Source organism: Sphingobacterium sp. PCS056, assembly GCF_023273895.1.
GTDB lineage: Bacteria > Bacteroidota > Bacteroidia > Sphingobacteriales > Sphingobacteriaceae > Sphingobacterium.
Genome location: NZ_CP096883.1, coordinates 1,038,084 through 1,153,426 on the forward strand (window position 1 = coordinate 1,038,084; position 115,343 = coordinate 1,153,426).

The 115,343-nt window shown below is 36.8% G+C and carries 109 protein-coding genes and 3 tRNA genes (2 of these 112 cut by a window edge); 54 read left to right on the forward strand and 58 right to left on the reverse strand.

From position 1 onward, the window contains the following. The 4 genes in view from MUB18_RS04340 to MUB18_RS04355 are tightly spaced (at most 37 nt apart) and all read left to right on the forward strand, a layout consistent with a single transcriptional unit that may run on beyond the window. Nucleotides 1–548, forward strand: partial view of a GDSL-type esterase/lipase family protein gene (locus MUB18_RS04340; RefSeq protein ID WP_248755086.1) — the end only. The gene continues 1,486 nt to the left of window position 1, outside the view; 548 of the gene's 2,034 nt are visible here — the last part of the coding sequence; the start codon falls outside the window, past its left edge; its stop codon occupies nucleotides 546–548. A gap of 3 nt (nucleotides 549–551) precedes the next feature. Next, a complete protein-coding gene (locus MUB18_RS04345; protein ID WP_248755087.1) occupies nucleotides 552–1,745 on the forward strand; it encodes an AGE family epimerase/isomerase in 1,194 nt (397 codons plus the stop codon). A 37-nt stretch (nucleotides 1,746–1,782) separates the two neighbouring features. Beyond that, entirely contained in the window at nucleotides 1,783–3,696 is a 1,914-nt protein-coding gene (locus MUB18_RS04350; protein ID WP_262917522.1) for a beta-N-acetylhexosaminidase, read from the forward strand. A 20-nt stretch (nucleotides 3,697–3,716) separates the two neighbouring features. After that, nucleotides 3,717–4,874, forward strand: a complete 1,158-nt coding sequence (locus MUB18_RS04355; protein WP_045754768.1) for a sialidase family protein — start codon at nucleotides 3,717–3,719, stop codon at nucleotides 4,872–4,874. A gap of 76 nt (nucleotides 4,875–4,950) precedes the next feature. Here MUB18_RS04355 and MUB18_RS04360 read toward each other — a convergent pair whose 3' ends face one another. The 4 genes from MUB18_RS04360 to purD all read right to left on the reverse strand — a co-directional run bounded on the left by MUB18_RS04360 (nucleotide 4,951) and on the right by purD (nucleotide 8,610). Further along, nucleotides 4,951–5,664: a pirin family protein gene (locus MUB18_RS04360; protein WP_045754769.1), complete on the reverse strand. Its 714-nt coding sequence runs from the start codon at nucleotides 5,662–5,664 to the stop codon at nucleotides 4,951–4,953. A 157-nt stretch (nucleotides 5,665–5,821) separates the two neighbouring features. After that, nucleotides 5,822–6,604: an aspartate/glutamate racemase family protein gene (locus tag MUB18_RS04365; protein WP_248755089.1), complete on the reverse strand. Its 783-nt coding sequence runs from the start codon at nucleotides 6,602–6,604 to the stop codon at nucleotides 5,822–5,824. A 570-nt stretch (nucleotides 6,605–7,174) separates the two neighbouring features. After that, nucleotides 7,175–7,246 (reverse strand) — tRNA-Glu (locus MUB18_RS04370). A gap of 89 nt (nucleotides 7,247–7,335) precedes the next feature. Then, a complete protein-coding gene (purD, locus tag MUB18_RS04375; RefSeq protein ID WP_248755090.1) occupies nucleotides 7,336–8,610 on the reverse strand; it encodes a phosphoribosylamine--glycine ligase in 1,275 nt (424 codons plus the stop codon). 126 nt (nucleotides 8,611–8,736) lie between these two features. Here purD and MUB18_RS04380 point away from each other — a divergent pair, with 126 nt between their 5' ends. The 6 genes from MUB18_RS04380 (at nucleotide 8,737) to MUB18_RS04405 (ending at nucleotide 16,809) form a co-directional block, all read left to right on the forward strand. Further along, nucleotides 8,737–11,403, forward strand: a complete 2,667-nt coding sequence (locus MUB18_RS04380; protein ID WP_248755091.1) for a carboxypeptidase-like regulatory domain-containing protein — start codon at nucleotides 8,737–8,739, stop codon at nucleotides 11,401–11,403. A gap of 22 nt (nucleotides 11,404–11,425) precedes the next feature. Continuing rightward, the gene (locus MUB18_RS04385; protein WP_248755092.1) at nucleotides 11,426–12,193 is read left to right on the forward strand and encodes an enoyl-CoA hydratase/isomerase family protein; all 768 of its coding nucleotides are present in this window, start codon (nucleotides 11,426–11,428) and stop codon (nucleotides 12,191–12,193) included. A 108-nt stretch (nucleotides 12,194–12,301) separates the two neighbouring features. Continuing rightward, nucleotides 12,302–12,988, forward strand: coding sequence for a hypothetical protein (locus MUB18_RS04390; protein WP_248755093.1), 687 nt, complete (start codon nucleotides 12,302–12,304; stop codon nucleotides 12,986–12,988). A 78-nt stretch (nucleotides 12,989–13,066) separates the two neighbouring features. Continuing rightward, nucleotides 13,067–14,800 carry a phospho-sugar mutase gene (locus MUB18_RS04395; protein ID WP_248755094.1) on the forward strand — a complete coding sequence of 578 codons (1,734 nt, stop codon included), beginning with the start codon at nucleotides 13,067–13,069 and terminating at the stop codon, nucleotides 14,798–14,800. A gap of 8 nt (nucleotides 14,801–14,808) precedes the next feature. Then, the gene (locus tag MUB18_RS04400) at nucleotides 14,809–15,351 is read left to right on the forward strand and encodes an NUDIX hydrolase (protein ID WP_248755095.1); all 543 of its coding nucleotides are present in this window, start codon (nucleotides 14,809–14,811) and stop codon (nucleotides 15,349–15,351) included. A gap of 144 nt (nucleotides 15,352–15,495) precedes the next feature. After that, nucleotides 15,496–16,809, forward strand: coding sequence for a hypothetical protein (locus MUB18_RS04405; RefSeq protein ID WP_045754233.1), 1,314 nt, complete (start codon nucleotides 15,496–15,498; stop codon nucleotides 16,807–16,809). A 49-nt stretch (nucleotides 16,810–16,858) separates the two neighbouring features. Here the strand turns inward: MUB18_RS04405 and MUB18_RS04410 are convergent, their stop codons facing one another. From MUB18_RS04410 to rpmB, 9 genes are all read right to left on the reverse strand, one after another. Then, nucleotides 16,859–17,689 (reverse strand): N-acetylmuramoyl-L-alanine amidase, encoded by an 831-nt coding sequence (locus MUB18_RS04410; RefSeq protein ID WP_248755096.1) that lies wholly within the window; start codon nucleotides 17,687–17,689, stop codon nucleotides 16,859–16,861. Nucleotides 17,690–17,993: 304 nt separating this feature from the next. Continuing rightward, nucleotides 17,994–20,867 carry an aminomethyl-transferring glycine dehydrogenase gene (gcvP, locus tag MUB18_RS04415; RefSeq protein WP_045754231.1) on the reverse strand — a complete coding sequence of 958 codons (2,874 nt, stop codon included), beginning with the start codon at nucleotides 20,865–20,867 and terminating at the stop codon, nucleotides 17,994–17,996. 402 nt (nucleotides 20,868–21,269) lie between these two features. Then, nucleotides 21,270–24,452 carry a TonB-dependent receptor gene (locus MUB18_RS04420; protein WP_248755097.1) on the reverse strand — a complete coding sequence of 1,061 codons (3,183 nt, stop codon included), beginning with the start codon at nucleotides 24,450–24,452 and terminating at the stop codon, nucleotides 21,270–21,272. A 110-nt stretch (nucleotides 24,453–24,562) separates the two neighbouring features. Continuing rightward, nucleotides 24,563–26,152: a bacillithiol biosynthesis cysteine-adding enzyme BshC gene (bshC, locus tag MUB18_RS04425; RefSeq protein WP_248755098.1), complete on the reverse strand. Its 1,590-nt coding sequence runs from the start codon at nucleotides 26,150–26,152 to the stop codon at nucleotides 24,563–24,565. A 121-nt stretch (nucleotides 26,153–26,273) separates the two neighbouring features. Next, nucleotides 26,274–27,608 (reverse strand): 30S ribosomal protein S12 methylthiotransferase RimO, encoded by a 1,335-nt coding sequence (gene rimO, locus MUB18_RS04430; RefSeq protein ID WP_094771833.1) that lies wholly within the window; start codon nucleotides 27,606–27,608, stop codon nucleotides 26,274–26,276. Nucleotides 27,609–27,622: 14 nt separating this feature from the next. Then, on the reverse strand, nucleotides 27,623–28,585 hold the full coding sequence (gene ftsY, locus MUB18_RS04435) for a signal recognition particle-docking protein FtsY (protein WP_045754227.1): 963 nt from the start codon (nucleotides 28,583–28,585) through the stop codon (nucleotides 27,623–27,625). A gap of 167 nt (nucleotides 28,586–28,752) precedes the next feature. After that, nucleotides 28,753–28,920: a DUF4295 domain-containing protein gene (locus tag MUB18_RS04440; RefSeq protein WP_084405346.1), complete on the reverse strand. Its 168-nt coding sequence runs from the start codon at nucleotides 28,918–28,920 to the stop codon at nucleotides 28,753–28,755. Nucleotides 28,921–28,967: 47 nt separating this feature from the next. Next, nucleotides 28,968–29,150 (reverse strand): 50S ribosomal protein L33, encoded by a 183-nt coding sequence (gene rpmG / locus MUB18_RS04445; protein WP_002998409.1) that lies wholly within the window; start codon nucleotides 29,148–29,150, stop codon nucleotides 28,968–28,970. 81 nt (nucleotides 29,151–29,231) lie between these two features. Continuing rightward, complete coding sequence (rpmB, locus tag MUB18_RS04450) at nucleotides 29,232–29,465, reverse strand: 50S ribosomal protein L28 (RefSeq protein WP_045754226.1); 234 nt, start codon at nucleotides 29,463–29,465, stop codon at nucleotides 29,232–29,234. Between the two features lie 216 nt (nucleotides 29,466–29,681). On the opposite strand from rpmB, the gene MUB18_RS04455 reads away from it, so the two are divergent. Both MUB18_RS04455 and recO read left to right on the forward strand, forming a co-directional pair. Beyond that, on the forward strand, nucleotides 29,682–29,906 hold the full coding sequence (locus tag MUB18_RS04455) for a hypothetical protein (protein WP_045754225.1): 225 nt from the start codon (nucleotides 29,682–29,684) through the stop codon (nucleotides 29,904–29,906). Between the two features lie 2 nt (nucleotides 29,907–29,908). Further along, nucleotides 29,909–30,631 carry a DNA repair protein RecO gene (gene recO, locus MUB18_RS04460; RefSeq protein WP_248755099.1) on the forward strand — a complete coding sequence of 241 codons (723 nt, stop codon included), beginning with the start codon at nucleotides 29,909–29,911 and terminating at the stop codon, nucleotides 30,629–30,631. A 3-nt stretch (nucleotides 30,632–30,634) separates the two neighbouring features. On the opposite strand, the gene MUB18_RS04465 is transcribed toward recO, so the two are convergent. After that, nucleotides 30,635–30,883: a hypothetical protein gene (locus tag MUB18_RS04465; RefSeq protein ID WP_045754223.1), complete on the reverse strand. Its 249-nt coding sequence runs from the start codon at nucleotides 30,881–30,883 to the stop codon at nucleotides 30,635–30,637. A gap of 48 nt (nucleotides 30,884–30,931) precedes the next feature. Between MUB18_RS04465 and MUB18_RS04470 the strand changes: the two genes are divergently transcribed. Next, entirely contained in the window at nucleotides 30,932–31,111 is a 180-nt protein-coding gene (locus MUB18_RS04470; RefSeq protein ID WP_248755100.1) for a hypothetical protein, read from the forward strand. Nucleotides 31,112–31,276: 165 nt separating this feature from the next. On the opposite strand, the gene MUB18_RS04475 is transcribed toward MUB18_RS04470, so the two are convergent. Beyond that, on the reverse strand, nucleotides 31,277–31,468 hold the full coding sequence (locus MUB18_RS04475) for a cold-shock protein (protein ID WP_038695072.1): 192 nt from the start codon (nucleotides 31,466–31,468) through the stop codon (nucleotides 31,277–31,279). A gap of 160 nt (nucleotides 31,469–31,628) precedes the next feature. Here MUB18_RS04475 and MUB18_RS04480 point away from each other — a divergent pair, with 160 nt between their 5' ends. The 6 genes from MUB18_RS04480 (at nucleotide 31,629) to gcvT (ending at nucleotide 35,943) form a co-directional block, all read left to right on the forward strand. Beyond that, nucleotides 31,629–32,336 (forward strand): SIMPL domain-containing protein, encoded by a 708-nt coding sequence (locus tag MUB18_RS04480; RefSeq protein ID WP_248755101.1) that lies wholly within the window; start codon nucleotides 31,629–31,631, stop codon nucleotides 32,334–32,336. Further along, entirely contained in the window at nucleotides 32,336–32,821 is a 486-nt protein-coding gene (locus tag MUB18_RS04485; protein WP_248755102.1) for a DUF4112 domain-containing protein, read from the forward strand. The genes MUB18_RS04480 and MUB18_RS04485 overlap by 1 nt, the downstream gene beginning before the upstream one ends. Nucleotides 32,822–32,899: 78 nt before the next feature. Beyond that, nucleotides 32,900–33,268: a DUF4359 domain-containing protein gene (locus MUB18_RS04490; RefSeq protein ID WP_045754219.1), complete on the forward strand. Its 369-nt coding sequence runs from the start codon at nucleotides 32,900–32,902 to the stop codon at nucleotides 33,266–33,268. 6 nt (nucleotides 33,269–33,274) lie between these two features. Beyond that, complete coding sequence (locus MUB18_RS04495; protein ID WP_248755103.1) at nucleotides 33,275–33,958, forward strand: pseudouridine synthase; 684 nt, start codon at nucleotides 33,275–33,277, stop codon at nucleotides 33,956–33,958. Nucleotides 33,959–33,960: 2 nt separating this feature from the next. Continuing rightward, nucleotides 33,961–34,779: a DUF6929 family protein gene (locus tag MUB18_RS04500; RefSeq protein ID WP_045754217.1), complete on the forward strand. Its 819-nt coding sequence runs from the start codon at nucleotides 33,961–33,963 to the stop codon at nucleotides 34,777–34,779. Nucleotides 34,780–34,863: 84 nt separating this feature from the next. Beyond that, entirely contained in the window at nucleotides 34,864–35,943 is a 1,080-nt protein-coding gene (gene gcvT, locus MUB18_RS04505; protein ID WP_045755529.1) for a glycine cleavage system aminomethyltransferase GcvT, read from the forward strand. Nucleotides 35,944–35,982: 39 nt separating this feature from the next. On the opposite strand, the gene MUB18_RS04510 is transcribed toward gcvT, so the two are convergent. From MUB18_RS04510 to surE, 10 genes are all read right to left on the reverse strand, one after another. Then, nucleotides 35,983–36,207 (reverse strand): DUF6358 family protein, encoded by a 225-nt coding sequence (locus MUB18_RS04510; RefSeq protein ID WP_045755528.1) that lies wholly within the window; start codon nucleotides 36,205–36,207, stop codon nucleotides 35,983–35,985. A 371-nt stretch (nucleotides 36,208–36,578) separates the two neighbouring features. Then, nucleotides 36,579–36,893, reverse strand: coding sequence for a rhodanese-like domain-containing protein (locus tag MUB18_RS04515; protein WP_045754215.1), 315 nt, complete (start codon nucleotides 36,891–36,893; stop codon nucleotides 36,579–36,581). Nucleotides 36,894–37,063: 170 nt separating this feature from the next. Further along, nucleotides 37,064–37,561 (reverse strand): GNAT family N-acetyltransferase, encoded by a 498-nt coding sequence (locus MUB18_RS04520; RefSeq protein ID WP_248755104.1) that lies wholly within the window; start codon nucleotides 37,559–37,561, stop codon nucleotides 37,064–37,066. Beyond that, nucleotides 37,558–38,127 (reverse strand): thiamine diphosphokinase, encoded by a 570-nt coding sequence (locus tag MUB18_RS04525; protein ID WP_248755105.1) that lies wholly within the window; start codon nucleotides 38,125–38,127, stop codon nucleotides 37,558–37,560. Before MUB18_RS04525 ends, MUB18_RS04520 begins: the two co-directional genes overlap by 4 nt. Before the next feature lie 5 nt (nucleotides 38,128–38,132). Next, the gene (locus tag MUB18_RS04530; protein ID WP_248755106.1) at nucleotides 38,133–39,323 is read right to left on the reverse strand and encodes a M20 family metallopeptidase; all 1,191 of its coding nucleotides are present in this window, start codon (nucleotides 39,321–39,323) and stop codon (nucleotides 38,133–38,135) included. A gap of 10 nt (nucleotides 39,324–39,333) precedes the next feature. Next, nucleotides 39,334–39,792 (reverse strand): SPOR domain-containing protein, encoded by a 459-nt coding sequence (locus MUB18_RS04535; RefSeq protein WP_045754211.1) that lies wholly within the window; start codon nucleotides 39,790–39,792, stop codon nucleotides 39,334–39,336. Between the two features lie 23 nt (nucleotides 39,793–39,815). Further along, nucleotides 39,816–43,112, reverse strand: coding sequence for a preprotein translocase subunit SecA (gene secA / locus MUB18_RS04540; protein WP_094771822.1), 3,297 nt, complete (start codon nucleotides 43,110–43,112; stop codon nucleotides 39,816–39,818). Nucleotides 43,113–43,253: 141 nt separating this feature from the next. Continuing rightward, a complete protein-coding gene (locus MUB18_RS04545; protein WP_248755107.1) occupies nucleotides 43,254–44,126 on the reverse strand; it encodes a menaquinone biosynthesis family protein in 873 nt (290 codons plus the stop codon). Then, nucleotides 44,123–44,383, reverse strand: a complete 261-nt coding sequence (locus tag MUB18_RS04550) for a hypothetical protein (protein ID WP_248755108.1) — start codon at nucleotides 44,381–44,383, stop codon at nucleotides 44,123–44,125. Before MUB18_RS04550 ends, MUB18_RS04545 begins: the two co-directional genes overlap by 4 nt. Before the next feature lies 1 nt (nucleotide 44,384). After that, a complete protein-coding gene (gene surE / locus MUB18_RS04555; protein ID WP_045754207.1) occupies nucleotides 44,385–45,155 on the reverse strand; it encodes a 5'/3'-nucleotidase SurE in 771 nt (256 codons plus the stop codon). A gap of 398 nt (nucleotides 45,156–45,553) precedes the next feature. Here surE and MUB18_RS04560 point away from each other — a divergent pair, with 398 nt between their 5' ends. From MUB18_RS04560 to MUB18_RS04575, 4 genes are all read left to right on the forward strand, one after another. Then, complete coding sequence (locus MUB18_RS04560; RefSeq protein ID WP_262917511.1) at nucleotides 45,554–46,465, forward strand: AEC family transporter; 912 nt, start codon at nucleotides 45,554–45,556, stop codon at nucleotides 46,463–46,465. Between the two features lie 88 nt (nucleotides 46,466–46,553). Then, the gene (gene kduI, locus MUB18_RS04565; protein ID WP_248755110.1) at nucleotides 46,554–47,399 is read left to right on the forward strand and encodes a 5-dehydro-4-deoxy-D-glucuronate isomerase; all 846 of its coding nucleotides are present in this window, start codon (nucleotides 46,554–46,556) and stop codon (nucleotides 47,397–47,399) included. 6 nt (nucleotides 47,400–47,405) lie between these two features. Further along, complete coding sequence (locus MUB18_RS04570) at nucleotides 47,406–48,530, forward strand: DUF4861 family protein (protein ID WP_248755111.1); 1,125 nt, start codon at nucleotides 47,406–47,408, stop codon at nucleotides 48,528–48,530. Then, nucleotides 48,530–49,300 carry an SDR family NAD(P)-dependent oxidoreductase gene (locus tag MUB18_RS04575; RefSeq protein ID WP_045754203.1) on the forward strand — a complete coding sequence of 257 codons (771 nt, stop codon included), beginning with the start codon at nucleotides 48,530–48,532 and terminating at the stop codon, nucleotides 49,298–49,300. Before MUB18_RS04570 ends, MUB18_RS04575 begins: the two co-directional genes overlap by 1 nt. A gap of 38 nt (nucleotides 49,301–49,338) precedes the next feature. Here MUB18_RS04575 and MUB18_RS04580 read toward each other — a convergent pair whose 3' ends face one another. Both MUB18_RS04580 and MUB18_RS04585 read right to left on the reverse strand, forming a co-directional pair. Further along, nucleotides 49,339–50,160 carry a formylglycine-generating enzyme family protein gene (locus MUB18_RS04580; RefSeq protein ID WP_248755112.1) on the reverse strand — a complete coding sequence of 274 codons (822 nt, stop codon included), beginning with the start codon at nucleotides 50,158–50,160 and terminating at the stop codon, nucleotides 49,339–49,341. Further along, nucleotides 50,157–50,921: a hypothetical protein gene (locus tag MUB18_RS04585; RefSeq protein WP_045754202.1), complete on the reverse strand. Its 765-nt coding sequence runs from the start codon at nucleotides 50,919–50,921 to the stop codon at nucleotides 50,157–50,159. Before MUB18_RS04585 ends, MUB18_RS04580 begins: the two co-directional genes overlap by 4 nt. A 198-nt stretch (nucleotides 50,922–51,119) precedes the next feature. Between MUB18_RS04585 and MUB18_RS04590 the strand changes: the two genes are divergently transcribed. Next, nucleotides 51,120–51,620, forward strand: coding sequence for a DUF2314 domain-containing protein (locus MUB18_RS04590; protein ID WP_248755113.1), 501 nt, complete (start codon nucleotides 51,120–51,122; stop codon nucleotides 51,618–51,620). A 39-nt stretch (nucleotides 51,621–51,659) separates the two neighbouring features. On the opposite strand, the gene nadD is transcribed toward MUB18_RS04590, so the two are convergent. The 7 genes from nadD to dnaN form a co-directional block, all read right to left on the reverse strand. Continuing rightward, nucleotides 51,660–52,235, reverse strand: coding sequence for a nicotinate (nicotinamide) nucleotide adenylyltransferase (nadD, locus tag MUB18_RS04595; RefSeq protein WP_045754201.1), 576 nt, complete (start codon nucleotides 52,233–52,235; stop codon nucleotides 51,660–51,662). A gap of 2 nt (nucleotides 52,236–52,237) precedes the next feature. Further along, the gene (gene gmk, locus MUB18_RS04600; protein ID WP_045754200.1) at nucleotides 52,238–52,807 is read right to left on the reverse strand and encodes a guanylate kinase; all 570 of its coding nucleotides are present in this window, start codon (nucleotides 52,805–52,807) and stop codon (nucleotides 52,238–52,240) included. Between the two features lie 2 nt (nucleotides 52,808–52,809). Further along, the gene (locus MUB18_RS04605) at nucleotides 52,810–53,685 is read right to left on the reverse strand and encodes a YicC/YloC family endoribonuclease (RefSeq protein ID WP_084405343.1); all 876 of its coding nucleotides are present in this window, start codon (nucleotides 53,683–53,685) and stop codon (nucleotides 52,810–52,812) included. 58 nt (nucleotides 53,686–53,743) lie between these two features. Further along, nucleotides 53,744–54,313, reverse strand: coding sequence for a CAP domain-containing protein (locus MUB18_RS04610; protein WP_084405342.1), 570 nt, complete (start codon nucleotides 54,311–54,313; stop codon nucleotides 53,744–53,746). A gap of 42 nt (nucleotides 54,314–54,355) precedes the next feature. Beyond that, nucleotides 54,356–55,003: a DedA family protein gene (locus tag MUB18_RS04615; protein WP_045754197.1), complete on the reverse strand. Its 648-nt coding sequence runs from the start codon at nucleotides 55,001–55,003 to the stop codon at nucleotides 54,356–54,358. A 111-nt stretch (nucleotides 55,004–55,114) separates the two neighbouring features. Next, the gene (locus tag MUB18_RS04620; RefSeq protein WP_045754196.1) at nucleotides 55,115–55,774 is read right to left on the reverse strand and encodes a DedA family protein; all 660 of its coding nucleotides are present in this window, start codon (nucleotides 55,772–55,774) and stop codon (nucleotides 55,115–55,117) included. A gap of 11 nt (nucleotides 55,775–55,785) precedes the next feature. Further along, nucleotides 55,786–56,910, reverse strand: a complete 1,125-nt coding sequence (dnaN, locus tag MUB18_RS04625) for a DNA polymerase III subunit beta (protein ID WP_045754195.1) — start codon at nucleotides 56,908–56,910, stop codon at nucleotides 55,786–55,788. A 224-nt stretch (nucleotides 56,911–57,134) separates the two neighbouring features. Here dnaN and MUB18_RS04630 point away from each other — a divergent pair, with 224 nt between their 5' ends. The 6 genes from MUB18_RS04630 (at nucleotide 57,135) to MUB18_RS04655 (ending at nucleotide 62,339) form a co-directional block, all read left to right on the forward strand. Then, the gene (locus tag MUB18_RS04630) at nucleotides 57,135–58,277 is read left to right on the forward strand and encodes an ATP-binding protein (protein WP_248755114.1); all 1,143 of its coding nucleotides are present in this window, start codon (nucleotides 57,135–57,137) and stop codon (nucleotides 58,275–58,277) included. Nucleotides 58,278–58,283: 6 nt separating this feature from the next. Then, nucleotides 58,284–59,669 carry a stage 0 sporulation family protein gene (locus tag MUB18_RS04635; protein WP_248755115.1) on the forward strand — a complete coding sequence of 462 codons (1,386 nt, stop codon included), beginning with the start codon at nucleotides 58,284–58,286 and terminating at the stop codon, nucleotides 59,667–59,669. A 63-nt stretch (nucleotides 59,670–59,732) separates the two neighbouring features. Beyond that, the gene (locus MUB18_RS04640) at nucleotides 59,733–60,197 is read left to right on the forward strand and encodes a gliding motility lipoprotein GldH (protein WP_248755116.1); all 465 of its coding nucleotides are present in this window, start codon (nucleotides 59,733–59,735) and stop codon (nucleotides 60,195–60,197) included. A gap of 2 nt (nucleotides 60,198–60,199) precedes the next feature. Continuing rightward, complete coding sequence (gene lpxK, locus MUB18_RS04645; protein WP_248755117.1) at nucleotides 60,200–61,255, forward strand: tetraacyldisaccharide 4'-kinase; 1,056 nt, start codon at nucleotides 60,200–60,202, stop codon at nucleotides 61,253–61,255. Between the two features lie 93 nt (nucleotides 61,256–61,348). Then, complete coding sequence (locus tag MUB18_RS04650) at nucleotides 61,349–61,729, forward strand: hypothetical protein (protein WP_045754190.1); 381 nt, start codon at nucleotides 61,349–61,351, stop codon at nucleotides 61,727–61,729. A gap of 196 nt (nucleotides 61,730–61,925) precedes the next feature. Further along, nucleotides 61,926–62,339: a hypothetical protein gene (locus MUB18_RS04655; protein WP_248755118.1), complete on the forward strand. Its 414-nt coding sequence runs from the start codon at nucleotides 61,926–61,928 to the stop codon at nucleotides 62,337–62,339. A gap of 94 nt (nucleotides 62,340–62,433) precedes the next feature. On the opposite strand, the gene dnaA is transcribed toward MUB18_RS04655, so the two are convergent. Together dnaA and dxs are read right to left on the reverse strand one after the other, a co-directional pair. Further along, nucleotides 62,434–63,858 (reverse strand): chromosomal replication initiator protein DnaA, encoded by a 1,425-nt coding sequence (gene dnaA / locus MUB18_RS04660; protein ID WP_038695013.1) that lies wholly within the window; start codon nucleotides 63,856–63,858, stop codon nucleotides 62,434–62,436. Nucleotides 63,859–64,292: 434 nt separating this feature from the next. Further along, nucleotides 64,293–66,221, reverse strand: coding sequence for a 1-deoxy-D-xylulose-5-phosphate synthase (gene dxs / locus MUB18_RS04665; protein ID WP_045756169.1), 1,929 nt, complete (start codon nucleotides 66,219–66,221; stop codon nucleotides 64,293–64,295). Nucleotides 66,222–66,388: 167 nt separating this feature from the next. Between dxs and MUB18_RS04670 the strand changes: the two genes are divergently transcribed. After that, the gene (locus MUB18_RS04670) at nucleotides 66,389–67,180 is read left to right on the forward strand and encodes a segregation and condensation protein A (RefSeq protein WP_045756170.1); all 792 of its coding nucleotides are present in this window, start codon (nucleotides 66,389–66,391) and stop codon (nucleotides 67,178–67,180) included. A 51-nt stretch (nucleotides 67,181–67,231) separates the two neighbouring features. Here MUB18_RS04670 and thiL read toward each other — a convergent pair whose 3' ends face one another. Together thiL and nadA are read right to left on the reverse strand one after the other, a co-directional pair. Beyond that, nucleotides 67,232–68,278 (reverse strand): thiamine-phosphate kinase, encoded by a 1,047-nt coding sequence (thiL, locus tag MUB18_RS04675; protein WP_045756171.1) that lies wholly within the window; start codon nucleotides 68,276–68,278, stop codon nucleotides 67,232–67,234. 20 nt (nucleotides 68,279–68,298) lie between these two features. Beyond that, nucleotides 68,299–69,294: a quinolinate synthase NadA gene (nadA, locus tag MUB18_RS04680; RefSeq protein ID WP_248755119.1), complete on the reverse strand. Its 996-nt coding sequence runs from the start codon at nucleotides 69,292–69,294 to the stop codon at nucleotides 68,299–68,301. A gap of 1,922 nt (nucleotides 69,295–71,216) precedes the next feature. Between nadA and nadB the strand changes: the two genes are divergently transcribed. Together nadB and MUB18_RS04690 are read left to right on the forward strand one after the other, a co-directional pair. Further along, on the forward strand, nucleotides 71,217–72,809 hold the full coding sequence (gene nadB, locus MUB18_RS04685) for an L-aspartate oxidase (RefSeq protein ID WP_045755933.1): 1,593 nt from the start codon (nucleotides 71,217–71,219) through the stop codon (nucleotides 72,807–72,809). Nucleotides 72,810–72,816: 7 nt separating this feature from the next. Next, complete coding sequence (locus MUB18_RS04690; protein WP_045755932.1) at nucleotides 72,817–73,326, forward strand: gamma carbonic anhydrase family protein; 510 nt, start codon at nucleotides 72,817–72,819, stop codon at nucleotides 73,324–73,326. Here MUB18_RS04690 and MUB18_RS04695 read toward each other — a convergent pair. The 4 genes from MUB18_RS04695 to apaG form a co-directional block, all read right to left on the reverse strand. Further along, the gene (locus tag MUB18_RS04695) at nucleotides 73,323–74,936 is read right to left on the reverse strand and encodes an Ig-like domain-containing domain (protein WP_248755120.1); all 1,614 of its coding nucleotides are present in this window, start codon (nucleotides 74,934–74,936) and stop codon (nucleotides 73,323–73,325) included. The two genes, MUB18_RS04690 and MUB18_RS04695, sit on opposite strands and share 4 nt — an antisense overlap. Before the next feature lie 147 nt (nucleotides 74,937–75,083). Beyond that, nucleotides 75,084–76,943 (reverse strand): tRNA uridine-5-carboxymethylaminomethyl(34) synthesis enzyme MnmG, encoded by a 1,860-nt coding sequence (gene mnmG, locus MUB18_RS04700; RefSeq protein WP_248755121.1) that lies wholly within the window; start codon nucleotides 76,941–76,943, stop codon nucleotides 75,084–75,086. Between the two features lie 99 nt (nucleotides 76,944–77,042). Beyond that, nucleotides 77,043–78,902 carry an ABC-F family ATP-binding cassette domain-containing protein gene (locus tag MUB18_RS04705; RefSeq protein ID WP_248755122.1) on the reverse strand — a complete coding sequence of 620 codons (1,860 nt, stop codon included), beginning with the start codon at nucleotides 78,900–78,902 and terminating at the stop codon, nucleotides 77,043–77,045. Between the two features lie 455 nt (nucleotides 78,903–79,357). Next, entirely contained in the window at nucleotides 79,358–79,744 is a 387-nt protein-coding gene (apaG, locus tag MUB18_RS04710; protein WP_045754833.1) for a Co2+/Mg2+ efflux protein ApaG, read from the reverse strand. Between the two features lie 126 nt (nucleotides 79,745–79,870). On the opposite strand from apaG, the gene MUB18_RS04715 reads away from it, so the two are divergent. The 9 genes from MUB18_RS04715 to MUB18_RS04755 all read left to right on the forward strand — a co-directional run bounded on the left by MUB18_RS04715 (nucleotide 79,871) and on the right by MUB18_RS04755 (nucleotide 89,670). Next, nucleotides 79,871–80,581: an SAM-dependent methyltransferase gene (locus MUB18_RS04715; RefSeq protein WP_248755123.1), complete on the forward strand. Its 711-nt coding sequence runs from the start codon at nucleotides 79,871–79,873 to the stop codon at nucleotides 80,579–80,581. A 509-nt stretch (nucleotides 80,582–81,090) separates the two neighbouring features. Continuing rightward, entirely contained in the window at nucleotides 81,091–81,591 is a 501-nt protein-coding gene (locus MUB18_RS04720) for a hypothetical protein (protein ID WP_094771815.1), read from the forward strand. Further along, nucleotides 81,581–82,681, forward strand: coding sequence for a Nif3-like dinuclear metal center hexameric protein (locus MUB18_RS04725; protein ID WP_045754836.1), 1,101 nt, complete (start codon nucleotides 81,581–81,583; stop codon nucleotides 82,679–82,681). Before MUB18_RS04720 ends, MUB18_RS04725 begins: the two co-directional genes overlap by 11 nt. After that, nucleotides 82,681–83,433: a zinc ribbon domain-containing protein gene (locus tag MUB18_RS04730; protein WP_045754837.1), complete on the forward strand. Its 753-nt coding sequence runs from the start codon at nucleotides 82,681–82,683 to the stop codon at nucleotides 83,431–83,433. Before MUB18_RS04725 ends, MUB18_RS04730 begins: the two co-directional genes overlap by 1 nt. A 151-nt stretch (nucleotides 83,434–83,584) precedes the next feature. Continuing rightward, the gene (locus MUB18_RS04735; RefSeq protein WP_248755124.1) at nucleotides 83,585–86,896 is read left to right on the forward strand and encodes a S41 family peptidase; all 3,312 of its coding nucleotides are present in this window, start codon (nucleotides 83,585–83,587) and stop codon (nucleotides 86,894–86,896) included. 237 nt (nucleotides 86,897–87,133) lie between these two features. Next, nucleotides 87,134–87,994 carry a CPBP family intramembrane glutamic endopeptidase gene (locus MUB18_RS04740; RefSeq protein ID WP_248755125.1) on the forward strand — a complete coding sequence of 287 codons (861 nt, stop codon included), beginning with the start codon at nucleotides 87,134–87,136 and terminating at the stop codon, nucleotides 87,992–87,994. Further along, the gene (locus MUB18_RS04745; protein WP_045754840.1) at nucleotides 87,969–88,184 is read left to right on the forward strand and encodes a putative signal transducing protein; all 216 of its coding nucleotides are present in this window, start codon (nucleotides 87,969–87,971) and stop codon (nucleotides 88,182–88,184) included. Before MUB18_RS04740 ends, MUB18_RS04745 begins: the two co-directional genes overlap by 26 nt. 1 nt (nucleotide 88,185) lies before the next feature. Continuing rightward, complete coding sequence (locus tag MUB18_RS04750) at nucleotides 88,186–88,986, forward strand: phosphatidate cytidylyltransferase (RefSeq protein WP_045754841.1); 801 nt, start codon at nucleotides 88,186–88,188, stop codon at nucleotides 88,984–88,986. Between the two features lie 12 nt (nucleotides 88,987–88,998). Next, nucleotides 88,999–89,670 carry a DUF2461 domain-containing protein gene (locus tag MUB18_RS04755; protein ID WP_045754842.1) on the forward strand — a complete coding sequence of 224 codons (672 nt, stop codon included), beginning with the start codon at nucleotides 88,999–89,001 and terminating at the stop codon, nucleotides 89,668–89,670. A 2-nt stretch (nucleotides 89,671–89,672) separates the two neighbouring features. On the opposite strand, the gene MUB18_RS04760 is transcribed toward MUB18_RS04755, so the two are convergent. Then, the gene (locus MUB18_RS04760) at nucleotides 89,673–90,860 is read right to left on the reverse strand and encodes an anhydro-N-acetylmuramic acid kinase (RefSeq protein WP_317233178.1); all 1,188 of its coding nucleotides are present in this window, start codon (nucleotides 90,858–90,860) and stop codon (nucleotides 89,673–89,675) included. Nucleotides 90,861–90,976: 116 nt separating this feature from the next. On the opposite strand from MUB18_RS04760, the gene gcvH reads away from it, so the two are divergent. Continuing rightward, entirely contained in the window at nucleotides 90,977–91,357 is a 381-nt protein-coding gene (gene gcvH / locus MUB18_RS04765) for a glycine cleavage system protein GcvH (RefSeq protein ID WP_045753154.1), read from the forward strand. Between the two features lie 62 nt (nucleotides 91,358–91,419). Here the strand turns inward: gcvH and MUB18_RS04770 are convergent, their stop codons facing one another. The 3 genes from MUB18_RS04770 to mqnB form a co-directional block, all read right to left on the reverse strand. Further along, the gene (locus MUB18_RS04770) at nucleotides 91,420–92,163 is read right to left on the reverse strand and encodes a DUF6263 family protein (protein ID WP_248755127.1); all 744 of its coding nucleotides are present in this window, start codon (nucleotides 92,161–92,163) and stop codon (nucleotides 91,420–91,422) included. Between the two features lie 88 nt (nucleotides 92,164–92,251). Further along, a complete protein-coding gene (locus tag MUB18_RS04775; protein ID WP_045753152.1) occupies nucleotides 92,252–93,238 on the reverse strand; it encodes a pyruvate dehydrogenase complex E1 component subunit beta in 987 nt (328 codons plus the stop codon). 139 nt (nucleotides 93,239–93,377) lie between these two features. Then, complete coding sequence (gene mqnB, locus MUB18_RS04780; protein WP_045753151.1) at nucleotides 93,378–94,007, reverse strand: futalosine hydrolase; 630 nt, start codon at nucleotides 94,005–94,007, stop codon at nucleotides 93,378–93,380. Nucleotides 94,008–94,114: 107 nt separating this feature from the next. Here mqnB and MUB18_RS04785 point away from each other — a divergent pair, with 107 nt between their 5' ends. From MUB18_RS04785 to MUB18_RS04820, 8 genes are all read left to right on the forward strand, one after another. After that, the gene (locus MUB18_RS04785; RefSeq protein ID WP_045753150.1) at nucleotides 94,115–94,528 is read left to right on the forward strand and encodes a 6-pyruvoyl trahydropterin synthase family protein; all 414 of its coding nucleotides are present in this window, start codon (nucleotides 94,115–94,117) and stop codon (nucleotides 94,526–94,528) included. Between the two features lie 27 nt (nucleotides 94,529–94,555). Next, complete coding sequence (gene folE / locus MUB18_RS04790; RefSeq protein WP_045753149.1) at nucleotides 94,556–95,185, forward strand: GTP cyclohydrolase I FolE; 630 nt, start codon at nucleotides 94,556–94,558, stop codon at nucleotides 95,183–95,185. A 233-nt stretch (nucleotides 95,186–95,418) separates the two neighbouring features. Next, on the forward strand, nucleotides 95,419–96,054 hold the full coding sequence (locus tag MUB18_RS04795) for an O-methyltransferase (RefSeq protein WP_248755128.1): 636 nt from the start codon (nucleotides 95,419–95,421) through the stop codon (nucleotides 96,052–96,054). Between the two features lie 22 nt (nucleotides 96,055–96,076). Then, nucleotides 96,077–96,604, forward strand: a complete 528-nt coding sequence (locus MUB18_RS04800; RefSeq protein WP_248755129.1) for a glucosaminidase domain-containing protein — start codon at nucleotides 96,077–96,079, stop codon at nucleotides 96,602–96,604. 13 nt (nucleotides 96,605–96,617) lie between these two features. Beyond that, nucleotides 96,618–97,445 carry a glucosaminidase domain-containing protein gene (locus tag MUB18_RS04805; protein ID WP_045753147.1) on the forward strand — a complete coding sequence of 276 codons (828 nt, stop codon included), beginning with the start codon at nucleotides 96,618–96,620 and terminating at the stop codon, nucleotides 97,443–97,445. Between the two features lie 58 nt (nucleotides 97,446–97,503). Then, nucleotides 97,504–98,262 (forward strand): hypothetical protein, encoded by a 759-nt coding sequence (locus tag MUB18_RS04810; protein WP_248755130.1) that lies wholly within the window; start codon nucleotides 97,504–97,506, stop codon nucleotides 98,260–98,262. 29 nt (nucleotides 98,263–98,291) lie between these two features. Beyond that, the gene (locus MUB18_RS04815; protein ID WP_045753145.1) at nucleotides 98,292–99,329 is read left to right on the forward strand and encodes a DUF3078 domain-containing protein; all 1,038 of its coding nucleotides are present in this window, start codon (nucleotides 98,292–98,294) and stop codon (nucleotides 99,327–99,329) included. An 80-nt stretch (nucleotides 99,330–99,409) separates the two neighbouring features. Beyond that, a complete protein-coding gene (locus MUB18_RS04820; protein WP_248755131.1) occupies nucleotides 99,410–100,204 on the forward strand; it encodes an N-acetylmuramoyl-L-alanine amidase in 795 nt (264 codons plus the stop codon). Between the two features lies 1 nt (nucleotide 100,205). On the opposite strand, the gene MUB18_RS04825 is transcribed toward MUB18_RS04820, so the two are convergent. From MUB18_RS04825 to MUB18_RS04850, 6 genes are all read right to left on the reverse strand, one after another. Further along, the gene (locus MUB18_RS04825) at nucleotides 100,206–101,906 is read right to left on the reverse strand and encodes a sodium:solute symporter (RefSeq protein ID WP_248755132.1); all 1,701 of its coding nucleotides are present in this window, start codon (nucleotides 101,904–101,906) and stop codon (nucleotides 100,206–100,208) included. Between the two features lie 105 nt (nucleotides 101,907–102,011). Beyond that, nucleotides 102,012–102,212 carry a hypothetical protein gene (locus MUB18_RS04830; RefSeq protein WP_248755133.1) on the reverse strand — a complete coding sequence of 67 codons (201 nt, stop codon included), beginning with the start codon at nucleotides 102,210–102,212 and terminating at the stop codon, nucleotides 102,012–102,014. Nucleotides 102,213–102,225: 13 nt separating this feature from the next. Next, on the reverse strand, nucleotides 102,226–104,679 hold the full coding sequence (locus MUB18_RS04835) for a PIG-L family deacetylase (RefSeq protein ID WP_248755134.1): 2,454 nt from the start codon (nucleotides 104,677–104,679) through the stop codon (nucleotides 102,226–102,228). A 299-nt stretch (nucleotides 104,680–104,978) separates the two neighbouring features. Then, on the reverse strand, nucleotides 104,979–105,233 hold the full coding sequence (locus MUB18_RS04840; protein ID WP_045753142.1) for a DUF6952 family protein: 255 nt from the start codon (nucleotides 105,231–105,233) through the stop codon (nucleotides 104,979–104,981). Further along, nucleotides 105,214–105,528 (reverse strand): thioredoxin family protein, encoded by a 315-nt coding sequence (locus MUB18_RS04845; protein ID WP_045753141.1) that lies wholly within the window; start codon nucleotides 105,526–105,528, stop codon nucleotides 105,214–105,216. The genes MUB18_RS04840 and MUB18_RS04845 overlap by 20 nt, the downstream gene beginning before the upstream one ends. Before the next feature lie 96 nt (nucleotides 105,529–105,624). Further along, on the reverse strand, nucleotides 105,625–106,257 hold the full coding sequence (locus MUB18_RS04850) for a peroxiredoxin (RefSeq protein ID WP_021189264.1): 633 nt from the start codon (nucleotides 106,255–106,257) through the stop codon (nucleotides 105,625–105,627). Between the two features lie 239 nt (nucleotides 106,258–106,496). Here MUB18_RS04850 and MUB18_RS04855 point away from each other — a divergent pair. Together MUB18_RS04855 and MUB18_RS04860 are read left to right on the forward strand one after the other, a co-directional pair. Further along, nucleotides 106,497–106,577, forward strand: a tRNA-Tyr gene (locus MUB18_RS04855). 92 nt (nucleotides 106,578–106,669) lie between these two features. After that, a tRNA-Arg gene (locus tag MUB18_RS04860) sits at nucleotides 106,670–106,741 on the forward strand. 110 nt (nucleotides 106,742–106,851) lie between these two features. Here the strand turns inward: MUB18_RS04860 and MUB18_RS04865 are convergent. Beyond that, nucleotides 106,852–108,027 carry an MFS transporter gene (locus tag MUB18_RS04865; RefSeq protein ID WP_248755135.1) on the reverse strand — a complete coding sequence of 392 codons (1,176 nt, stop codon included), beginning with the start codon at nucleotides 108,025–108,027 and terminating at the stop codon, nucleotides 106,852–106,854. Between the two features lie 260 nt (nucleotides 108,028–108,287). Between MUB18_RS04865 and MUB18_RS04870 the strand changes: the two genes are divergently transcribed. Next, on the forward strand, nucleotides 108,288–111,470 hold the full coding sequence (locus tag MUB18_RS04870) for a S41 family peptidase (protein ID WP_248755136.1): 3,183 nt from the start codon (nucleotides 108,288–108,290) through the stop codon (nucleotides 111,468–111,470). Nucleotides 111,471–111,629: 159 nt separating this feature from the next. Here the strand turns inward: MUB18_RS04870 and MUB18_RS04875 are convergent, their stop codons facing one another. From MUB18_RS04875 to bioA, 5 genes are all read right to left on the reverse strand, one after another. Then, nucleotides 111,630–112,223: a lactate utilization protein C gene (locus tag MUB18_RS04875; protein WP_045755806.1), complete on the reverse strand. Its 594-nt coding sequence runs from the start codon at nucleotides 112,221–112,223 to the stop codon at nucleotides 111,630–111,632. Beyond that, entirely contained in the window at nucleotides 112,220–113,605 is a 1,386-nt protein-coding gene (locus MUB18_RS04880; RefSeq protein WP_045755807.1) for a lactate utilization protein B, read from the reverse strand. Before MUB18_RS04880 ends, MUB18_RS04875 begins: the two co-directional genes overlap by 4 nt. Before the next feature lie 11 nt (nucleotides 113,606–113,616). Continuing rightward, nucleotides 113,617–114,360: a (Fe-S)-binding protein gene (locus MUB18_RS04885; RefSeq protein ID WP_045755808.1), complete on the reverse strand. Its 744-nt coding sequence runs from the start codon at nucleotides 114,358–114,360 to the stop codon at nucleotides 113,617–113,619. Nucleotides 114,361–114,570: 210 nt separating this feature from the next. After that, nucleotides 114,571–114,951 carry a hypothetical protein gene (locus MUB18_RS04890; protein WP_248755137.1) on the reverse strand — a complete coding sequence of 127 codons (381 nt, stop codon included), beginning with the start codon at nucleotides 114,949–114,951 and terminating at the stop codon, nucleotides 114,571–114,573. 154 nt (nucleotides 114,952–115,105) lie between these two features. Next, nucleotides 115,106–115,343: the end of an adenosylmethionine--8-amino-7-oxononanoate transaminase gene (gene bioA / locus MUB18_RS04895; protein ID WP_248755138.1), read on the reverse strand. Its footprint extends 1,034 nt past the window's final position; the window shows 238 of its 1,272 coding nt (coding positions 1,035–1,272); the start codon falls outside the window, past its right edge — the gene reads right to left on this strand; the stop codon is at nucleotides 115,106–115,108.

Here is a 115,343-nt window from a genome sequence, read left to right on the forward strand (position 1 = left end):
CATGGCGTCATCAGCTCCAGCAGCACCTGCCTTTTTATTATGTCCAACTATCCAGTATCAATCGTCCTTCTTGGCCAAGATTCAGAGATAGTCAGCGCAAGTTGAACCAGCAGATTGAAGACACCTATATGGCTATTTCCTCTGATGTAGGAGATTCTTTGGATGTACATCCTAAAAACAAGGTGATCATCGGCAAGCGGTTAGCTAACTTGGCTCTAGCACATACCTATAAGTATCAGATTAATGCGGATTATCCATCGTTTAAGTACTACAAGAAAAAAGAAAAAACGATTGATGTGTATTTTAACAATAGTAAAACACTCATCACGAGAAATAATCAACCTCTACAAGGATTTATTTTAATCGATAACCAAGGATTTACCCATCAACCTGAGCGTTTGTCGATTCAGAAAAATCGAGTTACGATCGATTTACCTGAGCATATTATCATCACCGAAATTCGTTACGCATATTCACCTTACACCACTGCAAACTTGGAAAATGAATCAGCAGTACCTGCTTCTACCTGCAGTTTCAAAATTGACTAATCTATGTATACTATAACACAACTCGAGCAACTCGAAAAATTTTATAAAACACAGCTTCTAGAAGATACTGTACCCTTTTGGTTTCCCAAATCATTCGACTATGAAGAAGGAGGCTTTTTATTGATGCGTGATCAAGATGGAAGTTTAATAGATGACGACAAAGCGGTATGGATACAAGGACGGGCAACTTGGTTATTAGCAACACTATACAATACCGTAGAACCTCGAGAAGAATGGTTAGAAGGAGCTAAATTAGGCTATGATTTTATCCGAAAGCATTGCTTTGATCATGATGGACAAATGTTTTTTCATGTCACCAAAGATGGTCAGCCCATCCGAAAAAGAAGGTACTATTTTTCTGAAACATTTGCTGTTATTGCATTTGCAGCCTATGCAAAAGCTTCGAAATCGCAAGAAGCGGCAGATCTGGCACGTTCCATTTTTGGAAAATGCATCCAATATGCTTCCGGAGAAATCAAATTAACCCCAAAATTCACAGACACGAGACCCGCAAAAGGCATTGGTACACCTATGATCATGATCAATACAGCACAACAATTGCGCGAAACAATTGGTGATCCACGTTGTGATCAAGCCATTGCAAATTGGATTGAAGAAATAGAATCAAATTTTGTAAAACACGATTTAAAAGTAGTCATGGAACAGGTGTCCCCTACTGGTGAAATCATTGATCATATTGATGGAAGAACATTAAATCCGGGACATGCCATAGAAGGCGCTTGGTTTATCTTACATGAAGCAAAATATCGTAACAACGATCCAACACTCATCCAATTGGGTTGTAAAATGCTCGACTATATGTGGGAAAGAGGATGGGACAAAGAGTTTGGTGGTATCCTTTATTTTAGAGATCTATACGATAAACCTGTTCAGGAATATTGGCAAGACATGAAGTTTTGGTGGCCACAAAATGAAACAATCATCGCTACACTCCTTGCTTATCTGATGACAGGAAATCAAAAATATGCTGATATGCACAAAAAAATTCATCAATATGCTTATGATAAATTTCATGATCAGCAACATGGCGAATGGTTTGGATACCTCCATAGAGATGGATCTATTGCGCAAACTGCAAAAGGAAATTTATTTAAGGGTCCATTTCACCTGCCACGTCAAGAATGGTATTGTTGGACTATTTTAAACAATTTTATAAAGGACAATAATGGACTGTAAACACCTCTTCATAAGTATCCTTATTACCATTACCGGTATGTGCTGGTATCCAAGATCATATGCGCAAGAGAACCTAATCCCTCTGCCCATAAAAATGGAATTAGGCAAGGGCAAGCTCAAGCTCCATAAGGGTATTATTGTACAAAATGATAATCTGTCCCTACAATCAGAATATCAACTTGCAGCAAATATTCTTGCGGACTGGAAAATAGAAGAAAAAGCATGGATCAAGAACCCATATCTTCCGGTATTAAAACTTGAACTTTTATCCAATACCCCAACAACTGCACATGACGAATCTTATCATTTAAAAATAGATGATAAAGGTATTTTTATAACAGCACATTCCAAAGCTGGCATTTTTTATGGCCTTCAAACATTAAGACAGTTTTCTGTCCAAAAGAAAATGCTAACCTTTTGTGACATTCATGATGCACCTGCATTCTCCTGGAGATCCTTTTTGGTTGACGTCGGACGCAATTATCAACCACTTGAAATGCTCAAAGAGCAAATCGATATCATGGCTCGTTATAAATTGAATGTCTTACATTTTCATTTTACCGAAGATATTGCATGGCGTTTAGCTAGTAAAAAATATCCTGGCCTGACCGATCCATCAAATATGACAAGAGGAACAGGAGCACATTATTCAGAACAGGACTTCAGAGAATTAATCGCTTATTGTAAAGCAAGACATATCCTCCTGTTGCCGGAGATTGATATGCCCGGACATAGTGAAGCTTTTAAACGATATTTTGGAGTAGGCATGCAATCTGATTCTGGTCTATATTATATCAAAGAGTTGTTAAAAGAGTTTTCACAAACTTATAAAGACCTCCCATATCTTCATATTGGTGGCGATGAGGTAAAGATTAGCAACCAAAATTTCATGCCCGAAATTACCAGATACGTGGAGGGCTTAGGTTATAAAACGATCGGTTGGGATCCAGGCAGTAATTTGATGCCTCAAACCATCAGACAATTATGGATGGGTGGACCTAAAGCCATACAAGAAGGAGGAGAGTTTGTCTATATTGACTCTAAACACCTCTACATTAACCACATGGATCCATTGGAAACCGTCACAACTCTTTTTCACCGCAAACTGGGGGAGCAAGATAAATCAAACAAGAATCTGATTGGGGCGACCTTGTGTGCATGGCCAGATCGTGCAGTTGCCAAACCAGAGGATATGTTCTATCAAAATGCCGTTTACCCTTCCATATTAACATTTGCAGAGCGCATATGGCGTGGTGGAGGACAATCGGGATGGATATGTAACATCGTAGATGAAAACACAAACGCCTATCAGGAGTTCAAAAATTTTGAAAATAGATTACTCCATCATAAGCATCATTATTTTTCGAACAAGCCCTTTCCCTATGTGAAGCAAACTGGACTAAAATGGGATCTGATCGGACCTTTTCAAAACGGCGGAAATCTGACACAATCTTTTGATATTGAGCAACAGCCCTATGCAAAGGGGTTAGCAGTAGCAAAAAAAATAGAAGGCGGCACCATCATACTCAGACACTGGTGGTCAGACATTATATCAGGAGCTATCAACAACCCACAACAAAATACCACCTGGTATGCACGTACTAAGATATGGAGCGATACAAACCAACCTAAATTATTTTGGATCGGGTTCAACAATCTTTCCAGATCTTATGCCAGTAATACACCTAAACTCAACACTTGGGACAATCTAGATAGTAAAGTTTGGGTCAATCATCAAGTCATCGCACCTCCATTATGGAATCATGCCGGAGCAAAAGGTCATTTAGAAATACCACTTACAGATGAAGGATATACCTATAGAGAACCCATGAAAATTTCATTAAAAAAAGGATGGAATGAAGTATTGATCAAACTACCCGTACGTGATTTCAAAGGAGAAGATTGGCAAAACCCGATAAAATGGATGTTTACTTTTATTCCTATCAACTAAAAAAATAAAACCAATATCATATGAAAACAACATTTTTAACCATTTGTGCAGGAGCACTTTTTTCGATGGCGCAAGCTCAAGAAGTGACCGTCTTTGAATCAGGAAAAGATGGCTATGCCAGCTATCGAATACCCGCAATCATTAAAAATAAAAACGGTGATTTATTAGCCTTTTCAGAAGGACGTGTAGATCATGCTGGAGATTATGGCAACGTAGACATAGTCTATAAAATCAGTAAGGACAATGGAAAAACCTGGGGAACTATTCAGGTTGCTGCAGATTACGACCAGTTGCAAGCAGGCAATGCTGCCCCTGTAGTAGACTTATTGGATCCTCAATATCCCAATGGTCGTATCTTTCTGTTTTACAACACAGGGAATGGTCATGAGCATGAAGTAAGAAATGGAAAAGGATTACGAGAATGTTGGTATGTCACATCCACTGATGGAGGAAAAACATGGGCAGCCCCTACAAATATCACAACAGCAGTACACCGCCCCAATCAACCATTATTAAATTCTAACTATACGTTTAAAGAAGATTGGAGAGCATATGCAAATACCCCCGGTCATGCTTTACAGTTTGATTCAGGAAAATACAAAGGCCGTATTTATATCCCAGCAAACCATTCTGAAGGAAATCCAAAACCTGCAGGAAAAGATTATTATGCACACAGTTACTATTCCGATGATAATGGTAAAACTTTCAAGATTGGCAATACTATAACTTTTGAAGGAGGAAATGAGACTATGGCAGCTCAAATATCAAAAACAGGACTTTACATGAATACTAGAAACCAGCAAGGAAATGTAAGGAACCGCATCATTTCCTATTCCAATGATGGCGGAGTAACATGGGATACAACTTTTTATGATAAAAATCTACCCGATCCAGTTAATCAAGGAGCAACTTTATCTTGGAAAAAAGGGAAAAATTATATACTAGCAGTCTGTAATGCTGCTTCAGAAAAAGATCGTGACAACCTGACATTGCGCATCAGCAAGGATCAAGGCAAAACCTGGTATTTCAATCAAGTTGTAGCAAAAGCACCAGCAGATTATAAAGGATCTTATTCCGCATATTCGGATATTGTACTGGTCGAGAAAAATAAAATTGGGGTATTATACGAAAAGGACAATTATAAAACGATTGTTTTTACCGTCGTCCCTGTCAAATAGAAAACAGATCATCAGACAAAGGGGTTTGTATCGTGTTAGATGCAAACCCCTTTATTGTCATATTAAATAAAATCAATTAAAACATCGGAACCTCAATCAACAATACTTTAGCATCCGATGTTGCTTGTACATCAATATCCTCTATTTCCCATATTCCGATCGCATCTCTACGATTTATAACCTCTCCTGCGATTTGAAGACTACCTTCTAGTACGAATATATAAACACCATTGCCTTGTCCATGTAAAGCATAATTTGTACTTATACCAGCATCTAGATCTGCCAAATTAAAATAAGCATCTTGATGAATAAACACAGCATGACTATCTGCTTTATTGGGAGATACAACAGTTGCAAATTTATTTTTACGATCTACATCTGCATAAGACTTCTGGTCATAACTAGGGGTCAACTGTCTTTCATTCGGGATGACCCAAATTTGAAGAAACTTAACCGGATTCTCTTTACTTCCATTAAATTCAGAATGCGTTACACCAGTACCTGCCGACATGATTTGCACATCTCCTGTTTGGATATCACGACTTGTACCCATACTATCTTGATGTGATAAAACACCTTCCAAGGGAATACTAACAATTTCCATATTGTCATGCGGATGACGACCAAAACCATTTCCTGCTTCGACAAAATCATCATTTAAAACACGTAATGCCCCAAAATTAACCTTATCTTGATCAAAATAGTTTCCAAAACTAAATGAGTGGGCACTTTTCAACCATCCAAAGTCAACATGTCCACGATTTTCTGATTTATGTATTATCTTTTGCATTTTCTTATATTTATATGTTCAAACACTCAAATAGCATACCAAGCTATAAATCAGCAAATAATGGACTTTTTAGCATGACATATTGACAAATCAACTGATCATTTCACACACCTATATCATCATCTTCACAAGGTTGTAAATCACACTGGCAACATTTCTATTGCAGAAGAATTCCCAGTAAGACATACACGTCATCAGGATATTTTAGCTTATCTGGTGAAAAAGCATAAATAAGTGCTCGCGCTAATATGCGATTTGGATCAATCAGATTCATGCCATTATGATCATTTTCTGGAAGCGCCAATGGTAGTTCTGTACATCCCAAAACGATGATTTCCGCTCCTGCCTTTTTCAATTCATCCATAGCACTATGCAGTTCCAGACGGACCTTATTTGTAACAGGAGTAGATTGTGCTTTAATACCATACTCTTTATCATATATAGCATCATGTACACGCCCTTGCCATTCATCACTAGGTTCCACGACTTCAAACCCTTCCTCCAATAACATATCCCGATAAAGACCCGAATTACGGGTGCCCGTAGTAGAAAGAATACCCACTTTTGCCTGTGGATAAAGAGCTTTCATAAAAGCAACGGTTTCCCTAATCAGGTGCAATACTTTAATCTTTTGATTCGTTCGGGCAAGCTCCTGCTCAAAGACAGAATAAATTGGAGCAGCATGCGCTGTATTACATGGAATACCTACCACGGTTACTCCCGCATGCTCTAATTGTCTTGTTATTTCGGCAATTGCTATAGCTGGATTTATGGTTGAATTTCCATTTAAATAGGCCGTTCGATCACCAATCAAATTAGGAAATGAATAAAGCATGACCGGTAAATGTTCCTGATCTGATACAGCAATAGTCTCTTCAATAATTTTTTTATAAATGTCCAATCCCCCTAAAGGACCAACACCTCCTATAATACCAATCATATTCTTCGTTTTCTAATTTAATGCACCTCTTCGTTATCCATAAGACCAAAAGGTCTCTCCTTTATCCAAAAATAATTCAATTAAAGATGTTTATAACCCCCATTCATATATCCGAATTATTAAACGTCACAGCAATTTTTCGATTATGAATATAAAAACTCTTAACCCATAATCAGTATGCCAATCCACTATACCGCTTTCATTTTTTCTTTAGAAATATGCAAACGAGGTGCCAAAGGCATATATCGAGCATTCGCTAAAAGATCTCGATCGATTATTAGCAGCTATGCTTGATTTATCATCAATAGATATATAAATAGCCTACGCACTGACCCTATTTCTTAATAAATTCTGACATTGACCATATGAAAATAGGAAGATAAAAAAATGGACCAAATAATAAACCGATATATAATATGGATTTTTTATTTGGTCACGTGATTTCATTGATTTGATATTGACGACAATAATTCATTTGAAATATTATTGTATCAAGAAAAAGCATCTTGGATAGTCATTCTGAAAATTTAGTCACAAAAAAAAACGACTTAATTTCTTAAGTCGTTTTAGTAGCCCGTAGGGGAATCGAACCCCTGTTTCTAGAATGAAAATCTAACGTCCTAACCCCTAGACGAACGGGCCATTTGGCATCTCCATCGGGATATTTCCCTGTTTGGAGATGCAAATATAGATATTTTTATCAATCTTCCAAAAAAGATTTAAAAAATTTATTAGATCAAATCAAAACCAATATCTCTACGGAAATATTTACCTTCAAAATAGATCCTTCCAGCATCAGCTGTGGCCTGTTGCAAAGCATCAAATAAGGTATCTTGTAAAGTCGTCACAGCAATAACGCGACCACCAGCACTGACGATATGGCCATCCTGTGTCGCTGTTCCAGCATGAAAGACAATAGATTCTTTTACATTCTCTATATTTGAGATTACTTTGCGAGATTCATAGTTTCCAGGATATCCGCCCGCAACTAACATAACCGTTACAGCAGTTTTTGAAGAAACAGTATAAGAACGTGTATCTAAGTTGCCTTGCGCAACACCTTCTAACAAATCAATTAAATCAGATTCAATACGAGGTAAAACCGATTCTGTCTCAGGATCACCCATACGCACGTTGTATTCAATCACTAGCGGCTCCCCTTCTACATTCATCAAGCCTATAAAAATAAATCCCTTATACGGAATTTGATCTTTCTTCAATCCCTCAACAGTAGGTTTTATTATACGCTCTTCAACCTTACTTAAAAACACTTCATCAGCAAACGGAACTGGTGAGATCGATCCCATTCCTCCTGTGTTTAAGCCCGTATCCCCTTCACCGATACGTTTATAATCTTTTGCAGAAGGCAATACTTTATATGAATTGCCATCTGTCAGTACAAAAACAGATAATTCAATTCCCTTTAAAAACTCTTCAACAACAACCACGTCACTTGCAGCACCAAACTTAGAATCAGCGATCATCGCTTTCAATTCCAACTTAGCATCTTCCAAAGTTTCACAGATCAATACGCCTTTTCCGGCAGCCAGTCCATCCGCTTTTAATACGATGGGCAATTTTTGAGTTTCTAGATAAGCAAGCCCTTCTTCCAAATTACTCTTGTCAAAAGAGCGTGATGCAGCAGTCGGGATACCGTGACGATCCATAAATTGTTTTGAAAAGTCTTTAGAACCCTCCAATTGTGCTCCCTCCTGTTGTGGACCAATAACAGGAATATGTTTCAAATCTGCACGGTTCAAGAAATAATCATGAATACCTTTAACAAGCGGTTCTTCCGGACCAACCAAAACCATATTGATATCATTCGCCAAGGCAAAACTTGCGATACCATCAAAATCGGTTACCTTTAAAGCAACGTTTTGACCATATACACCCGTACCTGCATTTCCAGGAGCAATAAATAAATTTTGAAGACGCTTACTTTGCGAAAGTTTATAGGCGAAGGCTGATTCACGACCGCCAGAACCAATGATTAGGATATTCATATTACAAAGATATTTTTTTTAGCTTAATTATAAGAGAAAATTTAAAATTGCGTTGATATCCATTTAAAAACAACAAATTATTTAATATTTTTTCGTAATTTATTCCAAATTATTGATCCTCAATTTATGCGTCTTAAGGCAATTTTCTTCGGTTTTTTATGCATCATGTCATTGGTATCATTTGGGCAAACAGATATCCATCCACTCCTCGATAAATTACAGCGTCACGCCTCACAAAATCCAAAAGAAAAAATCCATATCCACATGGATAAGGAAAGCTATTCTGTTGGAGAAACCATTTGGATGAAGCTATATTGTACTTTTGCTCCAGAAAATCAATTATCCGGATTAAGCCGTATAGCCTACATTGATCTGCTTTCACCCGAAAATAAAACGATCAATACATTAAAAATACCATTGACAGCTGGTCTAGGAATTGCTGATTTTCCTCTCACAGACACCCTCATAGAAGGTTCTTACCGCATCCGAGCCTATACTCAGTGGATGAGAAATGATAGCTCAGCCTATTTCTTTGATAAGACAATACCGATATACAATGGCCGTTCGGATCACGTCATGACAGATGAGGAAATCATCGTCGATAGAGATAAAAAATATTATGCTATAAATCTAAAAACACTTTCAGGAAATCCTTTACCAGAGATTAATATCAATTATAAAACACAATTAAAAAATGGCAAATTAAAAAGTGCACGGCAAAAAACAGATCAAAAAGGTCAAATTTTGATTGATATGAAAGATATATCAGCTGGTGAAACGATTAATTTATCTTTCAAATCTATAGATGGAATCACTGTTCATAAACTCCTGACAGTCCCTTCCGATAAATCAAATTATAGCTTACAGATACTACCTGAAGCCGGTACCATTACACATAACATACTCACAAAAATAGGCTTTAAAGCACTTAATAGTAGAGGACTTGGAGAAAAAGCTGAAATCAAAATCGTTGATAATAACAATGAAGTGATGTCCCTATTCGAAACCAACCCGCTAGGTATGGCAAGCTATCAGGTAAATTTAGACGCACAAAAAAAATATACAGCTATTGCCACCTTTACAGATGGCACTCAAAAAGAAGTTCCTTTTCCTGCCGTACAACTTTCAGGATTAAATATGAATGTTGCCAACCTGATAGACGATAGAGTATTCGTCCAGGTAAGCGGTAGTCCAGATAAAATAGATCAACAACAGATTTACTTGATCGCACATTACCAAGGCACGATCTTCCATGTAGCCAAGCAAAAATTAAATACCAAAGAAATTCTTTTTTCCATTCCCAGACCAAGCTTGCCGCTGGGTGTCATTCAATTGTCCATCTTGGATGCCAATTTGAAACCGATATTAGAACGCATGATCTTCAACTATCGGTCTGATAAACGATTAGCGATCAACACCAATACAGACAAACCAACGTATGGGCTAAGAGAAAAAGTAAAAATCACAGTTATAACTGGAAATAGCCAAGATTCTACTCGAATCTCCACATTATCCGCATCTGTGGTCAATACCAATAAGACAAAAATTGATTCTAATCACCGATCAAGTATCTATACATCCTTATTACTATGTTCAGAAATCAACGGCTTCATAGAAAATCCCAACTATTATTTTCCAGCTAATGAAGAGATCAAAAAAGTTGATTTAGACGACCTCATGCTCATACAAGGCTGGAGAAAATTGGATTGGTCCGCATTAGACGATACCCTCAACAAACCACAATATCCGGTTGAAAAGAATTTATCCATCTCAGGCACAGTGAAGAAACTGAGTCGTAAGGTAGTTGTACCACAAGCCACTGTTACGTTAATCCCAACGTCCAATATGCTTGCCGCCATTGACACATTAACAAGCATAGACGGAAGATTTTCTTTTGATGAACTCTTATTTCCAGACAGTACCAAATTTATTATTACTGCTACATCAAAAAAAGATAAAAATAGACTTGATATCGATTTAGACGAGATGGATATTCCAATAAATGATTCCAATAAAAATTTTCCAGAGATTATGAATCATATCAACACCAAATATTTGGAAAATATCAACAGTACCCAAACCTACTTTTCCGAACTCGAAAAAGCAGGACTTATGTCCAGGTCCATTCAACTCGAAGAAGTAAAAATAACACGTACAAATAAGAAAAAAATTGTTCAAAATTCAAGTAATCTAAATGGATCAGGAAATGCAGACCAAGTGCTGACAGAAGAAGATTTAGCAAACTGTTTTACGTTAGAACAATGCCTTGCAGGAAGACTAGCAGGGGTTAGATGGCAAAATGGCATACCCTATAGCACCCGAAGTAATGGTCCCATGCAAATTGTGCTTGATGGAATGTATATTGAAAGCGATCAAATTTCAATGCTAAGCGCACCAGATATCGCTAGCATTGAGGTGTTACGCAATATTAATTACACCTCGATATATGGGTCTTATGGAGGTAATGGTTTGATCTTAATCACGACCAAAAGAGGTGATGGTGCTGCACGTGCTTTTACCCCCACTGGCATCCGAACCTTTATACCTAAAGGGCTTTACCTCAATCGTACATTCTATAAACCAATCTACGACGCCACACAAGCTTCGACAATAGGTTCAGACCTAAGAACAACGATACATTGGGAGCCCAATCTCATTACCAATCAATCAGGAGAAGCGAGTTTTGATTTCTATACATCGGACGAAAAAGGCCCTTATACCGTTATTTTGGAAGGAATAGACTTCACCGGCAGAATAGGAAGAAAAGCAATACAGATTAGTGTGAGAGATTAAATCGACAACAACAAAAAATATTATGAAACATATAGTAATCAAAACAGAAGATCGCATCGCAAATATATTTTTAGACCGTGGAAAATCCAATGCAATTGACATGGTTCTGTTGCAAGAATTAAACACAACTATTCAAGAGCTAAAACTAGACCCTGCTATTGAGGGAGTCATCATACATGGCAAAGAAGGTTTTTTTAGCGCTGGTTTAGATTTGATTGCGCTATATGACTATGGTGAAGCCGAAATAAAAGCATTTTGGACCCTATTCTTGAAAAACACCAAAGATCTAGCATCCTTTCCCAAACCACTCGTTGCTGCGATTTCAGGACATAGTCCTGCTGGAGGCTGCGTGATAGCACTTTGTTGTGATTATCGCATTATGGCAGAAGGCAATTTTATCATTGGATTAAACGAAATACCTGTTGGACTCATCGTACCCGATAGCATCTTTCATCTCTACAGCTTTTGGCTTGGTAAAGCCAATGCCTATCGCTTCTTATTAGAAGGAAAATTGTTGACACCACAAGAAGCCCTTACGGTAGGCTTAGTGGACGAAGTCGTTTCACCAAATGCCATCCAAACAACCGCATTACGCAAAATTAAGTCCGTGACACAGTTCGATAAAGAAACATGGCAATCTTGCAAATTGAATTTTAGATCAGAACTTTTTGAACAGTTAACTGTAAAGCAAGAGGAGACAATTGAAAAAATATTAGTACAGTGGTGGAAACCATCTACACGTAGCATATTAAAAACAATCATCGATAACTTGACAAACAAGAAAAAATAACAATAAATTAACCCGATTAATTTATGACACATTTGTTTAAGACCTCCGATGTTCTATTTTTGTAAATAACTCAGGGAAATTCTAATCCATTTTTAGTAGATAATAACAATGATGTTAAAAAATATAATGGTTCTCTTGTTCATATCGATCATCGCGCTCGGTAGTTGCAACAGAACTGCTGATAAAAAAGAAAATCAACAAGATTCCATCGCTACAACCACAGCAGATTCATTACCAAAAGTGATGGATACACTCGCTGTCCCGAAGCAAGAAATCGCACCAGATGAATCTATTGATCGAGCAATATCAAATATAGTACGTGCGTATAGCATGCAAGATTCAAAAGCATTAAACAGCTATATTGACAAAACAATAGGTCTCTATACCATTTACAGACCTGGAGTTCAAGCCATATATGTATATGCCACATCCATTGATTTTAATCATCCGATTCCAGAATATTATCCCTATCCAAAACCCAATTTCTCAGGAAAAGTAACCTTTGGAATACTGCCCGTATACGACTGTGGAAAAGAAACCTGGAATAAAAAAGGATTATTCTGTAACAATAAGCAACATCCAACAGAATTGTCCCAAACGGCAAAATTTATGAATGAAATTTTGGAAGCAAAAATATCAGATGCAGAAATACAAAAGTTAAAAGCACTCGAAGCCAAAAGCTACCGAGTCATCTTAACAGACAAAAATGCACCACTTATATTTCATATCACGAAGCAAAGTAATCGATGGGTATTAACGGTTATAGATCGTGCCTATGGAAGCTGTGATGCTTAACCTGAAATTATATTTCACGAGAAAAGCATCATAATCCTAAAAAAATTTTTAATTTGACAGTTTTAATTCACAAAAAAAATGATTAGTCTGGATCAAGAAATACAAGCAAAAGTCAATCAATGGCTGGGCTCAGAATACGACGAAGCAACGAAAACAGCTTTAAAAAAATTAATCGACAACAACGAAACAACTGAATTAACAGATTCTTTCTACAAAGATTTAGAATTTGGTACAGGAGGTCTACGTGGAATCATGGGTGTAGGTTCCAATAGAATGAATAAGTATACCATTGGTAAAGCTACTCAAGGTTTAGCTAATTATTTAAAAAAACAATTCTCAAACCAACCGATCAAGGTTGCAGTTTCTTATGACAGTCGCAATAATTCACAAATATTTGGACAGCTAGTCGCTGATGTGTTTTCTGCTAATGGCATACAGGTTTATTTATTTGATGAACTTAGACCTACACCGGTATTATCCTTTGCCATCCGTCATTTTGGTTGCCAAAGTGGTGTCATGCTTACAGCCTCTCACAACCCAAAAGAATATAATGGATATAAGGCCTACTGGAACGATGGATGCCAATTAACAGCTCCGCACGATGAGAATGTCATTACAGAAGTAAATACTATTCAAAGTGTATCGGAAATACGATTTCAGTCTAATCCTGAAAATATCGTTTCCGTAGGACCAGAAATAGATGAAATTTATATTCAAGAAAATAAAAAATTAAGCATACATCCCGAAGCAGTACAAGATCAGAAAGATCTTAAAATTGTATTTTCCCCAATCCACGGAACAGGAATAACCATTGTTCCCCAACTTTTAAAAGAATGGGGATTTGAAAATGTCATCATTGTGGATGAACAAGCGACCCCTGATGGCAATTTCCCAACTGTAATTTATCCTAATCCAGAGGAAGAAGACGCGATGGCCTTGGCAAAAAAGAAAGGTGAAGAGGTAGATGCAGACCTTGTACTAGCTACCGACCCTGATGCTGACCGCGTCGGTATTGCCATTAAAAACGATAAAGGTAATTTCCAGTTATTGAATGGTAATCAGATCGGGAGCCTATTGGTTTATTACGTATTAAGTTCAAAAAAGGAACAAAATCAACTCCACAATAATCCATACGTCGTCAAAACCATTGTGACGACCAATCTACAAGCGGAGATTGCCAACCATTTTCAAGTTCCATATTACGAAACATTGACTGGTTTCAAATATATTGGCGAGCTGATGACCAAATTAGGCGACTCAGCAACTTATCTTGTCGGCGGAGAGGAAAGCTATGGCTATTTAGTTGGAAGCCTAGTACGTGACAAGGATGCGCCAAATGCCTGTGCCTTCTTGGCCGAGATGACCGCTTTTTATAAATCAAAAGGCAAATCCTTATATGAAGTTCTTTTGGATATCTATCAAGAATTTGGATGTTATCAAGAAAAATTGGTATCATTAACAAAAAAAGGTAAAGCTGGTGCAGAAGAAATCAAATCCATGATGAGCAATCTACGTGCAAACCTACCCAAATCACTAGGTCATATTGCCGTCGTAGAAGTCCGCGATTACGAAAATTCGGTTGCGATTGATATGGCATCTGGAGATAAAAAAGCCATCGAATTACCAAAATCAGATGTTTTACAATTTATCACCATAGACGGAGATGTTATCTCAGCAAGACCATCAGGTACAGAACCTAAAATAAAGTTTTATTGTTCTGTAAAAGCAGCATTAACAGATCAATCCAATTACGCTGAACTTCAAAAAGAATTATCAGCAAAAGTAGATCGAATGATGGCTGATATTATTTAATCGTTGCTATGCAAAAGTGGAAACTACTCTCATCAGAATATATCAGTCAAGCACCTTGGGCAACCTTGCGTCGAGATACATGCAAACTGCCTGATGGTACGATTAATGATCATTATTACGTGCTCGAATATCCAAATTGGGTCAACATGGTAGGTATTACAGAAGAAAATAAACTTCTTGTCATCAAACAATACCGCCATGCCGCGGAAGAAATTATTCTGGAGATTCCAGCTGGAACTATGGAAGAAGGTGAAGAACCCCAATTCGCAGCGGAACGAGAAATGCTAGAAGAAACAGGATATGCTTTTTCCAAGATCGAGAAAATTGCTGAACTATATGCTAATCCGGCAACAAGTAAAAATATTACGCATACTTACCTGATGCAAGGAGGTAAAAAAGTTCAAGAACAAGATTTAGATGAAAGTGAAGATATTGAAGTCATGTTAGTATCGCTGGAAGAGGCTAAAGAATTACTTCTTCAGAATAAATTTGGACAGGCACTGCAAAGTTCTGCCCTATTTTATGCCTTTCACAAATTGAAAATATTTTAGGCAAAATAGATTCATATTTAACATAAACTTGACACAAATAGGGTTATTTTGATATCAAAATAACCCTATTATTATGAATTGATTAAATATCAGAGATTCAGCCATTCGTTTTCTCCACCCTATCATTTTTTGTACCTTTGCATGATGGTAAGAGAAATATTTGAAACCAAAAGAAAAGCACTTAAAATAAATCTAAACTCAGAGATTTACGGCACTTTTGCTGAAATTGGAGCCGGTCAAGAAGTCGCTCGTAATTTTTTCAATGCAGGAGCTGCATCGGGAACAATAGCCAAGACAATGTCTGCATACGATATGGCCTTCAGCGATGCCATCTACGGAGAAGAAGAAGATGGTCGATATGTAAGCCGCACCCGTTTAACAAAAATGTTAAAACATGAATTTGATCTATTGACAAAACGCTTACATGGTGAAAAATACTGCAATAAAAAATTCTTCGCTTTTGCCGATACCGTTACCACATTAAACTTCACAAAAACAAACGAACCACATGGTTGGATCGGTGTTAGATTTCAACATGAAGTAGATGGCCCTACCAATGATATCATTATACACGTCAGACTTCTTGATAGTGACAATCAGCTACAACAAAAAGTACTAGGCATCATTGGCGTCAATTTACTTTTTGCAGCCTATTACTATACTGATAACGTACAGACGATGATCGAGTCATTAGTTGACAATTTATCTGTTGGATCAGTAGAAATAGATCTTGTAAAAGTAAGTGGTCCTTTATTTGAAAATGTGAATGAAAGGCTTATTAACCTATATCTCATTGCAAAAGGATTTGCTAAAGCAGCTATCTTCAAACCAGATGGCAAAGCAGCACAGATCAAAGACTACCTTTACAAAAAGAATATCATTCTTTTAAGAACAAAATATAGACAAAAATCCCTGCCAAACTTTGACTTATTCAACCTTGCTGTTGATCAATTTAAAAAGAATACAGGAGCAACATCAGAAAATACAGTTGTACTGATTGAAGTATTGATGGGCAATGTGCTTGAAGAAGATCATATCATTACCGACAAAGATCTAGAAGAGTTCGCACATCGTGCCGAAGAACTGTGCTCAACAGGAAACAATATTATTGTCAGCAATTTTAGAAGGAATAATCACCTTGCAGAGTTTATCAATAATTTTAAACCAAAAAATATTGGTATTGCAACCAACGTTTCCAATTTAAAAAATATCTTTAATTCGGACAATTACAATAAGGAGCATTACACGAATGAGTTGCTTTCCTATATTTCAGGCATGTTTAACAAGAACATCAAATTGTATGCATATCCTTACTTATTGAAAAAGGAAAACAAGATTATTACGACACAAAATATGTCTGTTTCCGAAGAAGCAAAACCCCTATTCGATTTCCTAATTAAAAATGGCTACATCATAGACATCGAAAATTACGACATTAAATATGTGAAAACGGTGTAAACAACATCAGATATTAAACAATATAGGCTCCGAATGGAGCCTATATTGTTTATAAGAACTTTTTGTAGATCGAATATAAGATCTTCAGATCGTTATCCTTCAAGATGGCTACATTGGCATTACTCTGAATATAATGCTGTTTAAAAGCTTTTATCGCTGCATCTAAATTTTTAACATCATAACCAATAATTCTTAATGCCAATTTTGGATTGAAATCTATCGGCGGAGTCTCCAGATATTCATCGTACCAATAACCAAAACCTTTATCTGCTAACGTTTTCCAAGGAAAGCGTGAAGGGTCATTTTTTCGGGTAGGCGCCAAATCCATATGGCCAATGAAATTTGCCTGTGGAATATTGTATTTCACCTTCAGATATGACAATAATTCCGTCAGTGCATTGATCTGGGCATCAGTCCAGGGATCGGTGGTTCCATTATTATCTAATTCAATACCAATAGAAGAAGAATTCAGATCCGTATCATTTCCCCACTTGCCTATACCCGCATGATGCGCACGGTAATAATCATTGACCATCTGCACGACTTTACCAGTACGACCAACGACATAGTGCGCACTGACACCCGCTTTCTCAGAGTGAAAAGTACGTATCGTCTGTCCCAATGAATCCTGAGCCGTATGATGGATGACCACATAGTTTGGTTTGCGCATCCCAAAGTTTATGGATGCGATCCATTCTTTTTCAACGGATATCGGCAATTTACCAATAGCTTGGTTGGTGACTGGAGTAGTAGCATATTCTTTGGCAAGGATCTTTGCTTTTTTCTTATAGACTTTTTCAGTAGCCGCGTATTTACCTGTCGAACAGGAAGCAAATAGTGCTGTTATTACTAGAAAGGTTATTGTTGCTTTTATTTTCATTTTCAATGTGATTATTCGATGTGCACTTAACTCGTTTATCTCTAATTAATTCTCCGACAGCTTTTGCTACGCCTTATCAGCAAACGCCTACCTCAGTACAAACAAACTTAGATAAATTTGTTTTAAACAGTTATTAAATAACAGAAAATATCTTTTTAAATTTTACAGCGATATCCCCTTAGATACTCCACTGTTACCATATGCCTGCTGCATCAGTAAAATTTTATACTTAATCTCCAGATCATTTTATACAAAAAAGCCTTCATTTGATCAAATGAAGGCTTTTAAGAAGAATATGCTTGGATTAAGCTTCAGCGTACTCCTCAATAGAAGGACATGAACAAATTAATGTTCTATCACCCTGTGAGTCGTTTACACGACCAACAGAAGGCCAAAACTTACGATCTTTCAAATAAGTCAAAGGATATGCAGCCGTTTGGCGAGAATAAGATTTCGTCCACTCGTCAGCGGTTACAACAGATGCAGTATGAGGTGCATTTTTCAACACGTTATCTACCTGATCAACATCCCCCAATTCAACCGCAGCAACTTCTTGACGAATAGCAATCAAAGCGTCACAGAAACGATCTAATTCCGCCTTAGATTCAGACTCCGTAGGCTCTACCATCAAAGTACCAGCCACAGGGAAAGAAACTGTAGGAGCATGGAAACCATAATCCATTAAACGTTTAGCAATATCCGCAACCTCAACACCTACATTTTTGTAAGAACGACAATCTAAAATCATCTCGTGTGCACAACGGCCATTTACTCCAGAATACAATACTGGGTAGTGGTTTTCCAAACGAGCTTTGATATAGTTTGCATTCAAAATAGCTGTTTTCGTAGCATTAGTCAATCCATCTGCACCCATCATTGCAATATAAGCATGCGAAATAATCAAGATCGATGCAGAACCAAACGGAGCAGCAGATACTGCAGTGATACCCTCAGCACCAGAAACTTCAACTACTTCGTGGTTTGGTAAGAAAGGAACTAAGTGTGCTGCCACACCAATTGGACCCATACCAGGACCACCACCACCGTGAGGGATACAGAATGTTTTATGTAAATTCAAGTGACATACGTCAGCACCAATACGACCTGGGCTAGTCAAACCAACCTGAGCATTCATATTAGCACCATCCATATATACCTGTCCACCATTTTCGTGGATAATTTCACAGATCTCAATGATAGGCTCTTCAAACACACCATGTGTTGACGGATAAGTCACCATGAATGAGTTCAAATTAGCCGCATGTTCTGCAGCTTTCGCTCTCAAATCTTCAACATCAATATTACCACGATCATCACATTTAACAACGACAACTTTCAGTCCAGCCATAGAAGCTGAAGCAGGGTTAGTTCCGTGCGCAGAAGCAGGAATTAAACAGATATTACGGTTATGATCTCCGCGGCTTTCGTGATAAGCACGAATCACCATTAAACCGGCATACTCACCTTGAGCACCAGAGTTTGGTTGGAAACTCATTTTAGCAAAACCCGTGATTTCAGATAACCACTCGTTCAACTCTCCGATCAACTGCATATAACCCGAAGTTTGGTCTGCAGGAGCAAATGGATGTAGACCACCGAAGTTAGACCAGGTAACTGGAGTCATCTCAGCAGTAGCATTCAATTTCATCGTACATGATCCCAATGGAATCATCGAGTGACATAATGATAAATCTTTAGCTTCCAAAGATTTGATGTAGCGTAACATCTCATGCTCAGAATGGTAGCTATTGAATATCGGGTGCGTTAAGTACTCAGAAGTACGAACCAAGTCAGCTGGCAACGCTGATGTCAATGATGATTCAATAGATTCGAAATCAACATCTGCTATATTTTTTGCCTTAACTTTCGCAAATACTTTAACGATCGTTAAAATATCTTCATATGTCGTCGATTCGTCAATAGAGATACCAACTACCGAACCAACATAATGGAAGTTCATTTCATTGTTTAAAGCTTCAGATTTTAATCCAGCAACTTCACCTCCTAATTCGAAACGTACAGTATCAAAATAGTTTTTATTTAATTGTGTATAACCTAATTGTTGAACAGCTTGATCTAACAATTGAGTCAAATCATGAATACGGCTTGCAATATCTTTGATTCCCTGAGGACCATGATACACCGCATAGAATGATGCCATGATCGCTAACAAAGCCTGTGCAGTACAGATGTTAGAAGAAGCCTTATCACGACGGATATGTTGCTCACGAGTTTGCAGTGCCATACGCAATGCATAGTTCCCGTTAGAATCAGTTGTAACACCAATAATACGACCAGGAATATTACGTTTGAAAGCATCTTTAGTTGCAAAAAATGCAGCATGAGGACCACCAAAACCCATTGGTACACCAAAACGTTGAGAATTACCCACAACAACATCAGCACCCCATTCACCCGGAGGAGTCAACAAAGTTAAACTCATCAAATCTGCAGCAGCACAAACAGTAATGTTTTTAGCGTGAGCGGCAGTAGTGAAAGCTTTATAATCAATGATAGAACCATCTCCAGCAGGATACTGAACAAATGCAGCAAATACATCATCCGTTAAACTATCTTCAGAAATAGCTTCAATACGAAGTTCAATCCCAAAAGATAATGCACGAGTTCTTAATACATCGATCGTTTGTGGATAAGCATTTTCAGAAACTAAGAAAACATGAGCATTTTTATTTTTACGAGCTGAGTAAAGCATAAACATACCTTCAGCAGCAGCAGTAGCCTCATCTAATAAAGACGCATTCGCGATCTCTAATCCTGTTAAATCACAAATAACAGTTTGAAAATTTAACAAAGCCTGTAGACGGCCTTGAGCAATTTCTGCTTGGTATGGCGTGTATTGTGTATACCATCCTGGATTTTCAAAGACATTTCTTTGAATAACACCTGGTAAAATCACATCAAAATAACCTTGTCCGATATAAGACTTGAACACTTTATTTTTTTCTGCAATTTGTTTTACCCTTTTCAAATAAGCGACTTCGCTTAAAGCAGCAGGCAATTGTAAAGCTTGTTTAGCACGAATCTGTGCAGGAACAGTTTGCTCAATAAGTTGGTCAAGCGAGTCAACGCCTAAAAATTCCAACATTTCTTTCGTTTCAACCGATCTTGGTCCGTTGTGACGATCTTCAAATTTTTCTTGAAAATGTATGTTACTCATGTGTGCAAAAAATTAATGCCTTTCGCTAGATTTTTACTTTTTTGGTTTTCTTAAAAATAATAGCAAAACAGCTGCTTTTTGGATGTGCAAAGATACATTTTTTAAAGTCCTAAAAAAAGCGGTTTATGATCGTAAAAATAATTATTAGAATACCTATACAAAACAATCGTTTGCGATCTCATTCTTAATCAAAATTTAAAGGCAATCTAGCACAGATAAACCCAACTGAAAACACCGTGCGTAACAACCTATAGTCATCCATGAAAAAGCCTCCAAAATCTTGCAAAAAAATTGTCACAATCAGCAGATTCAAATTTATCTTTAAAACCTCAAATCTGTACTACAAAAAACGGGGTGTTTCTTCATAATGAAGAAACACCCCGTTTTTTCTATTCAAAAAGATTAAAACGAATAGCGTAAGCCTAACTGAAATTGGTAAGGATTACCAGATGGATTGACCACACCTGTATTGTTCAAATTGTAATTAAATTGTTGTTTGACATTATCAAATGCAGGCAAAGCTGGATTTCCATTTGCAGCTTTTACACCCAATGAATATAGCGCTTGATTACCTAAAGATTCATTGACACCCCAAGTTTTCTTGAATAAATTGGCGACGTTAAACAGATCCGCAGATACTTCCAGTGCATGAGATTGATATAGATTAAACTTCTTCGCAATACGCAAATCGATTAGCCCATAAAAACCATTAATCCCTCCATTTCGCTGCGCCATAGCACCCTCATATTTTTTAATATATTCCTTTAAACTTTGACTCGCATTTGGATTGTTTAGCAATGCTTGCAGCCCATCAGCAAGGTTGGTTGGAGTCTTGTTACTATTTGGATCAAAGATATAGGCCAGATCATTATCTCCAGCAACAAAATCACCATTGATATTACCACCAGCCAGTAAACTATAACGTGTACCGCCGATACCAGAATAACGAACCCCTATGCTAACCCCATAAAATGTAGGCAATGTACCATAAATAACAACTTTTTTGCGGAATTGATTATTCGAGTAAGTCATATGGCTCAAATCCCTAGGATCATCTTTTACAGCTAAAGATAACGTTGCGGTATTGGCCACATTTCCGTTGTACGAAGTATTATCTTTAGCATCATTCCAGGTATAGCTCACCGAAATTGAACCATCCTTATAGTATTGGTAACTGGCGTCTAAAACAACGGCAAATTGATTGACCTTACCTTCAGAATTTAACTCCAGTACACGACCAAATTTATTAGATATACGACCTTGTTTCCAATCAGACTCTCCATTTACGATAGCCGATACGGGTACAAAGACCCCACGGTTATCCTCATTCTGCAATCTAAAGAATGGATCCTTCACCATGTTGCGATCGACATACATGTAATTGTTTCTTCCCAAATTCATATAAGCAGAAACTCCTACTTTCAATTTTTCGGTAAAGAAATGTGAATAAGACATATTTGCCTTATATACTACCGGTATTTTAGCATCTGGACCATAGGTATTAATGGTTGGAACTTGAAATTGTGCCAAAGTCGGAGTTGAAGCAGGATCTTGACGATATTTCACAAAATCTGGTGTAGGTACATCAGTACCACGAACATCAACCGTTGCAAAGTGCTTACCGTCAAATGTCAAATTATTGATCGTCATGTAATTATTTATGTCCGAAGCAAATATTCCTGCACCGATACGGAAGAAGTCTTTATGATTTTCATTCACATCCCATGTCATCTGAAAACGAGGCTGTATGACCAGAGATTTCAATTTATGATCCGTTCTAACCCCAACTTCTTTCAATAGCTCTTCATTTAACGGGGAAGTCGGATAATGTCCATAATCAAAACGCAAGCCCGCAACCAAATCCAGACCAGTGGCTAATTTGGATTGTAATTGTCCATATGCTCCAGCATTAAAGATCTTACCAATAACTGTTGGATCGGCAACTAAAGGGACTTCTCTATAAAAATTATAGGCTTTTTGATCTTGAAAATTTTGAAGCGCAGTTCTGGAATCACTTGCTCCAAAGTGAAAGCGTCCGTTGACTTCGCTACCATATACAGAACTAGCATGCGTATACATCAGATCAACACCAAATGTATAATTGATCTTGTCGGTATTGTAGTATAGATTGTTAACTAATTGGAAGACATTGTTTTTAAAAGACTCTTGAGCAAAACGGTGTCCTCCTAACTGAGCAGTTGTTCTTAAATCATTAGTTCCCACTCGACTGACGATATTTTCTACGATCGCTCTTGGGATATTTTGACTAGGCAACTGATCACCAGGACTACTATTTTGATACGTATACAGATGCTGTAACTTCAGCTCATTGGTGATGTTTGATGAAACAGAAGTTCTCAATGTCGCTAAGAAGCTATTATCAATATTCTTGTCGTTACCATATGATTCATAAAGCGTAATCGGTTTATTATCCTGTAACCCCAATTTATTGATATCGCTAGTGAAGTTATTGCGGATGGTCAGTAAATTACTATTATTGATCTGCCAGTCAATGCGACCAAACACGGCATCAGAATTTCTTTTTTTATCAAAAGAGCCAAACTGAGGGTCGTTGCTCACACCGTATTTTTGTCTACCGATATTAACAAATTCATTTAAATTTTCAGGTGAGATTTTAAAACGTTCCTCATCCAGAGTAGAAGTAATATCCGCTATAATCAACGGTCTAGCATCCTTTTGATGATCCCATGCAACAAAATAATGGAGTTTATCTTTAATAATTGGACCACCTAAGGTAAAACCATACTGATAAGTCGAAAAATCATTGGTCCTTTTTTTTCCATCAATCGTATAGGGACTAGATAACCAGTCTGCCCTTGAATAGATCCACGCACTTCCTTGTGTTTTATTGGTTCCCTGCTTCGTCACCGCACTAACAGTACCGCCTCCCGCTCGACCATAGGTGACATCATACTGATTGGTCACCACCTTAAATTCACGTACCGCTTCAATGGATATCGAAAACGGAGCACCACTTCGGCTTGTTGTAGAACCCGCCGATGTTGGATTTTTGGCATTCATCCCATCTATGGTAAAGTTGGTTGATGAACCAAGCTGCCCACCGATATTATCACCTTTACTCAAAGGCGACAAGTCCATTAAAGAAGTAAAGTTCCTTCCATTGACAGGTAGCTTTGCGATATCCTTTGCCGTTACAGAAGTTGCCGCACCCAAATTTTCAATTTGATTTTTCAAGGTGCTCACACCTCGCAATTCAACAGTCTCTAAAACATTCGATGCATTTTGAATGGGAATATGAACACGGATTAGATCCCCTTGATTTAAGTTATAGCCTTTTCTGATCTGTTCGCCATAACCGATATAGGTTACCTTAATTGTATAAGGACCGCCCAAAGGCAATTCTTTAAAATTATAATCACCATGAGCATTGGTAGATGTTTTGGTTGTAAAACCTGTCGATTCATTGCGAGCCTCGACCGAAGCACCCTGTACCCCCACTGAATTTTCGTCCGTAATTTTTCCTGCAAAGCCAGCCTGTGTTGTCTGTGAATATAAACCCGTTCCCATTACGGCTAAACATGTGGTTAGTAAAAATTCTTTCATCTAGTATTTCGTTACATTGTTATACGGCAAAACTAACGACCACCTGTTAACTAGAACTGAACTGTATGTTATCAAATTATAAATGAAAAAAGCCAGCTAAATGCTGGCTTTTAATATAATATAGTGAATTTAAAATCCAGAGGATTAAAATGTTTATATAACTCATCAAATAGGGAATCACCATATTTCACATAAAGTAAACCAAAGTTTTCGGACCTCTCTTGCAGGCCCCCTCCTGGGAATAGACGCTCTTTAATATGGTCAATATTTGACAATGCATCTTTATGATTACGCTTCTCAGCACGCATTAATTTTTTTTCCAAGTTATTGATGGCCTTTTTTAAGCGTGCTTTAATCGCTTCCGTACTTGGAGCAAGGCTTGGGTCGATCTTATGTGTGCGGAGTTTTATTTTACCAAAGATCGCATTCAGTTCCATCCACTCATCATTTAAATTCAAACGATGCTTGGTCTGTCTACGCACAAATTCTTTTTTAAGGATTTCACTATCTCGAAAGATACTTTTAAACGTAAGATCTTGTCTAAATATCTTAGAAACGACATTGTCCTCTGTGATCATCGCCGAATTGCGGGGGATCAGAATTGGAAAATCAATACCATATTGATCGAAATTAGCTTTTAACTGCATCCAATAGACCATCTCGGCACCACCACCAATATAAGCTAGGTTGGGCAATATGATCTCTTGATACATTGGACGCATCACCACATTGGGGCTAAAGCGCTCTGGATGAAGATCGATCTCTTGCTCCAATTCAGCTCTTGTAAAATATAGATCCTGATGGAGCACCTCATATCGACCATCGTCATTCAGCACGATACGCTCTCGATAATCATCTGTCAAATAAAAGAAATTGATTTCTCGAGCATGCACCTGTGTCGCAAATCCTGCTTCCTCCAATTCCTGAGACGTTTTTTCAATTGCCTTAAAGCTTTTTTCATTTAAAATATCATCAACAATAATGGGTTTGAAAACAGCTTTAAGTTGCTCATCATCAGCATCAATGATCACTAATCCAAACTTCTTAAAAAGCTCATTGACCATATATCGGGTAGCATCCGCTAAATGCTCATGTTTAAGATAAGCATCTTCAATAATACGGGTGAGTTTACAAGAATTCTCAGAAAGTCCTAAAACACCATTATATTGTTTAACAGCCTCAACGATAGAGGCCGTATCCATCCTTCCTGTAGCCGATACCGCAGGGGTATCCCATACGATCTTCTTCCCTGAAAGTTTTGTATGATTGATTTCTGCAAAATCATGGTCCTCGGTAGCCATCCAATAGACCGGAACAAATTCCTTATCCGGAAACTTTACTTTTAGATCATCTGCCAGACGAATGGCTGTAATGATCTTAAATATAAAATAAAGAGGCCCAGTAAAAATATTAAGTTGATGTCCTGTCGTGATGGTATACGTATCTTCCAATAGTAACTTATCAATATGAGCAGAAACTTGAGGAGACGTTGTTAAGAGATCTCCATACTGCGCTTTTAGTCGGTCAACTAAAAGTGTACGCGAGAGAAAAGGTTTTTTTTCTTTAATCTGCTTTTCAAAACCAGCAACTGTAGGCCAATTTCCCACAAAAGGAGTTAAGGCCTGATCCTGATTTAAATAAGCAAGAAGTGTTTTAGAAAAGCTGTTGGTTTCACTATAGTCTATATAAGTTGCTTTCATTCGTAGTTACATTTGCACTAAACACAGATTAAGATACATAATTGCTATACAAAGTAAGCAAATTTATTTTCTCTACGCACAAATGTACTGTTTACGAATAAAAGCAACAATTGGATCGTTATTATTTGACAATAGATCCATATAAATCAAAGTCTTCTGCACGGTCAACTTTTACCTGTACAAAGTCTCCGATACGGGCATAATTTGTTTTTGCATCAAGCACAACTTCGTTATCGACCTCAGGAGAGTCATATTCCGTTCTTCCGATAAAGTAATCACCATCAACACGGTCGATCAATACCTGATATGTATTGCCGATTTTCTCTTGATTAATTTCAAAAGATATTCCTTGTTGCACTTCCATGATCGCTTCTACACGCTCTTGTTTCACTTCATCAGGAACATTATCTTCCAAAGAGTGCGCATGTGTTTTTTCTTCATGCGAATACGTAAAACATCCCAAGCGATCAAAACGTGTTTCTTCAACCCATTCCAACATCTCTTGAAAATCTTGCTCCGTTTCATCAGGATAACCACAGATCAATGTCGTACGTAAGGCGATATTAGGAACTTTATCACGGATTTTATTAACCAGATCAATTTGTTTCTGCTTACTCGTACCACGACGCATCGAAGTCAGCATACGATCAGAAATATGTTGAAGAGGCATATCCAAATAATTACAGATATTAGAACGCTCGTTCATCGCATCAAGTATATCCATTGGGAAACCAGAAGGATAAGCATATTGCAAACGAATCCAATCGATCCCATCCACATCAGATAAATGGCGCATCAAATCAGAAAGATTACGTTTACCATAGATATCCAAACCATAATAGGTTAAGTCCTGTGCGATCAAAATCAATTCTTTAGTACCATTAGAAGCTAAGAACTTTGCCTCTTTTACTAAGTCATCAATAGATTTTGAGACGTGCTTGCCACGCATCAAAGGAATGGCACAGAATGAACATGGACGATTACATCCTTCGGCGATTTTAAAGTACGAATAGTGCGAGGGAGTCGTCAACATACGCTCACCCAACAATTCATGACGATAATCTGCACCAATAGATTTTAACAGATCTGGCAAATCATTTGTTCCAAAATATCCATCTACATTTGTGATCTCAGACTGCAATTCAGGCTTATAACGCTCCGAAAGGCATCCTGTTACGATCACTTTATTTATTTTCCCTTCATCTTTCAATTCAGAGAACTGCAAGATGGTGTCGATGGACTCTTGTTTGGCATTATCGATGAAACCACAGGTATTGATGACAACGATATCGTTTTCTTGAATATTAGTCGCCTCGTGTACGACTTCAATTTGATTACCTTTTAATTGTCCCATTAAAACTTCACTATCGTGAATATTCTTAGAACAACCTAATGTAACCACATTTACACGAGGTTTTGATTTTGGCTCTACAGCCTTGCTATATTTTGTTTTCATACACTGGATGTGGATTACTTGAACAGCGAATCCACAAACTCTTTTTTGTTGAATAACTGTAAATCGCCGATTTTCTCACCGACACCAATATATTTTACAGGTATTTTAAATTGATCGGAAATGCCGATAACTACCCCACCTTTTGCGGTACCATCCAGCTTCGTCAATGCCAACGCATTGACATCTGTTGCTTGTGTAAATTGGGTACATTGCTCTATGGCATTTTGACCCGTAGAGGCATCCAAAACCAGTAGAATTTCATGCGGTGCACCAGGAACGACCTTCTGCATGACATTTTTTATTTTCCCCAATTCATTCATCAAGCCTACTTTATTATGAAGACGACCCGCAGTATCGATGATACATACATCATCGCCATTAGACACTGCAGATTGAACAGCATCATATGCCACAGAAGCAGGATCTGAACCCATAGCTTGTGCGACAACACGAACACCTACACGTTCACCCCAAAGTTTAATTTGCTCCACGGCAGCAGCACGAAAAGTATCTGCAGCTCCCAAAACAACTTTATTTCCTGCCGCTTTTAGCTGGTGAGCAAGTTTTCCAATGGTCGTCGTTTTACCTACACCATTGACTCCCACCACCATAATGACGTAAGGCTTATGATTTCCGTATTCAAAATTTTCAAAATCTGAACTATTATTTTCTGCTAATAATTCTTGAATCTCTTCTTTCAATAGCGTATTAAGCTCTGATGTAGACACATATTTATCACGTGCGACACGGGATTGAATACGATCGACAATTTTTAAGGTTGTCGTCACACCAACGTCTGAGGTTACCAATATTTCTTCCAAATTATCCAAAACATCATCATCGATAGTTGATTTACCAACAACTGCTTTTGTAATTTTAGAAAAGAAACCTTCTTTAGTCTTCTCCAAACTTTTATCTAAAGCTTCTTGCGCTTCAGGAGTTTCTTGTTTCTTCTTGAAAAAATCGAATAATCCCATTTATATATGTTCCGCTTATGAATACGTTATTATTTATCTTCGAATCAGTTTAAATACTGAGAGTCAAAGATAGATATTTGAAACCAACAAAAAAAGCCCTTTCGGTAGATACCAAAACGGCTATTTTTGAATTCTTTTTAAAGAAAAACTTTAAAAAAGGAAAATTACTAGTTATTTTTTGCAGCCTGTGCTAAAGTATCTTTTACTTTATCGTTGTGGATCATAGCCTCTTTGAAAGTATAAGCTCCAGTTTTAGCTGATTTAGTTGTAATAATAACCTTTGTATATTCTTTACCGCCACCTTTTTGTAACGATGCAACAGATTTCTTTGCCATGGTATTAATATTTTAACTTAGCGCCTACTCAGCAACCAAGATGTGAATTACTTAATTTCTTTGTGAACAGTAACTTTTCTCAATACTGGGTTGAATTTTTTCAATTCTAAACGCTCAGTAGTATTTTTCTTGTTCTTAGTAGTGATGTAACGAGACATTCCCGGAAGACCACTTTCTTTGTGTTCAGTACATTCTAAGATAACTTGTACTCTATTTCCTTTTTTAGCCATTGTTTTACTTTATTTTGAATCCTAAAAAATGATAGGATTGAAATTCATGAATGATATTTTATGCAACAGGCGAAAAATCAATTAGATTGATCCTTTTTTAATGAACTTACTGATAGCAGAAGTGATACCAATTTTGTTAATCGTTTTAATCGCCGAAGTCGAAACTTTTAATGTAATCCAACGATCTTCTTCTGGAATGAAGAAACGTTTTGTTTGCAAATTTGGGTAAAATTTACGTTTTGTTTTAGCGTTAGAATTAGATACATTATATCCATTCATTGCTGTTTTGCCTGTTAAATCACAAATTCTTGACATGATATTATGTTATTTTGTTGTCTTAATTTAAATATATCTTTTTGCAAAGAGTGTGCAAATATCTATATTTATTTTGTTAAATGCAACAATTTTAAGGATTTATTTTTAAAAAAATAAATATTTAGGTCTTAGTAATGGCAAAAATAATGCATTTAATTATATTATATTTGCTAAATCAAAGAAAATAGTTTTCAACAATTCACATTTGTAAACATTATGAATAAATATCTACGTCGAGGACTATTAGAAATTATACTTGCTATTTTACTCATTCTTTTGGGTTATTACCTCATGCAGTTAAAAAACAACTGGTATAGACCTGTCATGATTCTAGGCGTAATTTCATTTGCTATTGGATTCCTTCGTATCTTCTACCGACTGATTCGAAAAATCGATAGAACCAGTCTACTAGAAATGCGAAAAGGAAAAAAGAACAATTAAATATGCTTCATAAAACAAGAGGAATAGTATTAAAATCGACCAATTATTCTGAAAGTAGTGTTGTTGCACAAATCTATACAGAACATTTTGGTTTGCAGTCGTATCTGGTCAATGGTGCCCGCAAACCAAAAGCAAAAATTAGATCCGGCTTTTTACAAGCATTGCATCCCTTAGATATGGTTGTAACTTTTAAAGAAAACAACAGCCTACATCGCATCACTGAAGCCCATCAAGTACCTACTTTAAAAACGATACCCTATGATATCGTTAAAAGCTCACTAGCGATGTTTCTCAACGAGGTGCTCTATAAAATATTACGGGAACAGGCAGGAGATCCTTATCTATTTGAATATCTTTTCAGAGCTATCCTATGGCTGGATGAATCCGAAACAAATCTGGCTAACTTCCATTTGGTATTTTTAATTAACTTGAGTAGATTCTTAGGATTTTATCCTGTTGAATCCACAAAAGATTATCCTTACTTTAATTTAGAAGCAGCCACATTCTCCAATCAACTACCTGAGCACCCATATGTACTGCAAGAACCGCACACTTCCCTGTTTAGAAAATTGATGGCTACAGAATTCAATTATTCTGAAAAAATCAAGATGAGCACAAAAGACCGTCAAATACTTTTAGAAAAAATAATTGATTTTTACAGACTGCATCTGACCAATTTCAAAGAAATAAAATCGCTTTATATCTTAGAAGAGATATTTCATTGATCCCTAAAAAATACCACCACCGACAAGCAATCGAAAGCCACCCAGCACAATAGCTATCGCACATAGTATGATACCCGTCTTTGGCTGGTTATTCGGCTGTATCGTGACATCATTATAAGCGATCAGACTGACGATAAGACCAACAACGGCGAAAGGTATATTAAGCCAATTTAACCACCCTAGACAGGGTATAAATGCAATCAACATCCCGATTAAGGATAGGATACCCAATACTAATCCAGCAATTCTCATATTTTTTTTAGGTTTATAATTTTTTCTATTATAAAGATAATAGAATTTATGAAAATCAACGAAAACAAAATCACACTACCCCCATTAAATTGTTGTGCGACGACAAACTGTCCATCCTTGATACTCAGAAAGGCGCGAGTCATACCACAAAGAAAACAGGTAGATCCTTTCAACTTGGAAGGACATACCGGAGCAGTAGCAAGTAATAGCGAATTATCTAACAGATAGAACAGCACTAAAAAAAGAATAAGAAAGATTGAAATGATGGTCCAAGAAATATACAGGGCTTTTCGATACTCATTCGATTTCATAACAGGCAAAATGGAGTTATAAAAAAACCCGATTTCGTTCGGAAATCGGGCTTTTCTACAATAAATATATCTTAAAATCTGATTAGATAACTTTTACATTTACCGCATTAAGACCTTTACGACCTTGTTCAACTTCGTAAGAAACGTTGTCATTTTCACGAATTTTGTCTACTAAACCAGAAACGTGAACGAAAATTTCGCTCTCGCCTGAATTTGGAATGATGAAACCGAAACCTTTGGTTTCATTAAAGAATTTTACTACTCCTTCTTGCATTGTTTATTGTATTAAATTTCTTAAAGATATTTAAAAAAAATCAAAATCCTTAAACTTTTTAATTTTTTTTCCATTAAACTACTTCGCACAAACTGCGTCTACATCAATAGAAACAAACAATGGATCGATTTTTGAAAACAAGTATTAAAATAGAAAAGATATGAAAAAATTATTGTTAGGATTAATGCTATTTGCATCTGTACACAGTTTACAAGCACAACAAATGATGAATAAAGATATGGTCAGTACCATCGGAAGAGCGGAAGAAGAAGTTACTCCAGATATTATTTATATAAATGTCACTTTGAAAGAATTTTATCAAGATGGCAACATGAAGAAAAAAGTAACGATCGAAAATTTGGAAAAACAATTATTTCAATCTGCAACAAATATAGGTGTTGAGAAAAAAGATTTTACGATCCAAAACATTTACAGCACCAATTATACGACTAAAAAGAAAAAAGAAACAGATATTTTGCTATCTCGCCAATACCGTATCAAAGTAACCCAATTAAATAAGTTAAATGATTTATTCGACGGAGTTGATGCCGCAGGCATTCAAAGTACAGTGATCAGCGAACTTGATTATTCAAAAAAGAAAGAATTGGAGAAAACATTAAAAGTAAAAGCGGTTAAAGATGCCATGGACAATGCCAAAATCTTAGCCGAAGCTGCTGGTCAAAAAGTTGGTAAAGCAATTCTTTTATCAGAAAGTCCACAGATGATCTATTTCAATTCACCTCGTGTAATGTCAGCATCATTCAAGTCAGGAGCAATGGAATCTGACCAAGCTGCTGAAAACTTAGATTTAGACATTAAACCAATCAAAATTACAAGTGAAGTGAATGCATCTTTTGAAATATTGTAATGAAGAGAAATCTATCTTTAGCTGACAATGAAAAAAGAAGATACCACGATTTCGGATGGGTCGAAAGGCTATCTTGGCTGATGGACAATAACTTTCAGATAGCTGGATTCCGCTTTGGTCTTGATCCGATTCTTAACTTTGTACCTTTTGCAGGAACAATTGCCAGCTTTGGAACTTCATTTGTTCTAGTAATGGTCATGTGGAGAAATGGTGCCAGTTCAAAACTGGTCGTCAAGATGCTCATCAATATTTCAGTTGATGCAATTTTTGGAGCCATACCCGTTTTTGGGAATGTGTTTGACTTTTTTAATAAAGCCAATACCAAGAACATTAAATTGATGAAAGAGCATTATTACGAAAACAAACATCAAGGATCTGCCATTTGGCTACTATTAGGAATTTTAACAATTATACTCGTGTTTTTTGTAGGGACTATTTACTTCCTATGGATCGCCGGAGAATGGGTTTGGAATTTATTTTTTTAACACCCTGTATATTAAGATGACAAAATAGCGTTTATATGAAAGTATAAACGCTATTTTTGTACCTACAACTCCGTAAATATGAATAAAAAAAGAATTTTTATATGGTTAATCCTCATTGTTGCTGTTGTAGCAATTTGGACAAATCCAAAAAAAGAACAACATGAGATCGTTGTAAAACAAAAAGCCGAATATTTACTAAAAAAACAATTAGGAAAAAAAGAACAAGGAATATTTGATTTGGGAATGCAATTATTAGGGAGGGATGTCGTACAAGATTTCGTTTCAAAAAATGTGGTCGTAACAAATTATTATCTGTTCTCATTAACAAAGATTAAATGGGACGGCAAAGATAATACCATCGGTATCGGTGCTTTTGATCATATTTGGTTAAGCCCTAAAATTGATGAAAAAGCAGATGAAATAATCGCCCATATCAAAACAAGATAATGCCATATGTTAGAAATACTATACCAAGACGAAGATATTATTGCGATTAATAAACCACATGGCCTGCTCGTCCACCGTTCTTCTATTGCACGGGACGCATCCGAATTTGCGCTTCAACTGCTAAGAGATCAAATTGGTCAGTCCGTGTACCCTGCGCATCGACTAGACCGAAAGACTGCCGGCATACTCTTATTTTCGTTAAATAAAGAAACGGACAAAGAGCTCCAACAACTCTTTCAAAACCAGCTCGTAGATAAAAGATATATCGCTGTCTTAAGAGGTCATGCTCCCGAAGAAATGCTTATTGACTATCCGCTAAAAAAAGATAATGGCGTCATGCAGGAAGCACAAACCAATTTCAAAACCATCGCTAAAGCAGAACTGCCATTCCCGTCAGGAAAATTTCCAACCTCACGCTATAGTTTGGTTGAAGCTAATCCGACGACAGGAAGAATGCATCAATTAAGAAAACATTTTGCACACATCTTCCATCCGATTATTGGGGACCGTCCACATGGATGTAATAAACAAAATAAATTTTGGAAGGAAAATTTTGAAATGGATACCATGATGTTACATGCTTCGGAAATAACATTTAAACATCCGAAGACGCAAAATATAATAACTATACAGGCAGGATTACAACCCGAATTTCAGCGAGTTTTGACCTTGTTAAATCTTAAAAACTGACGATGAAAAACTTAATTTTAGACTTTTTCTTAACTATAACTGGGATTAGTGCTGCCTCGGGATTGGTCTATCAAAATAACCATCTTTACTTAATTGCAGATAATAGCCAATATTTATATGATTTTTCATTAGACAACCGCCAATTATCCAAAATCCAACTGGATAAAACCTGTGGCGATTTAGAAAATATTGCTAAAGCTAAAAAGCCAGATTTTGAAGCCATTGCATTCGATCAAAATCGATTTTACATCTATGGATCAGGATCAACTGTCAATCGTAATATCCGCCTTACTTATCAAAAAGAAGTGCATACAGAAGACTTCAGTAAAGTATATCAAGATCTCCAGCAGAAATTTCAGGTAGATCAAGATAATTTTAATATTGAAGGAGTTATTCATACAATTGATGAAATTTGGCTTTTTAACCGTGGAAATGGTCAAAAGGCCCAAAACGGTATTTTCAAGATCAATAAGCTAAATCATCACGAAAGCAGTTTCAGTGCCGTGTCTCTCCCCTTGATTGATCAAGTTCAAACCGCTTTTACAGATGCCATACTCGTAGATGATACCGTTTACTTTATCGCAGCAGCTGAGGCTTCAAATTCGACCTATCTGGATGGAGAAATTGCAGGAACCATACTAGGCAAATTCAAAAGAAACGATTTGAAGAGCCTCGATACCATTCATATCCCAGGTAAGCATAAATTTGAAGGGATAACTTTAAAAGAACAGGGAAATGGGAAATTGACGTTTTTACTTTGTGAGGACAAAGATGATGATAAAGCAGAGACTGTGATTTATTCATTGACATTAGATCAGTAAATCGATTGCACAAATACTAAACTTTAAGCTAAAATCAATGTTTAATTTGTAAATTTGTAAATAAATAAAACTTATCGTATTATGATCAAAAATACTGCCCTTACGGATACGCATATCGCTTTAGGAGCGAAAATGGTACCTTTTGCAGGTTTCAACATGCCCGTTCAATATTCGGGCATCAATGATGAACACGAAACTGTTCGTACAGGTGTAGGTGTGTTTGACGTGAGTCACATGGGCGAATTCATTCTAAAAGGAGAGAAAGCGCTAGACCTCATTCAGGCAGTTTCTTCTAATGATGCTTCCAAGTTATATGATGGTAAAGTACAATATGGCTATCTTCCTAATGAAACTGGTGGTATAGTAGATGACTTTTTAACTTACCGCATCGACCAAAACACATATTTTCTTGTTGTAAACGCTTCCAATATTGAAAAAGACTGGAATTGGATCACAAAATACAACAGCTTTGGTGTTGACATGAAAAACATCTCTGATGAGACTTCTCTTTTTGCTGTACAAGGTCCAAAAGCAGCTGATGCATTACAGTCTTTAACAGATATTGAACTTGCTTCAATGGAGTATTATTCTTTTGCTAAAGGCAAATTTGCTGGAGTGGAGAATGTATTGGTATCTGCTACGGGATATACAGGTGCAGGTGGTTTTGAAATCTACGTTGCCAATGAAGATGCTCAAAAAGTATGGGATGCGATTTTCGAAGCTGGTGCTCCTTACGGGATTAAACCAATTGGTTTAGGTGCTCGTGATACCCTGCGCTTAGAAATGGGATTCTGTCTATATGGTAATGATATCGATGATACAACTTCTCCGTTAGAAGGTGGATTAGGATGGGTAACAAAATTCACGAAAGAATTTGTCAACTCAGCTAATCTAAAAGCTGAAAAAGAAGCTGGTATCAAGAAAAAATTAGTTGGATTTGAAATGATTGATCGCGGTATTGCCCGTCATGACTATGAAATCGTAGACGCCGAAGGAAATAAAATCGGCCGTGTTACTTCTGGAACACAGTCTCCTACATTAAAAAAATCAATCGGTTTAGGCTATGTAGATAATGCTTTCGCTAAAGAAGGCACAGAAATCTTCGTCAGTATCCGCAACCAAAGTATAAAAGCAAAAGTGGTTAAACCACCATTTGTAAAATAATATTAATAAAAAGGGCTATCCAAAAATAGCCCTTTTATATTACTTCATCTTTTCCTGCCCTTGTCTTCTCCGCGCTTCTTCATTTTTTAAGTCTATTTGTACTTTTTTAAACAGCACACGCTTAAAATAAATAAAAACCACCAAGAGCGCTATTGAAATACCACATACTAAGATATTTCCAGCTTCGTAAGACTTATAGCCATAGTAGACTGCTCCTACGATCAATAAGTTGATAACGATATTTAAAATAAAATTTTTTGTCATAATATTAACTTCTACCAATTACCTTCTTCCTAAATTTGAAAAAGTAAAATATACCTGCAATTATATTAAAAAATATAATGAATAGTGCCATAAGCATCCGCTCAGTATTTGAAATACGACCAGAAAATATAATCTCCCGTAATGCTAATACGACCCAAATTAAAGAAAGTAATAACGATATACTGAAAAGTATTGGAAAAATTTCGAAATGAAATAATTTTGAGCCCAGTGAAATGCTATAAAAAGCAAGACTAAACAAAAATGCTTGTTTAGTCTGATGCTCGTAGTTTTTCATTAAATATGATTTGTTAATGGTAAACCTATACCGTTATGATTTCCGGAACGAAAAGCATAACGCAGCTAGATTCATATTAATACACGTCTATCTCAGGATCAATCTCTTCTTTCCATGCAAGAATACCACCTTTTAAGTTTGACAAATTGTCAAAACCTTGTTGTTCCAACATCATTACTGCTTGAGCCGAGCGCTTTCCTGAGCGGCATTGAACAACAACGGGTTTATCTTTAGCAATTTTATCGACTTCAATTAAGATTCCAGATAAAGGAATATTCAATCCTCCCAAATTAGAAACCTCATATTCAAATGTTTCACGGACATCAATTAATTGAAAATCTTCATTATTATCAATTTTTGATTTAAGTTCTTCTACTGTTACTTCTTTCATGATGATTACAATTTATATCAAACTTAGATAAATTGCTTTTTATATGCAACATAATTTTGTCACATATAAAAACAATTTATGTTCTCTCCTCTGCCATTAAAAGCGATTAATTCATATAGAAAATATACTACTTAAGAGAAAATATAATCCTTAATTCCCAAAATTAACCGCTAAAGGGTAAGGTCTTTTTGCATGACATAATCATCCAAAACATAACCATGATAAGGGATATCAACCGTTTCAGTGATCAAAAAGTCCTGCTTTAAATAAAAATAATAAGCTGGATTATTCCGGTTTACATTAAGTTCTAATCGTTTCAGATCCTTTGATTTGGCCAACTGCGCTACAAAATCCAGCAGCAGCTTTCCATATCCTCTACCCTTAACCTCAGCCAAAAGATAAAGTTTTTCTATTCTCATAATAGCCTGTTCCCTCACTTGAACAGAAACAAATCCTTTCGCTACAGCATCTTCATACAACACATAAAAATCTTGACCACCAACCATTAAAGCTCGAATCGCTTCAACAGTGTAGTTTTTGTTCAACATAAAATCAATTTGTTCCGTTGTCAAAATTGCCGGATAAGTTTCCCAATAGCTTTTCTTTCCAATTTCACTAATCGATGTCGCTTCTGTTGCTCCAGCGAACTTGATACTTACCGTACTCATAGTTTTTCTGTCAATAAACAAAATTGTGGTGCTGAAAATCTGATACTAAAAAAACCATCATTGATCGTTTCAAAATGATTTTCTCCTATTCTATTTAATCCGCTTGTTGCCAGATCGCACCATGCAGGTTCGATGAAAAGATGATCACCAGCAGGCATCCATTTCTCAAATCCGGACTGAACAAAGATAGTCCTCTTATCATCATGCAACCAGACAAGATCAATCTCTTGGACAAAACTTTCCAATATCTCTTGATCAAACCCCGATCCTAATATATTAACCGCTTTATACCCTTCTGCAATAAGATAGCGCAAAGCGCTGGCGATATAATTTACGTCATAAAGAACAGTCTTGACATGTTCTTGCGGTAGATCAATCGGCACTGGGGTAAATATGACATCCACCTTGTATGCCTGCGAAGTAACTGCTTCGTACGAATTAACATCCGTAACGATCGTTGGCGACCATTCCAAAAGTTGGCCAACAAGTTCTTCATCGATACTATAAAAATCGGTTATAAGTAATGCAGGCTCTTGCCTTTCTCGAACAATATGATGTGACGACATATGTTTTACTGACCTAATCTTCGTAATGTCATATAAGCCATCAGCCCAATGCTCAATTGTAATGCATCCTCATCGATATCAAAAGAAGAAGTATGAACAGCAGACTGGATACCCTTTGCTTTATTTCCAGTACCCAGACGGTAGAAACAAGCATTTACTTCTTGAGAATAGTAGGAGAAATCTTCTGCTGCGGGCCAAAGATCTAAGTCTAAAACATTTTCTTTACCCAGATATTCTTCAGCAAAACCCCGGGCCGCTTTTGTCAGCTCAGGATTGTTGATTAAAAACGGATATCCTTTTCGTACATCAAAATCACAAACAGCCCCCATACTCTCCGCGATACCAGTAGCCATTTTAACCATCTTTTCATGCGCCTCAGCGCGCCAATCTTCATCAAACGTACGGAAGGTACCTTCTAAATAAACTTCATCAGGAACGATGTTAGTAGCTCCATTAGCGATGATTTTACCAAAGGACAGCACTGTTGGAGTTCTTGGGTCAGCAAAGCGACTGGCTATTTGTTGAAGTGCCGTAATGATATGTGCTGTAATGACAATTGGATCAATATTTTGATGTGGATGCGCTCCATGACCGCCCTTTCCCCTTACTGTCATAAACAGCTCGTCACAAGAAGCCATATACTTACCTTCTCTAAAACCTACTTTTCCGGCTTCAATAAACGGCATCACATGTTGGCCTATAATAGCCGTAGGAGCTGGATTTTGCAAGACTCCTTCTTTTATCATCAGAGAAGCACCACCTGGCAGACGCTCCTCTCCCGGTTGGAAAATCAATTTGACGATCCCTCCAAATTCTGCTTTTAAAGACTGTAATATTTTTGCAACCCCCAGCAACGATGAAGTGTGCACATCATGCCCACAAGCATGCATGACACCGGGATTTTGAGAACCGTAGTTCCTGCCTTCCACCTCTTGAATAGGTAAAGCGTCCATATCAGCTCGTAAAGCAATAACTTCATCCGATTCTATGTCGCCTGTCAAATACGCGACAATACCCGTGTCAGCCATTTCTTCAAAGGGAATCCCGATATCATTCAATACAGATTTGACATATGCCGAAGTATTGTACTCTTCAAAAGAAAGTTCAGGGTGTTGATGAAGATGTCTCCTCATTTGAACTGTTTCTTGAAAAAACTGTTGGGCTAAGGCATTAACTTGATCTTTAATACTTGCCATGATCATAAGATTATTGGTAAACAAAAACGTTTTCAGAAAATACGAATACGTTTTTAAATTGTTGGCGAAGCAAATTCATAAAATTATTTGCTTCAGATCGACTCCTAAAGTCTCCTACTTTGACCCTGTAATTGGGTTCGTCGTAATTGATATAGGTATCAATATCTTTGTACATATTTCTAAATCGTGCCTGCTCTGAGAAAGCATTATTACGATCACTGCCTGCGTAAATCTGAACTCTAAAACCGCGCACTGTGGTACGCGTAGCCGCGCTTCGTACAGGTGGTTTGGTTGGAACCGCAACAGGTTTGCTTTCGACAGGATTGATACCCATATTTGCCCGATAATGTTGTAAAATTGTAATCAATGTATCTTTTACAATCACTACATTATCGTTTTTCTGAGCCTTTACTTTTGAAAAAGTACAAGCAACTAAAGCAAAAACAACTATCAATCCTTTCTTAAGCATTCTTTTATTTTTTTAAATACCGCCTAACTATTAGCGCCGTGGCAGTTTTTGTATTTCTTTCCTGAACCACAAGGACAATCATCATTGCGGCCAATTGCATTTTCATTCCGAATAGGCTGTGTAGGTCCCAAGTCACGTGTATCTACATCTTCAGCACTCACCCCTATTGGAGATTCTAATTCTGCTTTTGTAGCTTTCACTTGAACTGGAGGTGCCTGTACCAAACGCTCAGGAACACTTTGCATATTTTGTCCTGGTATCTCACCTTTAAAAATGAAGCTAACAATATCCTTATTCATAGCCGCTAACATCGATTTAAATAAGTTAAAAGCCTCCATTTTATAGATAATGATCGGATCCTTTTGCTCGTAAACAGCATTTTGAACAGATTGTTTTAAGTCATCCATTTCACGTAAATGCTCTTTCCATGCTTCATCAATTAAAGCTAGAACAATCCCCTTTTCAAATGATTTGAAAACTTCTCTTCCTCCAGTTTCAATCGCTTTCTTCAAGTTTGTAGCAACTTGGATGCCACGAAGACCATCAGAGAAAGGAATAACAACATTTTCAACCACATTCCCACGTTCTTCAAACACATTTTGAAGCACAGGCATCGTATGAGCCGCTACGGTGTTTAATTTAGTATGGTAAGCATTAATGATCTGTTCAAACAAACGATCAGTCAACCCTTCAATTTTTAAGTTTGTAAATTCTTCTTCCGAAATCTCCGGATTGACAGCAAACACACGGATCACCTCAATTTGAAAATCTTCATAAGAACCACCCTCTTTGGCATCAACCACGATTTCTTCGACAACATCAAAAATCATGTTATTCAAATCGACATCTAGACGTTCTCCGAACAAAGCATTTTTACGTTTTGTATAGATAACCGTACGCTGTGAGTTCATCACATCATCATACTCCAAAAGTCGTTTACGAATACCAAAGTTGTTTTCTTCAACTTTACGTTGCGCACGTTCGATTGATTTGGTCAGCATGCTATGCTGCATCACTTCACCTTCTTCAACTCCCATCTTAACCATGATGTTAGAGATACGCTCCGAAGCAAATAGACGCATCAAGTTATCTTCCAATGAAACGAAGAATTGCGATGATCCCGGATCCCCTTGACGACCAGCACGACCACGTAACTGACGATCGACACGACGTGACTCGTGACGCTCGGTACCGATGATCGCTAGACCACCAGCAGCTTTAACTTCGTCTGTTAACTTAATATCCGTTCCACGACCAGCCATGTTTGTTGCGATCGTTACTTGACCAGGTTGACCTGCTTCAGCAACAATATCAGCTTCTTTCTGGTGTAGTTTTGCGTTTAAGACATTATGTTTAACCTTACGCAATTGGAGCATACGGCTCAATAACTCAGAGATTTCAACAGATGTTGTACCCACTAAAACGGGTCTACCTGCTTCTGTCAATTTTTGAATTTCTTCTGCAACAGCATTATATTTTTCACGAGCAGTACGGTAAATAAAATCTTGACGGTCATCACGTAAAGCAACGCGGTTGGTCGGAATTTCGACCACGTCCAATTTATATATTTCCCAAAGCTCACCCGCCTCAGTAGAAGCTGTACCCGTCATACCTGCAAGTTTGTGGTACATACGGAAGTAATTTTGTAAAGTAATGGTTGCATAAGTCTGTGTAGCATCTTCTACCTTTACATTCTCTTTTGCTTCAATCGCTTGGTGCAAACCATCTGAGTAACGACGACCATCCATGATACGTCCGGTTTGCTCATCTACAATTTTAACCTTTCCCTCGTCAACGATGTACTCAACATCATTTTCAAATAAAGTATATGCTTTTAATAATTGGTTGATCGAGTGAATACGCTCTGCTTTGATCGAATAATCACGCAATAATTCCTCTTTGCGGTTAGCCTTCTCCTCTAAAGGAATATCAGCTTTTTCAATATCAGCAATTTCAGAACCTACATCCGGTAAGATAAAGAATGAAGGATCTTCTCCAGAAGCCGTGATTAATTCAATCCCTTTTTCTGTTAATTCTACTTGATTGTTTTTCTCATCGATCACAAAAAATAATTCGGCATCCGCCTTAGGCATATTTTTGTTCTGCTCTTGCATGTAGTAGTTCTCTACTTTTTGCAAAATCTGACGATGATTATCTTCACTTAAGTATTTAATCAGGGCTTTATTTTTAGGCAATCCGCGGTAAGCTCTAAATAAGGCCAAGCCACCTTTTTCTGGATCAATATCTCCAGCCTTAACCGCTTTCTTAGCTTCATTCAATACCGTGTTGATATAGGCTTTTTGAGCATTTACCAAACGTTCGATACGTGGTTTTAATTGGTAGAATTCATGCTGATCACCACGAGGAATAGGACCTGAAATAATCAAAGGTGTACGAGCATCATCAATTAACACTGAATCGACCTCATCCACCATCGCAAAATGCAGCTTCCCTTGTACTAATGCTTCAGGAGTCTGCGTCATATTATCACGTAAATAATCGAAACCAAATTCGTTATTGGTACCATAAACGATATCAGAAGCATAAGCTTTACGTCTTTGTGGTGAATTTGGTTGATGTTTATCAATACAATCTACACTTAAACCATGAAACTCGAACAATGGTGCATTCCACTCCGAGTCACGACGTGCTAGATAATCATTGACCGTTACTATATGTACACCATTACCGGCTAACGCATTCAAATAAGTCGGCAAGGTACCTACCAAAGTCTTACCCTCACCGGTAGCCATCTGTGCAATTTTACCTTGGTGCAATACAATACCGCCAATCAACTGCACATCATAATGTACCATGTTCCAGGTTACCTCAGTTCCCGCAGCCAACCACACATTTTTCCATGTCGCCTGATCACCTTGGATCACTACATTTTGTTTTTGTGCAGCGATTTCTCGATCAAAATCGGTTGCTTTAACGACTAATTGTTTATTTTCTGTCAGACGTCTAGATGTTTCTTTTACCACGGCAAATGCTTCAGGTAAAATATCCATCAAAACTTCTTCTAATTTTTTATCACGATCTTTGGATAATTTATCCACGTTTTCATATATCGCAGTTTTCTGAGACATATCCAGGTCATCAGCCTCAGCTTCTGCTTTTAAAGTAGAGATCTCGGTATCAATATCTGCTAAATATCCTTTAATTCTATTTTTGAAATCAGCCGTTTTGCCACGCAATTCATCATCAGTAAGTGACGAAAGCTGCTCGTATTCCGATTTGATTTTTTCTACAATTGGTTGAACTCCCTTAATATCTCGCTCGGATTTACTTCCAAATAATTTACTTAAAAATTTTAACATAATATTCTTTTCTATCTCAATTTATGACTTTCATTCAATAATGACTCCAAACTAAAATTGCAGACAAATTGACACTAATCGGGCAAATTTAGTTATTAGATATCATATCTAACATACGATATCCATATTTTTTACTCTTTTTTATGACAAAAATAAATTCTTGTCCGTTTTCGGGATAAAGCCCATATCCTGAGCCTTATTAAACATGATTTCAATTGCTGAACGTCCCTCTTTTCCAAGCACTATAGAATACTTATTGACATAAAGATCGATGTGTTTATACATCACTTCAATACTCATCTCCTGCGCATGTGACTTGATAAACTCCAGACCTGATGTAGGGTTAGCAAAAGCGTATTCGACACTTGCTCGCAAAATACGATTCAGTTTTTCCTTAATATCGGCAGGAATACTTCTTTTCACTACAATACCGCCCAATGGAATAGGACAATTTGTCGTTTTTTCCCAGTAATCTCCCAAATCAACGACTTTAAAAAGCCCTTTTTCCTGATAGGTGAATCGATTTTCATGAATAATTAACCCCAAATCGATATCGCCAGACAACAAAGCTCCTTCGATCTCTGAAAAAACAAGCTCTTTTTTATTCTTCAGTTCTGGAAAAGCTAAACCTAATAAGAAATTAGCAGTTGTGTACTTGCCGGGATAGCCAACCTTTAATTGTTGCAATGCTGCCGTCAATGGGGTATTCGAAGACAGTTTTTCTTGAAGCTCTCTAGCCAAATGCTCATCGTGAGTGATCAACATCGGTCCAACTCCAAATCCTAATGCACTACCTGCATCCAAAAGCTCATAATCTTCTATCGCATAGGCAAAAGCATGATAGCTCAATTTCGTTATGGCTAAGTCTCCCTTAAAAGCTTTTAGATTTAAGGTTTCGACATCTTCATAAACAACGTCAAATTCTAGTCCTTCTGTATCTATTTTATGATGGATAAGTGCATCAAAAATGAAGGTATCATTAGGACAAGGGGAAAAACCCAATGTCAATTTCATATGGATAATTTATGTGTAAATATATAAAGTATTGTCGCTATACAGGTGGCAACCAATACTCCTTTTGCTAAGGCTTCTTTCTCTCCTTTAAACAAAAAACGTATCGCCAACAAATTGATAAATACCGCAACAGCATATATTAATATTGGTTTTTCGGCTACCGTTTTTTCAAAAAGTGTCGTATAGGTAGAAATTAAATAAGCGATTAAGGGCGCTATAGCTCCCAGTAAAATCCCTATGCCTAAATTGTTTTTCATACTAACTATCGAATGCCCAAGAATTTAATTGAGGGATGACGTGGTGAGCGGTCATATCAAACTGCGTTGGAACTATAGCTACATATCCTTTACTTAAAGCATACGAATCCGTATCCTCGCCCCGATCTTCCAACTCAAATCTACCTGTCATCCAATAATAATCTCGATCTCTAGGATCGACACGCTCATCAAACTCTTCGACATAATGCCCACCTGCCTGACGACAGATTTTAATTCCTTTGGCTTCATCTTTAGGAAAATTGACATTTAATAAAGATCCTTTTGGAAGACCATTTGCCAGTACTTGTTTGGTAATCGAAAGGAGATACGGTCTACAATGTGAAAAATCAGCATCATAGTCAAAATTATCTAAAGAAAATCCAATAGATGGAATTCCTTCAATCGCTCCTTCAACTGCCGCAGACATCGTTCCCGAATATAATACATTGATCGAATGGTTTAATCCATGATTAATACCCGAAACACATACGTCTGGTTTACGTCCTTTAAAAATCTTGTTAACAGCCAATTTAACACAATCTACCGGAGTTCCTGAACATTTATACATCTCCACACCGTCATATAAGTCAATACGATCTAAACGCAAAGGTCGGCCGATTGTAATAGCATGTCCCATGCCCGATTGTGGACTATCAGGAGCAACGACAACCACGTGTCCTATTTTTTGCATTTCTTCAATCAAAACTTTAATACCAGGCGCAGTAATGCCATCATCATTCACCACCAAGATGGTTGGTTTTTTCTTTGTCATGACGCTAATTTAGGAAGAAAAAAAGAAAAGCTTTCGTTTTTAAGACAATGCTTTTTCTTTTTATACATTAAAAAGACCTAAGCTCATTTTTTATTAAGGCTAACTGAAAGAGAGATAGGAAGCATATTAAATATTAAGCCTGATTTTTAACAGATATAAGATAGATTTAATACAGTATTTATAGAGCTTTACCTATACGAACCCTATAGAAACCCTCTATTATCTCTATACTAAAGCTTAATAATATATTGATCTAATCATAACCTGAATATAATCTTATTCGTATAGTGGCCGAATTAAAAACAGGCAGATTTTTTATGATTAAAATCCCAAAAAAGCAACGAGTAAATTTCTGTTTTTAAGTAACTTCGTCCATTCATTGTGTTTTCAAATTCAAAATGGTCAATTTTATACTTATCATATTCTGCATATGCGCCGGAATGCTGTTTAAGCATTTCAAACTCATTCCTGAAAATGCTTCTAAAAGCATTAATATTTGGGTATTGTACATCGCCTTGCCTGCAGTATCTTTTAAATATATTCCACAGATCAGTTGGAGCACTCAACTGATCTTTCCGGTGTTATCGCCTATATTAGTGGTTGCAGGAAGTTGGATATTTATGGAATTGTATTGTCGATATAAAGGCTATAGCCAACGTTCTCGGAGTACATTAGAATTATCTTCAGCGTATAGTAATACCTCTTTTATTGGGTTTCCATTGATCATCGCCTATTACGGGGAGCAAAACCTCAGCATTGCCATTATTTGTGACCAGGTCAATTTTATGCTTTTATCTACGGTAGGCATTATCTGTGCCATCAAGGGAGACCGCAGTCATAATGAAGGAATCAAAGTTGGCGCTTTATTAAAAAGGCTTTTTACTTTTCCGCCCTTTATCGCTTGTGTACTTGCGGTTATACTATCACAATATGTCGACTTGGGCATAACCGAACCATTCTTTGATAAAATTGCATCAACAGTTGCTCCCTTAGCCTTGTTCTCTGTTGGCCTGCAGCTCCAGTTTAAGGGAATGAAGCGAGAGATTTCTCAGATCTCCATGACATTATTATATAAGTTGATGCTAGCCCCTGCTTTGGTTCTGCTAGCTGCTGTGGCAATGGGCATAAAAGGTGATATTGCACGTGTCAGTATTATGGAGGCAGCCATGCCCACCTTAATAACAGCAAGTATGGTCGTACAACAATTCAGGTTGAACACCAAACTGATCAACTTGATCATCGGCTTGGGCATTATTCTCAGTCTGTTTACAACTGCCCTCTGGTCTTATATCATTTCTATTTTCATTTAATCTTTTTCCGATATCGATTGCGAAGATTATTGTGGCTTATGATGTTTTAATGTCTTATTTTTAACATATTTCTTAAATACGCTAAAATATGAAAACGAATTATGAGTCGCGCTACGCAATTAGCCCAAATGAATGCAAAACACTTGACACCAAGTCTTTAAGAGAGAACTTTTTAATTGAAAATATTTTTGAAGCAGATCAGATCCATTTTACCTATTCACACTATGATCGTTACATGGCAGGAGGCGCCATGCCTGTTGCGGATAAACTAAAATTGGAAACAATACCTGCTCTACTGAAAGAGCCTTATTTCCTCAGTAGAAGAGAGTTGGGGATCATCAATGTGGGCGCAGCTGGACAAGTTGAAGTCGATGGAACCGTCTACGATCTAGCGAATAAAGAAGCTTTATATATCGGTAAAGGAGTTGAAGAGGTCTATTTTAGTAGCAAGGATGCATCAAATCCAGCAAAATTTTATCTGAATTCAACCCCTGCCCATCATGCTTTTCCGACAAAAAAAGTGACAAAAGAATCGGCAAATAAGATCGAACTTGGTTCTCTTGAAACAGCTAACCATAGAACAATCAACCAGATGCTTTTGAATAAGATTGTCGATACCTGTCAGCTGCAAATGGGAATGACAGAGCTTAAGCCTGGATCTGTTTGGAATACGATGCCCGCACATACGCATGACCGTCGTATGGAAGTATATTTCTATTTTGAAGTACCAGAAGGGCAAGCAGTCGCCCATTTTATGGGGCCAGTAGAGGAGACCCGTCATATCTGGATGAAGAATGAGCAAGCTGTGATCTCCCCGCCTTGGTCTATCCACTCTGGAGCAGGAACGAGTAATTATACCTTCATCTGGGGTATGGCAGGAGAAAATTTAGATTATGATGATATGGACAAATCTGCTATAACCGATTTAAAATAATAAGGTATGAGATCATTACTATCAGCTGTCTGTATACTTGGGAGTGCATCAAGCTTATTTGCTCAAAATACAAGCTCTTTAATTATTCAGAATCCATCAGCTTTCGAAAGAAAAGAAGTCATTAGCATTCCTTTCGAAAATTTTAAAAAGCATTTTGAATTAAAGGATAGCATTTTCTCCATTATTGATCAAGGATCAAAAAAACCGCTTATATACCAATTGGAAAAAAGAGGAAAATCAACACCTCAAAATGTTTTGATTGCTGTATATATTGCTGCTAAAGGAAAAATAGAACTTACCGTTTCGTCAGCTATTCCATCAAAAACAGCGAATAAAGTTTTTGCTCGCTATGTTCCTGAGCGAAAAGATGATTTTGCGTGGGAAAACAATGTGGTTGCCTTCAGAGCTTACGGTAAAACATTGGAAGGCACTTCTGAAGATGCACAAGGGTTTGATTATTGGGCTAAACGTACTGAAGAGTTAATTATCGACGAATGGTACAGAACTGGAGACTATCATGCAGACCACGGAAAAGGCCTAGATTACTATTCTGTTGGTCAAACCTTAGGCGTTGGAGACATAGCCATCTATTTTGACAAACAGATCCACTACACAAAACACTATCGCCAATATGAAATTTTGGACAATGGTCCTATACGGGCTAGCTTCAAATTAATCTATGAGCCTCAAGAAATAAATGGTCAAAAGATAGGGATAGAAAAAGAAATTTCCATCGATGCAGAAAGTCAATTGAGCAAAATCAATGTTCGTGTTCATAATGCGACCGCAGCCACGACACCTATTGTCATTGGTATTGCTAAACGAAAAGAAGCTAATCCAGTTATTGCAATTGATAAAAAAGCAAATTTCTTCGCGTATTGGGAACCAGAACAACATGGAAACATAACCGGAACTGCCTTATTGTTACCCGAGGTTAAGAAAGATTTTATGGACACTCCAAATCAATTTTTATGGAGCGTAACGGCAAAAAACAATCAATCGCTGACCTATTACATGGGTGCCGCATTTAATAAAGCAGGAAAAATTACATCTATGGATGCGTGGAAAAACTATTTAAAGCAGGCATCAGAGCAAATTCATAAACCTTTAACCATTAGCTATAAAAAATAATGTCTATACTACAATCATTTGATTTAACAGGTAAAGTTGCCCTGGTTACAGGGTGCAAAAGAGGGATCGGTAAAGCAATGGCTGAAGCATTGGCAGAAGCTGGTGCGGATATTATCGGTGTTTCAGCTTCATTGGAACTTGAGAACTCTGCTATTCAAAAATCGGTGGAATCTCTCGGTAGAAAATTTTACGCATATCAATGTGATTTTTCAAAGCGAAAGGATCTATATGCATTTATTACAAAGGTGAAAGAACAACATCCTGTCATTGATATTTTGGTCAACAATGCGGGCAATATCTTACGTAAACCGGCTGCTGAGCATCCGGATGAATACTGGGATGAGATCATTGAAATCAATCAAAATGCACCATTTATTTTGACGAGAGAAATAGGTAAAGCTATGATTTCACGTGGAACAGGAAAAGTTATTTTCACCGCATCCTTACTTTCTTTTCAAGGGGGGATCAATGTGCCGGGATATGCCGCATCAAAAGGTGCAATTGCTTCAATGACAAAAGCTTTTGCCAATGAGTGGGCTTCGCTAGGTGTCAATGTCAATGCTATTGCTCCGGGATATATTGCAACAGACAATACGGAAGCGTTGCGCGATGACCCAGAGAGATCTGCTTCTATTTTAGGTCGTATTCCTGCTGCAAGATGGGGACAGCCCCAAGACTTCAAAGGGCCGATCGTATTTTTAAGTTCTGATGCGTCTAACTACGTGGATGGAACAATTCTAACAGTCGATGGTGGCTGGATGGGTCGATAATCAAAATATGTAGCGAGGCTTTCCGCTGGAAAGCCTCGCTACTTTTTCTTTGCAACTCGAAAACCGAGGTTACTAAAAGAAGCACTGGGGTTGACCGAACCTATATATTGTGAGTTGAAGGAAGCGCAGCTATTTTTACTGCACCACCATGAGCCACCGCGCGCATGCGCTACTTTTCGCCCTTGATCTCGAACTAGCGATCCTTCGCAAAATTCAAAAACATTGCCATATATATCATATAAACCTAAAGGATTTGCTTTGAATGATTTAACAGGTGAGGTATATAGAAAACCATCTGTCGTATCGGCAACTAAATGATTTCTTCCGTGCCATATATTAGCATAATCCATGATGTTATCTAACTCTACACCTTCAAAATATCTGGTTTGCGAGCCCGCTCTTGAAGCTACTTCCCATTCCTCTAATGATGGTAGACGAACTCCTGCCCATTCGCAATAGGCTAATGCATCACGATAGGATATACACGTTACGGGATGATCCATCTTTTCTTCAATGTCCCCCCTGCTTGTTCCATTTGGAAACCGCCAATAAGCCGTACTATCCTGTAGCCATCGAAATTCTGCTAAACCTGGTTCAAAGACCATAGCATTGTGATATCGTTCTGCCAACGTGATATAATTGGTCGAACCCACAAATGCTGCAAATGCCTCATTTGTTAATTCGGTCTCAGCGATTGAAAAAGCAGATAGACTGACAACTCTACGAGGGTTATCTAAACTGAGTGTGTCGCCTAATATATAGGTGCCTGCTCCTATGTCTATAAACCGTTGCTCTTGTGCAAAGGATTGACTGGTGCAAATAACGATTCCGAGCAGTAAAATCCAGACTTTCTTTATCATTTTGAAATCTTCTCTTTATAGTAACGACTTGCACGTTCACATATTAAATCTTCATTTGCTTTGTTATAATTCAGGAAAGAATAATAATTAGCATCAGGACCATATAACTTCTGGTAAGATGTTGATTTCAAAAACTCATCGTACTCTCCCCGTTTCATTAAAAGCATCAGTAAGGTTAATGCATCCTTATCTTGAGCGGTGCTTTTGACATAACTAATGATAAAGGGAATCATTTGCCAAGCATTCATCTCTAAGATTGCTTCTTTATAATTTATCCCCATTCGTTTACTACGCACAACCGATTCTTCAATGAGTTTCATCACAGAGTCGCGATTTTCGATCAGAAAATCGGCTTGTCTTTGACTCCAGCTCGCTTCATTAAATCCTGTTTCCAATTGACTGAAAATTCTTTTTTGAATATCGTTCTGGTATTCTGGAATAGCGCAGTTCTGTTGGCTCATCTCAGCATGGATCATGACATAGGTAAACTTTTCTCTTAGACTTAGTGCTTTAAATTGTGCTGCGCTTATAGCTTCTATACCACCGTCCGAACTGCCCAATGGATCTTCTTTAAATGTAATCGTTTCGATCAACTGCTTTACTTTTGATAATCCGTAAGGCGGTATAGTCATTTTAGTGCGCAATTCGTAACCTTTTTCATCTCTGCTATAAGAGCTTCCTTCGTCTCCATTGGATTGAGCAAATGCCTTTATAAAGCCAAAAAATAAAAGGATAAATAATAATATAGAAGTTCTCATCATTTTTTCTTTAAAAATAATCAAAACACTCGAATTAAATGTTTGTTAAAAATAAGAATAAACTGCTAGAGGAGCACACGCAGTAATGGCGGTTTCACCCATCATGTTCCTCATGATTTTTTTATATTTATTATCTTGGCTTGTCACATTTAAAAAAATATCAAAACAAATTACATGATACTACAATCAAAAAACAGAACGATGTCAAACAGCTTTGCCCTACTTTTAGTATGTTCACTTTTTTTATATTCTTGTCAAAACGGGATTAAAGAAAAAATCAAGAATGATGATATCATTGAGTTCCAAAAAGATGATGAGGTGATGAATCACGCGATCGATGAAGCCAATAAGACTTTTAAAAATTTTGATATCGCATTTCAACAGCCTCAGGAAGGATATGAAAGTTTTGCTATTAAAGTCAAATTCGATACTGAAGACGGTGGTGGTGAACACATCTGGATTGGGGATTTAACATCTGATGGAAAATCGTACAGTGGCACTGTTAATAATGAACCTCAATTGACAAAGGCCGTAAAATTTGGAGATCGAGTCACCATAGACCCTAAAACCATTTCTGACTGGATGTATTTGGATAAAGGAGTTTTGCGAGGGGGTTATACGATTCGCGTGATGAAAAATAACTTGTCGGATGATGAAAGGAAAGCTTTTGACCAGGAGGTCGGCTTTATCATTGAAGATTAGTATTTCATAAAAAAGAGCGAAACTGGGTTTCGCTCTTTTTTATGAATATAAGCCTTTTTTCTCGATAAAATCTAAGACTTTGTCTGGAGTATAGAATTTGATATTTTTACCTTCTTTGATCGATTTTCTTAGAAAAGTTGAAGATAGTTCCATCATAGGTGTCTGAGTCATCGTGATCGATGGATGGTCTTTCATGGTATTGCCACTATATCCTGGTCTTGGATAGACGTAGATGTGGTAATCTCTTAAGATGACATCACTGTTCTTCCATTTGGAAAAGGTTTCCAAGTTGTCCTCCCCCATAATCAAAACAAAATCATGTGAAGGATATTTCTCAGCTAGATGCGTCAACGTATCAATGGTATAAGAGGGTTGTGGCAAACCAAACTCGATAGCACTCACTTTTAAATTGTCGGTATCTTCTATCGCTAGATTGACCATCTCCAGCCGATCGTACATATTTCCTAGGCTTTCCTTCTTCTTAAACGGATTTTGTGGCGATACCACAAACCATACTTCGTCCAATTCTGTATAATTAGCCATATAATTAGCAATAATTAAATGACCTACATGCACGGGATTAAAAGATCCGAAGAATAAACCAACCTTAGCCATGACTATTTGTTCAAAAATTCCATCACCAATTTTTCTGCCTCAACTACTGCTACATCCAAGTCATAATTTTTCAATATGACATCAAATTTATCAGCATACGATAATTCTGATTCTGCTTTTGCAAATCGTTCCTGTAATTTTTCTTCAGAATCGGTTCCTCTTCCACGAAGACGTTCTTTTAATACTTCCAGGGATGGAGGTTGCACAAAAATAGATAGGGCCTCATCTGGGAACTTAGAACGTAAGCGTAATCCACCGATCACATCAATATCAAATATAACGTGTTTACCTTTTGCCCAGATGCGTTCTACTTCCGAACGCAGTGTGCCATAAAAGGTACCGGAGTAAACTTCTTCAAATTCGATAAATTCTTGTTTGGCAATTTTATGCAGAAAGTCTTCTTTTGAAATAAAGTAATAATCTTTACCATCTATTTCTTCACCGCGAGGCTCTCGTGTACTTGCTGAAATGGAAAATTCCAACTTATCACTATGTTTACTTAATAAACTTTTTACTATTGTTGTTTTACCTGCGCCCGATGGTGCGGAGAATATAATTAACTTACCTGCCATTCCTATAATACGTTGAGCAATTGCTCTTTAATTTTTTCTAATTCTTCTTTCATTTTTACCACGATCTGCTGAATTCCGGCGTGGTTTGCTTTTGATCCCAGGGTATTGATCTCTCTGCCCATTTCCTGAGATATAAATCCTAATTTCTTACCGTTGGAATCCGATGCGGTCAAAGCTTTTTGAAAATAACGACAGTGTGAACGTAACCGTACTTTCTCTTCTGTGATATCTAATTTATCGATATAATAAATCAACTCCTGCTCAAAACGATTTTTATCTACGTTTTCCTTGCCCACTGTATCCTCTAGATAATGACCGATACGTTCTCTGATTAAAGGAATACGATCCATCTCTACAGATTCGACTTCTGTTAAATAAGTTAATATCAATTCAACACGTTCAGTCAGGTCTTGCGAAAGCACTGCACCTTCGTCTGCTCTGAAAAGGTTGAAGTGATCTACTGCGGCATAAAATGCTTCTAATAATAATTTTGACTCTTCTTCATCAACTTCATTATCATTATTGGCAATTACCTCCGGCATATTAAGGGCTAATTCGAAAAGAGAAACTTGTTTGTCACCCAATTCAAAGGCAATCTGTTGTAGTTGGGTATAATATTTTTTTAGCAAATCTGCATTTATAGTAGATGCTTTTGCTGTTTGATCAGTATATTCAACATTCACATACAGGTTTACCTTACCTCTTTCGATAAGTTTACTACACTCTGTACGTAACGTCAATTCCTTGTCTGAAACTGCTTTGGGTAAGCGAAGATTCAATTCAAGAAATTTAGAATTCAAGGATTTAATCTCGACACTGTACTTAACTTTTCCATTGTCTTTTACAGCGGTGCCGTATCCTGTCATTGATTTTATCATATGCAAAGGTAAGAAACATTCCAATAATGTATAATATCAAGACTATAAATTGATTAATTTACCAATCATGCTTAGCAATAATGACGCATAAATAGCTTTTTTGATTACCTTTCTTACCTACCGTGACATAGCCAATACCAATATCGTATAAAGATGCATTCCACTGATCCATGCCCAATAAGTGCTTTCGATGATGATATCCTGGTGCTTCCTTCCCGATGATGAGTCCCTTGATTCCCTCACTCGCAGTCGGCCAATTCCAAGCAATGGATTCAAAATTATTTGCTTTTTTATTTTTCAGCCAACTTGCATTTAATTCATAACCTGACTTTTGAATGTAATGATTGGGACCTATTCCGTCCGGATTAACATGGTCAAAATAATTTCTTTTGGCCATATCTTCGGCACGATCTTCAGCAACAGCCGCTAGTTTTTTATTCCAATTCAATGGTTTTCTTGTCACCTTATCCAAATTGAATAAACCGAGTTTCTTTTTATAACGTTCGGGATGCAGACGGATATCATTTAGAAGTTCAAATGCTGCTTTAGCCTGTTTTTTTTCAACTCGAACTTGCGCAGATGAACATGTAAACACGAAACTGAGAAAGATAAAAAGTAGATTCTTCATACACATATTTAGATAAAGCAGACTCCAAAAATAATAATTGGTTTAGGCCTTTCTTGATTTTTTTGTGTTCAGTACCTGTATAAGCATGGGAAACAGGCTGATAAAAATAATGACAAGTACGACGATCGAAAAATGGTTTTTAAAGAATGAGAGTTGACCAAAGAAATATCCTGCGAATAGAAATAAGGTTACCCAGAGAAAACCTCCAAGCATGTTATAAGTTCCAAATTGACGGTAGGGCATCTTACTTATCCCCGCAACAAATGGGGCAAATGTGCGCACAATGGGTACAAATCGTGCATAGATAATTGTTTTGGAACCGTGCTTTAAATAGAAGGATTGGGTGCGGTCCAAATATTGGGGTTTAAAAATGTTAGATCCAGTTCTGAATACGCGCTGTCCTAAATATTTTCCGATTTCATAATTGACAAAATCACCAAGAACAGCTGCAGATACTAAAACAAACCAAAATAAAAGTAATGATAACCCGCTCTCAGGAATAGCAATGATAGCCCCTAGAGCAAATAAGACAGAGTCTCCCGGCAAAAATGGAGCAACCACTAATCCTGTTTCTGCAAATACAATTAAAAATAAAAGGAGATAAGTCCATCCTTCATACTCATGCACGATCTGCACCAAGTGTCTATCGATATGTAAAATAAAATCAACAATATTGGTCATGATCTCCATACATCGAGTTCTTTTGAATAAACGGCTAGGTATCTACTACAGTATCTTTCTATCCAATAATTGATCCGTTGCTACTCAGATCATAATTGACTATATAAAAAAAGGAAGCTTTTAAGCTTCCTTTTTCTTTTTAAATTTTTCTTTTACGACTTCAAAGACAATCGGCAATATGGATAATAGAATAATCAATAAGACCACTTTTGAAAAATTATCTCTAATAATCGGTATGTTTCCTAAGAAATAACCCGCTAACGTAATTCCAACTACCCAAAGAACTGCGCCAATAACATTATAGGTTATAAAAGTACCATAATGCATTCTGCCAATACCTCCGACAAATGGTGCTAAAGTTCTTACAATAGGAACAAAGCGCGCAATGACAATTGTCTTGCTTCCATATTTCTCATAGAATGCATGAGTTTTCTGAATCTGCTCGTCCTTAATGACTTGTTTTCCAAAAAGTTTAAACTTGGTCATCTGCATACCAAAACGTTTCCCAATCGAGTAATTAAGCGAATCTCCCGATATCGCAGCTACCAGTAGGATGACGATCATCAACCAAACATTCAATTCGTTGGGCTGAGCTGCAAGCATACCGGATGCAAAAAGTAAGGAATCTCCTGGTAAAAATGGCATTACCACTACTCCTGTTTCGACAAAAATAATCAAAAACAAAATGAGGTAAGTCCAAGTTTTATAATCATTTACAATTTCTAGTAAATGTTTATCAATATGCAGAATAAAATCAATGATATGCGTGATAACTTCCAAAGCAGTCTGAATTAACCTATGTTATTTAACATAACCGGCATAACCAGCATTAAAATATCTTCATTTTCTTCTGCTACTGCTGGAATTAATAATCCGGCACGGTTTGCTGTACTCATTTCGATCACAACTTCCTCACTTGCCAAATTATTCAACATCTCTACTAAAAATTTAGCGTTGAACCCTATCTCCATATCTTCTCCTTCAAACTGACAGCCTAAACGTTCATGAGCTTCATTAGAAAAATCTAAATCTTCTGCTGAGATATTTAATTCGCTACCAGATATTTTCAAACGTACCTGATGTGTCGTCTTATTGGCAAAAATAACAACACGACGTAGCGTATTTAAGAATAATAAACGATCAACAGTTAATTTATTTGGATTGACTTGTGGAATCACAGCTTCATAATCTGGGTAACGCTCGTCAATCAAACGACAAATTAAATTAATGTTACCAAAACTGAAGAATGCATTGGTTGAATTGTATTCAATTGATACATTAATATCTTCAGAAGGTAAAGAAGATTTCAGTAAGGATAATGCTTTTTTTGGAAGGATCAACGACGCTGGCTTTTCAACACCTATATCAGATCTTCTATAACGGACCAATTTATGTGCATCTGTCGATACAAATGTAATTGCTTTGTCTCCCAATTGAACTAAAACACCTGACATCGCTGGTCTCAATTCGTCGTTACTGACAGCAAAGATGGTTTTGCTGATTGCTTCTGCCAATATCGGAGCAGGCATGTTTACGGTATGAGCATTATCAATTACAGGTATCTTAGGGAAATCCTCAGGATTTTCACCACTCAATTTATATTTACCATCACCAGCACTGATTTCAATGGCTAATGTGTTGTTGTCAACAAAAAAGGCAACGGGCTGATCGGGTAGGGTTTTTAAAGTCTCGATTAAAATTTTAGAAGGCATCGCTACTTTTCCTTCTTCTTTAGCCTCAATTTGCAATGACGTAACCATACTTGTTTGCAAATCTGTTGCAGAAATCGTTAACGTATTGTCTTTTATTTCAAAAAGAAAGTTCTCTAATATGGGTAGAACTGTACTACTACTTGAAGCGCCATTAATAGCTTGAAGTTGTTTTAATAAAATCGATGTGGATACTATAAATCTCATTTCCTAAAATTATGAATTATATCTGCAATAATACGCAAAAGAATCTACATTTTTTAATCAGCGGTATGCAAATCACGTAATAGTGGCTTTCAAAACAAAATCAATATTGAAGACACTAAATCATTGGATTTCAATAAAATTAATGTCATTTAAGCCAATTATATTTTGTTTATAAATAAATGCTGTCTATTATTTATTACATTTGTATAGACTAGCAGTAGTATATGCAATTTAAAGAAATAATTGGACATGATTTAGTTAAAGCACATCTGATCAGCACAGTTCGTGATAACCGTGTTAGTCATGCTCAACTATTTCTTGGTCCAGAAGGATCTGGTTCTTTGCCTTTGGCTTTGGCTTATGCGCAATTAATCAATTGCGAAAATAAATTAGAGGATGATAGTTGTGGTCAATGTGCTTCTTGTCGAAAATACAGTAAGCTTATTCACCCTGATTTACATTTTTCATATCCTTTCATTGCCAAACACAAAGATGATCATGCTGCTACATTTATGGACAATTGGCGTAAGGCGTTTTTTAATAATCCATATTTGGGTTTAGAAAATTGGCGACAACAACTTGATGCAGAAAATAAGCAAGTTAATATCAATATTGCGGAGGCACATGAAATCATTAAAAAACTAAGTCTCAAGTCTTTTGAAGCTGAATATAAGGTCCTCATCATGTGGCTTCCTGAATATTTAGAAAAAGAAGGCAATGCTTTATTAAAACTGATTGAAGAACCACCTGAAAAAACATTATTTCTGTTGGTTGCTGAGAATCAAGAAAAAATATTAAATACCATTATTTCAAGAACGCAGCTTGTCAAAATCAATAAGTTGAGCCATCAGGCTATTACTTCTTATTTAATTGAAAGTAAACATCTTGAAGAATCAGAAGCGAGAGAGATTGCTTTTATAGCGGACGGCAACGTTCAAGAGGCTATAAATATGATTGATCTACATACCAATAATCATTTTGACCTTTTAGTGAGATGGTTACGTTTGGTCGTACAAGATTCGGGTTTAAATATCATTAGCATTTGCGAGGATGAATTAGCTAAATTGGGTCGAGAGAATCAAAAAACATTTTTGATGTATGCCATTAATATCATGCGTCAAATTGTTTTAATTAAACAAGACCTATCCAGTTTGGTTTTCCTTCCTTCGCATGAACTTGATTTTGTCAACAAGTTTGCTACTCATTATACCCTTGAACAAATTGAAGAGACAATCAACTTGTTTGAAACGACACATTATAGTGTAGAAAGAAATGCAAATCCTAAAATATTATTTTTAGATTTATCTTTGCAATTAGTATTAATGTTTAAATACAAAACGTTTCCGAAAGGAACTCAATATATATAGAAAACTATGGGATGTGGCAGTTGCTCATCCGGCGGAGGTTGTGGAAGTACGACGACAGTGGGCGGTACTCCAGCAGGTTGCCAAAATAATGGCTCTTGCATGACTAGCGGATGTAATAAATTAGATGTATATGACTGGCTATCTGATATGGATATGCCATCCAACTATAAACCTTTTGACATTGTAGAAGTTCGATTTAAGGGATCGAGAAAGGATTTCTTTATCAATTCTGACAATTTATATTTAGAAATTGGTGAAATGGTTGCTGTAGAACCTACTACAGGCGGATATGACATTGGACATGTTTCTCTAACAGGAGAGCTGGTTCGCTTACAATTGAAGAAAAACAATGTAAGTTTAGAAAGTGTTACCAAGAAAATTTATCGTAAACCTACAGAGCTAGATGTTGAAAAATTCAACATCGCAAAGGATTTGGAATGGGAGACTATGCATAAAGCTAGAAATCTGGCTTTAGAATTGGGTCTTTCTATGAAAATATCGGATGTAGATTATCAAGGTGATAAAACCAAGGCTACTTTCTATTATACGGCAGAGGGCCGTGTCGATTTCCGTGAACTGATCAAAAGAATGGCTGAATCATTCCGGATCCGGATTGAAATGCGTCAAATAGGTATGAGACAGGAAGCAAGTCGCCTCGGTGGAATTGGTTCTTGTGGTCGAGAATTGTGCTGTTCAACCTGGTTGACAGATTTCAAAACAGTCTCCACTTCGGCAGCAAGATATCAAAATCTATCGCTGAATACCTTAAAATTAGCCGGTCAATGTGGTAAATTAAAATGCTGCTTAAACTACGAACTGGATAGTTATATGGATGCCTTAAAAGACATTCCAAATAATATAGACCGCATCGAAACAACGAAAGGTAATGCATATTTGCAAAAAACCGATATTTTCAAAAAAATGATGTGGTTCTCTTATCCGGGAGCTGAAAGCTGGATTGCACTACCAGTTGATCATGTTAAAGAATTGATCGAAAAAAATAAACAGGGAATCAAAGTGGAAGAATTGGTCACTACTATCGAAGTTGAGATCAAAGAAGAAAAAATTATTAATTACGATTACGAAAATGTAGTAGGTCAAGATAGCCTAACGCGTCTGGACGAAAAAAATAAAAGAAAACGTAATAATAAAAGTAAAGCTAAGCCCAATAATAGAGCTAGAGGTTCTTCCGACCAAACGGTAAAGGCAGCGGTAGTAAAAACCGAGAAACCACAACAGAAGCAAGATAAAGCTCCAAAAGTAGTTGCTACAGATAAAAATACGTCAGCGACTCAAAGTAAAGAGGGGGCAACAAATAGACCCAAAAGAAGATTCAATAAGAATCGAAATAACAGAAATAAGGGAAATAATTCTGCTCCTTCGGCAGAGTAATAAGTTTATGATAGTAGTTGGCGAGCATCATGATGCTCGCCAACTTAATATACTCAAATGAGCATGAAAACATATACTTTTCTAATGAGTTGTATCCTATTATCACTATTTGTGTCATGTGATTCCAGTACAATTATAGATGAAAATGTAAGCATTCCTAAAAGAGCGTGGGATCATACTAATAGACCAACCTTTAAAGTTCATATCACCGATATTTCTAAAAAGTATGATGTTTTGTTAAATGTTCGACATACCGCAAATTATCCCTATGCTAATCTTTTTATTTTGGTGTATGAGAAAGGACCTCGTACAAAGGAATATATTTTTAGAAAAGAGCTTAAATTAGCTCAATTAGATGGCAAATGGACAGGAAAAAGTGCAGGATCTCTCTATACACAGCAAAGTCTTATCCATCAAGATTATGTATTTCCTGATACTGGAGTATATCACTTCAGTTTTGAACAAAACATGCGCGACAATCCCTTATTGGAAATCTCTGATGTAGGCTTGAATATTACAGGTAATTGATCATGAAGGTCTTCCGTTTACTTTTATTTCCTTTCTCCATACTCTATGGACTTGTGATCTGGATTAGAAATAGATTATTTGATCTGCAGATATTGAAATCTAAATCTTATCCGATTACGACAATTGTGGTCGGTAATCTTGCCGTTGGAGGAACAGGAAAAAGTCCAATGACCGAATTTATTGTCAAACTGCTTCAAAATAAACGTCAGATCGCCACTTTAAGCCGAGGATATGGCCGCAAAACTAAAGGTTTTAAATATGTTGAGGTATCCTCAATGGCTGATGAAGTTGGTGACGAACCTCTCCAATTTAAAAATAAATTTCCAGACCTTACAGTAGCTGTTTGTGAAGATCGATGTCATGGTGTGGAAACATTAATGGATAAACATGATGTCATTGTACTGGATGATGCTTTTCAACACCGCAGATTGAGACCTAAGTTTTCGATCCTCTTATTTGAGTTTACCTCTTGTCTGCATCCTATGTTTGTATTGCCCATGGGCAATTTTAGAGATCTTCCAGGAGAATCCAGTAGGGCTAACCTTATTGTGGTCACTAAGACGCCATCAAATGCTACTCCTGATCAAAAAGAACGCATCAAAAAAACTTTAAGTAAAAAGAGTGGAACTACATCGGTCTTCTTTACTTCTATTGTCTATGGCAATGCTATTCCGATAACCAAACAATCCATTCAAATAAGCAGCAATACGGCTGTTTTGTTGATCACTGGTATAGCGAATCCACTACCGTTAATAAAGTACCTTAAACCTCTTGTAAAGGATGTTGAGCAACTGTCCTATTCCGATCACTATGCTTTTAAATTAAGTGATATCTTAATTTTTAAACAGCGATTCGAAGAAATGGCAAATGACAATAAAATAATCATAACAACAGAAAAAGATGCTCAGCGACTACGCAATCCTGAATTTTTAAACGTCTTACGTGATCTCCCAATCGCCTACATTCCCATCGAAATTGCTTTTGAAGATGAGCATAAACAACTGTCATTTGAAAAAAATATTCTATCTATCTGTGACATAAGTGTTAATGAATCTTAAATTTTAATAATCTCTAAACTTTGCTATTTAATTTTTGTCTTTTTACTAGTTGTCGTTAAGTGGACGGCAGCACGGATCAATAATAAAAAAGATATGAAAAATTTAAAATTAGCTTTATTTGGCATGATGGCGCTTTTTGCTACAGCAGCTGTAGCACAAGAAAAACAAAATAATCCGGGATGGCAAAGAACACCTGAAGATCAAGCAAAGAATACGGTAGAACGATTGGATAAACAATTAAAACTATCACAGAACCAAAAAGACTCCATCTATGTATACGCGCTAGATCTGTCTAAAAAACAACAAGACCTATTCAAAAATACGGATGATCGTAAAGCAGCTTTTGAAAAAATTCAGCCGTTGAGACAGACCACAGATGCAAAAATTAAATCTTTCTTAACTCCTGAACAAAGCAAATCTTATGATATACTGCAAAAAGAAATGCAAGAACGCAGACAGCAAAGACAAAAATAGCATGGAAATAGATTATTGGTATTCAGCATGCAGTAAAATAGCTATTAACAATAACGATCTAAATATGAGATAGTTAATTCATATTTTTTGTTAAAAATTTGTTAAAGTAACATATTTGATACAATAATTGGCGGTGATTGGGAGTTTTAGTTGTAGAATTTTAGTTATTGAATATTTACATTAAAACATAGCAATCATGAAAAAATTATTTTTAACAGGAATCGGATTCTTCTTAGCATTGAGTTTAACATTTGCACAACAAGTGACTCCAGAAGAACATGCTACTCAAGTAACAACCGAATTGACTCAAAAATTAAGTTTGACAGATGAGCAAAAAACTGCGGCTTATACCATTACGTTAGATCAAGCAAAAGCTGAATCTGCTTTATTGGGTGACACCACAGCAACGAAAGAAGTTTTGGTAGAACAAATCAATAAATTGCAAGCTGAGGCTGATGTAAAGGTAAATGCCTTATTGACAGAAGACCAAAAAGAATTATTCAAAAAGGTAGTGGAAGAAAGACCTGCTAAGGTAATACCAGAAGTAGCTCCTCAGCCCGTGAAAGAAGAAAAGAAAGAGAACACTGAAGAGACCAACACCACACTATAGTCATTAAGAACTTGTTCATAAACATTATCCATTTGGATAAAAAAAAGGGATTCTGATTAGAATCCCTTTTTTATTTGCGCTGCTGTAAGTGATATTAAGCTTTAAGCTTTTTCATGATATCATTTACATATGTTTTAAATTTCTTATCGGTTTCGATTAGATCTTCTACGGTCTGACATGCATAAATAACGGTAGAGTGATCTCTTCCTCCAAAGAAAGAACCGATCGTTTTTAAGGATGATTTGGTATGATTCTTGGCCAAATACATCGATATCTGTCTTGCCTGTACAATTTCCCTTTTACGGACTTTAGATTTAACCATTTCCACAGGAACTTCAAAATACTCACAAACAAGTTTTTGAATGAATTCCATTGATATTTCTTTATGGGTGTTCTTAACAAAATTCTTAAGCATTGATTTAGCTAAATTTAAATCAATCTCTTTTTTGTTTAATGTTGATTGTGCCAATAAAGAAACCATAGCTCCTTCTAACTCACGAACACTATTGTCAATCTGATTAGCAACATATTCTACTACATTTTCAGGTAATTCAATACCATCAGAATACATTTTCTTTTTCAAAATTGCCATTCTTGTTTCCAAATCTGGAATCTGAATATCTGCAGATAAACCCCATTTGAAACGGCTTAATAAACGTTCTTCTAATCCTGCTAAATCTTTAGGAGCTTTATCAGATGTTAAGATGACTTGTTTTCCTGACTGATGTAAATGATTGAATATATGGAAGAATATATCCTGCGTTTTTTCTTTACCGGCAAAATTATGTACATCATCCATAATGATGACATCCATTGCTTGATAAAAATTGACAAAATCGTTAATCGTATTATTTTTTAGTGAGTCTACAAACTGTTGACAAAATTTCTCACAAGAAACGTAGATGACCAGTTTATCCGGTAAGTTTCTTTTGATTTCATTTCCGATTGCTTGCGCTAAGTGTGTTTTCCCTAATCCTACTGCACCATAAATCATCAATGGATTGAATGATGTGCCACCTGGTTTATTTGCTACAGCAAAGCCTGCAGAACGTGCAAGACGATTACACTCTCCCTCAATGAAATTATCAAAAGTATAATTTTGATTCAATTGTGGGTCAACTTGCAATTTTTTTAGTCCAGGAATTACAAATGGATTTTTGATGTCCTTATTTAAAGATACAGGTACAGGAATAGATTGTTTCTTACCTTCTGCTCCATTGCCGTTAGATGGGATATTAGTCGTATAAGGAATAGATGCTGAAGACTTCTCTACCACAATATTGTATTCCAACCTACCTTGTTCTCCTAAGAACTTTTTTACTGTCTTACGCAAGATGCCAACATAGTGTTCTTCTAACCACTCGTAAAAAAATAAACTAGGTACTTGAATAGTCAAAACGTCACCCTCCAAACGTACTGCTTTCACAGGCTCAAACCAGGTTTTAAAACTTTGCGCTGGTATATTGTCTTTGATTATTGCAAGACAATTATTCCAAACACTTGTACTCGTTTTTTCCATTCTAAAATTCTTAATAAGTTGATTTCCAATAAGCGACCAAAAAAATGTTGATAACTTTCTCTTAAGACGAAGATGACAAAAAAAAATCAGCTAAAAAACTAAAATTTAAAATTAATTTAAATTCATTAGTAACCAAATAGTTATATTAAAAAATTCACTTTTTTTAACAAAAAAAATAGCTTAATTTTTTTTTATTAACATTCCAAATTTTTTATTACTTTTTTCTTTTTTTTATAGTTTATGGTCTATTTTTAACACTATAATTCCTGCGCATCACTGACTACTAAAGCCACAACTGAATCCAGTTAATCCATAGAAATGTTACCATTGATGTAACGACGTTTATAATAAGGAATCTTCCTAAAGTTAAGCAAAAAAAAAGAGGAATCATCATATGATGGTTCCTCTTTTTTTTGTTTTATGATGATAAGAATCTAGCTGACCATAGCATCCGTTTTAATAGCTTTTGCAAGCTTTCTACATTCTGTAGCAATGGCTTGGGCATCATAGTACGCGATACTCCATTGATCCTGCTGTTCGGCATGTTCTATGATCGTATCGGGGATACCTAATCGCACAACTTTACTGTTATAGTGGTGATCTGCCATAAATTCTAGAACAGCAGAACCGATACCGCCTTGTAGACAACCATCTTCTACTGTTATAATATGTTCAAATTTCTGAAATACTTTATGTAACAGCTCTTCGTCCAATGGCTTAGCAAATCTTAAATCGTAATGCGCAGGATGGATTCCTTCTTCGGATAGTTGCAAAATTGCTTTACTTGCTTCGTTCCCTATTGCTCCAAATGTTAAAATTGCAACGGATTCACCATCCTGAATCAATCTACCTTTACCAATTTCAATTTCTTTAAAAGGTTTTTTCCAATCAACCATTACACCATTACCTCTTGGATAACGGATTACAAAAGGACCTTTATTTTCCAATTGAGCCGTGTACATCAAATTACGCAGCTCTTCCTCGTTCATGGGTGCCGAAACCGTCATATTGGGTATGCAGCGCATAAAAGCAATATCATAAGCACCATGATGCGTAGGACCATCTGCTCCAACTACTCCCGCACGATCCAAGCAAAAAACAACGTTTAGATTTTGCAAGGCAACATCATGTATAACCTGATCAAATGCACGTTGCATAAACGATGAGTAAATATTACAGAAAGGCATTAGCCCTTGAGTTGCTAATCCCGCACTGAAGGTAACGGCATGCTGCTCGGCGATACCAACATCAAATGCACGATCAGGAAAAGCTTTCATCATAATATTCATCGATGAGCCCGATGGCATAGCGGGTGTAATACCTACTATTTTAGCATTCGTTTCGGCCAATTCGACCAATGTATTACCAAATACATCTTGATATTTTGGCGCAGTTGGTTTGTCCTGCGCAGATTTCTTGATTTCACCGGTGATTTTATCAAATAGACCTGGCGCATGCCATTTGGTTTGATCCTTTTCCGCTAAAGCGTACCCTTTTCCTTTAACTGTTACACAATGTAACAACTTAGGTCCAGGAATATGTCTAAGATCTTCCAATGTCTTAGCTAGTTTTTTGACATCATGACCATCAACAGGTCCAAAATATCTAAAATTTAACGATTCAAATAAATTAGCATTCTTGAGTAATGTTCCTTTTATGCTTTTCTCAAGCTTTTTAACCGCTCCTAAGGCATTAGGTCCCATTTCTGATATCTTAGATAGTACAGACGCGATATCATCTCTAAACCGATTATAACGCTTAGAGGTGGTGATACTGGTCAAATACTCTTTTAGTGCACCGACATTGGGGTCAATAGACATACAGTTATCATTGAGAATAACCAACAGATTTGATTTCTCAATACCCGCATGGTTTAACGCTTCAAACGCCATACCACCGGTCATCGCTCCATCACCTATAATTGCAATGTGCTGACGGTCTTTTTCTCCTTTTATCTGAGATGCTACTGCCATTCCAAGTGCTGCAGATATAGACGTAGAAGAATGCCCTACACCAAATGCATCATATATGGATTCGCCTCTTTTGGGAAATCCGGATATACCGTTAACAATTCTATTCGTATGAAAAGAATCTCTACGTCCTGTCAATATCTTGTGACCATAGGCTTGATGACCTACGTCCCATATCAATTGATCATAGGGAGTATTCATGACATAATGTAATGCCACCGTCAATTCAACAACGCCCAAACTAGCTGCAAAGTGACCACCATTAACAGAAACTAAATCAATGATATATTGACGCAATTCCTGACTAACTTGTTCTAATTGGTCTTCCTTGAGTTTTTTAAGATCAGAGGGATCATTGATTTTACTTAATAAATCTCCAGCATCAAACTGCATAGTATTGCTAATTACTTTAAAATATGGATACAAAATAACAATTTATTTATCATAACTTGGGTATTAATAACACTTTTTGTATTAGAATACTCAACAGTTGTAGAAGCTTTTAGTTTTAATAGTTTGAAATAAAAATGATTGTATAATTATGTAATTTTGTTTTTGATATGCAAGTAGAAGAAGGATACGAAATAAAATTACCACAGTTTGAAGGTCCATTTGACCTCCTCTTATTTTTTATTGAAAGAGATGAATTAAATATTCATGAAATACCTATTTCCAAAATAACGGATGATTTTCTATCCTACGTCAATCAGCTGCAGGCTTTGGATATGGAGATGGCCAGTGAATTTATTTTTGTGGCTTCGACCTTAATGCGTATTAAAGCAAAAATGCTTCTCCCAAGACCCGAATTGGACGATGATGAAAATGAAATTGATCCTAAAGAAGATCTGATTCAAAAATTGATTTTATACAAACAGTTTAAAGATACCTGTGAAGATTTAAAATTACTGGAAGATGAACGCTTCAAATTGTACAAAAGGGGAAATATTAATTATGATATTAAATTAGCAAGACCTGTAGTAAGTACTGGAGAAGAATTAAACAGTTTTGATTTATATAAATTGATGATGGTCTATGAACGTTTGATGTTTCAATATAAGAATAGACCTCAAGAGGTAAAGCATACCGTGATCAGACATCCTTATACCATAGAGCAACAGAAAAAAGCGATTGCTGATCTTATTGAAATAAACAACCAATTGGATTTTCAATATATTCTTAAAAATTCTGAAAATAAAGTACAATTCGTATACAACTTCTTAGCGATACTCGAAATGTTGCAACAGAAATTATTGCAGATTGAAGTCGGTCTTGGTTACAATGAGTTCAGTATCCGAAAACGAAATGAAGATGAATTTGATTTAATGGATCTTGAAGAAGAATTAGCCGTTTAATAAAAAAGCAGATCATGATGATCTGCTTTTTTATTAAAATCAATTTGATGATTAATCTTTAAATGCATTCCAACCTTGAGCGGTGATAGGATAAACTTTTCCAGATTTAGCAATCATTTGGCATCCTTCGCTCGGTTGTGTAATATGACCAATAATCGTAATATCCATAGATCCTTTTATTTTATCATAATCGGATTGTGGTATGGTAAATAACAATTCATAATCTTCACCTCCATTGAGTGCACAGACTGTTGGATCAAGTCCAAATTCTCGCGCTGTTTCGTAAGTCATCGAATCCAACGGTATTTTTTCTTCATACAATTTGCAACCTTTGTCCGAAGCCTCACAAATATGGATAATCTCGGAAGCTAAGCCATCCGATACATCGATCATCGCATTGGGCTTTACTCCAATCTCAGCAAGTAACTCAACAATATCTCTTCTAGCCTCAGGTTTCAGTTGACGTTCTACGATATAATCTTTGCCTTCCAAGTCAGGCTGTATATTAGGGTTCTCTAGGAAGATATTTTTTTCGCGCTCTAATAACTGCAGCCCTACATAAGCACCGCCCAGATCGCCTGAAACGCAGAGTAAATCTCCTTCTTGTGCTCCTGATCGATAAGCGATCTGATCTTCATCAGCAAAACCAATACTCGTTACAGAAATGACTAATCCTTGTACTGATGCAGAAGTATCTCCTCCGATCAGATCGACATTGTATTTTTTACAAGCAATCAATGCGCCCTGATAAATTTCTTCTACAGCTTCTAATGGGAATTTTGAAGATAGACCTATTGAAAATGTAATCTGTGAAGCCTTTCCATTCATGGCATAGATATCACTCAAATTGACTTGAACAGCTTTATAGCCTAAATGCTTTAAGGGTACATACCGTAAATCAAAATGGATCCCTTCCAATAGGAGATCTGTTGATATTAAAGTTTTCTTATTCGAAAAATCCAAAACAGCAGCATCATCTCCAATTCCTTTAACCGTACTTGGTTCATTGATCTCGACAGCTTTAGTTAAATAAGAAATCAAACCAAACTCACCCAATTCACCTAAATTTGTTCTCTCTGTATTATCAAATTCTAACATATCTGTCTTTTATTATAGTATTATAATCCCAATTGAGCTGATATTTCCAACATCCGCTCAATAGGGCGTTGTGCACGAGCAATCACGGATTCATCTAATGTGATTTCGGGGCTTTCATATTTTAAACAATTATAAAGCTTCTCCAGTGTATTTAACTTCATATGCGGACAATCGTTACAAGCGCAGGCGTTATTAGGAGGCGCAGGAATGAACGTTTTGGCTGGGCTAGCCTTTTGCATCTGATGGATAATTCCAGACTCTGTGGCGACGATATAGGTGTTAGCAGGATCATTGATTGTAAACTTCAACATGCCCGAGGTAGAACCTACATAATCGGCAGTCGCTAAAATATGATCTTCGCATTCTGGATGTGCTATGAATTTGGCTTCCGGATGCTCTGCTCTCAATCGATCTATTTTATCTTGAGAAAATATTTCATGTACCATACATGCTCCATTCCACAAAACAAGATCTCGACCTGTTTTCTTTTTGACATAGGCCCCAAGATTACGATCTGGACCAAAAATGATTTTTTGATCTAAAGGAAGGCTCTCTACAATTTCTACGGCATTACTGGAAGTACATACAATATCTGAAAGTGCTTTCAATTCAGCTGTACAGTTGACGTAAGTAATGACCAGATGATCGGGATACTGTTCTTTAAATTTAGCGAACAGATGCGGCGGACACGAATCGGATAATGAACATCCAGCTTTTGCATCGGGCAGCAATACTTTTTTTGTTGGAGAAAGTATCTTCGCTGTTTCAGCCATAAAATGTACACCGGCAAAAACAATCACATCGGCATCAGTTTTTGCAGCCTCTTGTGATAGACCAAGACTGTCGCCAATGTAATCAGCAATATCCTGTATCTCTGCTTCCTGATAATAATGTGCTAATATAACGGCGTTTTTTTCTTTTTTGAGACGCTTGATCTCTTGTATTAGATCTAAGCTAGGATCAATGGGAGCATCAATATACCCCTTAGCCTCCATATCGTAATTTACTAAATCCATTAATTCTTCTTCTTAATTTGATTTACACTACAAAATTAAGAATACTTATTCAATAAATCTTTGTATTCAAAAATGATGTTTATAAATCCGATCGTAACTTACTGATAGTTAAAAATAGTATATTCATATTCAGCTAATTAACACACTTATCAACATTTCAATAAGCCCATATTTTACTCTATGTTAATAAGTTCCAATTTTTGGTCTAAAACAACTCTATAAATATTTGATTATTAATCAATTAACATAGTTACCAACATTTCGTAAAAGGTGAAATTTAATACTGTTTAAAGCTGTTAAAACAAGCTATTAATAGTCGACGACAGTTAAATATTTAAGACAGTTATCCACATCATTTAAAATATCGAATTGTAAAGGCGTCAAATTTGAATTTAAAGGCTCTTAGAATTGAATATTTGGAAATTATAGTTTATGATTTTCAAATAATGAAGTATAAATCGTTGTTAACAACAGATCCGCACCTATAGAAAGTAGCGAGGATATCAAAGAGTAAGTGATCAGGGGCTATAAATTTTAATTTTTAAAAATTATATATCCAAATCAATAGCACAAAGCTAAACTATTTTGATGCGATACAAATAAATTATTCGAAAAGTTATGCACAAAACTTTCAAATATTTAAATGTAAGCGACTTAAATTTTGATATAAACGCCCTATAAAGTCTTTAAAAATTTAAAAAATGAACAAAAGTTAGAAAACAGTATTCTAATCGAACTTAAATTTAAAATTTTAAAGCTTGAAGTAAATTATGAAGGATTGATAAATTAAAAAATATAAACCAAAAGTTTGATTTCAACAAGGATAAAAGAGGCTTGAAATGAATGTTGAAAATGGTAACCAGGAGAGTATGCTTGATTTAAAAAATGATTTAAGCTGTCTAAGAATCTCATTACTGAAAAATGGAAATTCAAAAATTCATTTATCGCACTCTAATGGCTTCAAAAATGAATATTAAGGGCATTGACAATTCAATAAATCTAATATTTTTATAAAAAAAAACAGCTATTCAATTGTAAAGAGGTTTATTTTAACAGATTGATTCTATTAAAATCATATCCGAAAAATTCAATTTTTTAAATAAACTGGATTAGAATGGGCTAAAAAAATTTGAAAATAAATTTTCGAAAATAATGCATTTTCAAACGCTTTATTTTCAAAAATTGACGTCTGAGTAAAACATAGAAAAAAGCATTTAAAAATTAAAGACTTCAACATCATAATATTTGAAATTGAAATTTTAAAAAAGCTAAATATCGCATTCTAAACGCGTCAAATAGCGATATAAGCTGTTTACAGCTGTATTATTTCTTGTAAAAAATTCAAAATTTTAATTTATCGCATTCTAAAAGGGTTTAAAGTAATATTTGTCAAAAATAAAGCCTCTGAGAATTGAATATTTGATTTTTGTTTCAATACTCAACCAACAATCAAATTCTCATAGCCTCAAATTCAACTTGACAAAACTAAACAAAGAAAATCAAACGTATTCCACATTCTCTTTTTTTAATAAATAATAATCTTTTTTATATAAAAAGGTCTTATTGTTTATTAGTGTGTGGAAAATGGGGATAAAACAGTGAATTTTTATTTTGATATGAAGATTTTATAAAGTTATTAACAATTTATTCACATTAAATTCATTTTAAACGTCTGATTTTTAATACTGTGATTTTTCACTGATTTTATTTTCAATAAAAAAATGTGAATTGTTTGTGTGTTAATTTATGTTGATAAAGGGACGATTTTGTGCTAATAACTTTTAGAAATTTTGTTAGAAATAGGAGATATCAACATTAAAAAAAAAGTTATCATTTTTATTTAACCTTTTATTTACACGTTTTCCACATTTTTTGTTAATTTGAATAGTCAAAATGTGCTGGTCACATGCTAATTTTATTTTATGTCAGAAAGAAAGGTAGATTTCCTTGTAATTGGGTCTGGAATCGCGGGTTTAAGTTTTGCTTTAAAAGCGGCCGATCATGGTAAAGTATTGATTGTCACGAAGTCCAACGAGGATGAATCAAATACAAAATATGCGCAAGGAGGAGTAGCGGCAGTTGTGGATAAGTCTGATAGCTTTGAACAGCATATTGTTGATACTCAGATAGCTGGAGATGGATTATGTGATGTTGAAATTGTGGAAAACGTAGTTCGCGAAGCTCCGGAGCGTATCAATGAATTGATTTCCTATGGAACATCATTTGATAAATCCGATGCCGGAGTTTATGATCTGGCAAAGGAGGGAGGGCACTCAGCTCATCGTATTTTGCATTATAAAGATATTACTGGATATGAGATAGAGCGATCTTTATTGCAGAAAATTCATGAGCATCCAAATATTGAAATGCTAACCCATTATTTTGCTATCGACCTGATCACACAACATCATTTGGGCGAATTTGTAGATAAACAAAGAGAAGATATCAAATGTTATGGGATCTATGCCTTCAACACCAATACGCACCAAGTCGATAAGATATTAAGCAAAATTACGGTGATGGCGTCGGGTGGTGCTGGACATATTTATGCGAGTACGACTAATCCAACCATAGCAACAGGCGATGGAATTGCCATGGTATATCGAGCAAAAGGGAAGGTGCGAAATATGGAATTTATGCAGTTTCATCCTACATCTTTATATAATCCAAGTGACTCACCTGCCTTTTTGGTTTCGGAAGCTGTTCGTGGTTTTGGTGGCATTTTAAGGCGTGTGAATGGTGAAGATTTTATGAAAGAATATGATGAGCGAGCATCACTAGCACCGCGGGATATAGTGGCACGAGCGATCGATTCGGAGATGAAAAAATCGGGTATTGACTACGTTTATCTGGATATTACGCATCGAGAAAAGGCTGATATTATCAAGCATTTTCCAAATATTTACGAAAAATGTCTATCAATTGGTCTGGATATGAGTAAAGATTTTATTCCCGTCACACCTGCTGCTCACTATTTATGTGGTGGTATATATGTGGATGACTATGGTAGGAGCAGCATTAGCAATCTGTATGCTTGTGGTGAATGTTCGTCTACAGGTCTACATGGTGCAAATCGCTTAGCATCCAATTCACTCCTAGAAGCTTTGGTATATGCACATCGTATTTATTTGGATTCGTCCAAATCGGTATCCGACGCGGAGTATGCGGTGGGTGTACCAGAGTGGGATGATTCAAAAGCAAAGCTGTCTAATGAAGATATTTTGGTTACACATAACTTGAGAGAATGTCAAAAAGTGATGAGTGATTATGTGGGAATTGTGCGTTCGGATTTCAGATTAGAACGGGCACTCAATCGATTGCATTTATTGTATGGTGAGACAGAAGATTTTTATAGACATACGAAATTGTCGGTTAAATTATGTGAATTGAGGAATGTGATACAGGTCGCTTTTATTGTTACCAAGTCTGCCTTACTGCGAAAAGAAAGTAGGGGACTTCATTTTACTACTGACTATCCGCATCATGCAGATACATTAAAAGATACTATATTTTAGAAAGATTATGGCCTGTATATTACCAGTTAAGGGAATAAGTCCCAAGTATAAAGATAATTGCTTCATCGCGCCCAATTGTACGATTGTTGGTGATGTGGAATTAGGTGAACATTGTTCGGTATGGTTTAATGCGGTGATCAGAGGTGATGTCAATTTTATTCGTATTGGTGATTATACCAATATACAGGATGGAGTTGTTATACATTGTACTTATCAAAAGGCTGGTACCACGATAGGTAGTTATGTCAATATTGGCCATCAAGCCATGGTACATGGCTGTATCGTACATGATCATGTACTGATCGGTATGGGGGCAATTGTAATGGATAATGCCGTAGTGGAGAGTCACGTAATTATTGCCGCTGGTGCAGTTGTTTTGGAAAATACAGTATGCGAATCTGGTTACTTGTATGCGGGGGTACCTGCTAAAAAAATAAAAGCGATAACTGAAGAACAAAGGTCGATGTTACAACAGTTACCGCATAATTACGTTTTGTATAGTTCCTGGTTTGACTAATTCATATCATTCAGTTCTTGTAAACTGAATGATTCGTTTTGTTCCCAGTTTGCTCGTATAGTAAAGGTTTTGTTGAGATAAACAAGGGGTTCTGGTTGGGTCAATTTATACACTTCTCCAGGATCCCAGATACCATTTTTATTATCATCACGAATGACTCTTATCGTATATTTTCCTCCGGGAAACTCTTTGTAACCTAATTTTCCGGTGGCATTATTTAATATATCTCGTCGATATACTTTCTCCTTCTTTTCATCTATGAGTTCCACAATGTATTGTTTTGTGCTATCTATGGATGTAAAAGTAAACGTGATGTCACCATAATTATCGCTATCATCATAGGTGAGGGATAGCTTATGTTCCTTATTTTTTTCGCCAAAATAACCTTGCATAGCACCTTCTTCCAATACGATCTGATAGTTCTTTTGCTTCCTCCAATTGTATCGAATATGATAAAGGTTGGCTACTGTACTATCCAATTGAAGTTGAAAATTAGTCTTTGCTATGCTGTCTTCCGTTAACTTAATTTTACTCTTGTCAATGGTTTTAATAGGTGTAAGCGATGACAATGTTAGGTGTTTGACACGGTCTACTTTTCCTGTTGAAGGCGATGTAATGGGTACAATTGACCGATCTAATTTGAGGTTGGTTTTCTTTATTAATATGGTATCAAGTACTGAATTGTTTTCTGATAGTACAAATTTAAGCGAATCTTTCTCTAGATTATTGATGTAAATATAAGCCGAATCTTGCATATTCGAATATTTTACAATCTTAGTTTTATCATTTTCATCATCGTTCAGTAGCGTCAGTTCGGGCTGTTTGATGCCTCTATTAAATGCTAAATGTATGCGCCCTGTATTCTCAATTTTTTTATCGAGTACTCTAAATTTTGTAGGAGTTCCTTTGGATATTTGAAGATTGATATTGGTCAGGTCTTTGTCCAGTACGATCGAATCCTTTAAAAATCCAATTAATTCATCTGGATTATTGTAGATCCGGTCATTATTGGTTTCTTTTAAAGCATAGATCCGGTACGTGTTTGCCCTTAGATTACTGATTTTAAAATTACCTACAGTATCTGTTTGCGCAAAAATATTAGCTTTCTTTTTGCCAAAGATAGAATCTTGGCTTATTGGTATCAATAATACCCTGACTTCTTTTTCTTTCTCCTTAGTCAAGGCATTGGTTACATTTCCGGATATCGACAATGAATCAATTTGATCTCCTGTAGCAAATACATAACTGTAATTGATAATCGGATTGCTGGCATTATAATCGACCAGGCCTTTACCAAAATTGATGGTATAGGTGGTGTTTTGCTCTAGCGAATCTGGCAATGTAATTTCTAGTATTTTCTTCTTTACTTTAAATTGGGGAGGCCTATCCATATCTGGAGAAATACTGATTTCCTTCTGCTGATTATTCAATTTGATATACTCATCCAAAGTGATGCTTATTTTTCTCTCTTTGAAATTTTTAGAGAAATTGGCTGGAGATTCATTGAGCACCACAGGTGCTATTGAATCTTTTGGTCCCCCTGTTGGCTGTTTTATGCTGGCACATTGCACTGTGAGCAAAATCAGACTAGAAAACAAGCTTAAAAGCATTAACCTTGTTATTAAGGTGCTTTTAACGCTTTTTAAGCTTATTTTATTTATTTTTGAATGTAGACTCATAAATGAAATAATAATACTTTATATCGCTTTATTTTACATTGTTAATATTTTAATATCAACTATCTGGTATTCAGTTTGTTAAGACATGTGTACCATTAAAACACTGATATCAGATGGTGATACACCTGATATTCTGGAAGCTTGACCTAGCGTCCTTGGTTTTACCTGTGCTAATTTTTGTCTCGCTTCTATCGATAGTGAAACTAAAGACGAATAATCAAAATCTGGATTGATTTCACGATCCTCCATTTTCTTCATGCGGTTAACAATCTCCATTTCTTTCTCAAAGTAGCTTTCATATTTGACTTTAATTTCGGCTTGCTCTATGGTCTCTTTGTCAAATTGGTTTAAGTACGACCCAAAATCTACATCACCTTTTGCAAGATCATTTATATTGATTTGTGGTCTTCCCAATAGGTTGACAAGTTTCGTTTTTTGAGAAATCAGGCTTGATCCTACTTCCTCCAGTATCGGATTCATTTTATCTACTGTAGTTGAATTTTGTTTTAGATACTGAATAATGTTATCTGAGTTTTTGATTTTCTCGTTCACTTTGTTCAGTCGGTCGTCACCTACTAGTCCAAGTTTGTGTGCTATTGGTGTAAGTCTTATATCAGCGTTGTCTTGTCTCAGTAGTAAGCGGTGCTCTGCACGTGAAGTAAACATACGGTAAGGTTCATCAGTTCCTTTCGTCACTAAGTCATCAATAAGTACGCCGATGTACGATTCAGATCTTTTTAATATTAATTCTTTATCATCATTGATTCGTTGATGTGCATTGATACCTGCTATGAATCCTTGTGCTGCTGCTTCTTCATATCCAGTGGTACCATTGATCTGCCCTGCAAAAAAGAGATGCTTCACAATAAGAGTTTCCAACGTTAGATCGAGTTGCATCGGTGGAAAGAAATCATACTCGATGGCATACCCCGGTCTGTACATTTTTGCATTTTCAAATCCTGGAATTAGTCTTAGCGCTTTTTGCTGTACATCTTCTGGCAACGAAGTAGAGAAACCATTTACGTAAATCTCGACAGTATTCCATCCCTCTGGTTCGACAAAGATCTGGTGTCTTTCGCGTTCTGCAAATCGGTTGATCTTATCTTCTATGGATGGACAGTAACGTGGGCCTAAACCTTTAATTCTTCCTGTAAACATCGGCGACCTTTCGAATCCAGTCTTCAACATTTCATGTACTTTGTCATTGGTATAGGTGATCCAGCAACAACGTTGCTCTGTTGGTAAGGGTACATCAGTATAGGAAAATTTACCCCTATTATCATCACCCCATTGTTCTTCCATGAGCGCATAATTGAGACTGCGTCCATCGATTCTTGGAGGTGTACCGGTCTTCATTCTTCCCGACTCAAATCCTAATGATACCAATTGTTCAGTCAAACCTGTAGCAGCCTTCTCTCCTGTTCTACCGCCACCGAATTTCTTTTCACCAATATGGATCACGCCATTTAGGAATGTACCATTTGTTAGCACGACTGCATCAGCTTCTATTTCTATACCCAACGAAGTAATGACGCCACACGCTTTACCATTTTTCACGATGACTTCTTTTACGGTATCTTGCCACATATCTAATGTAGGCAGTGCTTCCAATTGAAGTCTCCATTCTTCAGCAAAACGCATACGGTCATTTTGTGTTCTTGGGCTCCACATCGCTGGACCTTTTGATAGGTTCAACATTCTAAATTGGATAGTTGACTTATCTGCAATGATACCTGTATATCCACCCATCGCATCGATCTCTCTTACGATTTGTCCTTTTGCTACTCCACCTATTGCAGGGTTACAACTCATTTGAGCAATAACGCCCATATTCATGGTGATGAGAAGTACAGATGAACCTAAGTTTGCTGCTGCGGCAGCGGCCTCGCAGCCAGCATGACCAGCACCTACTACGACAACGTTATATTTTTTAAACATCTTATTTTATTTCAAAGTTCCACGTGAAACGTGAGAATCGACTATTCTATTTTTTTATTTTATTCCTATACGTTTCACGTGAAACGTATAGGAACTGTATTACATTAAATCTGCAAGATGCATCCATCTTTCTGATTTTGCATCTATATTATTCTGTATATTTTCTATTTCTGTTGCTATGTTAGAAAGTTCTACATGGTCTACAGTTTCCAGTAACAACTTATTCTTTGCTACTAGCACGGCTTCTAGCTCTTGTATTTCTTTCTCTAATTTATCGTACTCCAATTGCTCTTTATAAGATAGCTTTTTCTTCTCCTCTTTTACTATTTCTTTCTTTTGAACTGGAATATCTTTTTTCTGCTTTTGATCTTTTAGTAATTGATCTTGTTCAATTTTGTAATCTGCGTAGTTACCATTGTAGATGTCAATTTTCCCCTCGCCTTCAAAGATGAACAATTGCTCTGTTAATTTGTCTAAGAGATACCTATCGTGAGATACTAAAATAAGTACTCCACTATAGTTCATCAGAAAATCTTCCAGTACATTTAAGGTGTCGATATCAAGATCATTAGAAGGCTCATCCAGTATAAGAAAGTTTGGGTTCAACATCAAGACACGCATCAGTTGTAAACGCTTACGTTCACCCCCACTTAGTTTATTGACAAAACCAAATTGCTTTTCGGGTGGAAATAAAAAATGCGTTAATAATTGTGAAGCAGTGATGACTTCACCATTGGCCATCTTAATATATTCGGCCACGTTTTTAACGACGTCTAATACACGATCGCCTTCATTGACTTCCAGACCTCCCTGTTTGTAATAACCATACACCGTAGTTTCTCCTACTGAAATATGACCACTAGTCGCATTTTCAATTTGTGTTATTAGATTTAGAAAAGTAGATTTACCAGTACCATTTTTTCCTGCCAAACCAATACGATCTCCTTTTTTGAAAACATATGAAAAATCACTGATGATTACTTTATCTCCATAGTTTTTAGAGATATGTTCCAATTCTAAAATTTTTGATCCTTGTCTGCTGATCTTCATACTCAACTGAACAGAATCATTTGCCTTCTGGGCTTTTGATTTATCTTCAAGTTCGTAATATGCATCTATCCTTGATTTGGATTTTGTACCACGTGCTTGTGGTTGTCTTCTCATCCATTCCAATTCGCGACGTAAGAGATTTCTACTGCGCTCAACCATCACGGCATCGATGGCTTCACGGTCGGACTTCTTTTCTAAGAAATAAGAATAATTACCTTTATAAGTAAACAGCTTGCCCCTATCCAACTCTCTAATTTCAGTACAGATATTATCCAAAAAGTATCTATCGTGTGTCACCAATAGCACTGTTTTATTTCCTGTTGTCAACAGTTTTTCTAACCATTCGATCGTTTCGATATCTAGATGATTGGTAGGCTCATCTAGAATATATACATCTGGCTCATCGATTAAAAGCTTAGCAAGTGCAAGTCGTTTACGTTGACCCCCTGAAAGACTTTTGATATCTTGATGAAAATCGACAATGTTAAGTCTATTTAAAATAGTCTTGATATTATATTCGTATTCCCAAGCATTTAATGTTGTGATCTTCTCTGTAAGTTCTTCCAGTTTATTCTGATCGATTTCAGGCATAGCCAAAAGCTCTTCGTAATCTCTGATCAGTCGTTGTTCTTCGTTGTCTGTGGAATAAATAAAATCGTTAATAGAAGTCAGTCCATCGTACTTTGGATCTTGATCCAAAAAACCGATTTTAATTCCTTTTTCTTTAACAACTTTTCCGGAGGTAGGTTCTAATTTGCCACCTAATATGGAGAGAAGGGTTGATTTTCCTGTTCCGTTGATACCTACTAAGGCTACTCTATCCCCTTTTAGAAGTCCAAAATGTAAATCTTTAAAAAGCCATCTGTCATGAAATGAATGACTTACTTGTTCAGTTGCTAATATACTCACGTTAATTTCCTAATTTTCTTTGTTCAATAATTTTGCATAAAAAATCTATATATCTGATTATCAGTATATTGACTTTAAAATATAAGCATACAGATACCTCTGTATGAAAAAAAGTTATATATATCCTCCAATATTCAAAAATATGAAGGGGTAATAAATTATATGCAATAGTTAGCTTTATTGCTAACGTTATTATTTTATAAAGAGTAAATGATAAAACATCATTTAATTAAGAATTTTGGTACGTTGATCTCCTAACAACTGTATGCCCTGACTATCCTGATATTGATTATCTATTGAAAAATAGGTAATGCAGAATACAGGCATTTATCAATTTGATTATATTATCAGGGATCAAATCGATAAATGTACCATGCAAAAGTAAGTAATTTCCGCCTTTTTGTATGTAATCTTATGAGAAGATGTATAGAAGATGAAATGCAGGTGATATTGACCTAGTTCAATACATAGTTTGCGATCAAGTTGAATCTTGGTATATCCACCTTAAAGGTAGTTTCGTCTATCAATTTAACCATGTTATAATGTCCTTCCATATAACCCATTTCACTTTTTAAATTGCAACCAGATGTATACTGATGCATTTGTCCAGGTTCGATAATGGGTTGCTCACCAACAATACCATCTCCGTACACTTCATTGTGATCTCCGATTGAATCGAAAATATTCCAATAGCGACTTATGAGCTGGATACTGTAATCACTTAAGTTTTCTATACTTATTTGATAAGCAAACATAAAATGATCTCTTTCTGGATTTGAATATTCTGGTTGAAAAATGCATTCTACCGAAATCTTTATTCCTTCTGTAATTTGAGTCGTCATATGAGTAATTTCTGCTTTGCAACTAAGTTACTAATAATGAGATTAAATACTCAAGAAATAAGAAGGTTTTACATTAAATTGAAAAACCATATGTGATATGGTCGACATTTTAGTAGGTTTGTAAATATGGAAAAAGGTACGTTATTTTTAATTCCAGTTCCACTTAGTGAACAAGCTTCGGCCAAATCATACACTTCTTATTTAGTGGAAACGATCAATAGCTTGGATGAATATATTGTGGAGAATGAAAAAACTGCACGTAAGTTTTTAAAACAGGCAGGCTTGAAAATCCCTCAGCAGGATTTGATTATATATGACTATGGTAAGCATGCTAGAGAAAAAGGAAATATTAAGGATTTCTTCAAAGGTTTATTAGCAGGTAAAAATGTTGGATTGATGTCTGAGGCCGGTTGTCCCGGCGTTGCTGACCCTGGTGCTGATATCGTAGCAGAAGCCCACCGGATCGGTGTCAAGGTTGTACCTTTGGTAGGACCAAGTTCTATTTTGCTGGCTTTAATGTCTTCTGGGTTTAGTGGACAAAAATTTGCTTTTCAAGGTTACTTACCGATCGATAAGGCTGATCGTACCAAAAGAATAAAAGAATTGGAGATCCAGGCATCAAAAGAAAATCAGACCCAAATTTTTATTGAAACTCCATTTCGAAATAATCAGCTATTGGCTGAACTTTTGAAAACATGTAAGGGACAGACAAAACTGTGCATCGCATGCGATCTAACAGATGAACATGAATTTATTAAAACAATGACGGTAGAACAGTGGAAAAAGAGGACGGATGATTTCCATAAAAGACCTGCTATATTTTTAATGTATTCATGAGGTTCTCCCCTACCCTATTGAGATTTAAATCACCTTATTCATAATAAAGTTGCTTAAAAAGGCTTTTAAGGATATTTCATAAGGTAAGTAAGTACTTATTTACCTCTTATTTTTTAGCATCAGTATGCTGCATCCGTGGTGGCTTTGTCTGCTGCTGATAAAATTGATGATGTGTAGTTGACTAAATTGAGATTGGTTATTTAGTATATATTATTGATTATAAGTGTTATAGTTGTTTATATATTAATATGAGTTTTAGTATTGACTACAAAAGGTACTATATATCAGCCAAGTCATCATACGATCGGTTATGTGCTATGCCCCACCCTGTTTGAATGATGTTGGATGATTTTACCTTACTAACAAATTATCAGAAATGATGATCTGTAATTTTTAAGAATTGCTAAAAAAATAAAATTAAAGTGATAGAACTGGCGGGTGATCATTAATCCACAGATAAAGAAACTAAAAGATTTGGTATATTTACTGCATCACGAGAACTAGCATAGATGAATCAAGAAGAATTACAAGAACAGCTCTTGAAAGAATTTTCAAAACCTGAAGTTATGTATACTGCAATTGCGGTTTTGGTCGTTCATATTGTTATTTGGTTATTTTTTGCCAATACGATGCGAAAAACATTAAAACTGATAGCAACCGAGAACCAGTGTATAAAACCTAACCAAGTATTTGGTGTGGCCATTCCTTTGTTTAATATCTATTGGAATTTTGAAGTTGCGAGACGTTTACGAGATTCTTTAATCAATGAATTTTTCGATCGTAAGATTGCCATTGACGAAGCGCCCACTTATAAAAAAGGATCGCTCTACGGATGGGTTTATTTAGTGAAAAATTTACCTTTACCGGCCTTTATTTCAGTTATTGCAGTAGTTTTTCAATTTGTTACTTTGATCAATTATTGGGTGGAAATCAACAATTATAAACGTATATTAGAGCAACATAATACTTTTAGATCACAAGAAGAATTAGAGAAAGAGCATGAAGATTAAGGAGGTTACGGCTTATCTGGAACAGATAGCTCCATTAGATTTGCAGGAGTCCTATGACAACTCAGGGTTGATCGTGGGAGATCCGGATCAAGATATTTCAAAAATATTAATTTCTTTGGATTGCACTGAAGCTGTTGTTGCTGATGCAATTGCAAAAGGATGTAATTTAATTATTTCTCATCACCCTATTGTCTTTAAGGGCCTGAAAAGATTTAATGGAAATAATTATGTGGAGCGCACCGTTATTAAAGCAATTCAACACGATATTGCGCTGTATGCGATTCATACCAATTTGGATAATGTCACAGGAGGAGTTAACACGAAGATTGCTTCTTTGCTATCGCTTCAAAATCAAGCTATTTTGGAGCCAAAATCCGATCTTTTGTATAAATTGGTGGTGTATGTTCCGAGAAGCCATGTTGAATTGGTGAGAGAGGCGCTTTTTGAAGCAGGTGCAGGTCAGGTCGGGGCTAAATATGATCAATGCAGTTTCAATACGGCTGGTTACGGTACATTTAGACCTCAAGAAGATGCACAGCCTGCAATTGGTGAAATAGGTCTTCAGGAGCGTGTTGAGGAGACGCGTATTGAGGTTGTCTATACCAAGGCTATCGAAAGAAAAGTATTATTGGCCATGTACGAAGCTCATCCTTATGAAGAGGTCGCCTATGATACGATAAAATTGGAAAATAAAAATCAAGAAGTCGGAGCTGGTGTTATTGGAAATTTAGAAAATCCGTTATCAGAGCTGGACTTTTTGGCTTACTTAAAAAATAAATTAAATCTTAATGTTATTAGACATACCGCTTTACAGGGTAAGGCTGTATCGCGGGTTGCTGTTTGCGGGGGTGCTGGTGGTTTTTTGCTACCTGCTGCTAAACGATCAGGAGCTGATTTTTTTGTAACTGCAGACTATAAATATCATGAGTTTTTTGATGCAGAAAATAAAATTGTGATTGCCGATATTGGTCATTATGAAAGCGAACAATTTACGCAAGAATTATTGTTCGATATAATTACAGAAAAATTTCCTAACTTTGCAGTCCTAATAACAGAAGTAGATACAAATCCTATAAAACACTATTGTTGATGGAACAAACCGTAGAACAAAAATTGAAAGCATTATGGTTATTACAGGCCATACATACTAAAGTAGATAAAATTCGCCAAATAAGAGGTGAATTACCTATCGAGGTTGCAGATCTTGAAGATGAAATTGCGGGCTTAGAAACACGTATCGAAAAGATCAGAACAGACTTAGATGAGTTAGAAGATTCGATCGTTAAGCGTAAAAACATGATTAAAGACGCTCAATTGGCTATCAAAAAATATGAAAGCCAACTGAACGAAGTAAAGAATAATCGTGAATATGATGCTATTTCGAAAGAAATTGAAATTCAAGGATTAGAAATCCAAGTTTGTGAGAAAAGAATCAAAGAATTCGAATTCGAGATTCGTAATAAAACAGAAAACTACGATACTACAGTATCTAATTTAGATTATAGTAAAAGTGAGTTAGAAGGTAAAAAGAAAGAATTGGAAACAATTACTTCTGAAACTCAAAAAGACGAAGATGATTTGTTAGCTAAAGCTGAAAAAGCAGAAGAAAACATTGATGAGCGTTTAAATAAAGTATATTACCGTTTACGTAATTCATTTAAAAATGGTCTAGCAGTTGTTTCTATCGACCGTGATAGCTGTTCGGGCTGTCATAATAAGATTCCTGCTCAATTGCAATCAGAAATTCGTCAACGCAAAAAAATCATTATCTGTGAACACTGTGGACGTGTTTTAGTAGATGAAGGTGTTGTTTTGGAAATAGAACAAGATTACGGGTTTTAATAGCCCATACATATCGATATTGAAGCCCCTTTTGAAAAATTGGGGCTTTTCTTATTGCAACTTATTTGATATAAATAGTTTGTGTGTATAAAATGATAAATTATTGATTATTTTTGTAACACAATAAAAACCCTATTTTATTATTCAATATATGTTAAAACCTAAACTTAGATTTTTAGGATTAGTAATAGCTTTATCGGGTGCTTTTGCAGTAGAAGCCCAAGAAACTTTATTATTAAGAAGTCCTAGTGTGAGTGCCGATCATGTTGCATTTGTATATGGCGGCGATATTTGGATTTCGGATAAATCTGGAGCCAATCCAAGAAGACTAACCACAAACCCAGGAGTTGAACAAAATCCGATTTTCTCACCGGATGGCAAACAGATCGCTTTTACTGGAAATTATGATGGTAATACCGACGTCTATGTTCTCCCTATTCAGGGTGGTGAACCTAAACGAATTACTTTTCATCCTTCGTCCGATGTATTGAGAGGTTGGTTAAATAACAACGAAGTGTATTATACCACTACACGTGAGTATAACTATGCGCTAAGTCCACGTTTATATTCGTCATCGACTACAGGATTGACATTGGACAAAGCGCTGCCCATGCCCGAAGCCTATCAAGGTAGTCCATCAAAAGATGGCCGCTATTGGGCTTATATCAAAAACACTGATCCTACTGAGCGTGATCGTGTCGCTTTTAAGCGTTATAGAGGCGGTGGTATGCCTTCAATTTGGATATTTGATACCAAGACTAATCAAATCGAAACCATCCCTGGAGAACGCTGTAATGACGTGAAACCTGTTTGGTTAGGAGACCAAGTTTATTTCCTATCTGACCGAGATAAAATTGTCAATATCTTTTCTTACGATGTAAAATCTAAGAAAGTGAATAAATTGACCAACTTTACCGATTATGATGTCAGAACTTTAGCTGGAAATGGTTCCGAATTGACTTTCGAACAGGCAGGAAAAATCCATATTTTTAATATCAAGGCGCAATCGTCAACTGCTTTACAGATTCATGTAAGTAGTGATGCTCTTTATAAAAGACCGCATTATGATAATATGCGCGATGATGTCCGCAATTTCACGATTTCTCCGACAGGTCAGCGTGCGCTTATTGAAGCGCGTGGCGAGATTTTTTCCGTACCCAAAGAAAAAGGTGAGGCGCGCAATATTTCAAATTCTCCAGGCGTGCATGACCGTTTCCCAAGCTGGTCTCCCAATGGTAAGTGGATTTCTTATATTTCAAGCGAGAAAGGAAAATATGTACTCCAATTACGGGATCAATTAGGAAAAGATGAACCATTGATCTATAACTTGGGTGAAACAAATTTTTATTTTGAACCTACTTGGTCACCAGATTCTAAAAAACTTTTTTATAATGATTCACATCTGAATCTATTCTACATCGATATCGATACGAAGAAAATAGTGCTGGTGGACGCTGATAAAGAAAGTGCACAGACAGGTCGTGTTTTCAATCATTTTCAACCAAGCTGGTCTCCAGACTCAAAATGGATTTCTTATATAAAAACACTTCCAAATGCTGTTCCGGCGATGTTTTTGTATAATATAGATACCAAAAAGAGTACACAGATTACGGATGGAATGAGTGCCATTAGATCGACTTCGTTCAGCAGAGACGGCAAGTATCTATTCTTTACAGCTAGTACCAATGTTGGATTGACCAATTCGGGCCTGCATATGTCAGCAACAGAACGTCGTGCTAACTATGAAGCATATGCCTTTATTCTATCGAGTAAAACACCTTCTATTTTCAAAAATGAAAGTGATGAAGAGACGATAAAAGATGATCAAACTGAAGGCGACAAGCCTAAGGAAGTGGAAAAGTCTGATAAGAAGAAGAAAGACGTCAATAAAGATACTAAGAAAGAAGATACTAGTAAAGAACCTGCTAAACCGGTCGTACAGCCGACAGTAATAGATTTTGATCGTATCAATAACCGTATTGTTGCTCTCCCACTTGGAGATGGTATATACGGTATCAACGGATCTGTTGCCAATCAATTGACTTATGTGAAGAACGGGACACTCTATGCCTATGATTTTACAGAGTTGAAAGAGAAAGATCTTGTTGCTGGTATCCGTGCGTATGCGATCAGTGCCGATGGCAAGAAAATGATTATTCAGACAAGTGCAGGTATCAGTATTGTAACTGCTGGTCAGAAAGTCGCTACTCCAACAACGGGTGTATTAAAACTAGATAATATCAAGCAGTTAGTAGATCCAGTTGCCGAGTGGAAACAGATCTTTGATGAGGTATGGGCGATGCAGAAAGACTATTTCTACGTTGAAAATATGCATGGAGCAGATTGGAATGCGATTAAAACAAAGTACGAAAAGTTCTTACCGTATGTAAGCCATCGCTCTGATCTGGGATATTTACTGAACGAGATGATGGGTGAAATGGTGGTTGGACATAATTATATTTATCCAGGTGATCAACCTTCTGGTCCTTCGGTAAGTGTAGGGGTACTGGGTGCTGATTATAAGATTGAAAATGGATTTTATAAAATTGATAAGATCTTTACACGCTTAGATTGGAACCCATCGTTTAAAGCGCCTTTGTCAGAACCAGGGTTAAACATTACACCTGGCATGTATTTAGTAGCTGTCAATGGTATAGCTGTGACTGCAGATATGGACTTGTATAGTTTATTTGACAATACTGTTGGAAAGCAGCTGAGCATTAAAGTCAATTCAAAGCCTAGTTTGGTTGGTGCTAAAGAATATGTCGTTAAGCCAATATCATTCTCTGATGAGATGAGCTTGAGAAGTGCTGAGTGGATGGAGCGCAATAGAAAACGTGTTGAAGACTTGAGTAAAGGACAGATTGCTTACATCTATATGCCTAATACCGGTGGTGAAGGATATACTGCTTTTAACCGTTACTATTTCTCTCAAATGGACAAAAAGGCGGTTCTGATTGATGAGCGCAATAATGGTGGTGGTTGGGTTGCCGATTACGTGATCGATTTATTATCCCGTGATTTAATAGCCGGATGGGGAATACGGGACGGAAAGGGATTCAATACTCCAGGTAATGGTATCTATGGGCCGAAAGCCATGATCATCAATGAAAATGCAGGCTCTGGTGGTGATATGATGCCGTATATGTTCCGTCATAAAGGTTTAGGAAAATTAGTAGGTCGTACTACTATGGGAATCTTAGTGGGTATCAGTGGTTATCCTCCTTTATTGGATGGCGGCAGAATTACTTCTCCAAACTTTGGTGTATATGATCTAAAAGGGAATTATATTATTGAAAACGAGGGTGTTGCTCCTGATATTTTTGTTGAGCAAACACCAAAGGACCTCATAGAAGGTCGTGATCCTCAGTTGGAAAAAACTGTTCAAATCTTGTTGGAAGAAATGAAAACTTATCCATACAAGAATTTGAAAAAACCAGCAGATCCGATTCGTGTCAATTAATCTTTGATAACAGTAGATATAGAAGCCAGTTTCATCATTCATGAAACTGGCTTCTTTTTTATATACGGTGATCGTAAAGAAATGCTTTTAAAACCAATCGCTTTTGGAAGAATTTGAGGTAATAAAATTTAAATATGATATCTTTATGAAATAAATTATTTGCGATACATGGAAGAATTAGGGATAAAAATAAAGCCAGGTAAGTCATTATTTAGGCTATTGTTATACATGATAGTTTTGGGTACAAGTATTCAGTTGGTATTAATGGGCTTGGTACTTTTGGTTATGAAGATCATGAATCCCGATAGCCCACTCAGTTTTTCGTTTTTTCAAGAAAATACAGCTGCACTTAAGGGGATACTGCTGATGAGTAGTATTTTTACATTTATTGTACCGGCATGGACGTTATATCGCTCAGAATCAAGAGTAAATCGTTATTTTGAGCGGACGGGAAATATTTCGTTAGTACAGTATCTGCTCGTCTTTGCATCTATGTTATGCTTTATTCCGATGATGTCTTTAATTGCGCATTGGAATGAATCTATGCAACTGCCAGATAGCCTACAGGGCATACAGCAGTGGATGAGGTCTAGTGAGGACAGTGCCGCTGTCATGACTAAGCAGATCGTAGAAGAATCTACCTGGTTGGGGTTATTCATCAATCTGATCATCTTGGCTGTCGTACCTGCGATAGGTGAAGAAATGGTATTTAGAGGTTGTCTTCAACATATATTTGGGCGGTGGATAACGAATAAACATGTGGTCATATGGTTGGTGGCTATTCTATTTAGTGCATTTCATCTGCAGTTCTTCGGATTCTTTCCAAGATTGCTACTTGGTGCTTTTTTTGGGTATCTTTATATCTGGAGTAAAAACATATATTTACCGATTTTCGGACATTTTATTAATAACGCAAGTGCCACGATAACAGCGTTCTATTATACAAGAAAGGGAATCTCTTTTGAACAAATGAATGCTTTTGAGCAAGAACCATTTTGGGTTTATCTTGCAAGCTTAATATTTACTGTTATTTTTGTGGTATTATATTATCGTTCAACTAAAAAAATACCACATGGAGCAAGATTGGAAGAAGATTAAAGTCTATACAAATGCAATAGAAGCTGAAATCGTCAAACAAATGTTAGAAGAAAGCGGTATCCCAGCTATCGTATTGAATAAGCAAGATTCCTCTTATCTGGTATTTGGTAAGATTGAACTGTACGTCAACCAACAAGACGAAGAGCAAGCCATCATGCTGATTGATTCCACGATAGAAAAAGAAGATTAAGATGAAAACTAGAGCTATTACAGGTTTTTTCTTTATCGTGGTTATGGTTGGTGCGATGCTTTTAGGTGCTGAAGTTTTTCTGGGCTTCTTTACCTTATTGAGTGCTTGGTGTTTGTTTGAGTTCTATGGCATCGTGAGTTCCGAAGACCGGAAACCGAACAAGTTTCTAGGTATATTGACGTCATCAACACTGTTTATAACGACTGCATGCTATAGTTTAGGGTGGCTAGAAGCAAAATTTATATTGTTGTTCATTCCATCACTTTTAGCGATATATATTCATGCACTTTACCAAAAAAGGGACTTTCCTTTTAATGATATTGGCTTTACGATTTTAGGAATTCTGTATGTTGGATTTCCCTTCTATTGTTTTACAAGATTAGGTTATATTTCTGGTGATTTTAACCACTTTTTGCCTTTGGGGTTTATGATTCTACTCTGGACCAGTGATACCGGAGCTTATTTGGCAGGTAGGTCTTTGGGAAAGCATAAACTATTTGAACGCATTTCGCCTAAGAAAACGTGGGAAGGATTTTTTGGTGGCATTCTATTAGCCGTGTTAGTCTCCCTGTGTTTAGGGCATTTTTTTGAAACAATACCGCAATGGCAATGGATAGTTACTGCGATTATCATTGGCGTATTTGGCACATTGGGTGATTTGGTTGAGTCCATGCTTAAGAGAAGCTTAAATGTGAAGGATTCAGGAAATATCTTACCTGGTCACGGTGGTTTTTTAGATCGATTTGATGGATTATTAATAGCTGGACCTTTGGTTTATTTATTTTTGTATTTGGTCAATTAGGATTATATATTTATGGCACATATCAATCAAAATACTTTTACGTTTTTAAAAGATTTACAAAATAACAATACACGAGAGTGGTTTGCGGAAGAAAAGGACCGCTATGAGGCAGCTTTAGCTGATGTCCGTTTATTTGTGGCAGATTTGATTATCGAATTATCCAAATTTGATCCTCATATCACAACCGATATTCAGGCCAATAAATGTTTGTTTCGTATCTACCGTGATACCCGTTTTTCAAAAGATAAAACCCCATATAAGAATTGGTTTGGAGCAGGGATTTCCAAAGATGGCCGTAAATTAGATGGTCCAGAGTATTATATTCATATATCACCGGAAAATTCATTTATCGCTTGTGGTTATTGGCGTCCAGAAAAGAAACATCTAGATGCTATTCGTCAAGAAATAGATTATAATGGAGACAAATTTAACCGTATTGTTGCCGAATTAAAAGAGTTAGGCGGTCTGGAATTAGAAACTGAAGATAAACTCAAACGCCCTCCTGCGGGATATGATGCCGATCATACTGCGATTGAGTTTTTAAAATTAAAAAGCTTCGTTAGTCATAAGAGCTTAACCAATAGTGATTTGACGGATAAAAAAGCCTTAGAAAATATCATCGATTCGTACAAAATCATGCTTCCGTTGAAGCAGTATCTGCATGAGGCGATCGACAATGATTAGTCTTATTGTGGAAGACTAATTTTACCCATACAGACAGCAGGTGAGTCTTTTATTTGACTCACATTGTCTGCGTTGCCGACTAATGTTTCATTGGCTAAAAGGGCAAATAAGACGGCTTCTTTAGCATCAGGATCAATGCCGAGATCAGCAAATGAGCTTACCAGATGCTGCGGTAATCCAGCTTTTATTTTATCAATTAATAAAGGATTGTGCAAACCTCCGCCACTGACATAGATATGTACTTGATTGAGGTGCTGCGATTGTTTGTGGATAGCAGTGACAATACATGTTGCCGTAAATTGATTTAATGTCGCCATGATATCCTCAGGACTGATGTCTAGACAATCGGATTTCATTTGACAGCTTTTCAAATAATCTAAATTAAATAATTCGGGACCAGTGGTTTTAGGGAATTCATCTTGCAAAAACGGTTCTTTAAGAAGTTCATGAAGTAAAGGTTCAATGACTTTGCCTTTTTTTGCAATCGCTGCATCTTTATCCATTTCGATATGAAACGATTCTTTTGCAAATTGATTCATCATAGTATTTCCTGGTCCAATGTCCGTTGCAAAGGCTTTTTGATCACTACCTTGATTTGGAATAAACGTATAATTTGCGATTCCTCCAATATTTAATAAAAAACGATTTTCTACAGGGTGCGAAAAAAGTAAGTAGTCACCGTAGGCTGCTAAAGGAGCTCCTTCCCCACCGGCAGCAATATGTTTTTGTCTAAAATCAGAAATGGTAATTATGCCTGTTTTGACCGCAATATGATCCCCATCTCCGATCTGAAGTGTGCTATTGGGCATGGATGTATCTTTTGTGAGGCTTTGTGGGGCATGGTAGACCGTCTGTCCATGGCTCGCAATACAGTCAATATCTTCTTTGGATATTCCCCACTTTTGGAGAGCCTGATTGATCAGTGCTGCATGGACATGTCCAATATAGGCATTCAGACCACTTAACAGCTGCTGATCAATAGATCTTTTAGCAAATATACCTCTGATATATGTTCTAAACTCATCGTCGTAATCCATCGTTATAAAATTTTCTAAGCTTACGACGGTAGATTTACCATTATTACTAATTTTACAGAGTGCAATATCGAGCCCATCTAAGGAAGTTCCTGACATAAGACCGATAATGAAACGGCTATCTTTTTTTGCAATTCTGTAAAGTTTTTCAATCATTGAGTTCATAGGTTAAAAGTAGGAACAAAATAGCAGAGAACACACAAGATTTTTGTGATATCAATATATTTTGTAACTTCATGGCGTAATTAAATAGAAGATTAAAAAAAAATAAAATGAATTTTCCAGCTGAATTAAAATACACTAAAGATCACGAATGGATTCGTGTTGAAGGTGATGAGGCCGTTATTGGTATTACTGATTTTGCGCAACGTGAGTTAGGCGATATCGTATTTGTAGACATCAACACAATTGGTGAAGAAGTAGCTGCAAACGAAATTTTTGGAACGATCGAAGCTGTAAAAACTGTTTCCGATTTATTCATTCCAGTTACAGCTACAGTTTTATCTGTTAACGAAGCAATCGATGCTTCACCAGAATTAGTAAACTCAGATCCATATGGAGAAGGTTGGATTATTCGTATTAAATTGAATAATGCAGCTGATGTTGATGCTTTATTAACTGCTGATCAATATAAAGAAGAGATTAACGCGTAATTTTAAAACTTACGTTCAATAAAACCAGGAAAGAGCCGTCTACAAACGGCTCTTTCTTGGTTTTATAGGATTTCTATTTTGCTTGTGACATCTATATCATCTTTTTTGACTTTTGTTTCGATAGTCGCTGCTTTTAGATAATGTGTTTTGGGGTTTAACAGGTATTGTCCTGTCACTGAACCAATGGATTGTCCTTCAGCATTGATCTGACCTTCGGTAGTGATGGAGATACCATCAGCGGAGATGCTTTTAAGGGTATACGTTTGTTCTATTGGACCCAAAGCTTTATTATTGGAGATTGCTTTCCATTGTTCGCCCACCTTCAACTCCTTGCTCGGATATTCAAAAGCTGCTTCCTTCAACATATTCGGGTCAAAGAGATCATTGCCATCAGGAGCATCTTCGACATCTTTTACTTTTCCGTCCAAACTCATGACTGCTATAATTGGATTTTCCAGCATGGTTTTAACTTTTTCATGGATCTGTTTTGAAAACTCGTTAGCATCTGGATTTTTTGAATCATAGTTGATGGTCATCATACCTGCATCCATGGCCATGATCATCTCCGTAAATTTTGTTGAATACGTTATTGTGCTATCTGTGGCTGCCGTATTTGTCGTTAATGATAGCATAGTCGCATCAATCATAGTGCTTTGGGCTCCAGCATTGACATCTATTGTCATGTGCAATTTTTGCGCAATTGGATTATTAAGATCAGGCTTTAGCTTGAGTAATACTTTGTCTTGAGCATTAGAGGTCGTTATCAAGAAGAACGACAAAAATGCAAGTGAGAGTGGTTTGATCATGTAAAATTAGTTAGTATAATAAACCCTAAATTAAAAAAGTCCTTTGGTATACCAAAGGACTTTTTTAATTTAAGCAATATAAATGCTTTTATTTTTTGATGTAGGCAACTTCTTTTACAGCTTTTACCACTTTAGCTACACTTGGAAGTGCTGCTTCAATTAATGTTGCTGCATATGGAAGAGGTACGTCTGCTGCTGTAATACGAACAATCGGAGCATCTAGGTAATCAAATGCATTGCGTTGTACAGCATATGTAATTTCAGATGAAATTGATGCTAAAGGCCAAGCTTCTTCTACAATAACCAAACGATTTGTTTTCTTAACAGACTCAATAATCGTTGGGTAGTCAATAGGGCGTACAGAGCGTAAGTCAATTACTTCCACATTGATACCTTCTTTTGTCAATTCTTCGACAGCAGGTAATACAACACGTGGAACCATTTTACCGAAAGAAACGATGGTGACATCAGCACCTTCTTTTACCACATTAGCTTTACCAATAGGTAAGTAATATTCTTCTTCAGGCACATGACCTTTATCACCGTACATAACTTCAGATTCCATAAAAATAACTGGATCTGGATCGATGATAGCAGATTTTAATAAACCTTTTGCATCATATGGATTTGAAGGAACAACAACTTTTAATCCTGGAGTATTGGCGTACCAGTTCTCAAAATTTTGAGAGTGCTGTGCACCTAATTGTCCAGCGTTACCTGTTGGACCACGGAATACCATTGGAATAGAGAATTGACCTCCACTCATGGAACGAATCTTTGCAGCGGCATTGATAATTTGGTCAATAGCAACTAAAGAAAAGTTAAATGTCATGAATTCAACGATTGGTTTTAAACCATTCATCGCAGCACCTACTGCGATACCAGCAAAACCTAATTCTGCAATAGGTGTATCTATCACGCGTTTAGCTCCGAATTCATCCAGCATACCTTGGCTTACTTTATAAGCACCATTGTATTCTGCAACTTCTTCTCCTAATAAAAATATTGTTTCGTCTTTACGCATTTCTTCGTTCATCGCTTCACGAAGTGCTTCTCTGAATTGTATCTCTCTCATCAGTTGTAAAATAGTGTCAAATTTTAGATTACAAATCTACTATTTATTATTGATATTTTGAAGGTCATTACCTCCTAAATATCTGCTTTTATGTCATTTTTTAATAACAGGATGGCGAAAACAGGAATATAATCGAAATTTAAACTTGATATATTTCCGATAAAATTTGGAAAAGAACAGCATTACTATTCTCGATAGCCAGTGGTATGTTCCACGTGGCACGGTTGCGTTTTTCTACATAATTAGATATCCCGCGAAGCTGAATGGTTTGGGTTTGCGTTTCGGCAGCGGCCAAAAATACAGCTGCGCCTTCCATCGATTCTATTAATGCCTCTGGAACCTGAGTCAATAATTTTGCTATTTCGTTGGCATTTCCATGAACCTTATTGACCGTGATTCCTAGTCCGCTAGGTAGCTTATGCACGAGTTCTCGTGTTGTTGGGTTTTGTAATGCTTGATAATGTGCGGTACCAAAACCCAGTTCATCAATTGGAATAAACTGTTCATCATTTTCAGCTCCGAGCTCGGAAAATAATTCCCGATCTACCGAAACGACCGCGCCAATAGGCAAAGCACGGTTGAAACAACCTCCTATTCCGATATTAATAAGGAGATCGTAATTGTTGTGGGCAAGATGCTTGCCTAGGTGATATGCCGTTTGCACCATTCCGACCTGACTGATCAAGTAGTTGGTCTGTGGATATTGATCGATGCGATCGATATAAGGCTGAATTTCGAAAGTTGTTGCCGCTACAATGAGTGTTTTCATGTCATATAAACCTTTGTACAATATTACTTAATAATTTACGCAAATGTGATGGTAATCATTTTCTCAAAAGCAATATTCTGCTTGTAAACATGTATCTTTGTGTTATTATGGTATATATCACTCGTCGTGAGCGCTTTTGCGCTGCACATAAGCTTTACCGAGAAGATTGGAGTATTGAAAAAAACGAAAATGTTTTCGGCAACTGTTCTAATGTTAACTGGCATGGTCATAACTATGATTTGTTTGTAACGGTCAAAGGTGACGTAAATCCAACTACAGGTTTTTTGATTGATTTAAAATTGATGAAAACCATCATTCTGGAGCATGTTGTGAATAAGGTCGATCATAAAAATATTAATCTTGATGTCGATTTTATGAAAGATAAAATGGCATCTACAGAAAATATTGCGATTGCCATATTTGAAGTCTTACAACCATTATTCGAAGCAGAGCAGGTGCAATTGCACAGTATTCGTCTGCATGAAACTGAAAATAATTACGTCGAATATTTTGGCGATTAATCTTATACACTAATTTATTTAATAACTATGAGTAATCACTCATTTGAAGAGGAAGAGTTAGACGGCTACGTTAAAATTGATCAATATAATCAAGATAAAGTTGATCGTATTGCAGCTCATTATACAGATATTTTAGAATCTTTAGGCGAAAATCCAAATCGTGAAGGATTAATCAAAACACCAGAGCGTGTAGCAAAAGCATTGCAGTTTTTAACACATGGCTATGATATTGATCCGGCAAAAGTATTGCAAGGAGCCATGTTTGAAGAAGACTATAGCCAAATGGTAGTGGTAAAAGATATTGAAGTCTATTCGATGTGCGAGCACCATATGTTGCCATTCTTTGGTAAAGCACATATTGCTTATATTCCAAATGGTCATATCGTAGGTCTGAGTAAAATACCTCGAGTAGTTGATATTTTTGCAAGAAGACTACAAGTACAGGAGCGTTTGACCAATGAGATTCGAGATTGTATCCAAGAAACTTTGGGAGCTAAGGGTGTCGCCGTCGTGATCGAATGCAAGCATATGTGTATGGCGATGCGCGGTATTCAGAAGCAAAATTCTGTAACCACCACATCGGCTTTTACTGGAGCTTTTCAGAATGATGTGACACGTTCAGAATTCTTAAAATTAATTACGGCAAACTTGACGTAATTCATTAAAAAATACAAAACTTTTAAGTCGAATCTTTAGCTAAAGATTCGACTTTTTTTGCTTTAAAATTCCTTAATTTATAAAAATCTCTAAAATTGCAAAAGTGTTTCTATCGCCCATAAGGGCATATGTCATTTTTTATGTAACATTTCCTTAAATATTAATTTCCTTAAAATCAGTTTGTTATGTTTTAATTTTTCTGAATATAAATCATGTTCAGTAAATTTGTTGTTATGGACATTTGTAATGAGCATTTAGAATCCTACTTAGAGCATACCTGTGACGATGAAAATTCGTTGCTAAAAAGTATCAATAGGGAGACCTATTTGAAGGAAACAATGCCCCATATGTTGTCTGGACATTACCAAGGAAGAGTGCTTGCTATGTTGAGTAAATTAGCTGCTCCAAATACTATTTTGGAGATTGGTACGTTTACTGGATACGCTACACTTTGTCTAGCTGAAGGCTTGTCAAAAGAAGGTATCATACATACAATCGATGTCAATGCTGAGCAAGAAGAACGGGTACAGGGTTATTTTGACCGATCACCTTTTGCATCCCAAATCAAGTATCATATTGGCGATGCAGCAACAGTGATCCCGACGATTGAGGGTAGCTTTGATCTGGTTTTTATAGATGCTGATAAGAAACGTAATCATTACTATTACGAATTAATTTTAGATAGAGTCCCGTCTGGAGGGCTGATTTTAATCGATAATGTCTTGTGGAAAGGCAAAGTATTAGATGAAAATCCAGACAATCAAACAAAGCAAATCATAGATTTGAATGAACAATTAGCTCAGGACCAGCGCATCGAAAAGGTTTTATTGCCCATTCGAGATGGACTTTTTGCATTACGCAAAAAGTGATTAGTGGACTAAATGATTCTTTATGAATTTTAAAACATTAAAAAACTATGTTGCTGTATTAATTTTGGTCGTCAGTAGTTATACTACTGTATCCGCTCAAAGCAATCAATTTTATATTGATAAATACAGCCCCGTAGCACAAGAGATGATGCAAGAACATGGTGTTCCAGCATCGGTAATTTTAGCTATTGCAATGCATGAAAGTGCACATGGAAATAGTAAGATTGCTAAAAATTTAAATAATCACTTCGGTATTAAAGGAAAAAATAATAGCAAAGTGATTAATTCAGCATATAAAGGTTATAAATCAGTACTTGATTCTTATAATGACTTTATATCGTTGGTTAAACGAAAGAAAACCACGACTCCCCTATTTGAGGATAATCGGGGACAAAATTATAAAGCTTGGGTAGGCGCTTTAGCAAAGGCGGGATATTCAAGAACTAAAGATTGGTCCGCTAAGGTTATCAGAACAATCGAAATGTATGATTTAGATAGTTTTGATAAAAATCCAACACCTATATCTAGAAAACTCACCGCTTCGAAGTAATTACGCTCATACGATGAAAAAAATTGCTTTTATCTTACTTGCCATTACTGTTTTTTTTAGTTCATGCTCATCCAAAAAAAACACTGTTTATAAAAGTAAAAATCATACAGGTACTCCCTCTTCCAATCTTCCAAGTAAAACCAGACCAGCTGTTTCGGGGAATGCTTATGTTGAAAAATACAAAGATATTGCGATTGCAGAAATGAATAAGTATGGTATTCCTGCGAGTATCAAACTTGCTCAGGCCTTACTGGAGTCTGGCAATGGAAATAGTTATTTAGCAACACAGGCTAATAATCATTTTGGAATCAAATGTGGCGGGGTATGGAAAGGAAAATCCATTACTCGTCCTGACGATCGCTTTGATGATTGTTTTCGTGTATACGAAAGTCCTGAACAATCATTTCGGGATCATTCGGAGTTTTTGTTGCGCAAACGATATTCAGATTTGTTCCTACTCAACAAAAATGACTATAAAGGTTGGGCAAAAGGATTAAAAGCGGCAGGTTATGCCACCAATCCACGGTATCCGGACTTATTGATTGATATGATTGAACGATATGAACTGTATCGATACGATCGTGTAGAGACGCGTGTAGAGAAGGAGAAAAGAGAAGTTGTTGTTGAACGGGAGATTGTGCACAATGCAGTCGAAGCTCCTGTGGTACAAACAGAGCAAATCAAGAGTCCTGTAGCAATGCGTATTCATGAAGTGCAGGGTAAAGATACGCTGTATTCTTTGAGTAAACTGTATGGCATCTCTGTGGATCAGATTAAAGCGTTGAATGGTCTTACGGATACCAATTTGTTTGTAGGTCAGCTTTTGGTGATTTCGAAGTAAATCATCAAAAGATGTTAAATATTTCACTTTTGCGAAGCTAAAACGTAGTTTTACAGGAGTGAAGAATCTACAAAATATCGTTATACTCCTTCTTTTTTTTGCGATAGTACCAACAGCTATTGCGCAAAAGAAAATTGAAGGTATTGTTTCCGATTTCCACACGAAACAAAGAATTTCCAAAGTAACGATTCGCAATGTCAGGACCAACGAAGAGGTTTATAATAATACGAAAGGTGAATTTTCTATTTTAGCAGAGAAAGGTGATGCTTTGATCGCCATTTCACGCGAATACTTCCCAGATACTGTAGTGGTCAGTATGTCTCCCGTTATCTTATTTCATCTGAAACGGGAATCGATATATATTGACGAAGTTTCTGTAGTAGCAAAAAAAGATCCAGATGAAATATTGAAGAAAGCAAAAACCGATTATGAGAAAGCCTTTAGATTGTCCGAATCAGGAGATTTGTTCTCTGTGGGACAAAATGGAGCGGGCTTAAGTATCAATTCCATTTATAGTCTTTTTAGTAGAGAAGCTAAGAATGCGAAAAGATTAAAGAAATTGATTGAAAATGATTATAAAGACAATGTGATCGAGTATAAATTTTCAACGCAATTGGTAAGCCGTACGACAGGGCTTACTGGTGATGAACTTGATAAATTTAGAAGAATTTTTAAACCGAGCTACTTTTTTATCATCAGTTGCACGCAATATGAACTGACAAATTATATCAAAGATTGCTACCAGAAGTATCAAAAAAATCCTTCTCGATATTTTATTGAGCCATTACCAACAATAAATCCTATTTTAGTACCTTAAAATTAAGAAAAGAAAAAGAGTCGCTTGATATGAAGTTACAATCCTTATTTGCCTTATTAATTCTTGGTGTATCGTGCAGTACAGTTCGAGCTCAGGTTTTGAAAGACCTTAGAGTAAAGCCAGATTCAGTTATTTCGGAGAATAAACAAGAAAATGTCTCCTTAAAGAATATAAGACCTATCGTTCCTAAGTTAGAATTAGAAGTTGATTATTGGAAACATTGGACCAGTTTTGGAGTCAATATCAATCAAGCAGCATTCAATGATAATTGGAAAGGTGGTGGTGTCGGATCAACAGCGGTAGGCTTAATTGCTAACCATAAGTCGGACTATACCAGAGATAATTTCAACTTCGTAACCGAGATCGATTTGCGTTACGGAAAAATTAAAAATAAGAGTCAAATTGCAAAGAAAAATAATGACCGTATTTTTTGGGATAATAAACTGTCCTATAAATTGTCTCCGAAATGGGCTCTGTATACCTCATTGACATTTGAATCGCAATTTGATGATGGGTTTAGATACAAGACAGAGAACGGTAGAGATACGATTGATTATATCGAAAATGCTTTTATGGCACCTGCATACATAACAGAATCTCTGGGTCTTGAGTATAAACCGAGTGCTTCCTATTCGATTCGTTTTGGTACCGGTACGGCACGTCAAACGTTAATCTTAGATAATCGGGTTAAGCCTAGATCGGCAGAAGACTATTTTAGAGAATTTGGTGAATATTTTGACCCGAAAAAACCTGAAAGAGGAACGGGTGAACGTTTTGGGATTAAAGAAGGGGAAGACTTTAAAAATGACCTCGCTTTTCAGATCACCGGAAATATGGATAAAAATTTTACGGATAAATTGAATGTGAAAGCACGTTATAATTTATTTGCGAATTATAAAAAATTAAATGATCCTTCACATCGTTTGGATGTAACGGTTACAGCTAAAGTTTCTAGAGCGATCAATGTAAACTTAAATGGAATTATGGTTTACGATTCAGATGTTATTTCACGAGTTCAGTTAAGTGAGTCATTAGCTTTAGGATTAGTCTATAAGTTACCGAGATAATGTTGGCAAGGAAATACTTTTGCTGGTATGCTTTATTCTATTGCTTTTTATTCCTAACGGGGTGTAAGAGCAAATCGAGTGTGGTCAAAAAAGGACCTGCAGAGCAGGTCATACCTGTCAAGATCGATACAGTCATCAAGACGGTGATCGTACATGATACGGTTCCTAAGCTGAGTATAGGCGAGCATAAAGTATGGACCTTAGGAAAAATGGGGTCGCATGCAGGTATGAGACAAGAAACCGCTATCCATTATGATATACGTAAACCTAACTACGTTATTATCCATCATACTGCACAAAATAGCCTGGATCAGACCATTAGAACTTTTCAAGTTGAGCATACTAAGGTCAGCTCCCATTATGTGATAGGGCGCGATGGTGTCATTGTCCAGATGCTCAATGATTATGTCAGGGGATGGCATGCCGGCCTATCGAAGTGGGGTACGATCACTGATATGAATTCGATCTCGATTGGAATAGAATTGGACAACAATGGCAGAGAAGCATTTCCCGAAGCACAGATAGCAGCTCTTTTGGTCGTTTTAGATACATTAAAAACAAATTACGGAATTCCAACAGCCAATTTTATTGGTCATGCAGATATTGCTCCAGCTCGTAAAAATGATCCCAGTGTATTTTTTCCATGGAAAAAATTAGCAGATCGAGGATTTGGCATCTGGTATAATCCCGCTGAACTCGTCACTGCTCCTGAGACCTTCAATCCAATCGATGCACTGAAAATTATTGGTTATGATACATCCAATTTAAAAGCGGCAATAATAGCCTTTAAGAGAAAATTTGTGATCAATGATGTGAGTCCTGAACTGACGGTGTACGATAAAAGTATTTTATACAATTTATATTTAAAATATTAAGCTATTCTACGGAATGGCTTTTTTTTCGATCTAACTTTTTCATTAGGTAAGCCAGAATCATAACGGCAAGGCAGCCGATCACATTGAGCCACAAAAAGGCTATGACATCCATCTTCCAGATTATAAAAATAATGACTTCCGACAGTATTGCGGCGTAAAATACGGCCTTCCCTCCTATCTTTTTCATGTAAAATGCTACGATAAAGATACCAAGTATGGTCCCATAAAATAAGGATCCTAATATGTTCACTGCCTCGAGGAGATTGCCCAGTTTACTTGCGTAAAGAGCAACAGCAATTGAAAAGATACCCCAAAATAGGGTGAACATGCGGGACCAAAAAAGATCCTGTTCAGTAGTCGATTGTTTATTGATAAATCGTTTATAGATATCCACAGTACTTGTAGAAGCTAAGGAGTTGATGGCGCTAGCTGTCGAACCCATGGATGCAAGAAAGATGACCGCGATCAGCAAGCCAATTAAGCCCTTAGGGAACGTGTTGTTGACAAAGGACAAGAAGATGTAGTTGTTGTCGTTTGTTTCCGCTGAGGGGTTATTTTTCTTGATTAATCCAATGACTTCTGTTCGCATATCATTGAGCTGTTCATTTGAATGCTTTAGTGCTGCACGGCTTTCATCAATGGTTGATTGGTCATCGAGGTCGATCGCTTTTGTTAACCGATCGATGGTTGTACGTTTCTCATTGCTCAGCAAGATCTGTTGCTTTTCCAGATCCTGATAGGAGCTGTTATATTCACTCTGTTTTAATTTATCGATCTCGGCTTGATTGAAAAATATAGGTGGCGTATGGTATTGATAATAAACAAAAACGAGCACTCCAATAAGTAGAATACAAAATTGCATCGGAATTTTCAATAAACCATTCATGAGTAGGCCTAGTCTGCTTTCTTTAATCGAAGATCCCGTCAAATAACGGCCTACTTGACTTTGGTCTGTACCAAAATAAGATAGCTGCAAGAAAAAACCACCGATAATACCTGTCCATACGGTATATTGATTATTCAGATCAAATGTGAAGTCTATTGCATTTGTTTTTCCGGATTTTCCTGCGATGTGGAGCGCCTTATAGAGTCCGATATCGGATGGTAATAGTTTGACCACCAGTATTCCGGCGACAAGTAATGCCCCAAATATAATACTCATCTGGATCAATTGCGTGTGCGAAACAGCTTTAGTACCTCCATATGTCGTATAGATAACCACCACAGTTCCTATTAACAAGGTCGTGATCGGAAGGTTAATATGTAAGATGCTGGCGATGATCAATGCTGGAGCAAAAATGCTGATACCTGTTGATATGCCGCGTTGTATCAAGAATAAGAAGGCGGTCAATCCACGAGTTCGAATGTCAAATCGTTTTTCCAAAAACTCATAGGCAGTATATACTCGCAGCTTATGAAAGATGGGGACAAAAGTGATACACAGTACAATCATGGCCAAAGGAAGGCCAAAATAGAACTGTACGAAACTCATACCCGAACTATATGCCAGACCAGGGGCAGAAAGAAAGGTGATGGCACTTGCTTGAGTCGCCATCACCGAAAGCCCGACATGATACCAGGGCAAAGATTGATTGCCGAGTAGGTATCCGTCAATATTTTTGATTCCTCTACTTTTGTACATACCATACAGTACGATGAGCAAAAGTGTCAGAATAAGGACTATCCAATCGATCGTACTCATGAAAAATAATTCGTGAATAGATAGAGGAATAGTATGACCACAAGTAGGCTACACGCAACTAAAATATAAAAGCGCTTCCATTTTTGTGTTAAGGGAGTCTGTTCCCTATCTGTCATGTGGCTTTTGAGCGTAAAGGTAGCTATTGAAGAAAACTGCAATTACTAAACCAATAACAGCTCCTCCTATGATACTTAAAAATGTCTCGTTTGCAGTGAATGAAATTAAAGCTCCAAATATGACACCGATTAATACGATTAATCCTTTTGGATTAGGTGCACATGCGCTGTTTTCAACTTGATTTTCCATTGTAATGTCTATTTTATTTTGATTTTGATAACAAATTTACAAATAATCTGTAAGCTCCGGGAACTCCAGCGGGCAATTGTCTGAAAAATGACAATGATGTATAGACAAATCTACCACTTCCATAGTTAGCAATCAAGAGTGATCCATGATGAAGAGGTTCATTTTTATCTTGTATCTGGATCGGTGTCTGGTACCGACTATCGATGTCTTCAGCAAAGTATAATCCCCTTTCCTGGATCCAATTGTCAAAATCAGATGCCGTGATTTTATTTGGGTAATTGAAAATCGGGTTTTGTGCATCAAAATGGACCACCGCAAGTTCTTCTGTTACCCTACTATTACCGATCCGGAAAGGGTAAGGGCCAAATTGACTGGACAATAATTTATTGTTTACATTATATTGCTCCAAGACAGTACCCCCATTTTTGACATATTCGTTTAGTTTTGGGCTTACCTGATCCATGGTTTTCAATACATTAAAAGCTCTGATGCCGACAATAATCGCATCATACTGCTGTAAGTTTTGCTGTAAAATCTGGGATTCAGACAATATATCCACCGATATGCCAATTGCTTTGAGCGATTCTGGTATCAAATCTCCTGCTCCGATCAGATAACCAACCTTTTTAATCGGCACTTGTAACTGCAGATTGCTGACCCTCACGGCCAGATCTGGAAACCAGTTAATGGTTGGGATATGATCGTAATGGATCTGACGATCTATCTTAACCTTTTCATCCGTATCAAAACGGAAGGATAGCGTATCCAATCGCGTCTCTTTTGTTTGAGCTTGAATCGTGAATTCTTTGCTGATGTGTTGAAGATTGTCCGAAAATTCTAATGTAAACACCTCTGGTGTTATTTTCCAGTTCTTATTGATGACTGAAGAAACTGTTTTCGTTATGTTTTTAGTATTGCTTTCATTATCAAAAGTCAGTGTGAGCTTCTGTGGAGTGCTGTTTTGACTGAGTACGACCGTTTGATTTGTCGATGCGGTGACAGCAGGAGCAATTACAATTGGATCGTAGATTTCTCCCCTCACAGGATCTGTAAATTTGTACTGAATAGGCTTTTTATAAGTTAGGGAATTTCCATTGATAAGCAATTCATAACTCACAGATGGGTAATCTGGATTTTCTGGTTCTCCAGTTTTATTAAAGTCTGAAAATTGAAATCGACCGATTAGAACCGGTTCGTTGAGCCAATACGGCTGGGTCGTTGAAATTGCGTCAAAGGTGCCAGAAAAGCTCGTTAGTGAATTATTTTCCAGCTTTTGATTGATAGCTTGTTCATTTATTTTTTTCAGTTGCACAGAGGCAATATCTGCTCTTACAATAAGTTGATTGTTTACCTTGATCTGGTCTCCAACAACAAAGTGTGCTCGGTCTGCTAAGCTTTCAATTCGTATTCCGGCGCATGCAAGTATCAAATCTTTGATTTCATTTGTTTTTTCTAATTTCCAATACGGATCATCGATCGTCTGGATGAGATTCAATACTTCAAATAATTGCGGTAGTGACTTTTCAGGAGCGCGGAGTTGATAAGACGCATTTATAGCTTTGATTTTGTCACTTATGATTTTGCCTTTACCTATTCTAGACCAAGATTGATCGATTCCTTCGAAGATGTCTATTTTAGCGGGTTTTCCAGCAATAAACTCAAAATATTCTTTCGATTTTCCTACTTGAGCAGCACTACCAAATCCTTGACTTTTATGCGATGATCTGCTATCCGCAGCAATTTCACCATAAGATTTTCCAATTAAGGGATTGTATTGCCCGATTTCTACCTGCAGTTGATTTTCGTTTATCGTATTCTGATTGCCAAAATTGTAGGTATTCCAAAGTAATCGTGCTGCTTGCCATGGTTTTACTTGCGTAAGTTGTTCGGGAAAACGAGTTGGATCTGCAGCAGCTAGAAAGGCTTCGTGTGCAAGTATTGCTGATGCTTGATGATGGCCGTGTCCGCCCCTTGCATCTGGTGGAAAACGGGTGATAATCACATCAGGTCTGAATTTTCGAATGATCCATACGGCTTCCCTAAGCACCTGATCTTTATCCCAAAAATTAAAAGTTTCTTCCGATGTTTTGGAAAATCCAAAATCAAATGCTGAGGTAAAGAACTGCTCACCATGATCGATTTTTCTTGCCGCTAAAAGCTCTTGTGTTCTGATCAAACCGAGCTCGATGCCCTGTTCTGTGCCAATTAAGTTTTGACCACCATCTCCTCGAGTCAGTGAAAGATAGCCTGTTTTATAGTGTTTTTCTTGCGCTAGCCAAGCGATTAATTTCGTGTTTTCATCATCAGGATGAGCTGCAAAGTATAAGACAGAGCCCAGAACATTCAATTTTTCTAATTTTGATTTGATCGTAGCACTATTCCAATTTGTTGCTGCCTTTTGAGCATGAGCATGTTGAAAAAGTCCCAAGAAAAGAAGAACGTTGGTAAATAGAATTGATTTTAGCATAGATTAAAGGTAAATATATTGTGGTTAAATAAAAAACGGAAATTCTGTGGGGAGAATTTCCGTTTCTAACAATTAAAATATTTTCTTAAAATCTACCCTTTTAAAAGTTTGTTTTTGAGGATAGTCAATTCTTTAAGTGGTAACCTTTATTACCGCTAAAGATAGTATAATCTTTATTGCAGTTTAGCATTAATTTAGAACAAGTTTTCCACAACATACAGCTTATAAACATTTTCCTACTAAAAATGAGTTCTTTAATTGTTAAAACAAGTATTGCTAAAGTGCATTAAAACTATAATTTATTTATCGATAGAACCCAATACACGTTTCATAAACATGTTCATGGCATCTTTTTTACTGTTTCCTTCTTTCATTAATTTGTCGACTTCAACAGCACCATAAAGATTGGAGATCAATTCGCCGATCACATCAAGTTCCTCGTCTTTTAAAGGAGCTTCAACTAAAGATTCCAAGGTTTCGATTGTTTCTAAGACATAATCAACGTCGTTTTGTTCGATAAACTCGGTGATATGTTTAATTACTGGAAGCTTCATTGAATAAGTCGATTAAGGCGTCAAATTTATTTGTCTGTACTTGATTTACTAATTTACCGTTTTTAAAAGCTGCAAAAGTTGGCAAATTGCTGACATTCGCTAGTTTTCTAGATTCAGGAAATTTTTCAGCATCAGCGATAACAAAAGTTACATTTTCATTTTCTGTTGCCAATTTCTTGAATTTTGGTTTCATTATTTTACAGTTACCACACCAAGTAGCTGCATATTGAACCATTACAATATCGTTATTTTCTACAATTTCTTGTAAATTATCGTTTTCTAATTCTTGTACCATGATTTTGTTGTTTATTTATTGAGAAAGATGAATAAACAAAGGGGAAATGGGATTATCCCCTTTGTCAAAAGACTGCAATGTCGTCTTTATTATGGTTTAGTTACCAGCTAAATAGCTAGCTACACCGTCACGAGTCGCATGCATAGCTTCTTTTCCTTCTTCCCAGTTTGCAGGACATACTTCACCGAAATTTTGAACGTGTGCATAAGCATCGATCAAACGTAAATATTCTTTCACATTACGACCTAATGGCATATCGTTTACAGATTCGTGGAATACGCGACCTGTTTCATCGATTAAGTAAGTCGCTCTGTAAGAAACTGCAGAACCTTCTACCAATGTACCGTACTCTGGGTGCTCTACTTCTTTAATATCTAAAATACCTAATACTGAAGATAAGTTACGTGTAGTATCTGCTAAAATTGGGTATGTTACACCTTCGATACCACCGTTATCTTTAGCTGTATTTAACCAAGCGAAGTGAACTTCGTTTGTGTCACAAGATGCACCGATAACGATTGTATTACGTTTTTCAAATTCTGGTAAAGCTTCTTGGAAAGCATGTAATTCTGTTGGGCAAACAAAAGTGAAATCTTTTGGGTACCAAAACAATACTACTTTTTTACCTTCTTGAACTGCTTTTTCGAAAACGTTAATTTGTAAATTATCGCCTAAATAATCGATTGCATCTACAGTGATGCTTGGAAAACTTTTACCTGTGAAACTCATAATATATCTTTCTTTTTTTGTTGCTACAAAGATACCTCAAAATTGGTTAATAAAGAATCGATTTTATCAATGAGCTATCGTTAAAATCTATTTTTACATTGAGGGTACAATCAATTTTGTCGATATATTTTTTATAAATAAATTTTGCATATATCAGACAAAATTCTACCTTTGTAGCGTTCCATAAGGAAATTGAGATTCAATAAATCTTAATACTTTATAAGTCAACAAATTATACTGGGGGGGTTCCAGAGCGGTCAAATGGGACGGACTGTAAATCCGTTACTTCGGTTTCGAAGGTTCGAATCCTTCTCCCCCCACAGTATTTTTTCTCTCCTCTATTTTCATCAATATTTTACAAAATAAGTTTGGGATTAAGCAATATATTTGAAATATTTGCATACGATTTGTCGGCCCTGTAGTTCAACGGATAGAATAGATGTTTCCTAAACATTAGATAGCAGTTCGATTCTGCTTGGGGCTACAAAATAATAAATGTGAGATCGCTCAATGACCTCACATTTATTATTTTATACGATGAGGAGACCCATCTCTAACCTTTGATCGCGCTCATAATCAATAGATATAAATTGCTTAGCCTTTAAATACCTTTAATTTACTGGCCATCACAAACATCATAATGCCGAATAAAGAAAATACACCATAAGAATAGCGTAAACTTGTCAGCTCTGCAATATATCCAATCAGAGGCGGTCCCATTAGGAAGCCCAAAAAGCTGATGCTCGATACCATCGCTAATGCTACTCCCGAAGGGACATTTTTGTTTTGTCCAGCGACACTATATACCGTTGGTACATTACAAGCAACACCTATACCGACCATCATAAAGGCTAGTGTTGAAATATAGAAGTCCGGAAAAATCACGGAGGTCATCATACCGGTAAACATAAGGATACCACTAATTTGCAAGGTGCGTTTTCGTCCAAGCCGACTAATAACAGCGTCGCCAATAAATCGACCTAATGCCATCATCACCATGAAGGAAGCATAACCCACGATAATAAACTGCTCGGGAGCATGAACGATCTCCTTAAAATAGACACCACTCCAATCAAACATGGCGCCTTCTGTTGCCATGCTAAAAAATCCAATGATGCCCAATTGCACTAAGCTACTTTCTGGTTTCGAGAAAAAAGAGGTCTTTTTAGTTTGAACCGCTTTTCCCGGTACCAGGTATCGGTAATTGATCGTCGTATTGATGACTATTAATATAAAAATAATCATAAAATGGGGTATGGTATCGACAGCAATATTCATGGTGAGCAGGCCAATGAGTGCACCTGTAAATCCAGCAATGCTCCATGCGCCGTGAAAAGAAGACATGATTGATTTCTTAAATATTTTTTCAGCCGCCACACCTTGCGTATTGACCGCGATATTGCACATGTTGCCAACCACCCCAAATAAGAATAAAACCGCTCCCAATTCCCAGGCATTTCGTGCAAATCCTACCAAGCAAAGTACTAAAGCATAGATAATGGCTACAATCCGTAATACCTTGGCACTGCCATATGTGGTCACTAATTTTCCAGACAGTGCCATCGTCACCAATTGTCCCACCGGTAGCATCAATAATATGGTTCCCAATTGGCCTTCAGTAAGATCTAAGCGCTCTTTGATAATTGGAATACGACTTGCCCAAGAGGCAAATGCTAGTCCTTGGCAAAAATAAAATAGAGATACGGCAATCCGAATGCGATTGCGTTTTTGATAAAGCTCTTCTTCAGAGTAGGTTAGGGTTGAGTCCATTGTTGATGTTATGAGTGACCAAAGTTACATGTAAGAAATTAAAATTTAGGTACAGGTCTATTTCTTCTTTCAAAATAAGACCCGATTTAATTTACAGCAAGCAGTACCGACGGTCAGTTTTTGATACAACACTTTGTTTTTAAAACAGTTTTAGTAAAGGGTACAATTTGTGCAATCAGTCGATGGATTATTTATTGGTTTTTAACAAGTTCTTAAGTAACTTTATAGAGTCATATCATCCATTAACCACCTATAAAAGTATGATCAAAAAATTTTTGTTGGGTACTTGTCTTACCCTTTGTGGAGCTGTGCTTACATTCGCGCAGCAGCAGCCGACTTTTTTATCGCATCCGACCTTAAGTCCTGATGGAAAAATCCTTGTTTTTAGTTTTGAAGGCGATCTATGGAAGGTCGAAAGTCAGGGCGGAGTGGCTGTCAGGCTCACTGGCATGGAAGGCAACGAAATTAATCCGCGGATATCACCTGATGGAAAACAGCTTGCCTTTTCTGCGAATCAGAATGGAAATATGGACGTCTATGTCATGCCATTAGCAGGTGGTGATATCCGTCAACTCACCTCTCATGAAGGGGCAGATGAAATAGACAGCTGGAGCTGGGACAGCAAAACGCTCTATTTTACTTCTACCCGTTACAACCGAATGAGTAGCTATCAAGTTGCGGCCACAGGCGGTACGGCAAAACGCTTATTCCCACATTATTTCAATTATATCAGTCAAGTCGTGGAGACACCTTCAGGGGAACTGTTGTTCAATGACAGTTGGGAGGGTTACAGTTCTGCAAACCGGAAGCGATATAAAGGAGCATTCAATCCCGACATAAAATCATATAATCCCAAGACAAAAGCATTTAAGCAATATACCGATTATAACGGCAAAGACTTTTGGCCTACTGTAGATCAGCGTGGAAAGATCTATTTTGTTTCCGATCAGGGAAATGCAGAATATAACCTTTACCAGCTCATCAATGATAAGCCAACAGCATTGACCTCATTTAAAGAGTCTATTAAAAGACCTGCTGTTGCTGCCAATGGAAAAATGATAGCCTTTGAAAAAGGGTATCAGCTGTTTCTCTATGATGTGGCATCAAAGAAAGTGACACAGTCCAATATCGCATTAAGTAGAAATCAGGTGCTTGGCAAAAGCAAAGAATTTAATGTCAATAGCAATATCAGCTATTTTGATGTTGCGATGGATGGAAAGAAAATGGCTTTTGTGTCTAGAGGTGAACTTTTTGTTTCGGACAGCGAAGGTAAGTTTATCCGTCAGATGCCGAGTCAAGGACAGCGCATTATGGAAGTAAAGTGGCTCAAGGATAATAAAACATTGCTTTATAGTCAGACCTATCAAGGATATCTAAACTGGTATACGCGTAGTGCGGATGGTACGGGCGAAGTCAAACAATTGACCCAAGATCTTCGAAACAATAGAGAGATTACATTTAATGCGGATAAATCGCAAGCAGTCTACTTAAGCGGAAGGGACGAGGTTAGGGTATTGGACTTGACGAGTCTGAAAAGTAAAACAGTTGTTAAAGATGAGCTGTGGGCTTTCCAAAATTCATCTCCATCCTTCTCCCCAGATGGTAAATATCTTTTATTTACGGCTATCCGCAATTTTGAGCAAGATATATTTGTCCATCAGCTCGCGTCAAACCAGACAACCAATTTGACCAATACGGGTGTGTCAGAAACCTCTCCTTCTTGGTCTCCAGACGGAAAATATATCTATTTTGCCAGCAACCGTACAAAACCAGCTTTCCCTACAGGAATGCAAAATTCGAGTATTTTCCGCATGGCACTGGAAAATTTTGATGAACCGTATCGAAATAATAAATTCAACGAATTATTTAGTCAGCCAGTAAAAAAAGATACCATTGCGGACAAAAAGACTGATGATCAATCAAAAGGTAAGGATAAGAAAGATGAAAAAGCAATCGCCACGCATACACCTAGTGATAAAAAGGTAGTGGTGACTATTGATCTGCAAGGTTTACGAGACCGTATCGAACAAGTGAGCCCGGCTTTTGGAACACAGTCCGATCCGATCGCCATACAAAAAGGAGAAAAGAATTATGTTTTCTTCTCATCCAACCACGAAGGGAAATACAGTCTGTACAGAACGATTTATGAACCATTTGAAACGAGCAAAACAGAGAAGGTGATCGAGAGCGGGATTAATCAATTTACAGAAGCGAATGGTAAATATTTTATCCTCAATAAAGGTGCTATACAAAAATATAACCTTGAGCAAAATAAGCTTGATGCAATAAATATCAATTTCAAGTTTAACCGTGATCTAGAAAATGAGTTTAATCAAATGTTCTATGAGACTTGGGCTGGATTGGAGGAAAACTTCTATGATAGTACTTTCCACGGTATCGATTGGGGAGTGATGAAAAAGAAGTATGAACCTTATCTGACAGGGGTTAATAACCGCAGCGATCTACGGATTTTACTCAATGATATGTTGGGCGAGTTAAATTCATCACATCTCGGATTTAGTTCAATGGGAGCAGAAGAGCGCAAGCCATTTGGATTTGTGACCAATGAAATAGGCGTTCTGTTTAATCAGGAAAACCCTTATCAGATCGAGCATATTGTCGATCATAGTCCAGCTTCACGAAAAGGTGTAGATCTAAAAGAAGGGGATGAAATCATAGCAGTCAACGGCAATAAGGTGGATCCAAAGATCGATCGTGATGTCTATTTTACCTGGCCGTCACTGGCAGAAGAAGTCCAATTAACCATTAAGCGTGCAGGAAAAGAGATCATGGTCAATATCCGTCCCTTGACAAGTACCGCCTTTAAGGATCTTATATACGATGAATGGATAAAGAGCAATCGTGGTAAAGTGGATACCTGGAGTAAAAGTAGGATCGCTTATTCGCATATGAAAAATATGGGCGGACCGGAATTGCAGCGCTTTTTAATAGATATGGCGGAACAAGAAAATAATAAAGAAGGTATTATTTTAGATTTACGATACAACACCGGAGGCAATGTACATGATGAAGTCTTGCGTTTTCTATCGCAAAGACCTTACCTGCAATGGCAATATCGAGGCGGTAAAATGGCGCCACAAAGTAACTTTGCGCCAGCATCAAAACCCATTGTATTGTTGATCAACGAGCAGTCTTTAAGTGATGCTGAGATGACTGCAGCTGGATTTAAAGAATTAAAATTGGGTAAGATCATCGGAAATGAAACGTATCGCTGGATCATCTTTACCTCGGCAAAGGGATTGGTAGACGGATCTAATTATCGCCTACCTGCTTGGGGCTGTTATACTTTAGATGGCAAAGATCTGGAATACACAGGTGTAGCGCCAGATATTTTTGTGCATAATACCATTGCTGATCGATCTAATGATCGAGACCCGCAGTTAGAAAGAGCTGTGCAAGAAATATTGAAAGATTTAAAATAAGGATAACATTTAAAAACCTAAAAAGACCAGATTCGGGATGTGAAATCTGGTCTTTTTTGTTTTATGATCTTACGAGTAAGTGGAGGGTTTATTCCATCATGAACCTTGCGATGATTGAACAAGATGATGATATGAATAGGTTGACGGATAAAATAATGACTATGCTTGCTGTTTTAAAAAGAAAACGGTCAGGCTGCGTGCTCCTTGGGCACCGCGGACTAGGTAAGCACCGATATCTGCTGTAGCAGAGGGGCCCATGACAAAACATCCATAAGTGGAAGCCTGAAAATCAATTTTACGATAGGCGGTATGCATATTTTCCGTGATTAAATCAGGATCCAGTAAAATGGCAAGATGCTGAGAAAGAAAACCCAAAGAATTTACTTGCAACGAATTTTCTGTTAACCATATCATGCCCATTTCTGCGACACCAAACTCAGCTCGAATGATCCCTAAGTCTACGTCCTCCAATTCCCTAGGATGGGCAATAGCTTGGATTGATTTGCTTCCCTCCCACTCCGAAGTTGCAGAACAAGTGACTCGTGTATCTGGAAGTTTTTGGCGCATGATTTCCTTTGCTTCATCGATACTGCCTACCTCATAGCTTTCTCCTCCAGAAAGTCCCAGATTTACGATAAATTTATCTTTTAGATTAGTACCTTGTTTTTCATAGGTTGGTATCGTTGGATAATCCACCTTTTGAGCAGGAAGATTCTGCCGTATAGCTGCTAATAATTCTTCTAGTGAACTCATTTTTTCAATCTATTTTTAATATACCAATCCCTAAAAGTTTCTTTTTTGATTTCTGGCAATTCGCGATGTTTACCCCAAGCATTTAGCTTTTTATGGTACAATAACCAATTCGGAGTCAGTTTCATTCCATAGTAAGCAGCTTTCTCTGCCAATCGGAATAATTTTGGATTCGCAAACACTTTTTCTACTGCCCCGAAAGCATAGTGAAGTGTTTTAGAGGATTCATTTATGTTGACCATGCGCTGCCTCCACAGACCGATCTGCTCCGCGATATTGATACGGACGGGGCACACCTCAGAACAAGATCCGCACAAAGAGGAGTGGAATGGAAGTTCGCTGAATTTGGATTCATCAAACGTCGGGTCGATAATAATGCCAATAGGTCCTGAATAAGTTGCGCCATAGGCAAGTCCCCCACTGCGACGATAGACTGGACAGGTATTCATACAGGCGCCACAGCGGATACATTTTAAAGATCGCCAAAAATCTTCCATACCAAGACGACGGCTTCTGCCATTGTCCGTGAGTACGATATGCATTTCGGTACCCGATTCGCGAGGGCCCATAAAATGAGAGGTGTAACGGGTCGCGGGAGTACCCAGTGCACTTCGAGATAAGAGTCGGATAAATAAACCCAGATCTTCTGTCTTAGGTAGGATTTTTTCGATCCCAATACTTGCAATATGCAGCGGTGGGATGCTCGCCGTCAAATCAGCATTACCCTCATTGGTGCAGACGACAAAAGCTCCAGTTTCGGCAATAGCGAAATTTGCACCTGTTAGACCAGCGTGGGCTTCCAAAAATTTGGGACGTGCATTATTGCGCATTGCTTCAGTCAATTGCTGTGGATCATCTTCGTTGGGATCCGTACCAATCGTTCGCGCAAAAAGTTCGGCGACATCTGCAGTTGTTTTGTGGATAGCGGGCATGACGATGTGACTTGGCATCTCTCCGGAGAGTTGTTGAATACGCTCTCCAAGATCCGTTTCGATCAACTCGATCCCCCTAGCCTCTAGAAAAGCACCCATTTCACATTCTTCCTGCAACATGGATTTACTTTTCACGATTTTAGTCGCATGGTGACTTTTTAGAATATCATAAACAGTTTGATTGTGCTCAATGTCATCCTTTGCAAAATGAACGATCACGCCACGTTTAGTAGCTTCGGTCACAAACTGTTGGACATAGTGGTCTAAGTGTGTCAAGGTATGCTCTTTGATCTGGGAAGCCAGATCACGCATCTGTTCCCATTCGGGAATACCAGAAGCTGCGGTATCCCGTTTCATACGGGCATTCCAAAGGTTTTTATCATGAGTCGGCTGATGGATGTCATCCATGTAGATGAAATCTGCCGCATTTTGGTCAACTTTAACTTTACTCATCTTCGTTCTAATTAAAAAGGACCGTTGTTCAATACTTGTGCGATATGTACAAATTTTAAAGGTGCCTTTTGGCGCTTGGCTATACCCTCTTGATGCATCAAGCAAGACATGTCTGGAGAAACAATACAAGTCACTTCATGTTGCATATAATCAGCGACTTTATCTTGCCCCATTTTAACACTCACGGCTTCATCTGTTACGCAAAACGTACCCCCAAAACCACAGCATTCGTCTGGACGGGTGATCCGTTCTATCGTTACGCCTTGTACCTTACCTAACAACTCCTCTGTTTTATTGAAATACGGTTCCTGCCATTCCGATCTGGACTGTATATGTAGGCCACGTATAGCGCTACAACTATTGTGTACAGCGACCTTATGATTATAAGTCGCCCACGGAAATTCCTTGACTTGCAAGATATCGGTCAAAAATTCGACCAGTTCGTATGTGTTTTTACGCACATGCTCTACTTGTTTAGTCTGTGGAATAGCATCAAAATGCATGCGAACATGCTTGACACAGCTTCCCGCAGGACCAACGATGTAATCGAAACTTTCAAAATTATCACAGAAGAGCTGTTCTGAAGAAGCTGCATTTTTTTGATCACCTTCATTTCCCATAGGTTGACCACAGCAGGTTTGATTTAAAGGTACGACTACGTCTACTCCAAGGCGTTCCAATAGTTCTAATGTTGCAATACCAACTTCAGGATAGATGGCATCTATATAACAAGGAATAAATAATCCTACACGCATATTGTTGATTTAGATTGATGGGCTAAGTTTACAAATAATATTCGAAAATACTGTTCTTAACTGTGATGGTACAGTAATAAAATGACGATAACGATCTTTTTTACAAAAAAGATGGCGACACCCGCTTGATCATCTCAGTGGTAGTACTAAAAACAAAATCCACAGAAAAGATATCCCGTGGATTTTGTTTTTTTTAAATGATTTGATTTCTTATTTTTTCTGAACTAAGAGCGCTTTGAGAACTTCGATCGTTTCATTTTTTGCTGCGATGGTTTCTTTAAGTGCCAAGATCGTTTCTTGATGTCCAGAGTTTTCTGAATATGTCGTTGAGGTTAATTGCGTTGTTTCGTTTGGCGATAAATACAGCTGATTGCTCGCTCCGACTAAGTAGTCCGTATTGATATAATTGTATGAAATTTTCATATCATGGATATGTTGAACACTCACCTTCTTACGTTCAGTTTTGAGATCATTGATCCCAACTTTAGTTTCGTTGATTAATTTACCGAGCTCTACGTATGTTTTTAATTCGCCTTTTTTCTTTAAATCCTCGAATAGGAGAAAGAAACGTTCGTTGTATGAAATTGACATTTTGTATGAATTGTTTTTACTATTGTTTTTTGATAGATGATATACTCATACTATCTTTGATTTTAGCATGTGCAAACATACATTTTATGTGTCGATCTGGTACGATAAAAGTGAACTTATTGTCAATTAAACAGCATCGGTAGATCCAAATACACTAGTAGAGCTGCAGTGCATCGATGATGACGGTATAGATATAATCAAGATCATCATCGCTTATGCAGTAAGGAGGAACGAGATAAATGATATTGCCCAATGGTCTGATCAAGATGCCTCGGCTTAAAAAATAGGGGTATAAGACCTCACTTAAAACACTAAAATAAGATGTTTTTTCATCCTGTTGTAGCTCGATAGCCAAAATAGTTCCCGTTTGCCTAGCATATTTGACCTTTGTA

Coding starts and splice junctions, on each gene's coding strand:
- MUB18_RS04610 (WP_084405342.1), bottom strand. CDS start 54,313: ATGAAGAATCTACTTTTTATCTTTCTCAGTTTCGTGTTTACATGTTCA.
- dnaN (WP_045754195.1), bottom strand. CDS start 56,910: ATGAGATTTATAGTATCCACATCGATTTTATTAAAACAACTTCAAGCT.
- bshC (WP_248755098.1), bottom strand. CDS start 26,152: ATGAAAGCAACTTATATAGACTATAGTGAAACCAACAGCTTTTCTAAA.
- MUB18_RS04875 (WP_045755806.1), bottom strand. CDS start 112,223: ATGAGTTCACTAGAAGAATTATTAGCAGCTATACGGCAGAATCTTCCT.
- nadA (WP_248755119.1), bottom strand. CDS start 69,294: ATGGATTTAGTAAATTACGATATGGAGGCTAAGGGGTATATTGATGCT.
- MUB18_RS04510 (WP_045755528.1), bottom strand. CDS start 36,207: ATGACAAAAAATTTTATTTTAAATATCGTTATCAACTTATTGATCGTA.
- recO (WP_248755099.1), top strand. CDS start 29,909: ATGCTTCATAAAACAAGAGGAATAGTATTAAAATCGACCAATTATTCT.
- MUB18_RS04670 (WP_045756170.1), top strand. CDS start 66,389: ATGCAAGTAGAAGAAGGATACGAAATAAAATTACCACAGTTTGAAGGT.
- MUB18_RS04585 (WP_045754202.1), bottom strand. CDS start 50,921: ATGATGAGAACTTCTATATTATTATTTATCCTTTTATTTTTTGGCTTT.
- MUB18_RS04715 (WP_248755123.1), top strand. CDS start 79,871: ATGGAAAAAGGTACGTTATTTTTAATTCCAGTTCCACTTAGTGAACAA.
- MUB18_RS04880 (WP_045755807.1), bottom strand. CDS start 113,605: ATGAGTAAAGTTAAAGTTGACCAAAATGCGGCAGATTTCATCTACATG.
- nadB (WP_045755933.1), top strand. CDS start 71,217: ATGTCAGAAAGAAAGGTAGATTTCCTTGTAATTGGGTCTGGAATCGCG.
- MUB18_RS04560 (WP_262917511.1), top strand. CDS start 45,554: ATGGTCAATTTTATACTTATCATATTCTGCATATGCGCCGGAATGCTG.
- MUB18_RS04515 (WP_045754215.1), bottom strand. CDS start 36,893: ATGAAAGAAGTAACAGTAGAAGAACTTAAATCAAAAATTGATAATAAT.
- thiL (WP_045756171.1), bottom strand. CDS start 68,278: ATGTTAGAATTTGATAATACAGAGAGAACAAATTTAGGTGAATTGGGT.
- MUB18_RS04345 (WP_248755087.1), top strand. CDS start 552: ATGTATACTATAACACAACTCGAGCAACTCGAAAAATTTTATAAAACA.
- MUB18_RS04615 (WP_045754197.1), bottom strand. CDS start 55,003: ATGGAGATCATGACCAATATTGTTGATTTTATTTTACATATCGATAGA.
- purD (WP_248755090.1), bottom strand. CDS start 8,610: ATGAATATCCTAATCATTGGTTCTGGCGGTCGTGAATCAGCCTTCGCC.
- rpmG (WP_002998409.1), bottom strand. CDS start 29,150: ATGGCTAAAAAAGGAAATAGAGTACAAGTTATCTTAGAATGTACTGAA.
- MUB18_RS04890 (WP_248755137.1), bottom strand. CDS start 114,951: ATGTCAATTTCATACAACGAACGTTTCTTTCTCCTATTCGAGGATTTA.
- gcvH (WP_045753154.1), top strand. CDS start 90,977: ATGAATTTTCCAGCTGAATTAAAATACACTAAAGATCACGAATGGATT.
- MUB18_RS04785 (WP_045753150.1), top strand. CDS start 94,115: ATGGTATATATCACTCGTCGTGAGCGCTTTTGCGCTGCACATAAGCTT.
- lpxK (WP_248755117.1), top strand. CDS start 60,200: ATGAAGGTCTTCCGTTTACTTTTATTTCCTTTCTCCATACTCTATGGA.
- MUB18_RS04865 (WP_248755135.1), bottom strand. CDS start 108,027: ATGGACTCAACCCTAACCTACTCTGAAGAAGAGCTTTATCAAAAACGC.
- MUB18_RS04410 (WP_248755096.1), bottom strand. CDS start 17,689: ATGAAAATAAAAGCAACAATAACCTTTCTAGTAATAACAGCACTATTT.
- MUB18_RS04840 (WP_045753142.1), bottom strand. CDS start 105,233: ATGAAGCTTCCAGTAATTAAACATATCACCGAGTTTATCGAACAAAAC.
- ftsY (WP_045754227.1), bottom strand. CDS start 28,585: ATGGGATTATTCGATTTTTTCAAGAAGAAACAAGAAACTCCTGAAGCG.
- MUB18_RS04725 (WP_045754836.1), top strand. CDS start 81,581: ATGAAGATTAAGGAGGTTACGGCTTATCTGGAACAGATAGCTCCATTA.
- MUB18_RS04455 (WP_045754225.1), top strand. CDS start 29,682: ATGAATAAATATCTACGTCGAGGACTATTAGAAATTATACTTGCTATT.
- MUB18_RS04405 (WP_045754233.1), top strand. CDS start 15,496: ATGGTAAGAGAAATATTTGAAACCAAAAGAAAAGCACTTAAAATAAAT.
- MUB18_RS04580 (WP_248755112.1), bottom strand. CDS start 50,160: ATGATAAAGAAAGTCTGGATTTTACTGCTCGGAATCGTTATTTGCACC.
- MUB18_RS04635 (WP_248755115.1), top strand. CDS start 58,284: ATGGGATGTGGCAGTTGCTCATCCGGCGGAGGTTGTGGAAGTACGACG.
- MUB18_RS04535 (WP_045754211.1), bottom strand. CDS start 39,792: ATGCTTAAGAAAGGATTGATAGTTGTTTTTGCTTTAGTTGCTTGTACT.
- MUB18_RS04825 (WP_248755132.1), bottom strand. CDS start 101,906: ATGAGTACGATCGATTGGATAGTCCTTATTCTGACACTTTTGCTCATC.
- MUB18_RS04695 (WP_248755120.1), bottom strand. CDS start 74,936: ATGCTTTTAAGCTTGTTTTCTAGTCTGATTTTGCTCACAGTGCAATGT.
- secA (WP_094771822.1), bottom strand. CDS start 43,112: ATGTTAAAATTTTTAAGTAAATTATTTGGAAGTAAATCCGAGCGAGAT.
- mqnB (WP_045753151.1), bottom strand. CDS start 94,007: ATGAAAACACTCATTGTAGCGGCAACAACTTTCGAAATTCAGCCTTAT.
- MUB18_RS04350 (WP_262917522.1), top strand. CDS start 1,783: ATGTGCTGGTATCCAAGATCATATGCGCAAGAGAACCTAATCCCTCTG.
- MUB18_RS04770 (WP_248755127.1), bottom strand. CDS start 92,163: ATGATCAAACCACTCTCACTTGCATTTTTGTCGTTCTTCTTGATAACG.
- MUB18_RS04525 (WP_248755105.1), bottom strand. CDS start 38,127: ATGTCGTCACATCATATTGTTCGAGAAAGGCAAGAGCCTGCATTACTT.
- MUB18_RS04475 (WP_038695072.1), bottom strand. CDS start 31,468: ATGCAAGAAGGAGTAGTAAAATTCTTTAATGAAACCAAAGGTTTCGGT.
- MUB18_RS04775 (WP_045753152.1), bottom strand. CDS start 93,238: ATGAGAGAGATACAATTCAGAGAAGCACTTCGTGAAGCGATGAACGAA.
- MUB18_RS04815 (WP_045753145.1), top strand. CDS start 98,292: ATGAAGTTACAATCCTTATTTGCCTTATTAATTCTTGGTGTATCGTGC.
- MUB18_RS04420 (WP_248755097.1), bottom strand. CDS start 24,452: ATGAAAGAATTTTTACTAACCACATGTTTAGCCGTAATGGGAACGGGT.
- MUB18_RS04355 (WP_045754768.1), top strand. CDS start 3,717: ATGAAAACAACATTTTTAACCATTTGTGCAGGAGCACTTTTTTCGATG.
- mnmG (WP_248755121.1), bottom strand. CDS start 76,943: ATGTTTAAAAAATATAACGTTGTCGTAGTAGGTGCTGGTCATGCTGGC.
- MUB18_RS04520 (WP_248755104.1), bottom strand. CDS start 37,561: ATGAGTACGGTAAGTATCAAGTTCGCTGGAGCAACAGAAGCGACATCG.
- MUB18_RS04440 (WP_084405346.1), bottom strand. CDS start 28,920: ATGGCAAAGAAATCTGTTGCATCGTTACAAAAAGGTGGCGGTAAAGAA.
- MUB18_RS04590 (WP_248755113.1), top strand. CDS start 51,120: ATGTCAAACAGCTTTGCCCTACTTTTAGTATGTTCACTTTTTTTATAT.
- MUB18_RS04745 (WP_045754840.1), top strand. CDS start 87,969: ATGGAGCAAGATTGGAAGAAGATTAAAGTCTATACAAATGCAATAGAA.
- MUB18_RS04360 (WP_045754769.1), bottom strand. CDS start 5,664: ATGCAAAAGATAATACATAAATCAGAAAATCGTGGACATGTTGACTTT.
- MUB18_RS04690 (WP_045755932.1), top strand. CDS start 72,817: ATGGCCTGTATATTACCAGTTAAGGGAATAAGTCCCAAGTATAAAGAT.
- MUB18_RS04850 (WP_021189264.1), bottom strand. CDS start 106,257: ATGAGTTTCACAGGTAAAAGTTTTCCAAGCATCACTGTAGATGCAATC.
- MUB18_RS04760 (WP_317233178.1), bottom strand. CDS start 90,860: ATGATTGAAAAACTTTACAGAATTGCAAAAAAAGATAGCCGTTTCATT.
- MUB18_RS04530 (WP_248755106.1), bottom strand. CDS start 39,323: ATGGCAAGTATTAAAGATCAAGTTAATGCCTTAGCCCAACAGTTTTTT.
- rimO (WP_094771833.1), bottom strand. CDS start 27,608: ATGAAAACAAAATATAGCAAGGCTGTAGAGCCAAAATCAAAACCTCGT.
- MUB18_RS04835 (WP_248755134.1), bottom strand. CDS start 104,679: ATGCTAAAATCAATTCTATTTACCAACGTTCTTCTTTTCTTGGGACTT.
- MUB18_RS04720 (WP_094771815.1), top strand. CDS start 81,091: ATGAATCAAGAAGAATTACAAGAACAGCTCTTGAAAGAATTTTCAAAA.
- MUB18_RS04730 (WP_045754837.1), top strand. CDS start 82,681: ATGGAACAAACCGTAGAACAAAAATTGAAAGCATTATGGTTATTACAG.
- apaG (WP_045754833.1), bottom strand. CDS start 79,744: ATGACGACTCAAATTACAGAAGGAATAAAGATTTCGGTAGAATGCATT.
- MUB18_RS04870 (WP_248755136.1), top strand. CDS start 108,288: ATGATCAAAAAATTTTTGTTGGGTACTTGTCTTACCCTTTGTGGAGCT.
- MUB18_RS04830 (WP_248755133.1), bottom strand. CDS start 102,212: ATGGAAAATCAAGTTGAAAACAGCGCATGTGCACCTAATCCAAAAGGA.
- MUB18_RS04470 (WP_248755100.1), top strand. CDS start 30,932: ATGAAAATCAACGAAAACAAAATCACACTACCCCCATTAAATTGTTGT.
- MUB18_RS04500 (WP_045754217.1), top strand. CDS start 33,961: ATGAAAAACTTAATTTTAGACTTTTTCTTAACTATAACTGGGATTAGT.
- MUB18_RS04655 (WP_248755118.1), top strand. CDS start 61,926: ATGAAAAAATTATTTTTAACAGGAATCGGATTCTTCTTAGCATTGAGT.
- MUB18_RS04495 (WP_248755103.1), top strand. CDS start 33,275: ATGTTAGAAATACTATACCAAGACGAAGATATTATTGCGATTAATAAA.
- MUB18_RS04885 (WP_045755808.1), bottom strand. CDS start 114,360: ATGCGTGTAGGATTATTTATTCCTTGTTATATAGATGCCATCTATCCT.
- MUB18_RS04605 (WP_084405343.1), bottom strand. CDS start 53,685: ATGATAAAATCAATGACAGGATACGGCACCGCTGTAAAAGACAATGGA.
- gmk (WP_045754200.1), bottom strand. CDS start 52,807: ATGGCAGGTAAGTTAATTATATTCTCCGCACCATCGGGCGCAGGTAAA.
- folE (WP_045753149.1), top strand. CDS start 94,556: ATGAGTAATCACTCATTTGAAGAGGAAGAGTTAGACGGCTACGTTAAA.
- MUB18_RS04735 (WP_248755124.1), top strand. CDS start 83,585: ATGTTAAAACCTAAACTTAGATTTTTAGGATTAGTAATAGCTTTATCG.
- kduI (WP_248755110.1), top strand. CDS start 46,554: ATGAAAACGAATTATGAGTCGCGCTACGCAATTAGCCCAAATGAATGC.
- MUB18_RS04395 (WP_248755094.1), top strand. CDS start 13,067: ATGATTAGTCTGGATCAAGAAATACAAGCAAAAGTCAATCAATGGCTG.
- MUB18_RS04390 (WP_248755093.1), top strand. CDS start 12,302: ATGATGTTAAAAAATATAATGGTTCTCTTGTTCATATCGATCATCGCG.
- MUB18_RS04845 (WP_045753141.1), bottom strand. CDS start 105,528: ATGGTACAAGAATTAGAAAACGATAATTTACAAGAAATTGTAGAAAAT.
- dnaA (WP_038695013.1), bottom strand. CDS start 63,858: ATGGAAAAAACGAGTACAAGTGTTTGGAATAATTGTCTTGCAATAATC.
- MUB18_RS04380 (WP_248755091.1), top strand. CDS start 8,737: ATGCGTCTTAAGGCAATTTTCTTCGGTTTTTTATGCATCATGTCATTG.
- rpmB (WP_045754226.1), bottom strand. CDS start 29,465: ATGTCAAGAATTTGTGATTTAACAGGCAAAACAGCAATGAATGGATAT.
- MUB18_RS04480 (WP_248755101.1), top strand. CDS start 31,629: ATGAAAAAATTATTGTTAGGATTAATGCTATTTGCATCTGTACACAGT.
- MUB18_RS04630 (WP_248755114.1), top strand. CDS start 57,135: ATGCAATTTAAAGAAATAATTGGACATGATTTAGTTAAAGCACATCTG.
- MUB18_RS04575 (WP_045754203.1), top strand. CDS start 48,530: ATGTCTATACTACAATCATTTGATTTAACAGGTAAAGTTGCCCTGGTT.
- nadD (WP_045754201.1), bottom strand. CDS start 52,235: ATGGCTAAGGTTGGTTTATTCTTCGGATCTTTTAATCCCGTGCATGTA.
- MUB18_RS04550 (WP_248755108.1), bottom strand. CDS start 44,383: ATGAAAAACAATTTAGGCATAGGGATTTTACTGGGAGCTATAGCGCCC.
- MUB18_RS04640 (WP_248755116.1), top strand. CDS start 59,733: ATGAAAACATATACTTTTCTAATGAGTTGTATCCTATTATCACTATTT.
- MUB18_RS04570 (WP_248755111.1), top strand. CDS start 47,406: ATGAGATCATTACTATCAGCTGTCTGTATACTTGGGAGTGCATCAAGC.
- MUB18_RS04800 (WP_248755129.1), top strand. CDS start 96,077: ATGAATTTTAAAACATTAAAAAACTATGTTGCTGTATTAATTTTGGTC.
- MUB18_RS04385 (WP_248755092.1), top strand. CDS start 11,426: ATGAAACATATAGTAATCAAAACAGAAGATCGCATCGCAAATATATTT.
- MUB18_RS04795 (WP_248755128.1), top strand. CDS start 95,419: ATGGACATTTGTAATGAGCATTTAGAATCCTACTTAGAGCATACCTGT.
- MUB18_RS04805 (WP_045753147.1), top strand. CDS start 96,618: ATGAAAAAAATTGCTTTTATCTTACTTGCCATTACTGTTTTTTTTAGT.
- MUB18_RS04365 (WP_248755089.1), bottom strand. CDS start 6,604: ATGATTGGTATTATAGGAGGTGTTGGTCCTTTAGGGGGATTGGACATT.
- MUB18_RS04485 (WP_248755102.1), top strand. CDS start 32,336: ATGAAGAGAAATCTATCTTTAGCTGACAATGAAAAAAGAAGATACCAC.
- MUB18_RS04400 (WP_248755095.1), top strand. CDS start 14,809: ATGCAAAAGTGGAAACTACTCTCATCAGAATATATCAGTCAAGCACCT.
- gcvP (WP_045754231.1), bottom strand. CDS start 20,867: ATGAGTAACATACATTTTCAAGAAAAATTTGAAGATCGTCACAACGGA.
- MUB18_RS04755 (WP_045754842.1), top strand. CDS start 88,999: ATGGCACATATCAATCAAAATACTTTTACGTTTTTAAAAGATTTACAA.
- dxs (WP_045756169.1), bottom strand. CDS start 66,221: ATGCAGTTTGATGCTGGAGATTTATTAAGTAAAATCAATGATCCCTCT.
- MUB18_RS04650 (WP_045754190.1), top strand. CDS start 61,349: ATGAAAAATTTAAAATTAGCTTTATTTGGCATGATGGCGCTTTTTGCT.
- surE (WP_045754207.1), bottom strand. CDS start 45,155: ATGACAAAGAAAAAACCAACCATCTTGGTGGTGAATGATGATGGCATT.
- MUB18_RS04750 (WP_045754841.1), top strand. CDS start 88,186: ATGAAAACTAGAGCTATTACAGGTTTTTTCTTTATCGTGGTTATGGTT.
- MUB18_RS04545 (WP_248755107.1), bottom strand. CDS start 44,126: ATGAAATTGACATTGGGTTTTTCCCCTTGTCCTAATGATACCTTCATT.
- MUB18_RS04490 (WP_045754219.1), top strand. CDS start 32,900: ATGAATAAAAAAAGAATTTTTATATGGTTAATCCTCATTGTTGCTGTT.
- MUB18_RS04465 (WP_045754223.1), bottom strand. CDS start 30,883: ATGAGAATTGCTGGATTAGTATTGGGTATCCTATCCTTAATCGGGATG.